Genomic DNA, 110,709 nt, shown 5'->3' with positions numbered 1-110,709 from the left:
CCCGAACCGTGTCGTTTGTGTTTTGGCCAGTGCGTGTGACGGGTCGCCCGGCAGGCCGGGATAGCGGATCGCCGTGATCGCCGGGTGATCGGCCAGCCGTTCCGCCAGAACCTGCGCCGAGCTGCACATCCGGTCGAACCGTACATCAAGCGTTTCCAAACCACGATGCAGCAGCCATGCCTCGTGCGGGCCGGGGATCGCACCGGACACGCGCCGCCATTCTTCTACCCGTTCCATGATTTTCTCGTCGCGGCTGGCAACATGCCCCATCAGCAGGTCCGAATGTCCGCCCATCGCCTTGGTGTCCGAGGCAACCACGACATCGATACCCATATCCAGCGGGCGTTGGGCCAACGGGGTCATGGTCGTGTTGTCGGCAATGGTGATCCCTCCGGCCGCACGTACAGCAGAGGCGATGGCGGGCAGGTCCATCATGTCCAACCCGGGGTTCGAAGGGCTTTCCAGAAAGACCACGTCGAACCCTTCGAAGCCGCCTTGATCAAACGCGGTCGTCGGGCGTTCAGTGACCAAGACGCCGAGGTTCGACAGAAACCGGTCGGCCAACAGTCGTGTGACGTAGTATCCGTCCGATGGAATCAGGACGCGGGACCCGGCTTTGACCGTCGCGAACAATGCTGCCGAGATCGCGCCCATGCCCGACGGAAAGGTCAGGCAAGGCGCGTTTTCCAGATGGGCCAGCACGTGTTCCAGATGCACCCAAGTCGGGTTGTCGACGCGACCGTAGGTTGGGTGACCGTCCGGCGCGCCCGGCAGGTGGTACATGCTGCTCTGCGTCAGCGGTAGGGCCACAGGCTCACCTTTGGACAACGCATTGCCGCGCAGGTGCAGCATCTCACCGGTCTTTGGGTTCGTCATGCCTCAGCGCCCCGGAATTTCGTCGCGGGGCGGGGCGGGTTCCCAATTCTCGATGATGTCGACCGCCTCTTGCGCGGTGTCGACAAAGCGGAACAGGTCCAGGTCTTCGTCCGAGATGGTGCCCGCGTCCGCAAGCGCCTCCCAGTTGATGACCTTTTCCCAGAATTCGCGACCGAACAGCAGGAAGGGGACACGCTCCATCCGACCGGTCTGAATCAGGGTCAGGGACTCAAACAATTCATCCATCGTGCCAAAGCCACCGGGGAAGATGGTGATGGCACGGGCGCGCATCAGGAAATGCATCTTGCGGATGGCGAAATAGTGGAAGTTAAAGCTGAGATCGGGCGTGACATAGAGGTTCGGCGCCTGTTCGTGCGGCAGTACGATGTTCAAGCCAATGGAACAGCCGCCCGCATCCTGAGCCCCGCGGTTCCCAGCCTCCATCACGCCGGGGCCGCCACCGGTGACGATGACGTTCTCGCGGCAACCGGTTTCGTTGGATTTCTCGGTCATCAGCCGCGCAAACTCACGCGCTTCGTCGTAATACTCAGACAGATTGGCCAGCGTTTCGGTTCGCGCGGTGTGTTTCTTGGATGGCTCGGGGATACGTGCGCCGCCGAACATGACGATGGTCGAGGTGATTTCACGCTCGGACATGATCATTTCTGGTTTCAGCAATTCCAGCTGCAGGCGCACGGGACGCAGTTCGTCCCGGCACAGGAAATCGTCATCTGCAAAGGCAAGGCGATAAGCGGATGAGCGCGTCTGCGGCGTGTCCGGTACCTCGCTCGCGGTCGAGCGGTCGGTCTGTGCGTCGCGGAATGGGCTCAGGCGGTCTTCTCTCATCGGTGATGGTTCCCTGCTTGCGTGTTCCTAAAACAGCTATAGGGTTCGCGGGCAGAGTGCCAGTCACGGAAGAACAAGAATGAATTGGAAGACCGAAATTTCCGCAGCCGCCGAACGGATCGATGGATATGCGCAGGTTACACCCGTGATGGAGTGCCGTGTGCCCGGTTTGGATGACCCGATTGAGATGAAGCTTGAACACACGCAGCACACCGGCAGCTTTAAGGCGCGCGGAGCGTTCAATACCTTGCTGAGCCATGAGGTGCCGGAGGCGGGCGTCGTAGCGGCATCTGGCGGCAACCACGGTGCAGCGGCGGCTTATGCGGCACAAACACTGGGCCATCCGGCCAAGATCTTTGTGCCCGAGCTTGCGGGACCGTCCAAAATCGCCCTGATCGAACAGACCGGCGCGGACCTGACTGTGGTGCAGGGTGAATACGCCAATGCCCTGAACGCCGCGCAGGAACATGAGGCAGCGAGCGGTGCGATGCAAATCCATGCCTATGATGCCCCCGCAACCGTTGCAGGGCAGGGGACGTGTTTCCGGGAATGGGAGGCGCAAGGATTGCAGGCTGACACTGTTCTGGTCGCTGTTGGCGGCGGCGGTCTGATTGCAGGCGGGCTTGCCTGGTTTGACGGCGCAAGAAAGGTCGTCGCGGTCGAACCCGAAACTTCGTGTGCCTTGAATGCGGCGTTGCAGGCGGATGAGCCAGTGGACGTTTCGGTTTCTGGGATCGCAGCCAATGCGCTGGGCGCCCGGCGGATCGGCGGCATCTGTTTCGGTCTGGCGCGGGGTATGACCTCGGTTCTGGTGTCGGACGATGCAATTGCAGACGCGCAGCGGTTGTTATGGCGGAGTCATCGTATTCTGGTTGAGCCCGCAGGTGCGACCGCATTGGCCGCTTTGACCTCGGGCGCGTACAAGCCGCAGCCGGGCGAACGTGTGGCGGTTCTGGTCTGCGGTGGAAATATCTCTCCTGATCCGTTTTTGGAGTGAATTATCGGCTTGTGGAAGCAGGTTAAGAATTTTATCGATAATCTATGACCGCCACGATCGCCGACTCAATCTACCAGAACCTCAGCCAGAAAATCATCACCGGCGAATTGCTTGCCGGTGAAAAGCTGCGCCAGGATCACATTGCGCGCGCCTTTGACACCAGCCACGTTCCGGTGCGCGAGGCTTTGCTGCGGCTTGAGGCGCATGGCCTTGCCCAAAGTGAGCCGCGCAGGGGCATGCGTGTTACGGCGCTGGATCCGGCTGAGGTGCGCGAAGTGATCGAGATGCGGGTCGCGCTTGAATCGCTAGCCCTCCAACACTCAGTCCAGAATATGTCTCCCGGCGCGATCAAACTGGCGGACGAGGCGCGCATCGCTTGTGACGCCGCGCAGACCATGCCCGATTGGGAGGCGCGCAACCGCGCCTTTCACCGCGCAATCCTGACGCCCTGCGGGTTGCCGCGCCTGTTGCATGCCATTGATGACCTGCACATCGCCAGCGCGCGCCACCTGTTTGCCCACTGGCGTCCCAAATGGGTGCAGCGCGCGGACAGCGATCATGCGGCCATTGTTCAGGCCTTGAAACGCAAGGATACAACGACTGCCGTTTCGATTTTGACGCGCCATATCCGGCGGGCCAGCTGATCCACCAGCGATCTGGACGCAATTTGGTCGTTCTGCGTCGCATTGCACCGCGAGGTGCAGTTGCGTATAGGCCAAACAAACGTGAACAGATTCTGCAGGGAGCTATCTGATGTCCAACGCGCAACTGGAAACCGCTATCGAAGCCGCCTGGGAGGCGCGCGATACTATCACGCCCGCCACCACCGGCGAACAGCGCGAAGCGATCGAGGATACGCTGAACGCGCTGGACAGCGGCTCGCTGCGCGTTGCCGACAAGCTGGAGAGCGGCGACTGGCACGTGAACCAATGGGCTAAGAAGGCAGTTCTGCTGGGCTTCCGCATCAAGGACATGGAAATCCAGGCCGGTGGTCCGCAGGACGGCGGCTGGTGGGATAAGGTGGACAGCAAGTTCGCCGGTTGGGGTGAAAACCAGTGGCGCGCCGCCGGTTTCCGCGCGGTTCCGAATTGTGTTGTTCGCAAATCGGCCTATGTCGCTCCCGGCGTTGTGCTGATGCCGTCCTTCGTGAACCTTGGCGCCTATGTTGACGAGGGCACCATGGTTGACACCTGGGCCACCGTTGGTTCCTGCGCGCAGATCGGCAAAAACGTGCACCTGTCCGGCGGTGTTGGCATCGGCGGCGTTCTGGAGCCGATGCAGGCGGGTCCGACCATCATTGAAGACAATTGCTTTATCGGCGCGCGTTCTGAGGTCGTCGAAGGCTGTATCGTCCGCGAAGGTTCGGTTCTGGGCATGGGTGTGTTCATCGGCAAATCGACCAAGATCGTCGATCGTGAAACCGGTGAAGTGATGTACGGCGAAGTACCGCCATACTCGGTGGTAGTTGCGGGTTCGATGCCGTCCAAGAACAACGTCAGCCTGTATTGCGCCGTGATCGTGAAGCGTGTTGACGAGAAGACCCGCTCGAAAACCGGAATCAACGAACTGCTGCGCGACTAAGTTTCGAGCAGCCCGAATACAGGCCGCAGCAACGCGCTGCGGCCTTTTTTATTTGCTTTTGACCGGATAGCGATCCGGCTCTTCAAACACGTCTATGACGCGTGTTCCGGCCTTGATCGTTCCACCGTGCTCGACACCGGACGGGATCGAATAGCTGTCTCCGGGGCGGTAGGTCTTGGTTTCCTCGCCAATGGTCAGTTCGACCTCACCTTCAATCACCGTGCCCCATTGCGCCTTATGCGAATGCAAGGGCAGTTCGAAGTCCTTGAGAAACGTGAAGAACGCGACCAGACCGGCGTCTGACCGGATCACGGCAGTTTGCACGACGTCCTCGGGGAACGGCACGTCGAGGGCTGGAAAGTCCGTGATGAAATCTGGATAGGCCATAAAAATATCCTTTTCGGTCTGAACTGGTTTTGGGGGCACTATGGACGCGCAGCATCCGTCCTGCAATTCCCGGCTGCTTGACCGCGCGCGGGTGCGGGGCTATGGCCCCCGCATGGAAAAGCAAAAGAAACCGTCCCGCCAGCAAGTCTATACATTGCTCGTTCAGATCGGCCGCAAAGACGGCGATGGCCTGCCCGAAGGTGCGACCGGGGCAGCGTTGATGTGCTTTGCCAGCGGTGTTGATGAGGCCGAGGCGGTGCGCGAAACCGTGGCGATCCTGAAGCAGGCCGATACCGCTCCGCTGGATGTCACCGGCTACGGAACTCTGGCCGAGCGCGAAGCGCAGGGCCACGACATCGACCCCGACGAACGTGCCCTGATGCAGCGTGCTTTGGACGAAAACGCCGTGATCGTGGCTCAGATGACCCCGTTTTTTGGGGACGAGGGAACGGCCTAGTTCCGCACCCCGAACCACTTGCGGTAAATCTCGTCATAGGTCCCGTCTTCGCGCAGCGCCAAGAGAGCTTGGTTGACGTCCTCGACCAGAGGTGAGCCGGTCGGGAAGGCAATTCCGTAATTTTCCCGTAGGAAAACGCCACCTGTCATGGTCGCGACCCGGCGGCCTTCATGCGACGCGAAATAGGACAGGATTGGCGCGTCAAAGACGACGGCATCCAGCTCTTTCTCGCGGAAGGCGGTCAGCATGCTGTCCAGATCTTCATAGCCGTTGAATTCGACTTCGCGACGGTTCAGGAAATTGGCCGCCGTCGAGCCCGATATAGTGCCGACTTGTTTGCCATACAGGTCATTGACCGAATTCACATTGCCGCTGATAGCTTCGACCGTCATCACCGAGGCGATACGTGCCGTAAAGACCGACACGATGAACAGCGATGACACGACGAGGATCACGCCCAGCAAACGGCCAAAGGGTGTGCGCGGCATGCGCTCTTCAAAGCCGCCATTCACAACCAGATTGAGCGCCCACCAGAACGAAGGGAACCACGCCTCGTTCAGCTTGCGATCGAAATAGGGTTGGGCGCGGCGTTCAAAGCTCCACATCAGCATGCCGCCACCTAACAGGATGGCGAACGCCAGACCTATGGCCAGGAACAACTCGGCCGACAACAGGGCGTGCAATAATGAAGGCGAGCGCGCGGCTTCTGAAGGCACCATAATTTGCAACCCGGCCTCGAAGATGGGCTGGCTAAAGTCCATCTGCGTTTCCCGCGCTGCGGTGATCGAGATATTGGCCACGGCCAGATCGGCGCTGCCGTCCTGAACGGCGCCCAGCATGTCACCAAATGACTCGACGCGGTTGACGGCATAGTCCCAGTCCAGCGCCTCGGCTAAAGCCTGCAACAGGTCCATCGAAAAACCGGTCTGGGCCTCGTCCTCGACATAGGAAAACGGGGGGCGGGTCACGGTCGTGACCGAAAGTGTCTGTGCCTGGCTTTGCTGTGCAAGAACGGCGAAAGTCAGGCAGATCCATACGAAAAACGCGCGTAGCATCGTTGAGTCACCTGTTTCGCGGCCCTCTAACGCAAATTTGAAAGGTGCAGCAAGGTGTCCGCTGGGTAAACCTCCAAGTTTTATTGGGGTTTCAATCCGAGAGCGGCGAAAAAAAGCGCGTGCATTTCGCGGCTCAGGGGTTGGCAATCGGTGCAATTCGTTGAATCTGTGCGCGAACCCGCGAAGGAACCAAGAAAAAGGGCATGCAAATGACAGATCCGGTGAAGTTGACGGCAGACCTGATCCGTTGCCCATCAGTCACACCCGAAGAGGGCGGTGCGCTGGTTTTGCTGGAAAACCTGCTTTCGGGCGCTGGGTTCGATTGCACCCGCGTCGACCGGGGCGGTGTCAGCAACTTGTTCGCCCGTTGGGGGGGCAAAGGGCACACGCGCAGCTTTGGTTTCAATGGTCACACCGACGTTGTTCCCGTTGGGGATGAAGCCGCCTGGACGCACGCGCCCTTTGGTGCGGAAATCCGAGACGGAGTAATGTACGGCCGGGGAACCACGGATATGAAATCCGGTGTCGCGGCATTCGCAGCGGCGGCGATGGATTTCGTGCGCGATACACCTCCGGACGGAGCGATTATTCTTGCGATCACAGGTGATGAAGAAGGCGATGCCATCGACGGCACCACGGCATTGCTGGACTATATGACTGAGGCCGGAGAGCAGATGTCCGCCTGTCTGGTGGGCGAGCCGACTTGCCCCAATACCATGGGTGAGATGATGAAGATCGGGCGGCGCGGATCAATGACCGCGTGGTTCACCGTGACCGGGGTACAGGGGCATTCAGCCTATCCGCATCGGGCCAAGAACCCTCTGCCGGCAATGGCACGGCTGATGCATCAACTGGCCAGCCATGAACTGGATCAGGGCACGGATCACTTTGACGCCTCGACCCTGGCCGTTGTAACCATTGACACAGGCAACGCCGCCACCAACGTAATCCCGGCACAGTGTTCCGGCGCGGTCAATATCCGCTTTAACGATCTGCACTCGGGGGCCAGCCTCAAAGAGTGGCTGCAGGCCGAAGCCGATGCGGTTGCTGAAGCTTACGGTGTCGAGATCGATACCCGCATCAAGATTTCAGGTGAAAGCTTTTTGACCCCGCCCGGCCCTTTGTCCGACTTGATCGCAAAAGCTGTCGAGGCCGAGACCGGCGTGCGCCCCGAGATGTCGACCACCGGAGGTACTTCGGACGCACGGTTCGTAAAAAACCACTGCCCCGTAGTCGAGTTCGGCCTTGTTGGCCGCACGATGCATCAGGTCGACGAATGCGTTGAGGTGACCCAGATCGAGCAACTCAAGGCGATCTACACCCGAATCCTTAAGGACTACTTCGCCTGATCCATGCAACGCACGCTGGTCATTATGGTGAAAGAGCCGCGCCCGGGCCGGGTTAAGACTCGATTGGGGCGCGATATTGGTATGGTCGGCGCGGCATGGTGGTTCCGTCACCAGACTCGCGCGCTGATCCGGCGCTTGCGCGATCCGCGTTGGCAGATCGTGCTGGCCGTTGCGCCGGATCGCGAGGGGCTGACCAGCCGGATATGGCCCGCCGATCTGCCACGTGCCGCGCAAGGGCGTGGGGACTTGGGGGATCGCATGGGGCGGATGCTGCGCGGGATGCCGCCCGGGCCCGTCTGTTTGATCGGAGCGGATATCCCGGGGATCACGCGTGGCCATATTGCGTGGGCGTTTTCAGAATTGGGGCAGGCCGAATTCGTCTTTGGCCCCGCGCCGGACGGCGGCTATTGGCTGGTCGGCGCACAGCGATACAGGGCCTTGCCGACAAGCCTGTTCCGCGATGTGCGCTGGTCCACCGAAACCGCTCTGGCCGACACATTGGCCTCGGTGCCCGGATGTCGTGTGGCTTTGCTGGACCATCTGCGCGACGTGGATACGGTTGCTGACCTGAAGCCCTGAGTTTTTTGGTCATGACGCGGTCGCATACCCGTGATAGGCCGGAAGTATGACTCGCATCCCCACCAAGCAGGAGGTCCTGGACTGGATCTCGGCGAACCCCACCCTGACCTCGAAACGCGATATCGCCAAGGCCTTTGGTATCAAGGGCGCGGATCGCATCGATCTGAAACGCATCCTCAAAGAGCTTGAGGCCGAAGGTCATCTGGAAAAGCGCAAGCGCAGCTATCGTGACCCGGATCGTCTGCCGCCGGTCAGCGTGTTGCAGGTGAAGGCGCCGAATGACGATGGCGACCTGTTTGCCCGTCCTCTGGAATGGCATGGCGAAGGGGTTGAACCCATCGTTCTGCTGATCACCCGCGCCAGCGACCCTGCGCTGGGCGAAGGCGACCGAATTCTGGCCCGCCTGACCGTGGTGCATGAAGAAGACCACAATTACGAGGCGCGCCTGATCCGCCGCATCGGAACCAACCCGCGCAAGATCGTGGGCATCTTCCGCAAAGGGGCCGAAGGCGGGCGGATCGTACCTATCGACAAGACGGGACAGACCGAGTGGCTGGTCCATGACGGTGCGGTGTTGGGCGCGAAGGACGGCGAATTGGTCGAGGCTGAACAGGCTGGACCCAAGAACCGTATGGGCCTGCCTCGCGCGCGGATTGTGGAACGGTTGGGCGATCCGTCCGCCCCCAAAGCTGTCTCGCTGATCGCCATCCACCAGCACGGCATCCCGGATGATTTCCCGGACAAGGTGATCGCCGAGGCCGACAAGGCCAAACCCGTCGGCCTGAAAGGCCGCGAAGACCTGCGGGATATGCCGCTGTTGACCATCGACCCTTCGGATGCGCGCGATCATGACGATGCGTGCTATGCCCATGCCGATGACGACCCCAAGAACCCGGGCGGTCATGTGATCTGGGTCGCAATTGCCGATGTCGCTGCCTATGTGCAGCCGGGAACCGCGCTGGATCGCGAGGCGCGCAAACGCGGGAACTCAAGCTATTTCCCAGACCGTGTGGTTCCGATGCTGCCGGATCGTCTGTCGGGCGATCTGTGTTCGTTGCACGAAGGTGTCCCGCGCGCCTGTATCGCCGTGCGGATGCAGATCGACGCAGACGGCAACAAGATCGGCCACCGGTTCGTGCGGGGGCTGATGCGCTCGGCCGCGTCGTTGCATTATGCTGAGGTGCAGGAGGCCATCGACGGCAATCCCAATGACCGCACAGGGCCTTTGTTAGACCCTGTTTTGAAGCCTTTGTACGCGGCCTATGCCGCGCTGAAAAAAGCCCGTTCCGTGCGTCAGCCATTGGAGTTGGATCTACCGGAACGCAAAATCGTACTCAGCGATACAGGCGAAGTGACCAGCGTGGCCTTCCGCGAACGTTTGGACGCGCACAAGCTGATCGAGGAGTTCATGATCCTTGCCAACGTGGCCGCTGCTGAGACGTTGATCGCCAAGCGCCGTCCGCTGCTGTTCCGCGTGCATGAAGAACCCGCGCCCGAGAAACTGGAAAGCCTGCGGGAAACGGCGCAGGCGGCAGGGCTGAATTTGGCGAAAGGACAGGTACTGCAAACTCGCCACCTGAACGCGCTGCTGAACGCTGCCGCCGGAACCGAGGATGCAGAGCTGATTAACCTCACCACCCTGCGGTCGATGGCGCAGGCCTATTATAACCCCGAGAATTTCGGGCATTTCGGGCTGGCCCTGCGGAACTACGCGCATTTCACCTCTCCCATTCGCCGCTATGCCGACCTGATCGTGCACCGAGCGCTGATCACAGCGCATGGCTGGGGCAAGGACGGTCTGACCGAAGATGAGATCATGCGGCTGGATGAGACAGCTACTCATATCTCGGATACCGAACGTCGATCTATGATGGCCGAACGGGATACGACCGACCGGTACCTGGCCGCGTATCTCAGTGAGCGGGTGGGCAATGAATTCACCGGCCGGATCAGCGGTATCGCCCGCTTCGGCGCGTTTGTGAAGATGGACGAAACCGGAGCGGACGGATTGGTGCCGGTACGCTCACTTGGGCGCGAGTTCTTCCATTTCGACCGAGAGGCCGGGACATTGATGGGGTCAGATACGGGCCTGATCATTGCTATCGGCCAACGTGTAACTGTACGTCTGACCGAAGCGACGCCGGTCACCGGCGGGCTGGAGTTGGAGTTGCTGTCCATTGATGATCAGGCCCTGCCGCGCGGACGCGGTCCGACCAAGCGGGGCGCGCGGCGCAAGGCCGTCAGCACCAAGCGCAAGAAGGACAAGATCAAGCGCAAGGTCGAACGCAAACGCCGTCAGAGGTGATAGGTCAGCGCCCGCGCAATCAACCAGCCATGGCGGGTGTCATCGATCTGTCCGGCGTCGTCAAACAGGATGGCCCGATTGCCTTCCAGCCGATCCTGCCCCGGAAAGGCGGTGGTGAAATCCCCCATCAATCGGCTCTGACAATGGACGAACAGGGCAAAAGACGCCTGTTTGTGCCCGCCGAGCCGAATGGTTGACCCTTTCGGAGCCAGATAGGCGGGCTGTCCCCAGCGCAACGCCTCGGTCAAGGGCTGCGCATCTGGCAAAGCCTGCGCGGTGTCGAACACCAGTTCTCTCAAGGCCAGAGCACCTGCACGGGTGTCTTCGGGCAAGGCGTCAAAGGCGGCTTCAACCGCGGGATCATCAAAAGGTCTCATGACAGCGGTATCGTTTGTTCCAACCGGTCCACGTAATCGTTCAACAGCCTATCCTGTTTGATCCGCCGGGTCAGCGGGGTTTCTGCCGGTGTCGCGCGCATGGCGCCCAGGATTGGTCCCACGCTCATGTCCGCAGCTGAGGGCGTTTCGCCCAGCAGGAACGGCGATTGCCAGAGGAATGCCGAGATCGCCTCGAGGTCACGTTCCAACCTGTCGGTTCGCTCGGCGTCCGAGAATCGCGATACACCTTGTCCGTCCAGACGTTTCAACACGGATTTGCGGATCGCGCCTGAGACCGGTTTGCGAATCAGGGACGGGATTTCACTAAAGAACATCTCTCGCAGGATCGGCCAGACGGCATCATTGCCCCAGCGGTCCAACACCACATGGTGATAGATATGTTCCTCGGCCATGCGGATCAGCGCGCGGGACTGCGCCTTTTGAACGTCGGTAAGGCCGTGGTCAAAGTCAGCGCCCTGCGCCTCGAGCCACTCGCGGATCAAGTCACTATCGGGCACAAGGCGGTCCGGCGTGCGCAGGACTGGTAGCTTGTGATGGGGCATCTTGCCCGGGTTCAGCAGATCGGATCGCTGCCAGCTTTGGCCAGAGCGCTGCAACATATAGGCGGACTTGACGCAAAAGGGGCTGGCGCTGAATAGGCCAAAGGCGGCGGGAAATGTCAAAAGAGTCAGCATCGGGGCCTCCGAGTTTGGGGATGTCCGATGGATAGCGTCGCCTAATGACAGAAATTGGCATTAGGTTTAGTCTAACCTGCACTATGTCCCGTACCGCCCGCCTTTTCCAATTGATGCAAGCGCTGCGCTCTGGCCCGTCGCCCAAAACATCCGGGCAACTGGCACAGGATCTGGGCGTGTCACCCCGCACCGTTCACCGCGATATCGAGTCCCTGCGTGGTCTAGGGGCCGTCATCGACGGAGAGGCTGGGTTTGGGTTCACGCTGATCGAAGACGCAACCCTTCCGCCACTCGGGTTCACCGACGATGAGCTGGAGGCGCTGGTACTGGGGCTGCGCGAAGTTCAGGCCATCGGTGACCCTGGTCTGTCTGATGCGGCCGGCAACGTGCTGCGCAAGCTACAGGGCCGCCTTCCACAACGCCAATCGCATCGCCTGAGCCATGCCGTCCTGACGGCGACGCGATTTGACCGCCCGGCCAAGCCGACGATCGCGGTCGCCGACCTGCGCCAGGCCACCTGGGACGAACGTACGATCGAGTTCGCCTACACCGACGCCAAGGGCGACGATACGCGCCGCAAGGTAAATCCGCTGAGCATCGTCTATATGGACCGCGCCAGCGTTCTGATTTCCTGGTGCCACCTGCGCCAAGATTTCCGGGTTTTTCGCTTGGACCGAATCCGGGAAATGTCCATGGTGGATGAAAGCTTTAGGCCAAACCGTATCCCTTTGCTGCGCGAGGCATTGGCCCGCATTCGCGCCGAACACGAAGCAAAAGATCGCGAAGGGGAAAGCTGAACGCTTTGGAAAACGCCGATTCTGCGCTACCATAGTGTTGAGCAGTAATCAGGAAAATTCGGAATGCGTAAATGCATAGGTGGCGTCATGACCGCCGCATTGTGGGCATCCATCGTGCAGGCGGAGTCAATCAACACGTTGAGCGGGTCTCAGGCCATACAGCTGGCATCAGCTGGTGTAGTCGTGTCGATCCGGCCGGTCGTACGGCCCTCAACTAAGGAGTACCGGGTGTCAGTGGAAGGGAATGCGCGGTTCCAGGCATGGCTTGGAGCGTTTCGCGAGCGGGCGGTCGCGCAAGGTATTTCAGTCGCAACACTGGATCGGTCGTTGGCGGGGCTGACGTATGACAAGGACGTCATCCGGCGAGATCGCAATCAGGCCGAGTTCTCGAAACCGATTTGGGAATACCTGGATTCTGCCGTTTCCGACACGCGTATCCGAAATGGTCGCGCAGGGTTGCAACAGTATTCCGAAGCTTTGACCCGGATCGAAGCGACCTATGGCGTTGAAAAAGAGGTCGTAACGGCAATCTGGGGTCTTGAGACTTCGTTCGGAGCCTATCGGGGCAGCGATCAAACCATCCGCTCGCTGGCGACGCTGGCCTTTGACGCAAGACGTGCGCAGTTCTTTGAAACTCAACTGATCGCCGCTTTGCAGATCGTCCAGGCTGGCGATGTCAGCCCAAAAAGCATGGTCGGCAGTTGGGCTGGCGCGATGGGTCACACGCAGTTCATGCCGACGTCATACCTTGACCATGCGGTCGATTTCGACGGCGACGGGCGGCGAGATATCTGGTCCGAGGACCCGACAGACGCACTGGCCTCAGCGGCGGCTTATCTGGCGCGCCACGGCTGGACCAAAGGCCAACCATGGGGTGTCGAGGTGCGTTTGCCCGAAGGCTTTGACTTTGCCACCGCACGGCGCGACCACACCCTGCTGCCCTCGGAATGGGCCGCGCGCGGGGTGGCGGCAGCAAATGGTAAGGCTATCGCAGATCACGGGCAGGCTGCGATCCTTTTGCCAGCCGGAGGGCAAGGCGTCGCTCTGATGGTTTTCGACAATTTCAAAGTGATCGAGAAATACAACGGCGCCGACGCCTACGTGATCGGCATCGGCCACCTGTCAGACCGTCTGGCCGGACGCACACCGTTTGATGCCGACTGGCCACGCGGTGACCGTGTGCTGAGCTTCACCGAGAAGAAAGAGCTGCAATCGCGCCTGACCGAAGCCGGTTTCGACACCCAAGGCATTGATGGTCGTACCGGACCGAACACGATCAAGGCGGTTAGGGCGTATCAGCTGGCGCAGGGATTGCTGCCGGATGGGTATGCCAGCTTGAAGCTTTTGGAGCGGTTGCGGTGAACGAACTCTAGGTTGTTTTGATTGGGCTAGTTCCTTTGGCAATCTTTTTGGCTCAATGAGAGCCGCGATTGTAGCCTCCCGTCTATCGCCACTCACTTCGATAGACGGGAGGCGGACCCTTCACTAAATCGGGCCGCGGCACTGGCCGAGGTAATACAATTGCCTCACCGCATTCGAATATTTGAATCCAAAATACATCAAATCAAGAAATTTATCGCGCGTAAATTTATGGATCTTCGCGCACCGAATTACTCTTGTGACCTCAAATATAAGTCTTTTGAATGCCACACCGTGTTGTGTGACTGCTCTGTGTAAGCAGAGACTGTCTCTTTTGTAGAAGAGTGAAAAAAATGGGGCGCCTTTTTCAAGAGCGCCCCTGCAAAATAAACTTTCTTTGCGTGGCCTATGAAGCGGCTTTCATTAGCCCCTGCGCGATGATCTCAGCCTGTGCTTCGTCAAGCGATTTGCGAATTCGCACGAACATCTCGTCGATTTCCGCCGGGGTCAGGATCAGAGGCGGCGAGATGATCATACGGTCGCCCACATGGCGCATGACAAGATTGTTGGCAAAGCAACGGTCGCGGCAGATGTAACCGATCGTGCCGGGTTCGGACGCGAACTTGGCACGGCTAGCCTTGTCCGGCGTCAGCGCGATCGAGGCCATCATGCCGACGATCTTGGCCTCTCCGACCAGCGGGTGATCAACCAGCGCTTCCCATTTCTCTTTCAGATAGGGGGCCGCCACATCGCGGACGTGATCGACGATCCCCTCTTCTTCGAGGATACGCAGGTTTTCCAGCGCGACCGCCGCAGCGACCGGGTGGCCGGAATAGGTGTAGCCGTGGTTGAACTCGGTGCCGCCGATCACCTCGGCGATCTCATCATTCACGATGGACCCGCCGATGGGCGCATAGCCCGAGCTAAGGCCCTTGGCGATCGTCATGATATGCGGCTTGATGCCAACCGTTTCGGACCCGAACCAGTTGCCGGTACGACCAAAGCCGCAGATGACCTCATCCGCGATCAGAAGGATGTCGTACTTGTCGCAAATACGCTGAATCTCGGGCCAGTAGGTATCGGGGGCAACGATCACGCCGCCCGCACCTTGAACGGGTTCGGCGATAAATGCTGCAACGCGATCCTCGCCCAGTTCCTGAATGGCTTCTTCCAGCTCACGCGCGCGGGCTAGGCCGAACTCCTCGGGGGTCATGTCACCGCCCTCGGCCCACCAGTTCGGCTGATTGATGTGGTGAATGTTCGGTATCGGAATGCCGCCCTGCGCATGCATCCCGGCCATACCACCCAGCGAAGCCGAACCCACGGACGAGCCATGGTAAGCGTTTTTGCGGCTGATAATGATTTTCTTGTCCGGATGGCCCTTTTCGGCCCAGTAGGTGCGGACGAGACGGATGTTGGTGTCGTTCGCCTCGGACCCGCCTGCGGCAAAGAAGACGTGGTTCAAATCGCCCGGTGCCAGCTCGGCGATTTTAGCCGCCAGAGCGATGGCCGGGACATGGGTCGTTTTGAAGAACGTGTTGTAATAGGGCAGTTCGCGCATCTGGCGCGCGGCAACCTCGGCCAGCTCGTCCCGACCGTAGCCGATATTGACGCACCACAGACCGGCCATGGCGTCCAGAATCTCTTCGCCTTCGCTGTCCGTCAGGTACACGCCTTTAGCGCGTGTGATGACCCGCGCGCCTTCTTTGCCCAAGGATCCGTTGGCGGAAAACGGGTGCATGTGATGCGCCGCATCCAAAGCCTGCAACTCGGCGGTCGGCATGTGATTGGTGATGGTCGACATCAGAGAATCTCCTGCAAAAGCGGTTGCCCGTCACAATATGATCAAATTTCGGACTGTCAATCGAATCGGACTGAATCAGGCGTCCGTCAACGCGTCCGACATCAGTTCCATTCCTTGTTCAATGTCCTGCGCGGTGGCTTTTGCCACTCTTTCAGCATCTCCGGCGCGCAGGGCCGCGATGATGTCCTTGTGCCGGTCTGGCAGGCTGTGCGTACCAAATCGCCCGCACACAACGCGCAAGGAAGGGCCGAATCGCAGCCACAAACGTTCAGCCAAATCATTAAGGATCGGAGCATCCGCATGTGCATAGAGCGTTTCGTGAAACTGATGGTTCAAGCGTAGGTATCCGCTGACGTCACCATCTGAGATGGTTTGATCCAGGCGCTGATCAAGCTGCTCAAGCTGGTCGACGTCACTGGGTGTTACGATCGCAGTCGCACGCCTGGAAAGCTCTGATTCTATTGATATTCTCGCAAAAATCATCTGTTCAACATCGGCGTTGGATAGCAGCGGAACGCTGACCCGACGGTTGCCCTGAAACACAAGCGCACCATCCGAAATCAACCGCCGAATCGCCTCGCGAACGGGGGTCATCCCGACGCCGAGCGAATCAGTCAAACCTTGTATCGTCACAGGCTGTCCGGGGACCAGTTCCCCGTACATGATCTGGGATCTCAGGGTTTGGTACACCTGCTCGTGCGCGGGCTTCTTTCCTTCGCCTGTCTTGGCGTCAGATGCATTATTTTTGATCAAATCCAAATAGCTTACCCTGTTTCGCTTGGTGTCGACTTGCCAGAAGTCTGACCTCGTGAAACCATACGATGGATCGGGGGAAAACGCAAAACTTGATCAAATCCAAAAAAACGGGAAAATACCCGTACACTTGCAGGGAGAAAAATATGTCACTCAAAACGCTGACGATGACAGCGATCGTCGCGCTGGGGACTTCGGCGGCTTTCGCCGAAGAGGTGCGCGTCTATAACTGGTCCGACTATATCGATGAGGAACTGCTTCAGAAATTCGAAGAAGAAACCGGTCTGACACTGATCTACGATGTGTTCGACAGCAACGAGGTCCTGGAGACCAAGATGCTGGCGGGTGGATCAGGTTACGATGTGGTTGTGCCGTCGGGCACTTTCCTTCAACGCCAGATTCAGGCTGGCGCCTTCCAGGAACTGGACGCCTCGAAACTTTCGAATTCGGGAAATCTGTGGGACGTCATTCAGGAACGTACCGCTGGGTATGACCCAAACAATGCGTATTCGATCAACTACATGTGGGGAACGACGGGCATCGGGGTGAACGTTGCCAAAGTCAAAGAGGCACTGGGCGACGATGTTGCGTTGAACAGCATGGACCTTGTTTTGAAACCAGAGAACATGGAAAAGCTGGCGTCCTGTGGTGTCTATTTCCTGGACGCTCCGGCCGAGATTATTCCGATGGTGCTGCAGTACATCGGCGAAGACCCGGATAGCCATGACACGGATGTCATTGCAAAGACCGAGGAAGTCCTTCTGAGCGTTCGGCCGCACATCCAGAAATTCCACAGCTCGGAATACATCAATGCTCTGGCCAATGGTGATATCTGCGTTGCCGTAGGCTGGTCTGGCGACATCTTGCAGGCCCGTGACCGCGCGGCCGAGGCTGAAAACGGAGTTGAGATCGAATACCATCCGTTTGCTGAAGGTTCACTGATGTGGTTCGACCAGATGGCGATTCCGGCGGATGCGCCGAACCCTGAGGGTGCGCACAAGTTCCTGGACTTCATTCTCGACGCCAACAACATGGCGGCGGCCTCGAACTACGTTTACTATGCGAATGGCAACAAAGCCTCGCAGGAATTTTTGGTGGAAGATGTGATCGGTGATCCGGCCATCTATCCGGATGAGACGACGATGCAGAACCTCTACATCACCACGCCCTATCCGGCAAAAACGCAGCGGGTCGTGACCCGTCTGTGGACCAAAGTCAAATCGGGCACCTGATCCGAAGTATCTGAGCAAGGCGGCCAGACCGCCTTGCCCTTTCAATCAGATTGTCGAACGGGGGCCGTTTTGAACACTACCGTCTTTGCGCCGTGGGAAGACCCGCAGGCGAAACCCTTGATCCAATTCCAGAATGTCACCAAGCGGTTTGGCGAGTTCACGGCGATTGATAATCTGTCGTTGGATATTTTCGAAAAAGAATTCTTTGCTCTGCTGGGTCCGTCTGGCTGCGGCAAAACCACAATGATGCGGATGCTTGCGGGGTTCGAAACGCCCACCGAGGGCCATATCCTGCTGGGCGGTCAGGATATCGACCCGATCCCGCCAAACAAGCGGGCAGTGAACATGATGTTCCAGTCCTATGCATTGTTCCCGCATCTCAGCATTTGGGAAAACATCGCCTTCGGATTGCGTCGGGACAACATGCCCAAGCGTGATCTGGAAGACCGCGTCGAAGAGATGCTGCGCCTGACCCGGCTGGAGCAATTTGCCCGTCGGAAACCGCATCAGATTTCGGGTGGCCAACGTCAGCGGGTCGCGCTGGCGCGGTCTTTGGCCAAGGCTCCGAAACTGCTTTTGCTCGACGAACCGCTGGGTGCGCTGGACAAGAAACTGCGGCAGGACACCCAGTTCGAACTGATGGACATTCAGGAAAAGACAGGCACCACCTTTGTGATCGTGACCCATGATCAGGAAGAGGCGATGACCGTCGCCAGCCGCGTGGCTGTGATGGATCAGGGTAAACTGATGCAGGTCGCGACACCTGACAAGATTTATGAGAATCCCAACTCGGTCTACGTGGCCGACTTTATCGGCGATGTGAACATCATCGAAGGCCGCGCGACGGCGAACGGAGACGAAACCTATCAGATCGACTGGGCCGAGGGGCAGGCACCTCTGACCGCGACATCGGCCAAAGGGTTTTCGAATGGGCAGGCTTGCCACATTGCGATCCGCCCGGAAAAGGTGACCATCTCGGCTGATCGTCCGGCGGATGCCATCAACGCGGTGCAGGGCAAAGTGCATGACATTGCCTATCTGGGGAACCTGTCCACCTATCATGTCGAATTGCCCAACGGTACGATCATCAAGGCGCAAACGGCCAACACCCGCCGTATCTCGCGCCGGTCCTTTACTTGGGAAGACCCGGTCTGGCTGTCCTGGACAGCTACGGCTGCGGTGCTGCTGGACAACTGATGCGCCGCGCCCTTCTGATCGCTGTCCCTTATGTCTGGCTGCTGGCGCTGTTTTTGGTGCCCTTCTTCATCGTTCTGAAGATTTCGCTCTCGGACGTTGAACTTGCCATTCCGCCTTATACGCCGACTCTGGACCTGTCGCAGGGCTGGGCCGGCATCAAAGAATTCTTCAGTCAGTTGGATTTCGAAAACTACGTCTGGCTGACCGAGGATGACTTGTATTGGAAAGCCTACCTCTCCAGCGTCAAGATCGCGGTGATTTCTACCGCTCTGACGCTGCTTGTGGGGTATCCGATTGCCTATGGCATGGCACGCGCTCCGCAGGAATGGCGGCCAACGCTGATGATGCTGGTGATCCTGCCATTCTGGACCTCGTTCCTGATCCGCGTTTACGCATGGATGGGGATCTTGTCGAACGAAGGGTATCTGAATCAGATCCTGCTGTGGCTGGGCATCATCTCGACCCCGCTGACCATTCTGAACACCAACACGGCTGTCTATATTGGTATCGTCTACACCTACCTTCCGTTCATGATTCTTCCGATCTATGCGGCGCTGGAACGTATGGATGAATCCCTGATCGAAGCGGCCGAGGATTTGGGCTGCTCGCGCGTTCAGGCATTCTGGCTGGTGACTATACCCCTGTCGCGCCCGGGTATTATTGCGGGGTGTTTCCTTGTCATGATCCCGGTGATTGGTGAGTTCGTGATCCCCTCGCTTCTGGGCGGATCGGGCACGCTGATGATCGGTAAGGTTCTGTGGGAAGAGTTCTTCTCGAACCGCGACTGGCCGGTCGCCAGTGCTGTTGCTGTGGTGCTGTTGCTGATCCTCGTGATCCCGATCGTTCTGTTCCAGCGCAACCAGCAAAAACAGACGGAGGCCGATCAATGAACAGGCTCAGCTGGTTCAATGCGGTGTCCCTGACACTTGGGTTCGCGTTTCTTTACATCCCGATGGTCATCCTGATCATATTCAGCTTCAACGAAAGCAAGCTGGTCACCGTTTGGGCTGGGTTTTCGACCAAATGGTATGGCGAACTGGTCCAGAACGAGGCATTTCTGGATGCAGCCTGGGTTACGATCCGCGTGGCCGTCTTTTCCTCGACGCTGGCAACAGTTCTTGGAACGGCCGCCGCCTATGTGCTGGTGCGAGGCGGACGGTTTTTTGGCCGGACGCTGTTCTCGGGCATGATCTACGCGCCGCTTGTGATGCCCGAAGTCATCACAGGTTTGTCTCTGCTACTATTGTTTATCGGCATCGGGCTGGACCGGGGTATTCTGACGATCGTTTTGGCACATACGACCTTCTCGATGTGCTTTGTGTCGGTCGTCGTATCCTCGCGGCTGGTCACCTTCGACAAATCGCTGGAAGAGGCCGCCCTGGATCTGGGCTGTTCGCCTGCGCAGGCGTTCCGACTTGTGACTCTGCCGATCATCGCGCCGGCCGTGATTTCAGGTTGGTTGCTGGCGTTCACCCTGTCGTTGGATGATCTGGTCATCGCGTCGTTTACCTCGGGCCCGTCGGCGACGACCTTGCCGATCAAGATCTTCTCAGCCGTGCGTCTGGGTGTCAGCCCTGAAATCAACGCCTTGTCCACGATCATGATCGCGGTGGTGACCGTCGGGGTGATAACCGCCTCATTGGTTACGAAGCGCGCGATGGTGCGGCAAAAACAAGATGAGCTTGCTGCAGCGCGCACCGAATGAAACGTCTGTTCCCGGACTATACCTATGGCGCTGGACCGCGTCAGAACTGCTGGTGGGACGATACGATCTCGGCACCGGACTGGCCTGTCCTGAGCGGTGACAAAAGCGTCGATGTCGCCATCATTGGCGGTGGCTTCACCGGGCTGTCGGCAGCGCTGCATCTGGCAGAAGCGGGTATAACCGTCGCAGTTCTAGAGGCCGGAACTCCTGGTTGGGGGGCTTCGGGTCGCAATGGCGGGTTTTGCTGCCTTGGTGGCTCAAAGCTAAGCCAAGCGGCAATGGTCCGTCGCTATGGGGCCGAGGCTGCGGCGTCCTATGAACAAGTAGAGATCGACGCGGTTCAGCTTGTTGAAGACCTACTGGAGCAGCACGGGATCGAGGCGGATACCCATTCCAAAGGTGAAACCCAGCTTGCGCATTCCGCACGGGCCATGGAGCATCTGCGGCACAGTGCAGAGGCGTCTGGCACCTTGCACGAAGCCCGCGATTTGCCCGGCCTTGGTCTGGGTGCTGCCTTTCACGGGGCCTATACGAACCCAGTTGGATTTGCCCTCAACCCCAGAAAATACCTTTTTGGGCTCGCGAAGGCCGCCCAGTCATTGGGTGCGTCTGTGTACCAAAAGACGGCTGCTGAACAGATTGCCAAAACGCAGTCCGGTTTCGAGGTCCGAAGCGGATCGGGCCGAGTACGCGCCGCGAACGTGCTGATCTGTACAAATGGGTATTCCAGCGAAGATGTACCCCAATGGATGTCGGGGCGCTACATGCCCGCGCAGTCCACGGTTCTGGTGACACGCCCTCTGTCGGATGCAGAATTGCAGGCGCAGGGATGGACGTCAGATCAGATGAGTTATGACACCCGCAACCTGCTGCATTACTTTCGTTTGATGCCTGATCGGCGGTTCCTGTTTGGCATGCGCGGCGGGTTGCGGTCGTCGCCGGGCTCCGAAGCCGCCATCCGAAAAACAGCGCAGCGGGATTTTCATACCATGTTCCCCCAATGGAAAGCCGTCGAGGTGACCCATATGTGGTCGGGTATGGTGTGTATGTCGCGCAAACTCACGCCATATGTCGGCCATGTGCCAAACAATCCGGGCATGTTTGCGGCCTTTGCATATCACGGGAACGGGGTGGCAATGGGAACGTATTGTGGGCGGGCCCTTGCCCAAATGGTCAGGGGTCGCGAGGCTGAGTTGCCTCTACCGATCACGCAAGCTCCGCCACGCTTTCCTCTCGGGGGGTGGCGGCGCGTATTGATGCCGCCCGCTTACGCTGCCATGGCGATCGCGGATCGATTGAGCCTCTAAAGTGCGGCGACTTCCAGTTCCAAGGTCCGGGCGTAGTCCGCCGCTCCGTTTTCCATACGCCACAAGCAATAGGCCGCCATTCGCCACGCATACCACGGACGCAATTCATGGAACCGCGCAACCGTTTCAGGGTCGTTATATGCGGTCAGAAAGTGCTCTTCTTCAGTTGGGCTCAGGGGGCTACCGCGATAAAGGCACTGCATAGCGGGCGACAGGAACATTGCGATGTCCTCGCATGGATCTCCCCGCGCCGGGCATTGCCAGTCGATCAGCGTCATGCCGGTTGATGCGACAAGGATGTTGCCCGCCACGGTGTCACCATGGATCAGACAGGTGCGATTGGCCGCAGAGACTTGGCCCCTAGGGCGCATTTTGGCGAGGCGATCCCGAGTTTCCGAAGTGCACGCGTTCAGAATCCGTTCGGCGTGATCCGCGAGATCCGCGCTGCCATTGCACCCGCTCGGGGCTTGGACCTGCACGTCCAACCCGTGCAGTTTGCGCAGCAGGGTGGCGACACTTTCGGGGTCTTCGCGCCATGGCGATCCGGGGGCGTGGTCGTAAAACACCCAATGGCCAGTCTCATGCGTACCGGTTGCGCGCAGGCGCGGTACGAATCCTGTGGGTTCAAGGGCGCGCAGGCAGTCTGCTTCGAGTTCAGGGTCGTTGCGAAACAGCGGATTGCGCGGTGTCGCCCGGTAAAGCTTCAATACCTTGTCACCGCCGCCGCCAAGCACTTTCCAGACCTGATTTGTACGTCCGCCGTACAGCGTCTGAAACGCGGTACCGGTCCCGACAAGGCCCCGGTCACACAAGTCGTCAACCAAATCAGAAGGAGGGCGGGCTGAGGCAGGCAGGAGGGTCACCAATGCAGTTAGCGAGTCGATTTCGCCAAGCTTTGGACTGTCCTGCGCGACAGATCAAGTTCAGGCTCTGACCCCGGTCACAGCCGATGCGTCAACAACCTGTCCGCTTTCCAGTGTCAGCATCACCTTGTTGTCGACAATTTGCGCTTCGACGACGTTGTTGTAGGTCGCGGCTAGTTGCTGTGACAGCAGCTTGTCGCCGTCAAAGCTCTCCAAAGTGGCTGAATAAGTCCCGGCTGGGAACGGCTGTCCGTCACTGCCTTTTCCCGACCAGACCAATTTCTGGTCGGTTTTGGACATGGAGACCCGGTCGATGATTGCGCCTTCCCTGTCGCGGATAACCATAACCGCCTTGTCCGCTGCCGCGTCGGGTTTGGCAAACAGGGTCACGGGCGCACCTGCAAGTTTGAACGCTGATGGCGCGCGCACGTCCATTCCGACCCACTTGCCGAGTTTGTCCAGATTTCCGCCCCCCAGATCCTGACCAAGCGTCGACAACAGATCATTGGTCTGAACCTGCTGCTCCACCATCGAGAATTGCGCCAATTGCGACGCGTATTCCGATGCGTCCAGAGGTTTGAGCGGATCCTGATTCCGCGCCTGAACCGTCAGCATTTTCAGGAACGTCTCAAAATCGGACGCCAGACCGGTGGTTTTTGCAGCATTGGAACTTTGATTTGGGGCGGGTGTTGCGGTGTTGGATTGGGTCGGGGAAATCATTGTCACAACCTCATGTCGATGCGGCCCACAGGGCCGGTTCTGGTAACAGGCACCGCGTTGCCTGAGGGGTCAGCCATTTGTGCGGCGTCGCCGAGTGGCTTGTTTTCTTGATCCGCGCGCTCGTGGCTCTTGTCCGAAGAGGTTCCGAGGTCAAAGGACAAATCACCCAGTCCGAAATTCCTGAGCTCCTCCTCCAGGACCGAAAGGTGTCGGCGCATCATGTCCAGCGTTTCGGGGCGTTCGGCCGAAATGGTCAGGTGCACCCCGTCGTCGCGACCATTCAGAACGATGGATACGCGCCCCAGTTCTTCTGGGTTCAAAGCAATTTCAACAGCGCCAGAGTTCGGCTGAGCAGTGATGACAGCAGCCATCTGCCCGGCGACCGCGCGGGCCACTTCGGCGCGGGCGGCCGGTACCATGGTGTGCATCGCGGTCGAGATCTCTCGACCGGTCGAAATGGGCGTTTCGGTCCTGAGCGGTGTAACCTCTTCGACGCTCAAACCAGCGTTTCCATCAACCTGAATGCTTGGTTTCTCGAACGCGAACAGCTGCATTTGCGCGATGCTGGGCACGCGATCTGGTTTTGGCGTCCGTTGATGATCAACCTGAGTTGGCTGGGATTGATCTGCGATGTGCTGATGTTGAGGTAAGCGTCGGATCAGATCAGCGTCTTCTTTCGCCTGGCGCGAGTTCGCGTGGATTACCGGGGCTGAGGCTTCTGGTCGAGCTGCATCCTCGGTGGGCCGAAGTGGCTGATGTGCTGGCGGATCATTCGCCAAAACGCGTGAGGATTGGCTAACGTCCTGTATCGCGCCTTTCTCAGAGGCGTGTAGTGCCTGATCCCGCCCAACAGGGGCAGTAACCAACATAGGAGTAGGCTCGGGGTCGATCTTCGGTTTTGGCTTTTCCAGATCACTCGGTGGTGGATCTTGGTCCGCCTTTTCAGGATCGACGCGAGCTTCTTCCGTTTCTGGCTTTGGTATACCGTCTGTTTCAATCTCAACTTCAACCTCCGGCTCGGCTGCGACCATGCCCAGGCTAACATCCTGATCGCTGTTCTCTTCGCTATGCTGATCGAGCATGGCAGCAAACGCCGCGCCGGTATCGTCCCCCGGCTCGGATGTATTGCCTTGAGATTTGGCGGCGGCGGTTGGCGAGGATGTCACCACTGAAAGAGGGTTGGGCATTTTGCTCCGGCTCCGATTGTGTGACCGAATACTTGCCCGCAGGAAGTTACGTTTATTTTAACTGCTTTCTTCTTTGATCGTGAAAGTTCGATGCAATTTTCGGAGAAAGCGATGAAGGTATCAGCGCCATTACCAGCTCCCCAATCCTCGGCCTACGCGCAGAAGCTGCAGGCCGCAGCCGTTGAGCTGGAAGCCGCATTTCTGGGCGAGATGTTGAAGTCCGCTGGGTTGGGACAAGCCCGTCAGTCCTTTGGGGGCGGCGCGGGCGAGGATCAGTTCGCGTCGTTTCTTGTGCAGCATCAGGCCCGCGCGCTGGCCCAGTCCGGCGGGGTCGGCCTGTCCGAGATCCTGTTCCAGTCCATGATGGAGAAAACCAATGTCAACGACACCTGAAACCGATCTTGTGAAGTCCCTTGAAGAGGTTTTGGACCTTGAGCGCAATGCACTGTTCGAGGGCGATCTGGACCGCCTGCATCACACGGCGCCCGAAAAGGAAAAGCTGATCGGTGCGCTCAACGACCTTGAGGTCTTTGACAGTGACGAGTTGATGCGCTTGCAAAAAAAGGTCGAGCGGAACCAGGCGCTGCTCAACAGTGCGGCTGAGGGGATTCGCGCTGTAGCCGATCGCATGGCCGAACTGGGGCGGGTGCGACAGGAGTTCAGTACCTATGGCGCCGACGGCCAACGCAGCGGATTCGCCGTCAGACATCATGCCAAGCTGGAAAAGCGGGCCTAGGTACAGGTTTGATTCAAATCCTAAATTTCTGACTTTCGCGCTTTAGCACTCCGTTAGGGGATCAAGGTCAAAGGTGTTCGTGCACCTGAAACAGCAGGTGGCGCGAACAGCCCGACGGCGGATCGCACCGATCAGAAAGACGTGAAAGCCCGCACAGGTGGCGGGGTGAGCATGGGCGCAAAAGGCCCGAACGGAAAAGGATGACAGATATGTCCAGCATTCTGACAAACAATGGCGCAATGGTTGCGCTGCAAACACTCAAGTCGGTCAACAAAGATCTTGGCGCGACACGGAACGCGATCTCGACGGGTAAGGACGTTGCAACTGCCAAAGACAACTCGGCTGTTTGGGCGATTTCCAAGGTCATGGAGTCGGATGTCAAAGGCTTTAACGCAATCAAGGACAGCCTGTCGCTGGGTGAATCCACTGTTGCTGTTGCGCGTAATGCATCTGAGACTGTCACCGACCTGCTGACTCAGATGAAAAGCAAGATTGTCGCGGCACAAGAAGACAACGTTGACCGTGACAAGATCAACGCTGACGTGACCGCGCTAAAGGGGCAGATCAACTCGGTGGTGAAGGCCGCTCAGTTCAATGGCCTGAACCTTGTGGACGGGTCGGCTGGCTCGGCCTCTATCCTGGCCTCGCTGGACCGGGATAACACCGGCAACGTGACTGCTTCTTCGATCAGTGTCGCAGGGCAGAACCTGTCGACTGGCGGCTACGTGACCAAAGCGGTTTTTGACGGTTCGACCGGATCGTCCACTGGCAACGACCGCGTGGGTGCAACAATCGCCAACGCAGCGACCTCGGCCACTGCTTTGGTGACCGATGAATCCAGCGGCACCTTTGCGGCTGGTGACAAAGTGGTCGTCGCCATCGATGATCAGGTCGTGTCCTATACCGTGACTGCTGCAGACGCCGCGGCGACCACCACGGGCGACATCGTCGCCGTTGGTCTGAAAGCCAAGATCGAAGAGATGGGTATCAACGGTCTGACTGTCGGCTATGACTCGGGCACACAAGGCACCCTGGCCGTCACCAACAACACCGGTCGCGACATCTCGTTCTCGGCACAGTTCGTGAACGCAGGTTCAGGCGGTCTCGGCGCAATGGCGGGTCTGGACGTGTCCACCGGTGCCGGGGCGACAGCCGCGCTGGCCACGATCGAAACGCTGATCGACACATCTATCGACGCGTCGGCTGCCTTTGGCTCGGCTCAGGGTCGGATCGAGACCCAGAAAGAGTTCATTTCGAACCTGGCGGACTCGTTCAAATCGGGGATCGGTTCGTTGGTTGATGCGGACATGGAAGAGACCTCAGCGCGTCTGCAGGCCCTTCAGGTGCAGCAGCAGTTGGCGACTCAGTCGCTGTCGATCGCCAACCAGGCACCGCAGTCGATTTTGTCTCTGTTCCGCTAAGTTCAGGAACCCGGTCGGGGCGCGGCAACGCGCCCCGATACTGACCGCCAAGTGGCGGATTACTGGAAGGAATTCACGTGACACCGCAAGCTTTTGCCCAGCGTGCCTATGCACAGACCGCCGCACCGACGCGCACCCCGCGCGACACCGAATACGAAGCGATTTCAAAGATTACCCACAGGCTCAAAGGCGCCGCTGCCCGGCAAGCGGCCGATTTCGGTGGGTTCGTTCAAGCCCTGCACGAAAACCGCCGGCTATGGAGTGTATTAGCCAGTGGAGTAACGGATTCCGAAAACGGTCTGCCCAACGACTTGCGCGCTCGCATTTTCTATCTGGCCGAGTTTACCGAACAGCACAGCAGCCAGGTTCTTGGCAATAAGGCCTCGGTTGAGCCACTGCTTGAGATCAACATGGCAGTTCTGCGTGGTCTGCGGCAGATGAGGGCCACCTAATGGCAGGATTGGTTCTGAAACTGGCCCCGAAAGAGAGGGTTCTGATCAACGGTGTGGTCTTGGAAAACGGGGACCGACGCAGCCGGTTCTCGATCATGACGCCCGAGGCAAATGTTTTGCGTCTGCGGGACGCGATTCATCCCGACGAGGTGAATACCCCGGTTCGACGTGTTTGCTATGCCACGCAGCTCGTCCTGTCGGGCGACACAGAGCCCGATCGGGCCCGCCAACAATTGTTGCGCCGGGTCGAGGAGTTGAGCCAGATTTTTACAGACGCAGACAGCCGCCGGGTGCTGGCCGAAGCGACCGAAGCCTTGCTGGATGAGCAGTTCTACAAATGCCTCAAGGCTCTGCGTGCATTGCTGCCACGCGAAGAACGCCTGATGGCTTATCAACAATGACCTTCCAGCCGGTCTTACCATCGGGCGGGCTGGTTGGCTGGCGGTTCCTGCAACGCACTTATGACGCGCAGTTGGAAAGCTTTTCGGCGTCTGCGGTCAACAAGCGGGACAGTGAGTATTTTCTGGAGAACATCAAAAAGGTTCAGACAGCGGAAGACTTGGTATCAGACCGGCGGTTGCTGCAGGTTGCGCTGGGGGCCTTTGGTTTAGAAGGCGACCTGGATAACCGCTTTTTCATCCAGAAAATCCTGTCTGATGGAACGAAGGCGCAGGACGCCCTGTCGAACCGATTGTCTGACAAAAGATACCGGCAGTTCTCGGATGCGTTCGGATTCGGGCCGGGTGAAGTACGCAAAACCGGGCTGATCACCAATATGGAAGAGATTGCGCGTGACAACATGGTGTCTCGGTTCGAGGTTGCGGTGGGCGAGACAGATGGAACGATGCGTATCTCGCTTTACGCTCAACACGCGCTGAGCGACCTCGCCGCGAAGGGGGGCAGCAAGGATGCCAAATGGTTCGACCTGATGAGCTTGCCGCCGCTTCGGCGCATGATGGAGACTGCGTTGGGTTTGCCCACGAGTTTCGGTCAACTGAATATCGACAGGCAGCTTGAAGTGTTCAAGGATCGGCTGTCCGGTTTGACAGGATCCGATGATTTGGCCCAGTTCAAAGACAAAGCGGCCAGAGAGCAATTGACGGATCAATTCCTGGCCCGAAGCCAGATCGCTCAGCTTGAAAACGTGGTGTCACCCGCACAAACTGCGCTGATCCTTCTGAGCGGATAAGTTGCACGGGTGAAGCTCTGACAAAAGCTATACAGTACTAAAACGCGGATCTTATCCGTCCAGAACGGCATCTGCGGAAGTTTTGAGCGCGTATGACGTCACCGGTTGCGATACGTTGTGCAGCTTGACATCGCCAAGCGGCAGAGCGTTTGCGCAGGCAGGCAGAATGTCGGCGGAAACGACAATCCTGTGGTTCTTGGTCTTGCCGTATTCTCCCAAACGCGCGGCGATGTTCGCGGCTTGTCCGATCACGGTAAAGTCCAACCGCTCACGCGAGCCGACATTCCCATAGGTCACACGGCCATAGGCCACACCGATCGAACAGTCGCAATGCGTGTCCGAGCCCGATCGGTGCAACTCTCCCAGCTTCTCGACGATACTGATGGCGCTGCGCTGGGCATTGCCGCGGGCCGAAATTGAATCCTCACCCGCCGGGAAGACAGCCAGAACCGCGTCTCCGATGAACTTCAGAACCTCGCCGCCATTGTCGTGGACAATGCTGGATACGGTTTCGAAGAAATCATTCAGAAGGTTGATGTATGCGCTCCGGCCCAGGCGTTCTTCGAGGCTGGTGGAATTGCGCAGGTCGCAGAACATGATGGCGGCGTCGATCTCATCCCCATCACCGCGCCGGATCTCACCGCCCAGCACGCGCGCGCCCGAGCGTTTGCCCACGTAGGTTTCAAGTAGGACCTGAGCGTTCTCACGCTGCATGAACACCTCATAAAACCGGGCTATGACTTGTGAGCACTCGAAAACAAGGCCCAGATTTTCGGTGGTGAACCCATCCGGGTGATCGCAGGTCAGGGTCAGTACATTGGTGCGGCCGTCTGAAAAGGGCAGGGGCATGGCCACATAGTCGGTCGCGCCTTTGGCCCGCAGATCCTCCATGATCGGAAAGCTGTTGTGGGGGTTGTCCGCATTCAGCCGCTGGCGCACGCCGCCCAGACCGTTCGATACATGGCGCAGGGGGCTGTTGATATAGGCCGGGTGATCGTGGATTTCATAAGTGGGAACATTGGTCGAAATCTCCGCCTCACCTTTTTCCCAGATATAGTGCTTGCCCGCGATCAGCGGATGCAGAGACCAGGCCAGGATGCTGAGGCGCTGAATGGCGATCCCGTGTTCCAGCATTTTCTCGGCCAGAGCCTGAGTGAAGGCTTCGGGCGTGTCATTTTCCGACGCTCCGCGCATCAGCCAGTCAATCAACGGGCCGCTGATATTGCCATCCTCGGGGTCCCGCAGGGTGTTATCGCCCAAATCAATCTTGGTATAGGCATTTGGCATGAACCCGATATGGCCTTGAATCACAACGCTTTCAGGCAGGGCTTCTTCGTAGGCCCAGACGGAGTTGGCCAACCGCTCGCCGCCGAGGATCACGTCGTGATAGGTCGCAGTGCCCTTGAAGGGACAAAAGGTTTGCAATTCGGTCTCATCGCTGAGAGCAACACGCACGTCTTCGCGCGGGATGTAGATCGTCGGCGGGAGCCGCGTTTCATACATTACCTTGGCATTACTGCTTTCGGCTAAAAGGGTCTGATCCCGGTAGATCGCAATCTTGCCGTTCAACCGTTCGACTGAGATCCCATAGCCTTTTTGTCTTGGTCTGGCGTGGACGTTCATAATCATCCTCCCTGGCACGGGTCCCTATAGGATGGGCGCTGTTACGTGGTTTTCCAAGGGGCGATGTCGGCATTTTTATCGCACGATAACTGTGCGGCCATGCGTCAGACCATCTGGATCACATCTTTTTCGATGGACAGCATGTAGCCTTTCTTGGCGATGTTCTTGACCAGCAATTCGCTGACCATCTGATTGCCCAAGGCGTCCCGCAGCCGCTTGATCCGCGTCGCGCCAGCGGCCTCGTCGCAATCGGCGGCGCTTTTGCCCGAGATCATCGCTTCGATCTGAGCGCCGGACAGGACCTCATCATCCAGTCGGGATTCGGCCAGAACCGACAGGGTTTCCATGGCCGCCGGGGTCAGCTTGAAATCCATGTTGTTCAGATACACGGTGTTTTCCTCGCGGCTGATCAGCAGCGATGTTACCTGAATTCCGGTGCGTTCGATCTGAGCCATCCGGCGGTTAAGCAAGACAAGCATCACCAGAAACACCAATGCAGCCACAAGCATCGCACTGGCAAAGACCAGCAGCACGTAGATCACCATACGATAGCTCGCCAATGTATCGGCAAAGGCGGTTCCCGACTGCGCCAGAATCTCAAGCAAGCGAATCTCGGTCTGCGAAGTGAGGTCGCTTTCGACGAACAGCCGCTCGACTCGCGCATTGAACGCGTTGGCGTCTGGCAAGGTCCAGAACAGAAAGGCGGCGGCTGCGATCAGGATCAAGACGATGGCCGCGATACCTGCGCCGACCAGCCGTGTGCCAGATCGCCGCGTATCAGTAACGGAGATAGAATTGTCCGGCATTGGCCTTCCTTTTATCCAATCCTTCCGGCCCGAAAACGGACATGACATTCAGCAATGTCCAGCCAGATGCGCTGAGGCGTTGTGAGACCTCTTGCTGGGCCTGGCCTTTGTCACAGGCCGAAACCTGCATCACGCCGTAGTGCAGCCGCAGCGGATTGTCCTGCTTGGCCTTGTAATCCGCATAGCACTCGGCTGCGGCCGCGGTGCCAAGCGATATCAGAGCCGCAATGGCCAGAGAAGAGAGGATCGGTTTCATAGGCTGCATCCTGCGCATGGGTTTGCCGGATATTCAATAACCCAAGGGGTTTGCGGTGGCTGATATTGGATAACACCGGCCCGTTATTGCTTGTCTGAGGGGGGCAGACCCAATGTTGGTGCATCACGTTTGCGGTCTGTGTCGGATCGCCCCTCAAACACCAGGAAGGACACGCATCATGCACCGGAAGTTCATCGCTCTTGTCGTTGCCGCCGCAATCACCATCACCGGCGTCTCGGCCTCACAGGCGCGGGCAGCGGATGCCAAGGACATCCTTGGTGGGCTTGCTGCCATCGCGATCATTGGCGCGGGCGTTCACTACTATAACAAGGAACAGCGCAAGCAGCGGGCGTCGCGCCAACAGACCTATACGCAGCAGCCTTATGTCGCGCAGCCCAGCTATCCGGTGCGGCCGCTGCCGCGAAATGTTGCGCGCTATGACCTGCCGCAGCAATGCCTGCGCAACTACAATGCGTATTCGAACAATCAACCGCTTCTGGCGCCGAATTGCCTCAAGAAGCACTACAAACACGCCAATAGCCTGCCGCAAGAGTGCAAGGTCGGTTTCTGGAATGGCAAAAAGGTGAAGCGGGCATACGAACCTGCATGCCTGCGCCAGCAAGGATACCGCGTCGTTTACAAGTAATCACTTTCGAGCAGGAGCGGCGCCACAGAAGCACCGCGCGGGAGAGGGTAGCGCAAGCTGCCCTCTCTTTTTGTCTTGCGGTTGGGCGGGAAACGCGGTTTTCGGTAGGTATGACAAACCCGGACTATTCGATTGAGCAGGCAGCGGTGGCACAAGGTTATGTGCGGATTGCCGGTGTGGATGAGGTTGGCCGCGGACCTTTGGCCGGGCCTGTGGTCGCAGCGGCCGTTGTTCTGAACCCGGAAGATATTCCCGAGGGGCTAAACGACTCCAAGAAGCTGACAGCCAAACGGCGTGCCGCGTTGGACGTTGCCATTCGCGAGCGGGCAGAATTCGCCATAGCAGAGGCCTCGGTGGCCGAGATTGACGAACACAACATCTTGCGGGCCTCGCATTTGGCGATGGAACGCGCGGTTGCCGCATTGGACCCTCAGCCGGATTATCTGCTGATCGACGGAAACATGATCCCGCGCGGTCTGACGATCCCGGCGCAGGCGGTTGTCAAAGGGGACGCGCATTCGGTGTCGATTGCGGCGGCTTCGATCATCGCGAAAAACTGGCGCGATCAACTGATGGTGGATTTGGCGCAACAGCATCCCGGCTATGGATGGGAGAAGAACGCAGGCTATCCGTCAAAACAACACAGAGAAGCGCTGCAAAATCTCGGGGTGACCCCACATCATAGGCGTTCCTTCAAGCCGGTACACAACATCTTGTATCAAGAGTAAATCGTAAGTCGCTGATTCAAAAAAGAAATTGACGGCGAATCGACTTTGACTCATCCTTGTCTCAACCAAATGAGCGCAAAAGCGCCGTGGATACTTGAGGCAGTACAATGACAACAACCACCAAAAAGGGCGCAAAAGCGCTCCCTTTAAACACGATTCTTTCCGGGGACTGCATCGAAGTGATGAACAGTCTGCCCGAGGCGTCGGTTGACCTGATTTTCGCGGATCCCCCTTATAATCTGCAACTCAAAGGTCAGTTGCACCGCCCGGATAACAGCCAGGTGGACGCGGTTGATGATCACTGGGATCAGTTCTCAAGCTTTGGGGCGTATGATCAGTTCACCCGCGAATGGCTAAAGGCCGCGCATCGACTGCTGAAACCCAATGGCGCGATCTGGGTGATTGGCTCTTACCACAACATTTTCCGCGTTGGCTCGGCCCTGCAGGACGCAGGCTACTGGATTCTGAACGACGTCGTGTGGCGCAAATCCAACCCGATGCCGAACTTCCGTGGCAAGCGCTTTACCAACGCGCATGAGACAATGATCTGGGCGTCCAAGCGCGAAGGTGCCAAGTACACATTCAATTACGAGGCGCTGAAGGCGCTGAATGAAGGCGTGCAGATGCGCAGCGACTGGGTGCTGCCGATCTGTACCGGTCACGAACGCCTCAAGGATGAAAACGGCGACAAGGCACATCCGACGCAAAAGCCGGAATCGCTGCTGCACCGCGTCCTGATCGGCTCGACCAACCCGGGCGATGTGATCCTTGATCCGTTCTTTGGTACAGGCACGACCGGTGCCGTTGCCAAGATGCTGGGACGCGAGTTCATCGGGATCGAGCGCGAGGAAAGCTATCGCAAGGTTGCCGAAAAGCGCATCGCCAAGGTCCGCAAATTTGACCGCGAAGCGCTGGAAGTCAGCGCCAGCAAACGCGCCGAGCCGCGCGTTCCTTTTGGCCAACTGGTTGAACGCGGCATGCTACGCCCGGGTGAAGAACTTTATTCCATGAACCAGCGCCATAAGGCCAAGGTGCGTGCGGACGGCACGCTGGTAGGCGACAACGTCAAAGGCTCGATCCATCAGGTGGGCGCACATCTGGAAAATGCGCCGTCCTGCAATGGCTGGACATACTGGTGCTTTAAGCGCGATGGCAAGACAGTGCCAATCGACGTTCTGCGCCAGCAAATCCGGGCCGAGATGAACTGATTTCACGAACACCGCCGGTGCCTGTGGCCTGACACACGGCACTAAGCCTTGCCCCGCCGATCACGGCGGGGTCTTTTGTTTTGTTGCCCTCCCGGTTCCGATATGAGAGTCCTGATCCTGCTGCGCACGGAAGGAGCCTCGGCCATGTCGGAAACCACAGCCAGCGAATCCCGTCTTGAACGGTTCTCGATCACCAAGCCGGATGTGTACGATCTGGATAACAAGTACACAGAGGCCGCGCTGGAGCGGCACAAGCGCGAAGGGCTGGAACTGGCCGTCCGCGCACGCTGGATCGCGATGGGCCTGACAGGCATCCTGCTGATCTTCCTGAACCCGCAATGGGAGGTGCTGTGGTATCACTTCATCCTACTGTTGATCTGCGCGAATGGCTGGTTGATCCAGCGCGCCGGTCGGGTGGGACAGTCGCGGATCGAGCTGTTGCTGATCTTCGTGGACCTGCTGATCATGACGCTGGGGATGATCGTACCGAACCCGTTCAGCGATGACGTGCGGCCATTGGCCATGCAGTACCGGTTCGACAATTTCCAGTATTTCTTCATCATTCTGGCGGCGGGAACGCTGGCCTATTCCTGGCGCACGGTCGTCGCCATCGGGTCATGGACCGTGATGATGTGGACCGCGGGCTGGGTGATCGCATGGTGGGTGGCAACGCCGATCTCCGGCATCAGCGAGCGTGTGGCCGAAGCCTTGGTGGGCTATCCGGATGTTGCGGAATGGCTGAACCCCAACAGTTTCATGCCAGAGCTGCGCATTCAGCAGGTCATAGTCTTCATGATGGTTGCCGTGACGCTTGGCATTTCGATGCGGCGTCTCAATCGGCTGTTGATGACCAATGCGGGGTTGGAGAGAGAGCGGGCGAACCTGTCGCGGTATTTTTCGCCGAATGTCGTGGACGAACTGAGCCAGAATGACGAACCGCTGAAACAGATACGTAAGGAAAACATAGCTGTCTTATTCATCGACATTGTCGGTTTTACCCGGTTTGCGGCAGGTCGTGACCCCTATGACGTGATCGAGGTTCTGCGCGGCTTCCATGCCCGCATGGAGACCGAGGTGTTCCGCCATCACGGAACGCTCGACAAATACCTCGGTGACGGGCTGATGGCCACGTTTGGTACGCCGGTTCCGACGCCGCTGGACGCAAGCAACGCGGTGGCCTGCGCACGCGATATGGTCACGGTGATCGACCGCTGGAACCTTGAGCGGCGGCGGGCGGGTGAGCCCGAGATTCAGGTTGGGATCGGTGTGCACTATGGGCCGGTGGTGCTGGGCGACATTGGGGCGAACCGGTTGGAATTTGCAGTAATCGGCGACGCGGTAAATGTCTCGGCCAAGCTTGAGGCGTTGACGCGCGATCTTGGAGTGCGGGTGGTCCTGAGCGATGCGGTGCGCGCGCAGGTTATCGAGGAAGGCAACAACATTGCCGAGCAGACCGTCGGTTTCGTGAAACACGAAAATCAACCTGTCCGCGGGGTTCAACAACCAATGGATATTTGGGTGCAATAAGGGCTCCCGCCGGTGTGCCGCGCATCACAGATGCGCGTCCTCCCGTTGGGCTGGGCAGCGCGTTGGCACGCGCTGCGGTCAGGCGCGTGGCAATGGGTTGAGTGACTTGTTGTACGGCTGCCAATCGGTGACTTCGGGGTAGTACTGGCGCCGCCATGCCCGAACGCGGGGGTTCATGACGCGCCGCCACAGCGGCGGGATCATCGCCGCAACGGTCATCACCGGGTAGCCATAGGGTAACTGAGGTGCGGCGTCCTGAGAATGATGTTGCAGCAGGGGAAAGCGCCGGTTCGGTTTGTAGTGGTGGTCGGAATGGCGTTGCAAGTTGATCAGCAGCCAGTTTGAGGCTTTCTGCGACGCGTTCCACGAATGGCGGGGTTGAACGTGCTCATACTTGCCATCGCCAAGATGTTTGCGGGTCAGGCCATAGTGTTCGACGTAGTTGACCAGCTCCAGCTGCCAGATGGCGACACCAGCCTGAAGCAGGAACAAAGCGATGCCAGACCATCCTCCGACCATGAAAGCAAGCGCGAGCATGCCCACTTGTAGCATCCAATACCGCCAGAATGGGTTTGCAGGGTCGGTCCAGGGGCGTTGCTTGCGCGCAAGTTTGTCTTTTTCCGCTTGAAACGCGGAAAGGAGACATTGCAACAGCACCCTAGGGTAAAATCTGTGGAACCCTTCGTTGTACCGTGCGGTGACGGGGTCGCGTGGCGTGCCGACATAGCGGTGGTGCACCAACAGGTGTTCCGACCGGAAGTGCGAATACAGCACCATCGCCAGCAGGATGTCGCCAAGCCAGCGTTCGAACCGACCTTTCTGGTGCATCAACTCGTGGCTGTAGTTGATCCCGATTGTGCCCGAGATCACACCCATTCCAAAGAAGAGGCCTATCTTGGCCAGAACAGACAGATGATCAGTATGTGTCGCGTACCAGATCAGTCCGAAAAGCGTGAGGAACTGGACCGGCACCCAAGCTTTGGTCAGCAGGATGTACCATTTCAGAACGCCGTCTGGCGTGTCTGGGTCGACATTTTCAAGGTTCAGGCCCGTCAATCGATCCAAAACCGCAAAAGCCCACCAGGTCGATAACGGCACGAGCAACACCCACCAGCCGCCTGCAAATGCGGTGACCCAAATCAACGGGATCAACAGGAAGGACACCCAGAACGGCAAGGCTGCTTGCCAGCGAGACAGACTGTCTGATGCGATCATTTAGCGCTCCGAACAACTGTGGGCAGGTTAGACCCGGCACGCATTGTGGCACAATGGGTTACGTCACGCGCCAGAGGTCATACGCCTTGCGCATCACTGTGGGCAGGTCACTGGGGCGGAACGCGTGTTTGTCGATGATGATCAGGTCGTCAGGCGATTGGTCGGTGGGGAGATTGGCCGTCCAGATGCGCAGGATCAGATGAAAATGGGTGAAGGTATGGCGCACCTCGCCCGACAACAACTGCCAATCCGTTGCGAAGGGCGGGGATTCGACCGGGGCCTCAGACCAATCGGATCCCGGCCAGCCCAGCGTTCCGCCCAGCAGACCTTTGTCGGGGCGGCGTTCCAGCAGAAAGGCTCCGTCGCTGCTTTGGGCAATATAGACATGGCCGTAGCGGGTGGGTTTAGGTTTTTTCGGGGTCTTGCGCGGTAGTTCGGCTTGGGTGCCGTTTACGCGCGCCGCGCAGGGATCGCGGAGCGGGCAGATACCGCAGGCCGGGGATTTCGGCGTGCAGATCGTGGCCCCAAGATCCATCACCGCCTGCGCATAATCTCCTGGGCGAAGGTTGGGGGTTAGCGCGGCGGCCTTGTCCATGAGCAGAGGTTTTGAGCCGGGCAGCGGGTCGTGGATATCATAAAGACGCGCCATCACCCGTTCGACATTGCCGTCCAACACGGTTTCGGGCCGATCAAAAGCAATGGCCGAAATCGCGGCGGCGGTATAGGGGCCGACCCCCGGCAGTTTCAGCAATTCGTCGTAGGTGTTGGGGAATTGTCCACCGTAGTCTTCGGCCACGACTCGGGCACATTTCAGCAGGTTCCGGGCGCGGGCGTAATAGCCCAGACCGGCCCATTCCCCCATGACCTGATCATCCGGGGCTGCGGCCAGCGCCTCGACCGTGGGCCAGCGTGTGGTGAACCGCATGAAATAGTCCCGCACGGCAGCAACAGTGGTCTGCTGTAGCATGACCTCCGACAGCCAGATTCGATAGGGGTCGGGCGTCACTCCGGCCGCCCGATCTGCCGGGCCAACACGCCAGGGCATCTCGCGGGCGTGGCGGTCGTACCAGTGCAGCAGCGTGCCGCTCACGTCGAATTCAGCAGAGTCACGCAAGTTTTATCTATCTCCCTGTCGGGTTTCGCTGGCGCCCGTTGTCATGCCCTTTACAATAGCGGCGCAGGAGTTGGAAACCAGATGCAGCGCAGACGTTCTTCGACCCGCGGGTTCAAACGCACCGCGACATTGCTGAACGACCAGATCAGGCGCGCCGGTGAAAGCCGGGGTTTCGCCGTGTCGCGCTTGTTGACTCATTGGGCCGAGATTGTGGGGCAGGATATGGCCGCCATCGCGCGACCCGTGAATGTGGGCTATGGCAAGGGCGGAATCGGTGCGACGCTAACCGTGCTGACCACTGGCCCGCAGGCCCCGATGCTGGAAATGCAAAAGGAGCAGTTGCGCGGCAAGGTAAACGCGGTTTATGGCTATAACGCCATCAGCCGGGTGCGCATCACACAGACCGCTCCGACAGGATTTGCCGAGGGGCAGGCCAGTTTCGACCACAAGCCGAAACAAGCAAAACCCAAGATCGAACCAGAGATCGAAGCCGAGGCGAACCGGACGGCGCAAGATGTCACAGATGGTGATTTGCGCGCCGCCCTTGAACGTCTGGGCCGTAACGTTTTATCCAAGCAAAAACGCTGAGAAAGGGCTGAGACATGAGCCGTATTGCAACCGGAATTTGTGCGGCCGTCGCCGTGGCCGCAGGCGGCTATTGGCTGTCGCTGTCGAATTCCAACACGAGCTATCCGCTGATCAGCAGCGCCGAGGCGCAAGAAGCCGATCTGGACACCTCTACCATCGTTGAGATGACGCTAGGCGCCGAAGACGCACCGGTCGAAATCATCGAGTATGCCTCCTATACCTGTCCCCATTGCGCGAACTTCCACAACGGGGCGTTCAAGCAACTGAAAAAAGACTTCATCGACACGGGCAAAGTGAAGTTCGTCTATCGCGAAGTCTATTTTGACCGCTATGGCCTGTGGGCTTCGATGGTGGCGCGGTGCGACGGTCCGGATAAGTTCTTTGGCATCTCGGACCTGATCTATCAGGGGCAGTCTGAATGGACCCAGGCCGGTGGCCCGGCCGAGATCGTGGACGAACTGCGAAAGATCGGGCGTCTGGCCGGGATCGACAACGACAAGCTTGAAGCCTGTCTGCAGGACGGTACCCGCGCGCAAACTTTGGTGGCCTGGTATCAGGAAAACGCAGAGCGTGATGGCGTTCAGGCAACCCCGTCATTTGTTGTTAACGGCAAGAAAGTCGAAAATCAGTCCTACGAAGACTTCAAGGCGCTGATCGAAAACGAATTGGGCAGCTAATAGCCTGCGTGACCGGCTCGTGATGGGCCGGTCACCTATTTCGGCGCTGGGGCGACCTGTAGCAGCATCTGCTTGACCTCATCTGCGGCCTCAATTTTCAGACGTACCGGCAGCGTGATGACCTTGCTGCGAAACGCGGCGGGCAAGCGCACGGCATCTTTTTCCGTCGTGACCATCTGCGCGCCCAGCAGGCGCGCCTCATTTACCAGCCGGGTCATCAGAGCCGGTGTCAGGGGCTGGTGATCGTCCAGCGCCTCGGCCCGCAACAAGGTGGCTCCTTGCTGGCGCAGGGTCTGAAAGAATTTGTCAGGATGGCCGATGCCTGCAAAAGCCAGAACAGGCGTATCGCTCCAGTCCATGCCGGTTTGCAAAGGCTCAACCGCGCCGGTCGCATGAGGGACCGGCAGGTGCTGGCCCCAACGTTCGGCGAATTGGGACTGCGCGCCGGAATCGCCCAACGACAGGACCAGATCGGCTCGCTGCAGGCCAATATCGACCGGCTCGCGCAGAGGACCCGCAGGCAGGCACAAGCCGTTTCCAAATCCGCGCGCTGCATCCACCACGATGACCGAGAAATCCTTGGCCACCGAAGGGTTCTGAAATCCGTCATCCAATACGATGACCGTCGCACCAGCCTCGGCCGCTGCCCTTGCGCCAGCAGCGCGGTCCTTGGCCACCCAGACGTCGGCAAAAGCGGCCAGCAATAGCGGCTCATCCCCCACTTGCGCGGCAGTGTGTTTGCGCGGGTCCACAAGGACCGGCCCTTCAAGCGAACCGCCGTGTCCGCGGGTTACAACATGCGTATCATGCCAGGCATCGCGCAATTGCTCGATTATCCAGATCACGGTCGGTGTCTTGCCTGTACCGCCCGCGTTCAGATTGCCGATGCAAATTACAGGAACGCCAGGCTTCACGCCTGCCTCGGAAGCGACCCGGCGGGCAGTAGCTCCGGCATAGAGTCGCCCGAGCGGTGACAGAATCCGCGCGCGAAAATCCAGCCGGTCCGGCGCTGTGTTCCAGAAATCAGGTGCTCGCATCTTCGCCGCTCCGCTGATCCAGATAGTCCTGCACCAAATCGATCAGGTGATCCGCTTGCGGGGCACCTTCAGTTACAATCTGCCACCCGGCTAAGGCCATGTTGGCGGCCTGATCCGGTGCCAAAAGCTCAACCACGGCATCACCAAGTTCGGTGGCGGTTCTGACGGAACGCGCCGCGCCCGCCCTGTCCAGTTGATCGTAAAGCTGTTGTTGGCCGTGTACAAACGGCCCGTGAATTACTGCCGACCCGAGCGCCGTTGCAACCAGGGGGTCCGCCCCCGCGGCGCCGCGCTCCAAAGACGTGCCCATGAAAGTGACAGGGGATACCCGTTGCCACAGCCCAAGATCCTCTGGCGCGGCGGACAGGATCACTTGTGTCATGTCCTCGATCATACCGCTTTCGTCCCAATTGGTGCAGCGCAGGTCCATCGTCTCAAGGCGGCGGTGCAGCGGTTCAGCTTCGGTGATGTCCGCAACGTGCAACACCAACGCCAGCCGCGGCAGCATGCGCATCGCCTGCCTGTGCGCGCTGAGGACCGAGATGAACTCTTTGTCCTGCACCCATGCCGCCAGCCATACGGGTCGGCCAGACAGAGCATGGTTCACTTCGATCAGTTCATCCTCGGGCCAGGGCCGCGGATTGGGGCTGATGTGCAGGGGTGGGGCTTCTTTCACCTTGTTCGAGGCGATGCCGAGCCTGCGTATCTGGCGTGCGCTTTCCGGGGTCGAGCAGACGATCGTGCGGAAACAGTCAATCGTGTATCGGGTGATGTCCGGCAGCCAGCGCCCGCCCCGCGCGATGCGGACGTCCGCCTCTGCTTCGATCAGGATCAGGGGTATGCCGCGCTCTTCGGCACGTGTGATGACATTCGGCATCAGGCCGCCACCGACCCACATTCCGACATCCGGTCGCCAGTGGTCCAGAAACGCGCGTGCGGCCCCGGTCTGTTCGGTCGGCAGATTGACCAAGGGATACCCACTATTGGCCCAGCGGGTCAGATCTGCGTCAGGTGGCGCTGTCAGAACGATCGACAATGTCGGGCGCGCCTGCTGCAGCCGCTGACAAAAATCAATAATGGCCCGATGCCGCGCATGGGTGTTGATGTGCAGCCACAGAACCTCGCCCTCGGGTCGCGGAATGTCCCGATAGCTGGCGGCATTCTGCATACCCCAGGACAGCACGCGATAGGCGGCAAGACTTAATGAGCGTGGCTTGCTCATGTGACGATTCCAGGGCTTTCCGGTTCGAGTTGCTCTGACAGTAGCCCAAAAACTTCTGATCCCGCAGCGATCACACCATTCAGACGTGGGTTCGGGTTGTTGAACCGCAACGGTTGCCCCATGCGATCCGAGCATAAGCCGCTGGCCTCGCGGATAATCAGATCGCCGGCGGCGATGTCCCATTCCCAACTGGGTCGGAGCGTCATCATCCCGTCGAACCGTCCTTGCGCGACAAGCGCCATGCGATAGGCCAGCGAGGGGCGATAATTTCGCTTGAACTCAGGCACTTGCCCGTGACGCCAATGGCGAGGTTGCAAATTCGGTTTCGCGGCCAGAACCTCGGCGGTTTCAAGCGTGTTGATCGCGCTGACCCGGATCGTTTCACCGTTCAGCGTTGCACCCTGACCCTTGGCCGCTGCATAAAGCAGGTCGCGTCGCGGCAGATAAATGACCGCCGCCGTGACTTCGCTCCGGTCCGCGATGGCCAAAGAATGCGCCCAGGTTCGCGATCCTTCTGCAAAGCTGCGGGTGCCGTCTATCGGATCAATGATGAACACGCGATCTCTGGAAAGCCGGTCCGCGGAGTCTTCGGTCTCTTCGCTCAACCACCCATAACCTGGTCGTGCGGCGGGCAGCTTTTGCTCCAGCATTGCGTTCACGGCCAGATCAGCCTCGGTCACCGGACCGGCACCGTCGGGTTTGTCCCAACGCTGCGCGGTGCTGCCGGAATACCGTGTGGCGATCTTTCCCGCCTCAAGTGCGGCCTCTGTCAGCAGGTGCAGGTCAGTTGCCGGCAAGTGTCATTCCTTCGATCAGGACCGAGGGCACCACGCGGGACAGATATGTGCGTGCATCATTGGCGGGGATCATACGTTTCAGCATATCGCGCAGGTTCCCCGCGATGGTGCATTCGTTGACCGGATGCGTGATCTCTCCGTTCTCGACCCAGAACCCCGAAGCACCGCGCGAGTAGTCGCCGGTATTGGGGTTGATTGTCGATCCGATCATCGAGGTGACCAGCAGCCCCGTGCCCATGTCACGCAGCAGATCGGCCCGGCTGCTCTCGCCTTGTGTCAGGCTCAGGTTCCAGTTGCTGGGCGACGGCGGCCCCGAGACGCCGCGTGCCGCGTTGCCGGTCGAAGCCATGTCCAGCTTGCGCCCGCTGGACAGGTCCAGCGTCCAGCCGGTCAGCACGCCGTTTTCGACGATCGCCCGGCGTTGCGTCGGCAGCCCTTCCGCATCAAACGGGCGCGAGCCCGAAATGCGCGGACGGTGTGGGTCTTCGATCAGTGACAGATGCTCGGGCAGCACCTGCTCGCCCAGGCTGTCTTTCAACCATGAGGCACCGCGGGCAATAGCTGCGCCATTGCTGGCCGCAAGCAGATGGCCGATCAGCGAGGACGAGATACGTTCGTCAAACAGAACAGGAAAAGTCCCCGTCGCCGGTTTCTGCGCGCCGACCAAAGCAACAGCGCGTTCGCCTGCGCTCTGGCCGATTTCGTCTGCGCTGCGCAGGTCGCTTTGGAAGGTACGGCTGTCACCGTCATAATCCCGCTCCATCCCGGTCCCTTCGCCCGAAATGGCAACGCACGAGGTCGAACGGCTGCTGCGGGCATAGCCGCCGGAAAAGCCGTTCGTCGCGGCCAGATGGACCCGGTGTGTGCCATAGGCCGCTGCAGCATCTGAGACTTGTGACACACCTTGAACAGCCAGAGCCGCGGATTCAGCGGTCAAAGCGTCCTGCATCAAGGCGTCTGCCGAAGGTTCAGGGGTCGGATCAAACTGCTCCAGCGCGTCGATGTTCCAGTCCCTGGCCAGCTGTTCGGGGTTGGCCAGGCCGGTGAAAGGGTCTTCGGGCGCTTCGCTGGCCATGGCAACCGCACGTTGCGCCATCGCCATCAACGTTTCGGGACGGCTGTCCGAGCTTGAGACGATTGCCTGACGTTTTCCCAGAAAGACGCGAAGCCCCAGATCGGTGCCTTCGGAACGCTCCGCATGCTCGAGCGCGCCACCGCGCACTTCGACCGAAACAGACGTGCCATCCACGACGATCGCATCCGCAGCTTCGGCCCCGGCTTTGCGGGCCGCGTCCAGCAATTCATGGCTGATTTCTTCGGGTGTGCGGGTCATGAGGCCTCCGGTATGGTTGCATTTGACCTAGCCTTCCACTCCGCGTCTCGCAAGGGCTACCGGGCAAAGCAATCTCTTGGGTTTTGGCTCAATCTGCAAAATCCCGGCATTTGGCTTCAATACAAGGTTCCTTGATTGAGGTTTTTCGATACATGTTCAATAAAGTCAGGGTTCCTTGATTTTGAGGCAACGCGAACGAGCAGTGACCAATATGCAAGAAAATCTAAGCCTGCGCGGCGTTGAGATACCCGACGATCCGCAGATCATTACCCAGAAAGTCAAACGATCCATCCTTGCCGAGCGGTACGAAAAGGACGAGGTAAACGGGCTGCCAAAGTTCATCGACCCCAAAGACAGGGTTGTGGAACTTGGGGCAGGGATCGGCTTTGTTTCATCATTTCTTGTCACGCAATTGGGTGTGCGTCACGTCATGTGCGTCGAAGCCAACCCGGTCCTGTGTGAGTTTATCGGCCGCGTGCATAAGGCCAACGACATTTCGGGCGTAGACGTCCTGAATGCCGTCGCACGGACCGATGGTCAGGAAACTGGAACCGCCAGGTTCTATGTGCGTGAACCGTTTTGGTCGTCCTCTTTGGATCAGTCGCCGGACTATGTGAAAGAAATCGGGGTTCCCGAACATCAATTGTCAGATCTGTTGAGCGATTTCGACGCCAATGTTCTGATCGTCGACATTGAAGGGGGCGAGGCGCATCTTTTCGATGGGGCAGACCTTGCGAACGTGCAGAAAGTCTACCTTGAGGTGCACACGCGCAAGATTGGTTTGCGTGGTATCAAAAAGTGTTTTGATGATTTGTCGGCGCTTGGATTTGCATATGACCAGCGCGTGAGCTGTGGCGGCTCGGTCTTGTTTCGACGCGTCCGAGGCCGCTAGCGAGGGTTGGGAAGGCAGCAACGCGCCTTCCCTTAACGTTACTTGATGCGTTGGCCGTTCGCCTTGATCTGACCGTCCGCGGTGAATTCGATTTCCGAGTTCAGCGTATCCGGCGCGTCACCCGGCACTGCCATCAGCCCCATCATCATCCGTGCGCCCATTGCGTCGCTATCGGATACCAGACCCATGCCGATCAGCTTGTCGATCAGAGCGTTGGCTCCAACCAGCGTTAGCTTGGCCACACCGGTGGGCGCGGGCATGCCGTCAAACTCTTCGGTGTTTGTGTTGTCGAAGGTGAAATCACCTTCACCGGTCAGTTTCGCTCCGACCAAAGAGACGAGCAGTTCATTGATCTTGAGCGAGTGCAGTTCACCTGGTTCCAGGTCCGACGCATCCAGCTCTTCGACGGCCTCGGGATCAAAGATGTTCATCAACACTTTGGCGGTTCCGGTTGCGTCCAGCGCAATCGTCGCCGGGTCGCGGGGCAGGGCCTCTGCCGGGTCAAACATGCTCCACAGGACGTCCGACATGGTGAAATCGGTCAGGTTCATCGCAAAACCGAACGGTTGAATCTCTTCGGATTTCTGCACTGGGATTTCAAATTTGAACCCTGCGCTTTCCATCGCGATTTCAATCGGGAACGGCAGATCGGCAGTCGTCACAGCGACTTTCGAGCTGTTTTGTTCGATATCATAAGCAAGACGCTGGGCGTCGATGCTGGCACCAAATTTGCCACCTTTGGATTCGCTGCCGACCGAGAAAGCCTCGCCTTCGCTGGTACCAGCCATTGCCGTTTGGCCGGAGCCATAGGTGAACAGACCCGAGAAAGAGAAACCTGCTTCGTAGAAGGCCTCGGGATTCGTGATGTCGAAATCAGAGGGGATAACGTTTGTACCTTCAAACGCCAGATCGTTCATTGAGCCGTCGATCTTGCCAGTATCGTCGCTTTCCGGATCCTGGAAAGCCAGATCGTAGGTCAGACCGGCCGCGGTAAAGGTCTGGTCAATGTCACGGTTCTCGCCGATTTTCATGCGAGAACTGCCGGACAGATCGGTCATGCCAACGTTCACGGCAAGCGCATCACCGGGCATTTCTTCGCCGTCTACGGTCACGCCGTTCAGTTTGATACCCAGCGTGTCCGCCGAATAATCATAGGTCATGTTCTCTTTCGAGCCGGAAACGACCATGGTCATACCCGTCTGCGAATAGTCGATGTTGACCGCGAATTCCTCACCCTCGCCTTCGCCGGATACGGTCATCGGGAAATTCTCGGGGAAGCCGATGTTGACCGTACCGTCGCCGTTTTCAGTCAATGTCATTTCAGGAACGACCATACGGAAGGTTGCGTCCTCTTCCGGGATGTCCATCGAGACGGTCATGTCTGCAATTGTAGTGACATTGCCCGCAACGGTTTCGTTCCCCGAAACGGTGTAACCCATCTGGCCCAGATAGGCTTTCCAGTCATTCCAGACATCCTGTGAGGTCAGATCGGCGAGAGCGCCTTGAGTGATAACGGCATAAGCCAAAACAGCACCGCAGCTGCGGCGAAGGAAAACGGACATTACAGTACCCTTCTAGATAAATTTGCCGGCATCGTCGTGTTTGTGGACCCGGGCGTCAAGGGGCAAGGACTGGACCATTTCCCCATTGACGGGGTAGAGATTCACACAAATTCAAGCCGATGGAGGTAAAGGAACCAAATGCAGGGAAAAACCGTACTGATAACTGGGGCCAGCCGGGGCATCGGAGCCGAGGCCGGGCGCGAATTTGCCGCAGCCGGAGCGAACGTGGCGCTGGTCGCCCGCAGCCGGGATCAGATCGATGCGCTGGCCGCCGCGCTGGGTGAAAATGCAATCGCATTGCAATGCGACGTCAGCGATTTTGCGCAGGTGGAACAGGCGGTCGCGGATTGCGTTGACCGTTTTGGCGGGCTGGACGTTCTGATTGGGAATGCTGGTGTCATTGATCCAATCTTTCATCTGTCAAACGCCGATGTCGCGGCCTGGGACAAGGCGATCGACATCAACCTCAAAGGTGTTTTCTACGGAATGCGTGCGGCGTTGCCCGTCATGCGCGCCGCGGGCGGCGGCACGATCCTGACCGTGTCATCCGGCGCGGCCTCGAACCCGGTTGAGGCTTGGAGCCATTATTGCGCGTCGAAAGCCGGAGCCAAGATGCTGACGGAATGTCTACACCTCGAAGAAGCAATACACGGGATCCGCGCAATGGGCCTGTCTCCGGGCACGGTGGCGACCGAAATGCAGCGTGTCATCAAGGCCAGCGGCATCAACGCGGTCAGCCAATTGGACTGGAGCGATCATATCCCCGCAGACTGGCCCGCCAAGGCGCTGTTGTGGATGTGCACAGCGGATGCGGACGAGTTTCTGGGCACCGAAATCTCGCTGCGCCGCGCGGACATACGACAAAGGGTTGGACTGACGTGATCGAACTGAACAAAGAAGACGGGTTGTGGATCGTCACACTGAACAATCCTGATAAGGCCAATGCCCTGACCGGCGCGATGTTGACTGAATTGGCTGAGATTGCCGAGTCCGCAACCGAGGCGCGCGCGCTGATCCTAACCGGGGCGGGCAGCGTGTTCAGCGCTGGGGCTGATCTGGCCGAGGCCCGCACCGGGCTTGCGACCTCGGACGTGTGGGAGCGTTTGTCGGGCGCGATCGCAATTTTGCCCTGTCTGACGGTTGCCGCGTTGAACGGAACCCTTGCAGGCGGAGCCAACGGCATGGTGCTGGCCTGCGACCTACGCATCGCCGTCCCATCGGCCAAGTTCTTCTATCCCGTTATGAAGTTGGGGTTCTTACCTCAACCCTCTGACCCTGCGCGCATGGCGGCTCTGATCGGTCCGGCCCGTACCAAGATGATCCTGATGGCGGGGCAAAAGATCACGGCGGATGAGGCTTATGCTTTTGGGTTGGTCGACCGCGTTGTGGCCCCTGATGAATTGATGCAGACGGCCCGTGATCTGGTCGCTGACAGCATCGCTGCTGATCCCGGGATTGCGGCTGGCATCGCCGGGCTTTGCGCATGAGGCTGTCTGGCTTACGATTGCGCGTCGCTGATACCGAGAAACTGGCGTCGTTCTACACGGGTGTTCTGGGCATGTCGGTTGATCAACAAGGGGTTAGCTTGCGGATGGGCTATCCGGGGCAGGATGCCGATTTGCTTTTGATGCCCGGCGGCGGGGGCTACACGCATGACACTGGCCAACGCTATTGGAAGATCGGGATCACCGTAGCGGATGTCGATCTGGCGGCCGCAGTCCTGCGCGACAAAGGGGTCGAGGTTTCGGAGCCTAGGCAGTTTCTGGACATTGGCTATATGTGCCACCTCAAAGACCCTGAGGGCTTTGTGATCGAATTGCTGCAACACGATTTCGAAGGAAACCGCGTGGAAAATGCGGCGGACCCCGATGCGCCCTTTGCCAAGGCCTGCATCGGCCAGATCACACTGCGCACCGGAGATATCGCGGCAGAGGATGCGTTCTGTCGGGCGCAGGGCATGCGTCTGCTTTCAATGCAGGATGTCGAACCATATGGATTCGACCTGCATTTTTACGCTTTCACTGATGATGTGCCCCCGAACCCCGATCTTTGGGCCGTAGAGAACCGCGAGTGGCTGTGGAAACGCGCTTACACGACGCTCGAATTTCAGCACGTCGCTGGTGCCCGGTTTGCCAATGTGCCGGACTATCGCGGATTGGAGGTTGAAGGGCTTGCCGCGCCCGCGCGGGATGCCTTTGGCGATCCGGTGAACCCCGGCTGATCAACGTCCACGCCGCTTGCCCGGTACTTTGGAGCGAAATCCGGGTGGGCGTTTGCGGACCCAGTTCAGGAATTTCTCAAGCCGGGGATGGGCACGCAACGCCTCGACCGTGTTGAAATTGCGCGCCAGTTCCGCTTCGGTCAGGGTCGCGTGCACCTCTTTATGGCAAATCTGATGCAGCAGGACCGTGGGTCCGCCCTTGCCCCCTTTGAGTTTTGGGATCAGATGGTGCAGGCTGCCAGCCCCATCGGGGATCGGGCGGTCGCAAAGCGGGCAGATCGGATCGGTGTTCGTCATGGCATGGACAAAGTTGCGCCGGGTGGTGCGAAAGGCAAGAGGGCGGGGATGGCACAGGCATTGGTGATCGGCGGTGGACCCGCGGGCCTGATGGCGGCTGAGGAATTGGCCAAAGCCGGGCATGCCGTTCTGGTGGCCGAGGCCAAGCCGTCGTTGGCCCGCAAGTTCCTGATGGCTGGGAAATCCGGGTTGAACCTGACCAAGGACGAACCGTTTGAGGCTCTGATCTCCTCCTATGCCGAGGCCGCGGACTGGTTGCGTCCGATGATTGCAGAATTCGACGCCTCGGATGTGCAAACATGGGCGCAAGGGCTTGGGCAAGAGTTGTTCACCGGTTCGACCGGTCGTGTGTTTCCAAAAGTGATGAAAGCCTCGCCGCTTTTGCGGGCATGGCTCGAAAGGTTGGGCGCGGCGGGAGTACAGGTCAGAACGCGCTGGCGCTGGGTGGGGTGGGACGACGGACAGCCCATTTTCGACGCGCCCGATGGCAGGCAAGGAATCAACGCGGATGTGACAGTTCTGGCGCTGGGCGGGGCAAGCTGGGCGCGGTTGGGATCGGACGGAACATGGGCGCCTGTGCTACGGGGCAAAGGTGTCGCGCTTACCCCGTTTGCGCCCGCGAACTCGGCCATTTCTGTCGACTGGAGCCCGCATATGCAGCCTCATTTTGGCGCGGCGTTGAAGTCAGTCCGCTGGATGGCCGGAGAATTGGAAAGTCGGGGTGAAGCTGTGGTCTCGGCCACAGGTCTGGAGGGCGGAGGGCTTTATTCCCTGACCCCGGCGTTGCGGGCGGGCGCGGGTTTGTTCGTCGATTTGGTCCCGGATGTTACTGAATCCGCCTTGCAGGCGCGGATTGAGGCCAAAAACGCGAAAACAACGACGTCGCAATGGCTTAAGAAGTCTCTGAAACTGCCGCCGCAGAAAATCGCGCTGTTTCATGAGATGACCCAGCGGGGCGCTGAGCTCACTGCATTGAGACGCCTTCCCATTCTCGGTGCAGGCCTTCGCCCCATGGACGAAGCCATTTCCACCGCTGGTGGTGTGGCACGGTCCGCGTTGAATGATGGCCTGATGCTGACCGGATGCCCCGGCGTGTTCTGCGCGGGCGAGATGTTGGATTGGGAGGCCCCGACCGGGGGCTATTTGCTGACGGCCTGTCTGGCCACGGGCCGTTGGGCCGGACGCAACGCTGCGGATTGGCTGGATCGGACCGCTTAGCGCGTGCGCGCCAGCATCGCCAGACGGATCATTGCCCGTTCAACCAAGGCCATCGCCGGTGCTGTCTGCCCGGCAGAGCGCAGCGACAGGTCCGTATCGGTCAGAACCGTCAAAGCAGTTTGCAATTTCGGCGCGCCCCATCCCTGCGCCTGACGCAGAATGCGGTCGCGACGCTTGCCGTAGACCGGCGGGCGCAGCTTGCCGACCCCCTGAGCTGCCCCGCCGGGATCGGAGGCGCAGGCATAAAGTGTCCGAAAATGTCGGGTGGCGCCGATACACAGGCTGACCGCATTGGTACCTTGCGATTGAAGACGCCGGATCAGCGGCCCGATCTCACCCGCGCGCCCCTCGGCCACCACGTTCAGCACATCGTCCAGAGCCGCCTCGGTCGAGCGAGGCGCGCAGGCTTCGATATCCTCGATCGTCAGTTCCGAACTGTCGCCTCGTTTGTAAAGTGACAACTTCTCAATGGTTTGGGTGAAATCACCGGGGCTGATGCCGGTCGCCAATTCGGTGATCGCAGACATCGAGTCGCGGGGGATATTCTGCAAGCCGGCCTCGGACAGAATCCGTTCGACCTCGGCCCGCGATGGAGGATCGTCATAGATTCCGACCGCATAAGCCGAAGGATGTGCCTCGAACGCTTTGCGGATTTTTGAGCTGGCTTTGAGCTGCCCTGCAGTCACGATGATCTGGGCGTCGCCGGGAACCCAATCTTCCAAAGCGGCCAAGATTGCCGGTGCGGCTGAGTCGGTTGTGTCTTCGACAAAAACCGCGCGCGGTCCGGGAAAGAAGCCAACCGCCTTGACCGCATCCAGCAGCAAAGCGGGATCACCCCGCAAGTCAGCGCCGGGCAATCTGGTCAGGCGCATCTCCTCTTCGGCGTTTGCGCCCAGCAAAGCGGCCAGAACCTGCTGCCGCTTTAGTGCGACCCGCATCGCGTCTGCGCCGTAAATCAGCAGCCCGGTCTTGTCCGCATCGGGTCTTGAGAAATACCCATCGGCCTCGCGCGGGCTCAGCTTCATGCGGACAGGCCCGGAGTAGCGTATAGGCGGGTGATGATCTGGTCTGACAACAGCACCATCAGGCGCTCTGTCGCGTCGCGTTCACTGGCCAGAGTCGAAACCGTGGAGCCTGCAGCTGAGTACCCCACGAAATCGGTGACTGTGCCTGAGGCAAGAATCTGACCGGTTGCGTTCGATCTGAGCGCATAGTTCGCCGTGCCATTGATCGTTAGGCGATTGGTTTCGTTCGTGGTGGTGATCGCTGCCGCCACCGTTGAGGTCGAAACCGAAACGTCGAGGTTGTATTCGCTGCCGGACGTCGCGCTGCGTCCCAGCTTTTGCTCCAAGTCTTCAACCAGAAGGTAGCTGGTGACGGTGTTTGGCTCGGACACGGCTACGCGGCCAAAAAGCGCCGAGCCTGCGCCAGCCGGAGCGTAAACAGGCTCAAACCCGCAAGCGGCAAGCGCCAGCGGCATCAACAACAGGGTTCTGCGATCAAACGACAACATTCACGATACGGCCCGGTACAACGATCACTTTTTTCGGCGCATTACCATCCAGCGCCTTTTGTACAGCTTCGGTGCTGAGCGCGATTTTTTCAACCTCGTCCTTAGCCATATCCTTGGCGACGCTGATTTCCGCGCGGCGTTTGCCGTTGATCTGGATCGGAAGGGTCACAGTGTCGTCGACCAGCATGGCTTCATCGGCGACGGGCCATGCGGCGGTGGCGACCAGCCCTTCTCCGCCCAACAGCTGCCACAGCTCTTCGGATAGGTGCGGGGTCATTGGCGACATCAGCTGTGCCAGCGTTTTGGCCGCTTCGCGCTTGGCCGCGGTTCCGGCCTTGGATTTGGCCAGAGTGTTGGTGAATGCGTAAAGCTTAGCGATCGAGGCGTTGAAACCAAAGGATTCGACGCCGCCGGTCACATCATGGATGGCTTTGTGCATCTCGCGCAGCAAGGTTTCGTCATCGGCATTGGCCGGAACGTCCGACTCGGCAATCTCCGAGGCGATGCGGTGTACGCGGCTGAGGTGTTTGAATGCGGCTTCGGCCCCGGATGCGGTCCATTCAACGTCCCGTTCAGGCGGCGAATCGGACAACACGAACCAGCGCGCAGTGTCGGCACCGAAGGCCGAGATGATGCTGACCGGGTCGACCACGTTCTTCTTGGATTTCGACATTTTGGCCGAGGGGATGATCTCGACCTCAGTGCCGTCAGCCAGTTTTCCGTCGGTCACGTCCTCGGGCAGGTGATAGACCGGACGGCCATTGGCGTCGCGGGTCTGGTAGATCTCATGCGTCACCATGCCTTGGGTGAACAGCGCATCGAAGGGTTCGATGGCTTTTTTCGGCAGGTGGCCAGTGATGTTCATCGCCCGTGCGAAGAAACGGGAATAGAGCAGATGTAGAATCGCGTGCTCAATCCCGCCGATGTACTGGTCGACATTCATCCAGTATTCAGCCTCGGCCAGATCGGTCGGTGTTTCAGCGCGCGGGGCGGTGAAACGGGCGAAATACCAGGACGAATCGACGAAGGTGTCCATCGTGTCGGTTTCACGCTTGGCCGGCGCACCGCATTTCGGGCAGGAACAATCGCGCCACGTCGGGTGGCGGTCCAACGGATTGCCCGGTTTGTCAAAGGTCACATCGTCCGGCAGTTGAACCGGCAGGTTCTCTTTCTTCTCGGGCACCACACCGCAGCTGTCGCAATGCACGACGGGAATCGGGCAACCCCAATAGCGTTGGCGGCTGAGGCCCCAGTCGCGCAGCCGGTATTTGGTGACGCCTTCGCCCCACCCGGCCTTTTCGGCGAAATCGACGGTGGCGTTGATTGCCTCGTCGCCTGTCGCCTCGGTCAGGCCTGCGAAATGGTTCACCCAACGGACTTTTTCGGTCTTTGGCGGCACAAATGCGATCTTGTCGACCGGAGTGTCGTCATCCAATGCAAAGAAGGTGTCCACCACGGGCAGGCCGTATTTACGGCAGAAATCGAGGTCGCGCTGGTCATGAGCTGGGCAGGCAAAGATCGCGCCGGTGCCGTAATCCATCAGGATGAAGTTCGCGATCCAGACCGGCAGCTCCCAGTTCGGGTCCAGTGGATGCTTGACCTTGATGCCGGTGTCATAACCCAGCTTCTCAGCGGTCTCGATGGCCTCTTCGGTGGTTCCGCCCTTGCGGCACTCGGCAACGAACGCGGCAACCTCTGGGTTTTCAGCTGCAAGCTGCTTGGCAATTGGGTGATCCGGCGAAATGCCGACAAAAGATGCGCCGAGCAGCGTATCGGGCCGAGTCGTATAGACGGTGATCGGCTCACCTCCGTCGATGCGTTCAAACCCGAATTGAAGGCCGCGCGATTTGCCGATCCAGTTCTCCTGCATCAGACGCACCTTCGCAGGCCAGTTGTCGAGCGTATCAAGTGCGTCCAGCAATTCCTCGGAATAATCGCTGATCTTGAAGAACCACTGCGTCAGCTCGCGCCGTTCCACCAGCGCGCCCGAGCGCCAGCCGCGCCCGTTTTCCACCTGTTCGTTGGCCAGAACCGTCATATCCACTGGATCCCAGTTCACCACAGCATTCTTGCGGTAAACCAACCCGGCTTCGAGCATATCTAGGAACAGCGCCTGCTGCTGTCCGTAATACTCCGGATCACAGGTGGCGAACTCGCGGGACCAGTCGATAGACAGACCCAGAGGCTTCATCTGACCGCGCATGTCGGCAATGTTGCCATAGGTCCAGTCTTTCGGATGGCCGCCAATGGCCATTGCCGCGTTTTCCGCAGGCATCCCGAAAGCGTCCCAGCCCATCGGGTGCAGCACGTTATGGCCGGTCGCCAGTTTGTGCCGCGCGATTACGTCGCCCATCGTATAGTTGCGCACATGCCCCATATGGATCCGGCCAGAGGGGTAGGGGAACATCTCAAGCACGTAGTATTTCGGCTTGTCCACCTTGTGGCTGGCGGTGAAGATTCCGGCCTTGTCCCAGGCTTCCTGCCATTTTGCTTCGATTTCGTTGGCCGAGTAGCGCGACATGGTGCGGTCCTTCGTGAATGAAAACGCCGGGCATGAACCCGGCGTGGTAATATTGTGATTTTCGGCGGGTGGCTAGAGCTTGTTGTCCGCAATACGCAGCTGACGGGCGCGATTCAGGATCGCATCCTCGACCGCCCGCGTGGTTGCGGCGTTGACCGGAGCGCCTCCGCTGGATTGCAGCGCAACCGACAGGGACCGCGCGGCCAATGCCGGGTCACTTATATGTACGGTTGCCCGGTAAGAGCGCCCGCCACCCGGCGGTGTGCCGTAACCCGTTACAATAACGCCGGTAAATGGATCGACTTCCTGAACAGGCAGAAAGTTCAGTACATCTAGCGAGGCTGCCCAGAGATAGCGATTCACATTAACGATCTGTTCGGCATTGCCGCGGTCGAACACATCCCAGATGGTCGTACGCTCGGGATCGTTAAGCTCTCGTTCAGCAGAGCTGGTGCTGTCTGTATTCAGCAGATCGGGATTCGGTGCAGCACCCCGATTCTGTCCGCAGGCCGACACGGCAGCAGTCATTATGATCAAACCGAAAATCGTCTGCAAGCGCATTGTCGACTGGTCCTGTTTCACTTGGTCTACTTTGTTCAGTGTTACTCCTAGACAAGGTCCAGTTCAGCAACAACCCTATTCTTCTTACATATGCTGGCGCGGTATGCAGATAAGGCTCCAAATGCGACTGTGGCATCCTTGCACCAATTTGTGGCCAATGCGTGCTGCACGTTTAAGGCAAGCTTGCGTGAAGGGGGCAAAAAAAGCGAAACGGTTCCCGTGCTGAGACATGTGCTGAGGCATGTGTCGAGTAGAAAAACTTTGAAACCGAGGGAAACAAGATGAAAAAAGTTCTCTTCGCATCGACCGCTCTGATCGCAACCGCAAGTGTTGCAGCGGCCGACGTACGCTTCAGCGGCTATGGCCGTTTTGGTATTGGTTACCTGGAAGACCGCACCGGTACCGTAGTCAACATTGACACCACAGGTGCTACGCCGGTCATCGGCGAAGCGACTGTCCCGACAGACGAAACCATCCTGGTCTCGCGCTTCCGTCTGAACATCGACGGTGTTGTCGAAACCGACGGCGGTGTTGAGTTCTCGGCTCGTGTTCGTCTGCAGGCTGACGAAAACGCCGGTAACGGTGAAGCAAACGCAGCTGGCCTGAACGGCGCACGCTTCTCGGTCATCTACGGTGGTCTGCGTGTTGACGCGGGCAACGTTGCTGGCGCATTCGACAACCTGGCAAACTACTACGGTAACGAGCCTGGCCTGGAAAACTTCATCGGTCAGTACTCCGGTGTTGACTATAGCTTCCTGGGTTACTCGTCGACCGGTTCCGGTTCGAACGCTGTGTTCTTCCAGTACGCAGTTGGCGACTTCGCCTTTGGCGCATCGTACGACCAAGCAACTTTCGCAGTTAACGGCCTTCCTGAGGACGGCTCTCGCTGGGACATCAGCGCGACCTACAACTTCGCGAACGTAACTGCTGCTCTGGCCTATGGTCAGACCAAAGCTTCTGTAGACTCGATCACCGAAAAGCAGTCGCTGACCGTTCTGACCCTGGGTGCAGAATTCGGTGACTTCTCGGGTACGATCTTCGTCGCGGACGATGATGTTGTAAACGCCGCACGCAACGGTACCGCATACGGTCTGTCGGCAGCCTACAACCTGGGCGCTGCTACCACCCTGACCTTCGCTTACGGTGACGGTTCGGCTGATGACGACCTGCAGCAGTACGGTATTGGTGCCATCTACGACCTGGGCGGCGGTGCATCGCTGCGCGGTGGTATCGGCAACCAGAAGCGTGGCGACGGCGAGAGCCAGCTGCGCGCTGACTTCGGTGCTCAGTTCAACTTCTAAGTTGATCTAAACCGCAAGGTTTAAGGGCAGGTCTTCGGACCTGCCCTTTTCTTTTGCGCAGACTTGGTGTTTTTCTGCCGTCAAAGCACAGAGAGGAAACCCATGTCGCTGCACGACATTACCGCCCGAATCGCCAAAGCCGAAGCTGCTGCAGGCCGCCCTGCAGGGTCGACCAAACTGATCGCCGTTTCAAAGGTGCAGCCCAACGAACGCGTCGAGGCCGTTCTGGAACAAGGGCATCGCTGTTTCGGTGAAAACCGGGTGCAAGAGGCCGCGGGCAAATGGCCCGAATTCAAAGAGCGGTTTTCGGGCATAGACTTACATCTGATCGGACCGTTGCAAACCAACAAAGCCCGTCAGGCAATCGAGCTGTTCGACGCAATCCATTCGGTCGACCGACCGAAACTGGCCAAATCGCTTGCGCGGCTGGCTCAGGAAGTCGGTCATTGCCCGGACTTGTTCATTCAGGTCAACACCGGAGAAGAAGAGCAGAAAGCGGGTATCATGCCCGTTGATGCCGATGCCTTTATTGCCGAATGCCGCGAACTGGATTTGCCGATCCAAGGGCTGATGGCGATCCCACCGGTAGACGAAGAGCCCTCGCTGCATTTTGCTTTGCTAGCCAAGATCGCCGAGCGCAATGGATTGCAGGGATTGTCGATGGGGATGAGCGGCGACTTCGAACAGGCCATCGCATTGGGTGCGACCCATGTGCGCGTGGGCTCGGCCATCTTTGGTGAGCGTGTCAGGCCTGAGGGATAATCAACCGCGTTCCAGGAACGAGCCGACCTGCGATCCAGTGCAGATGGTCGCGTCGAAATGCAATGCAGCCCTCGGTCGGATAGCCGGGGCGGCGCCATTGATGCAAAAAGACTGCGGACCCGCGCCCCGGTACGGCGCTCGGCCAGTTCCAGTCGGTGATCAACACAAGGTCATACAACGGGTCGGCGCGCCTTAATTTCTCGTGGCTATGGCCATAGGGCGCGCTGACCATCTGGTTGTACTCGCTGTCTGCGCTGTCATCCGACCACAAATCTTGGGGCCCGATGGGTGTGGCCCACGTGGTTGGGGCTGCCAGCCTGTCAGGTCGGAACAGCATTCCCACGATCCGATGCTCTCCTACTGGGGTTGCTCCATCGCCTTCGCGTTTGTCTTTGGTCAGGCCGCCCTTGCCGATGGAACAGGGAAACAGGCGGCCAGCAAAGCGGACGCCGCGCGGGGTTAGCACCAGATCATCAGGTGTCACAGCAAATGGCCAGATTTGGCGGCTTTGGTGGCCAGATAACCCCGATTGTGTGCTGTTTCACCAACCTTCAGCGGCACACGCTCGGTCACCGCGATGCCTGTCTTCTCCATCATCGCGATCTTTGCAGGGTTATTCGTCAGCAGCCGAACCGAGCTGAAGCCCAGTTCTTTCAGGATGTCCGAACCCAAACGGAAATCCCGCTCATCATCCTCGAACCCCAATCGGTGATTGGCTTCCACCGTGTCAAAACCCTGATCCTGCAGGAAATAGGCCCGCATCTTGTTGGCCAGGCCGATCCCGCGGCCTTCCTGATTAAGATACAGCAAGACGCCAGCTCCTTCAGAACCCATCTGCGCAAGTGCTCCGCGCAGCTGTGGACCGCAGTCGCATTTCAGGCTGCCCATCAGGTCGCCGGTGAAACAGGCCGAGTGCAGGCGAGCCAGAACAGGTTTACTGCGATCGGGGCGGCCGATCTCGACAGCGTAATGCTCTTCCCCGCCATCTTCGGGGCGGAAGACGTGCAGACGCCCGGCCTCGGACACCTCCATCGGCAAGCGGGCTGCAGCGATGGCGTGCAAAGCGCTGCGATCGGCCAAATGTGGTGCGGCGCGCGTGTGGTCGATACAGGTCAGGCCGTGGGTGGCCGCAAAATTGCGACCATCCTCAACGGGAACCACCACGGCGGCGGGCAGCAGGCGAGCGGATTTGGTCAATGAAATTGCGATACGATGCAGGTTGGCACTGCCCTGCCTTTCGGTCATCAGGGGGCCTTTCATCGGCGCGTTCAGGTCGTCAGACGGATCGGCGACGGCCTGAACCCAGGCAATGTCTGCATCGGATGGAATGATCACCCGCGCCAGATCGCCGTCATAGGCGCGTGCCTTAAGCGTTTCCGCCCGCCGCACGGTGACCGCAACCACCGGCTGACCTTCGAGGCTGCGTAGATCTGCAAGCCGCTGCGCGCTCAGCGTTTCTGAAGCGATGGCCAGAACGCTGAACCCAGTGTCATCTGTCAGTAAGACAGGAACACCCATACGCAGATCAGCCCGCGCGCGGGCCAGCAATTCCGAGATATCCGGGATAAGACTCATCTATGTTACCCTATAACGTGTAGGTGTCGTCTAACCTGATCAGAGGGAAATGTGAAACATTTCCTCTACGTCAGACACATGGGCGTGAGACCATTGCAGTAAAACTTGTTGATTGCGAAATCTGTACGCAAATGGTGGAAAAGGCTTAGGAGGACCGCACATGGCTCAGCTCAAGAAAATCCTGCTGGTGGATGATGACGAAGACCTGCGCGAGGCGCTCAGCGAGCAACTTGTGATGACTGAGGATTTCGACGTGTTCGAGGCCGCGGACGGCCAATCCGCGATGGAGCGCGCGCGCGAAGCGATCTACGACCTAGTCATTCTGGATGTGGGCCTGCCGGACACCGATGGGCGCGAGCTGTGCCGCCTGATGCGCAAACAAGGCGTTAAAAGCCCGATTCTGATGCTGACAGGCCATGACAGCGACGCCGATACCATCCTGGGCCTAGATGCCGGCGCCAATGACTATGTTTCCAAGCCGTTCAAATTTCCGGTCCTTTTGGCCCGCATCCGTGCGCAGCTACGCCAGCACGAACAGTCCGAAGACGCGGTCTTTGTTCTGGGGCCGTACACCTTCAAACCTGCGATGAAGATGCTGATCACCGAAGAGGACCGCAAGATTCGCCTGACCGAGAAAGAGACGAACATTCTCAAGTTCCTCTACCGCTCGGCCGATGGTGTGGTTGCTCGCGATGTGTTGCTGCACGAAGTATGGGGCTACAACGCCGGTGTCACCACCCATACGCTGGAAACCCACATCTATCGTCTGCGCCAGAAGATCGAGCCTGACCCATCGAATGCACGCCTTTTGGTCACAGAATCGGGCGGATATCGCTTGGTCTCGTAACTCCGGGTGGAATGACGTGGATCAAAGTGATACTCTGGATGTGTAATTAGATTACTCCCAACCCGCGCATGTCCGGGTTAAGACATGCACCTCCCTGTTGGACTGCCGGGCCTTTGGCCCGGCTTTTTTTGTCGGGGATGCGAACGAATGTCTGCTCACAGCTCATACAAGACGTCAATTCTTGACCGCAGGCACCCTTTTTCGCCAATCTCCAACTAGCATTTTTTTGGGAGCGTCGTCATGAAGCGGTTTTCGCGAACATTTCTACTCTTGCTATCTATCCAAATAGGTACTGTCGCTTCAGCTCAGGACAAACCCAACATAGTCTTCATATTTCTCGACAATTTTGGATGGGGTGAGCCAGGGTTCAACGGCGGTGGGATAATTCGTGGCACCGCCACTCCGGAAATGGACGCTCTGGCCGCTGAAGGCTTGAGGCTTACGAACTTCAACGTTGAAAGTCAGTGCACTCCCTCTCGTGCAGCGACTATGACCGGTCGTTACGGTATTCGAAGTGGCAACCATACAGTCCCACTTGGAGGTGGCGTCTACGGTCTGACCCAGTGGGAAATCACAATGGCCGAGATGCTCAAGGAAGTAGGGTACAATACGGCTATGTATGGCAAGTGGCACCTTGGCTGGACCGAGGGGCGCTATCCAACCAACCAAGGTTTCGACGAGTTCTACGGTGTCGAGACGACTGATGTCACAGTCTGGCGCTCGCTCCCAGGCTTTGCTGAAGCCAACATGGAAGATCCGGTTGTGATGCAAGGTGTTGCGGGCGAACCGGCGACAGTGGCGCGCGACTATGATCTGGATTATCGCGGTGAGATAGATGGCGACCTTACAAAGAAAGCCATCGATTTCATCGAAGCCAAGAGTGGGGAAGATGCACCATTCTTCATCTATCTTGCCTACACGCAGACCCACTATCCAAACATCGTGTCCGAAGAATTTGATGGGACCACTGGAAACGGCGTCTGGGCCGACATTCTACTTCAAACAGATAGCTATATCGGACGCATCGTTGATGCGATTGAGGCGGCAGGCGTTTCCGACGACACCGTGGTGATATTTACTGCTGACAACGGCCCTGAAGCTCTTCCGGTTGGAAATGCCAACGTCTCGCCGGTTCCTGCTGTACATGGTACAGCCGGGCCTTGGCGCGGCACTCTGTTCACCAGCCTCGAAGGAAGCATGCGCGTGCCTTTCGCCATCAAGTGGCCGGGGAAGATTCCTGCTGGTTCAGAAAGCAATGACGTTGTTCACTCGATGGACCTTTATCCAACACTGGCGGCATTCGCTGGCGGCAAAGTGCCCGAGGACCGAGCTTTTGATGGCATCGACCAATCCGAATTCTTTTTGGGCATCCAGCCGAAATCGAATCGAGAAGGCGTGATCGTCTACATGGGTGAACAGATATTCGGCGTAAAATGGAAGGATTGGAAAGTTCTTTTTAAAGAGAATACGACTGCTTTTGGTGCAACGGAGTCTTTCGACACACCAAGGGTCTATAACCTTTTGAATGATCCACACGAGCGTGAAAGCGTACTCTTCCCGCACACATGGGCGGCCGAAAAAGCGCTGCCGCAGTTGCAGGAGCACCTCGCTACATTCGAGAAGTTTCCTCCGATTCCCCCCGGGACGCCAGATCCCTACGAACCGCCTAATGACTGAGTGGCTGCTTTTGTTCGCTTAGCTGCTCTTCAGCGACCGTTTCCTATGGCACCCCACATCACACCACGCTAACCTCGCGCCCAACCGCGACAGAGGAATTCCCCATGCCCTTTACCCTTGCCACCTGGAACATCAACTCGGTCCGCCTGCGCGAGCCTATCGTGCTGAAATTGCTGCAGGAAGAGGCCCCGGATGTTCTGTGCCTGCAAGAGTGCAAGTCGCCGGTCGAAAAGATCCCGACCGAGGGGTTTGCAGAACTGGGATACACCCACATGGTTGCAAGGGGCCAGAAGGGGTACAACGGCGTCGCGATCCTGTCGCGCATCCCGATGGAGGAGGTCGGCGATAAGGATTTCGCGGGTCTCGGCCATGCCCGGCACATCGCGGGACGGTTGGAGAATGGTGTCACCATTCACAATTTTTACGTCCCCGCTGGTGGCGATATTCCGGATCGCGAAAAGAACGAAAAGTTTGGGCAAAAGCTCGACTATCTCACCGACATGCGCGACTGGTTCCATGCTGAGAAGCCCGAGAAGTCCATTCTTGTTGGCGACCTGAATATTGCCCCGCGAGAAGACGATGTCTGGTCGCACAAACAACTTCTCAAGGTCGTGTCGCACACGCCGATCGAGGTTGAACATCTGGCCGAAACCCAGGACGCGGGGGGATGGGTCGACGTCACTCGGCAGGATATTCCCGAAGGGCAATTGTATAGCTGGTGGTCCTATCGCGCGCGCGACTGGGACGCAGCCGACAAAGGGCGGCGACTGGATCACGTGTGGGCTACGCCCGATATTTCGAACGCGGGGCATTCCAGCCGCATCCTGCGCGATGCGCGTGGGTGGGAAAAGCCCAGTGATCACGCGCCGGTCTTTGCGACATTCGACCTTTGACCCTGCAACTCTACTATTGGTTTCTGCCCCTCGGGGTTGCATATAGAGGCCAAATTTGAATGAAAGAGTGAACGCCATGGACCTTCTGAACACTGCAGCCGGACCAGAAACTGCCGATCTGATCATAGACGGATCCGAGGCCACCTTTATGGCCGATGTTGTTGAGGCCTCGCAGGAGACCCCTGTGATTGTGGACTTCTGGGCGCCCTGGTGTGGTCCGTGCAAGACGCTGGGCCCGTTGCTGGAAGAGGCCGTGACCGCCGCCAAGGGGGCGGTGAAGATGGTCAAGATCAATGTGGATGAGGCGCAGATGATCGCGTCTCAGATGCGCATTCAATCGATCCCGACCGTCTATGCGTTTTTCAAAGGTCAGCCGGTCGACGGTTTCCAGGGCGCGTTGCCGGGGTCCGAGATCAAGGCTTTTGTGGACCGTGTTATCGAGGCTGCGGGCGGCGAAAGCCCGGGTGGGCAACTGGACGATGCGGTCCAGGCTGCCGAAGAGATGTTGGCCGAAGGTGCCGCTGTTGATGCGGCCCAGACTTTCGCGGCGATTTTGGGCGAAGACCCGAACCACGCGGCCGCTTATGGCGGTTTGGTGCGCGCGCATATCGCATCGGATGATCTTGAGCAGGCCGAGGCCATCCTGAATGGCGCACCGGCGGAAATCTCATCATCGCCCGAGCTTGAAGCAGCCCACGCTCAGCTTGAGCTGGCGAAACAGGCTGCCGACGCAGGCCCGGTGGGCGAGTTGAAAGTGGCCGTTGAGGCGGACCCGGACAACCATCAGGCCCGTTTCGACCTTGCGCAGGCCCTGCACGCCAATGGCGAAGTTGAAGAGGCGGTTGCGCAATTGCTGGAACTGTTCCGTCGGGATCGCGAATGGAATGACGGCGCGGCCAAGACGCAGCTGTTTACCATTTTCGACGCGCTCAAGCCGAATGACCCGGTTGTTCTGAACGGACGGCGCAAACTCAGCTCGATGATATTTGCCTAAACTCCGATCAGAGCTACACTCGGGTACATGATGCATCCCGCTGATCTGCCGGAGACGGTCTCCGTTTTCCCATTGCCCGGGGCGCTGCTGCTGCCCCGATCCCGCTTGCCGCTGCATATCTTTGAGCCGCGCTACCTGCAAATGCTGGACGACGCGCTGAAAACGCCCGAGCGCTTGATCGGTATGGTGCAGCCGAACCCGACCCTGTCCAACGACAACAAGCTGCATCAGATTGGCTGCGCGGGGCGTGTGACACAGTTTTCTGAAACCGAAGATGGTCGGTACCTGATCACGCTGACCGGTATTTCGCGATTCCGGATCAAGTCCGAGCTGGACGCGTTCACGCCCTATCGCCGCTGCGCCGTTTCGTGGGACGGGTTTGAGCGTGATTTGGGTAAGGCCGAGGCGGACGACGCCTTTGATCGGTCTCGGTTTTTGAACCTGCTCGAACGGTTCTTTTCCTCTCGCCAGCTGTCCACGGATTGGGACACCCTGAAGGACGCCGACGATGAGTTGTTGGTGAATTCCCTGTCGATGTTGCTGGATTTTGACCCCGAAGAGAAACAAGCCTTGCTCGAAGCACCTTGCCTTCGCACCCGGCGCGAGACATTGGTTACACTGATTGAATTCGCCATGCGCGGCGGATCGAGCGAGGAAAAACTGCAATGACCGAAGTCGAACACCCTTTTGACCGCCACATGCTTGAGGCGCTGATCTGCCCGCAGACGCACACCACGCTGCATTATGACGCCGAAAAGCAAGAACTGGTGTCTAAAGCTGCTAATCTGGCCTTTCCGATCCGAAACGGCATCCCGGTTATGCTGGTGGACGAGGCGCGGCAGCTGGACTAAATCGCACGCCCCTGAAGCAGTTTTGGCAGTTCCCCGGTCAGCCCGGCGGCCTCGCGCACGAAGCCGCGGCGCAGGCCGGGAAATGAACCAACGATCCCCATTCCGATATCGCGACCCATGCGCAGGATCGGATTGTCGTTGGAAAACAGCTTGTTGAAAACATCTGTCGCCATAGCCAGCGATGCCGTGTCGAACCGCCTCCATTCCTGATAGCGCTCCAGTACCAAGACCGAGCCGATGTCTTCGCCCCGCCGTCCCGCAAGCGTCAGAACTTCGGCTAGGGCGCCGACATCGCGCAGGCCTGCGTTCAGGCCCTGACCTGCGATCGGGTGCATGCCGTGGGCAGCATCGCCGACCAAGGCCATGCGATCCCCGATGAAGGAGTTCGCAATTGTCAGGTTCAGCGGATAGGTAAACCGGTCTCCGGCCAGTCGGATGTCCCCCAGAAAATCGCCGAAGCGCGGGCGCAGGACTTGCAGGTACTCGTCCTCGGGCATGGCGTTGATGCGTTGCGCCATGTCGGTCTGTTCGCTCCAGACGATCGAGCTGCGGTTTCCGGTCAAGGGCAGAATGGCCAATGGCCCGGGCGGCATAAAGAACTGATGTGCGATGCCGTGGTGAGGCAGGTCGTGTTCGATGGCACAGACCAGCGCGGTTTGGCCGTAATCCCAGCCCGTGCGTTTAATCCCCGCACGCGAGGCTGTGCCGCTTCGGCGTCCGTCGCACCCCACCAGCAGCCCGCCTGTCACGGTGTTGCCGTCGTCCAGCGTCAGTGTAACGCCCGTATCGTCCGAGGTCTGCGCAACAACGGATTTGCCGCTGATCTGGGTAATACCGCTCTGATCTGTCATCGCATCCAGAAACGCGCGGCGCAGGTGGCGATCCTCGACCATATAGCCCATCGGGCCTTCTTCGATCTCGGCATGGTCGAAATGCAGGAAGAACGGCGATGGACCGGAACCCGCATGGCCATCGGTCACCTTGATCTCAAGCATTGGCTGGTCGTGGTCAGCCACACGGTCCCAGACACCGATGGCGTCCAGCAATCGCTGCGAGGCCAGAGCCAGAGCATAGGCGCGCCCGTCAAAGGCGGCGTTTTTGCGGGCTTTTTCGGCCAAGGCGTCAATCACGGTGACGGAATGGCCGGTTTGGGCCAGTGCCAAGGCCAGCGCCGGGCCATTCAGGCCGCCACCTACGATCACGATATCCGAGCTATGTTTCATGGCCTGCAATATGCGCGACCTTTCGGGATTGTCCATGTGCGGTCCTGTCGCTACCGTCGCCTAGAGTGCTTTTTCGAGAGGGGGCGGGCATGCAGGACTGGCTGACCATGACGGCGTGTGATCTTGGCCGTGGCATCGGCATGGGGCAGATTGATCCGGTGGAACTGACCGAGGCTTACCTGTCCGCCATCGACGCACATCCCCATCTTGATCGCATCTATGCGCGGGTTACCTATGATCGGGCCCGAGCCGAGGCCCAAGCCGCAAAAGAAAGGGCCAATTTGGGTCTGCGGCGGTCCCTGCTGGATGGTGTGCCGATCAGTTGGAAGGACCTGTTCGACACCGCCGGAACGGCAACTGAGGCCGGTTCAGCCTTGCTGAAAGGGCGTGTCCCCGAGGCGGATGCCGTCGTCGTGCGTAATGCGACAGCCATGGGCGCGGTTTGTTTGGGCAAGACGCATATGAGCGAACTGGCGTTCTCGGGTCTTGGATTGAACCCGATCACCGGAACGCCCCCCTGCGTCGATGATGAGGCCGCAGTCCCCGGAGGGTCCTCTTCCGGTGCGGCGGCGTCGGTGGCTTGGGGCCTGGCTGCTGGTGGTATCGGTTCGGATACAGGTGGATCGGTGCGCATCCCCTCGGCCTGGAACAATTTGGTCGGCCTGAAAACCACGGCCGGACGCGTTAGCCTTGAGGGGACCGTGCCGCTGTGCCTACGGTTCGACACCGTTGGCCCGCTGGCCCGCTCGGTCGAGGACGCGGCGCAATTGCTGGCTTTGCTGGAAGGCGGTTCTCCACCAGATCTGCGGGGGGCCAACCTTAAAGGGCGCCGCTTTGCCAACCTGCAGACTGTTGCACAGGATGATCTGAGAAAGGCGCCGGGGCAGGCATTTAACGGAGCTATCGACCGTTTGACCGCAGCAGGGGCCGAGATCGTTCCGCTTGAAGTACCCGAGCTGAAAGACGCCATGGCGCTGTCGGGTATCCTGTACACCACCGAAGCTTATGGGCTGTGGCGCGATGTGATCGAAGCCAACCCGGATGCTATGTATCCTGAGATTCTGGCGCGTTTTCGCGCCGGTCAAAATGCGACCGGTGCGGATTACATTGCTGCATGGTCCAAGCTGAAAGCCTGCCGGGCTGCGTGGGACGCGGCGACATCCGGTTTTGATGCGGTGCTTGCGCCCACAGCACCCATCCTGCCACCGAATCTGGACCGCTTGATGAGCGATCACGACTACTATGTCACCGAAAACCTGCTGGCCCTGCGCAACACGCGGATCGGTAACCTGATGGGGCTGGCGGCGCTGACATTGCCCACTGGCACCCCCGGTTGCGGGCTGATGATGATGGGCTATCCGGGGTCGGAGGAAGCCTTGCTCAGGCTTGGATCAGCGGCCGAGGCTGCGTTGGCCTGAATGCCACAATCCCCTGATTCGCCGTCTCTTTGTCTGGACGAAACCGGGCGTGATCTGTAACCTGCTTGGAAAACGGGGCGAAATGACCCCGACATTGAGGCAGTAGTTATGAATTTCCCCGAGCGGTTTTCGAACCTACCGGAATATGCATTCCCGCGTCTGCGCACCCTGTTGGATCACCATCAGCCGGGTGGTGAAGTGATTCACATGACAATTGGCGCGCCGATGCATGATTTCCCGGCATGGGTCACAGATGTGATCACCGAAAACGCTGCCGGATTTCAGGGCTATCCGCCCAACGAAGGCTCGCCCGAGCTGCGCGCGGCAATCACCGGCTGGATTGATCGCCGTTACGGCGTGTCCATGGACCCCGACACCAATGTGATGGCGCTGAATGGCACGCGCGAGGGCCTGTACAATGCCGCGATGGCGCTGTGCCCCGAGCAGAAGAATGGTGAAAAGCCCGTTATCCTCTGCCCGAACCCGTTTTATCAGGTGTACATGGTGGCCTCGCTGTCGGTCCGCGCCGATCCGGTATTTGTGCCCGCAACGGCCGCCACCGATCACTTGCCGGACTATGCCGGACTGCCTAAGGACGTACTGAACCGCACGGTCGCGGCCTATATCTGTTCTCCTGCAAACCCGCAGGGTGCGGTTGCTTCGCGCGATTACTGGGTCGAGCTGATCCAATTGGCAGAAACCTACGATTTCCGCATCTTCGCGGATGAATGTTACTCCGAGATTTACCGCGATGAGGCCCCGACCGGTGTTCTGACCGTCGCAAAAGAGCTTGGGGCTGACCCGGAGCGGATCACCCTGTTCAACTCGCTCTCCAAGCGTTCCAACCTTGCCGGGCTGCGCTCGGGCCTGATTGCAGGCGGTACCGAAACGATCAAACGGGTCAAGCAGTTGCGGAACTATGCAGGCGCGCCTTTGCCACTGCCCCTCCAAGCCGCCGCCGCCAAGGTTTGGGCGGACGAGGCGCATGTGGTCGAGAACCGCGCGCTTTATCAGGAAAAATACACAATCGCGGACGAAGTTTTTGCCGGTGTACAGGGCTATATGCCGCCCGAGGCCGGTTTTTTCCTGTGGTTGCCGGTCGAGAATGGCGAAGAGACCACGTTAAAGCTGTGGCAAGAGACCGGCGTTCGGGTCTTGCCGGGCGCATATCTTTCTCAAGGTGATCCGGGGCAAAACCCGGGCGAGCAATTTATCCGGGTCGCGATGGTGGCCCCAAAAACAGAGTTGCAGCAGGGGCTAATCACGCTCCGCGACTGCATCTATTCGTGAGGTACGAGGGCAAAATGGCATCATATAACGCGCGCAACCGCGATCCATTGCTGGACAGCACGACTCAGGCCGCCATCGAGCGGCGCAGTAAGGAACTGATCGGGATCGCCCTGATCCTGCTCGGGTTGGCTTCGGCCGCGATGATCTGGTCCTACACCCCGGATGATCCGAACTGGATGGTGTCGACCGACGCGCCCGTGCAGAATTGGATGGGGCGGATCGGTGCCTCGATCGCAGCACCGCTGTTCATGATCGTCGGCTGGGGCAGTTGGAGCATCGCGCTGGTGCTGATCGGTTGGGGGGTTCGCTTTGCCGGACACTTTGGCGAAGAACGCGCCGTTGCCCGTCTGATCTTTGCCCCGATCTGGATTGCCGTTGTGTCCGTTTATGCCGCGACACTGGTACCGGGTGAAGCCTGGCGCACGACGCACAGCTTTGGTCTGGGTGGCCTGTTTGGCGACACAGTCATGGGCGCATTGCTGACGTTGCTGCCGATTTCGTCGCATTTCATGGTCAAGCTGATGTCTCTGGCAATGGCTGCCGGGATGCTGGCGCTTGGGACATTTGTCCTTGGCTTCACAAAGGCGGATGTGCGCAAAGGCGCACGCGCCTTCCTGCTGGGTCTTGTGATGGCCTACGACCTGCTGATGAACCTGCTGGGGCGGGGTGCTTCGGCTACTGCTCAGGCGGCTCGCGACCGTCGCGCGCTGTGGGAAGAACGCAAGGCTGCCCGCGCCGAGGCGGTGTTTGACGATGATTTGGCCTATGCTGACCCGATTTTCGAAGAGCCGGAACTGGAAGTTGAACCCGAGCCTGCCAAGCCCGGTCTATTGGCGCGGATGCCCAGCCTGATCCGCCGTCCTGAACCAATGCCAGAGCCGGAACTGATCGACCGCGAACCGGTTGCTGGGTTTGATGAGATGCCGGGCGAAGATCGAATTCGTTCAAAGATTTCCGCTGCCGTCCGCAATCGTAAGGTGGCCGTCGGTGAGATGGCACCGGAACATGACCCGAACCTGCCGCTGACCAAAGGGCGCGGTCGGGGGCCGGACCCGTTGATCCTGAATTCTGGGGCAGGGGAATTGCCGCCCGAGCCACCGGTGACCTCGGTCGGTCTGCCGCCCGAGCCGATGCTGACCGCAGATCCAGCGCCGGAATGGCAGCAGGAGCCGCTGCATCAGGATTTTGCGTCTGAACCGGATTTTGAAGACGAGGCCGTGTTCGAGGACGCGCCCGAGCCTGCGCCGCAGCCGCGCCCGGCGATGAAAATCCCCGTGGCCGAACCACGCAAGCCGGTGGTGGCGCAACCCGTGCGCCGTGCGCCGCAGCCCTCGCGCCGCGCGCAGGCCGAGGCGCAACCGGCACTGTCCTTCGAAGACCGGCATTCGGATTTCGAATTGCCGCCGCTGAGCCTGTTGTCCAACCCGGCCAGCATTCAGCGCCATCACCTCAGCGATGAGGCGTTGGAGGAAAACGCGCGGATGCTAGAGAACGTTCTGGATGACTATGGCGTAAAAGGTGAGATCGTCAGCGTCCGCCCCGGCCCAGTTGTCACCATGTATGAACTGGAGCCCGCTCCGGGCCTGAAGGCCAGCCGCGTGATCGGTCTGGCTGACGACATTGCGCGGTCGATGTCTGCGCTGTCGGCACGTGTTTCGACCCTGCCGGGCCGCTCGGTCATCGGTATCGAACTGCCCAATGAAAACCGCGAGATGGTGGTACTGCGTGAAATCCTTGCCAGCCGCGATTTTGGCGATGGCAACCACGCGCTGCCGCTGGCCTTGGGCAAGGATATCGGCGGTGAATCCGTTGTTGCCAACCTGGCCAAGATGCCTCACCTGCTGATCGCGGGTACGACCGGTTCCGGTAAGTCGGTTGCGATCAACACCATGATCCTGTCGCTGCTGTATAAGCTTTCGCCGGACGAATGCCGCCTGATCATGATCGACCCCAAGATGCTGGAACTGTCGGTCTATGACGGTATCCCGCACCTGCTCTCACCCGTTGTGACTGACCCGAAAAAGGCGGTCGTGGCCTTGAAATGGGTCGTGGGCGAGATGGAAGACCGCTATCGCAAGATGTCCAAAATGGGAGTGCGCAATATCGCGGGCTACAATGGGCGTGTGAAGGATGCTCTGGCCAAAGGCGAGATGTTCAGCCGTACGGTCCAAACCGGCTTTGACGACGAAACCGGTGAACCGACGTTCGAGACGGAAGAGTTCGCACCAGAATCGATGCCATATATCGTCGTCATCGTCGATGAGATGGCGGACCTGATGATGGTCGCGGGCAAAGAAATCGAAGCTTGCATCCAGCGTCTGGCGCAGATGGCGCGGGCCTCGGGTATTCACCTGATCATGGCCACACAGCGCCCCTCGGTCGATGTGATAACCGGTACGATCAAGGCGAACTTCCCAACCCGAATTTCGTTCCAGGTGACGTCGAAAGTCGACAGCCGTACCATTCTGGGCGAGATGGGCGCCGAGCAATTGTTGGGGCAGGGCGACATGCTCTATATGGCGGGCGGTGCCAAGATCACGCGCTGCCATGGTCCATTTGTCTCGGACGAAGAGGTTGAGGAAATCGTCAACCACCTGAAACAGTTCGGCCCGCCGGACTACATGAGCGGGGTTGTCGATGGCCCGGCCGAGGAAAAGGCCGACAATATCGACGCGGTTTTGGGTCTGAACACCGGTGGCAACACCAACGGCGAAGACGCCCTTTACGATCAGGCGGTGGCGATCGTGATCAAGGATCGCAAATGCTCAACCTCTTACATCCAGCGGAAACTTGCCATCGGCTATAACAAAGCTGCGCGACTTGTTGAGCAGATGGAGGACGAAGGCGTTGTTTCGTCGGCAAATCACGTCGGTAAGCGGGAAATCCTCGTCCCGGAGCAGTAGGATATTTAATAACAAGGGCAAAGCGCTTATCTGATGTCACATGAAACAGATTGCTTTTGCCCTTGCCCTGACACTGGCCGCACCCGCGGCCTGGGCCGCTGACAAGCTGCCATTGTCGCAGATATCAAACTACCTGAACGGTCTGAAGACCGTTGAGACGACATTCACGCAGGTGAATGATGACGGCTCGCTGAGCACCGGTAAGCTATGGATGGAACGGCCTGGCAAGATGCGGTTCGAATACGATCCGCCCAACAGTGCCGTTGTTCTGGCGCGTGCAGGAACGGTGCAGATTTTCGATCCCAAATCCAATCAACCGCCCGAGCAATACCCGCTGAAACGCACGCCGTTGTCGTTGGTGCTGGCGCGGAATGTGAACCTTGGGCAGGCCAATATGGTGGTTGGGCACGACTTTGATGGCACGGCCACGGTCGTTACGGCTCAGGACCCCAAGAACCCTGAATCCGGACGGATTGAATTGATGTTCACCGGAGATCCGATTGAGCTGCGCAAGTGGGTCATTCACGACAATGCGGGCAGTCAGACCACTGTCCTGCTGGGGCAGCTAACCACAGGCAAGAATATCAGGAACGACCTGTTCTCAAGCTCAAAAAGAAGCGGGTCAAGCAATCGCTGACCCGCGCAATTGTCAGTGTCGGCAGCTTGCCAGCTGGGCCTGATATAGCTTGGCGCGCGCATCCACATCGTTGGCCACGTTCAACAACCAGGTTTTGCCATGGTGGCTGCCACGGGCATAGCCGGTGTGACCTTCGTGATAGGCGAGATACTGGTTGCGTGTGTCGGTGGGATGGATGCCATTCCGCTGGTAGCTTTTGTTCATGTACCAGCCAATGAAATCCGAAGCGTCCCGGATGCGATCCCGCTTAGCCCGGCGCTTGCCGGTTTCCTTGCGGTATTCGTCCCAGGTTCCGTCCAGCGCCTGGCTGAACCCATAGGCGCTGCTTTGGCGGCCCATGGGGATCACGCCCAGCACATATTGGTGCGGTGTGCGCGCATCGTGCTTATAGCGGCTTTCCTGGTAGATCGTCGCCATCTGAACGTGGACAGGGACACCCCATTTCCGTTCTGTGCTTTTGAAGGCCTTGATAAAATCAGGCCGTTCGCGCGCAATGCTGCACGCGTCGTTCAATCTGCTCGGCGGCTGTTTCGACCCGCCGCCACAGGATGCCAAAAGAAGCACCCCTAGGAGTACGAAAAGAATTCTGCTCATGTGCCTCGTGCCTTTTTTCTTTATTCTAGCGCAGATTGAGAGTTTAGGAAATCACAATCGTTACAAAACAATAGCTAGAATGATAGGCAAAGCGCCCACAGACAGCACCGTCGAGACCATAACCATCCCGGCAACAGCATCTGAATCCGCGTCAAACCGCTCGGCCAGCAAATACGCGGTGACGGCAACCGGGGTGCACATTTGCAAAACCATGACGCCAAAGGCAATTGCGTCCAAATCAAAGGCGCGGGCGATGACCCAGCCGAGGGCAAAACAGACCACCAGTTTCAACGCCGACAACCAGATCGCCTGACCCAGTTTGCGCGTCGTCAACCGCGCGATCGCGACCCCAACGGTGATCAGCATCATCGGGACGGCCATCTGCCCCAAAAGCTCGAGAGTGTTAGTCAGAAATAGCGGCGTTTGCCAACCTCGCCACAGAAACAGCGCGCCCAGAAGCGTGGCCCAAACCATCGGCTCGCGGGCGACTTTGCCGAATGCGCCCTTCCCGGCGACAAGATAGATGCCGTAAGTGAATGAAAACAGGGCGGTAATGGCCAGAAAGATGACAGCAAAACCCAATCCCGCCTGCCCAAAGGCAAAGATGCACAGCGGCAGACCCAGATTGCCCGTGTTGCCAAAGATGAGCGGCGCAAGATAGGTCCGGCGGTCCAGACCTGACAGCCGGACAAACACGCCAAACACCACAGCCAGAGCCACATGGCCCGCAATTGCAGCCAGTGTGAAGCGAGTTAGTTCGCCCCCCGGAATCTCGGTTTGCATCAGCGCCACAAAGATCAGGCTCGGCACGGCCAACGTCACGGCAAGGCGTGTTACGAACTCCAAACGGTATTCGAAACCCAGCTTAACCCAGGTGAATCCGATGCCCGCCAGCAGGAAAACCGGAGCCACAATTTCGAACACTGTCAGTAAGAGGTTCACAGACTGTTTCCTTTAATTTCCGATCAATGATTGGCATTTCGGCCCGGAAAGAGGTAGTAACATCCTTGGGGGCTGAGAATATGTTGACTACAAATGCCAAGTACCGCCTGGGACAGGTGGTCCGCCATAAAAAACATCCCTTCCGAGGGGTGATTTTCGACGTGGACCCGGAATTTTCCAACACTGAAGAGTGGTACCAGGCCATTCCCGAGGACAGCCGCCCCATCAAGGATCAGCCGTTTTATCATCTGCTCGCAGAAAACGACCAATCCTTCTATGTGGCTTATGTTTCAGAACAAAATCTGGTTGCAGACCAATCCGGTGAACCGGTGGAGCATCCGGATATTCCTGATATGTTTGGTCCTTTCGAGAATGGCGCGTACCCGCTGCATTTTAATTTGAATTAAGTGAACCGGTGCGCTTTTGCGCGCACCAAGTTGGTCAATAACCCAGTGCACAACCATCTTTTCTGGGGTCGCTTGCGCCCTCCAGAACGCCGTCCGTGCGGATTCGGATTGCCTGAGCGCCACCAAGCGGCGTTTCCGGAACCTGAACGCTGTGCCCTAAGTCCGACAATTGTTGAGACGTGCTGGGCGGAAATCCGCGCTCAAGCTTCAAAACCCCGCCATCGGCAAAGGCACGCGGGGCGTCGAAACTGGCTTGCAAGCCCAGTCCGTGATCCTTGAGGTTCGACAGCAGCCGAGCGTGCCCCGTGGGTTGAAACGCGCCGCCCATGACGCCGAATGGCATCATCACGCGCCCATCCTGTTTCAGCATGCCCGGGATGATCGTATGCATCGGGCGTTTGCCCGGTCCCATCTCATTCGGGTGTCCCGCCTGCAAATTGAACCCACTGCCGCGGTTCTGCAGCAGAATCCCATATTTCTCCGAGGCGATGCCAGACCCGAAGCTGTGGAAAATGGAATAGATCAGCGAGACGGCCATGCGATCCCGGTCAACCACGGTGATGTAAACCGTATCCTTGTGAATGGACTCGGTCAGGGGTGCGGCTGCGGGCATGGCGCGTTTGGGGTCGATCAGCGCGGCCAGTTTGTCGGCTACAGTCTGGTCCAGAAACCGTTCTGCGTGGGTCGTGTGGTCAGGATCGGCAATGAACCGATTGCGCGCATCATAAGCGAGTTTTGAGGCTTCGGCCTCAATATGAATGCGCTCGGCGCTGAGCGGATCAAGGCTGCGTAGGTCGAAATTCTTCAGAATATTGAGCAGCAGGATCGCCGTTGCGCCCTGACCGTTTGGCGGATGCTCGACCAGTTCGATGCCATTATACGTGCCGCTGACAGGCTGGGTTTCGGTGCACTGGGTGGCCAGAAAATCCTCGGCGGTGTGACTTCCGCCTATCGCGTTTAAGCCGTCGATCATGTCCTGCGCAATCTCGCCCGAATAGAACGCGTCGCGACCATGCTGTGCCACTTGGCGCAGAACCTCTGCCTGTCCGGGTGATCGAAAGACCTGGCCGATATTCGGGACATTGCCGTTAACCAGATAGTGGTCTCGCGCCGCGCCCTGCAGGGTTGGTGCGCCGATCTGCCAGTCGAACGCAACCCGCGGTGCGACCGGAACGCCGGTTTCTGCATAATGGATTGCGGGCCTCAAAATGGCGTCCAACCCCAACCGCCCTTCGGTTGTGGCCAGATGGCAAAACGCGTCAATGGCACCGGGGATGGTCACCGCGTCTGGTGTGTTCAGGGGTACAGCGTCCAATCCTTGGGCGCGCAACCGATCCGCATCCGCCGCAGTTGGCGCGCGACCAGAGCCGTTCAGAGCACGAACCTGATCTTCGCCCGCGCGATTGAACAAAACAAAGCAATCACCGCCGATGCCAGTCATTTGCGGTTCGCAAATGCCTAGCAGCACGGCACCTGCAATGGCCGCGTCCATTGCGTTTCCACCTTCGGTGAGGATGTTCAGGGCAACTTGGGCGGCCAATGGGTGCGACGTGGCGCACATGCCTTCGGTCGCGAATACTTCGGACCGACCCGGAGTGTGAAAATCCCTCATGGCTTTGTCTTCCCCTTTTGAACGCGCCGAAGGTAAAGCGCGGTCCGAAATTGTCTAGTCACATCAAGGAGAAGTTCCTCGGCGCCGGTCACTGGGTGGGGGCTGTGATACATGGCGCCGAGGGAAGCTATCTGAGCTACGGATACTGTTTTGCCCTTTGTTTGCGGCGCGGCAATGGTGCGATCAGGGCGTTTATGTGGCCTTTTTTGGTCAACCGGCGCAGTTGGGGAAGTCGAATCGCAGGGACAAGCGGTTGCACCCGTCGCGGCGTTCATAACGAATATCGCTGGTCAGTTCGTGAATCAGGAACCAGCCAAACCCGCCTTCAGGCAATTCATCTATCGATGTGCCCAACGCTGCGGGCACTCCGTCCGGCACCCGAAATCCTGGCAATGGATTACCGGTGTCCGAAATCAGGATATCCAGCCAGTTTTGGTGCAAACGGCAATGCACTTTGACCTTGGCCGGTGTGATCCCCGCGTAGGCATGTTCGACGACGTTATTGATTGCCTCGGCGAGGGCGATCTTCACGTCACCTGCCTTATGCGCAGGTAAGCCCTGCGCCTCAAGACCTTTGCTGAGCTGAGCGATTCCAGCACTGGCTTCGGTTTCGGTTGCAGCAAAGCTGAGGTCCAAGCAGTTACCGTTACTCATGGCATCGCGCCTACTCAATCCGTGGTTTCACTCAGTCGTCGGTGCCAGAGCATCGTCCAGCGTCGGGTAGAGTTTGAAAACCGTATCCATGCGAGTCAGCCGAAACACCTTTTCCACAAACGGGTTCAGCCCAGCCAGATCAAGTCGGCGGTCGCGGCCCAACTGTTTCATTGATGCGACTATGGCCCCAAGACCACTTGAGTCGATGAATTCGACGCCCGTCAGGTCCAGAACAACGCGCGCCGCACCGCCTTCGGCTTCGTTACGCATATCTTCTTTGAATTGGATGGCCATCGCGGCATCGATCCGGTCGGAATGCACGGTGATGATTTGGGTTGTGTCTGTTGTCGTACTGCTCAGGGCCATGCGCGCCGCTTCTCTAAACTGAAAATCGCTCGTAGAAATACGCTAGACGGCAATTCTTACCATTCGGTATCCATCTCTGGGAAAAAACAGAGGAGCATCCAGATGAAGCAAGTCGTAATTGCCGGTGCGGCGCGCACCCCGATGGGTGGGTTTCAGGGGATGTTCGATTCTGTGACGGCCGCCGATCTTGGCGGTGTGGCGATCAAGGCCGCATTGCAGGGGGCAGGGACGGAAACCGTCGACGAGGTTCTGATGGGCTGCGTTCTGCCCGCCGGGCAGGGGCAGGCCCCCGCGCGACAAGCCGGTTTTGCGGCGGGGCTGGGCGAAGATGTTCCTGCCACAACGCTAAACAAAATGTGCGGCTCGGGCATGAAGGCTGCGATGATGGCCTTTGACCAGATTGCCTTGGGGCATGCGGACACGATGATTGCCGGCGGGATGGAGAGCATGACGAACGCTCCTTACCTGCTGCCCAAAATGCGCGACGGCGCGCGGTTGGGTCATGCGCAAGCGATGGACCATATGTTCCTGGACGGGCTCGAGGATGCCTATGACAAAGGCCGCCTGATGGGCACTTTCGCCGAGGACTGCGCCGAGGCATTCCAGTTCACGCGCGAAGCGCAAGACGAATACGCGCTTCGTTCATTGTCGAACGCGTTGGCCGCTCAGGAAAACGGTGCTTTCGCGGATGAAATCACTCCGGTGTCGGTCCGCACCCGTAAAGGCGAGGTGACGCAGAGTGCTGATGAACAGCCCCTTTCGGCGCGGCCCGAGAAGATTCCGACACTCAAACCCGCATTCCGTAAGGACGGGACAGTGACGGCGGCAAATTCGTCTTCGATCTCGGATGGTGCTGCGGCGCTGGTACTGGCGTCCGACGACGCAGCCGAGGCGCAGGGGCTAACCGTTCGTGCCCGAATTGTCGGTCACGCAAGTCACGCACAGGCACCGGGGCTTTTCACCACCGCGCCTGTACCGGCTGCGCAGAAACTGTTGACCAAGATTGGTTGGTCCAAAGACGATGTCGATCTTTGGGAAGTCAACGAAGCCTTTGCCGTTGTGCCAATGGCCTTCATGCACGAGATGGGCTTGCCCCGCGATATCGTCAACGTGAATGGCGGTGCCTGCGCCCTTGGTCACCCAATCGGTGCATCAGGCACTCGCATCATGGTCACATTGCTGAACGCGTTGGAAAAGCGAAACCTCAAGCGCGGAGTGGCAGCCATCTGTATCGGCGGCGGAGAGGGAACGGCCATTGCCATCGAACGCGTTTGACGCTTGGACGATTTCCAAATACTCCGGCGCAGACGTTTTCCAAGGGTGTGACCATGATCGCCGACTATGAAACACTTGCCAAAACCATCGCGGCGTTGACCGAGGGCGAAACCGACGACGTGGCTTTGATGGCTACGATCGCCTGCGAGGTGCATCACGCCGATGACCGTTTCGACTGGACGGGATTTTACCGCGTGACCGAGCCGGGTGTGCTGAAGATCGGCCCCTATCAAGGCGGGCACGGTTGCCTTGTTATCCCCTTCGACCGGGGTGTTTGCGGGGCTGCAGCGCGTACGGGTGAAGTTCAGCTGGTCCCGGACGTGGACGCGTTTCCCGGGCATATCGCCTGTGCGTCGTCGACCCGGTCCGAGCTGGTACTGCCGGTGCACAATGCTGTCGGTGAGGTCATTGCCGTGTTCGACATCGACAGCGATCAGCCTGACGCGTTCAATGATCAGGACGCCGACAAACTGGCTGAAATCCTGTCTGACGTATTCGCCAAATAGCATAGGCCGGGGGTGTTCCCCGGCCTTTTCGTTTCAAGCTGCCGTTGGTCAGGCACTGAGGATCTTGGCTTTTTGCGCCTCAAACTCCTCATCCGTCAGCACGCCTTTGTCCTTAAGCGTTGAAAGGCGTTCCAACTCATCCGCCGTGGACACAGTTGCAACTGAGCGAATGTAGTCCTTTTGCGCCTGTTCCATTTGGTTCATGGCTTCGACGTTATGCTGGTGCATCCGTTCGCCACGGATCAGCACATAGGCCAGAACGCCCAGCCACGGGATCAAGATCACAAACGCGATCCACAGTGCCTTGGCACCGCCGCTCAGGTCCTTTGAGCGAAAGACATCGGCCACGACCGAAACCATCACCCAGAACCAGGCTACCATCAGGAACAGCCAGAAGATTGACCAGATTATGTCGAAGAAACCGATACCGTTGTCCATCTCTCATCCAACCCTTTGCTAACAAGTAAGTTTTTTGTCCGGATAACGTGGTATTGTAACAGACAGCTTTCGGATTGGTTAGTCTGATATGCATGGTCACGAATTTGTCTTAGAAGACGTCGGCAAATTTTTGAGTCGACAGTGAGTAGATCAGAACGGCCTGAGCGCCGAGTATTCCAAAAAGATAGTATGAAAACAGCTTCTTGCGTGTTTTGTGTCGGAAAATCCAACGCCCTACCAAGGCACCAGGTCCGCCGCCCAACGCAGCCAGCCACAAGAGTTTTCGTTCAGGTATACGCCTTTTCCGTTTGCCAGCCCTCAGCTTGTCCCAGCCAAAAGCCAACAGAGTCAGGCCATTTATGACCCACAGATAAATCACCGCAATCCACATGATGGACGGATAGCGAAACAAAGCTGCGTGCCCAAGTGAAAAAATCCTTGGAATTTTCACAGAATCAATGCACCGTGAAAAACGAGGATAAAATTTCACAGACACCCGGAGCGTTCAGTGAACAGTCAGGCCCCACAAAGCGCCACGCTCGGCGCAGACATTCGCGCGTTGCGCAAGGCGCGCGGACTGACGCTGAGCGAGATTGCTGCCCGACTGGGTCGCTCTGTCGGGTGGCTCAGCCAGGTCGAGCGCGACATGTCGGACCCCTCGATTTCCGATCTGCGCCAAATAGCGAAATGTCTGGGAGTGCCGATGTCGATGCTGTTCGCGCACTCGGCGGCCCCAGCTGAAGAACAAGGCTATGTCGTGCGCGCCGGTACGCGCCGCCCGATGGGATCGGGAGAAGAAGGTCTTATCGAAGAGCTGCTTTCGCCGGATCTGACCGACGATTTCGAGATGGTGCATTCGACATTCAAACCGCACTCGAAAATGCAGACACCGGCTAATCGACCCACGCAGGAGGTTGGCTATATGGTGTCTGGTCGGTTGGATCTGACGATTGGAGATCGTGAGTTTATTGTCGGTCCTGGCGACAGTTTTCGGATCAAGCATCAACCCTATCAGTGGTCGAACCCCTATGATGAACCCGCCGTGGCCATCTGGGTTATCGCCCCGCCGGTGTACTGATGAGTTTCGAGGCTTGGACCATTTTCGCGCTGTTCTGGGTGGTGTTTGTCACCACTCCGGGGCCGAATGCGGTCAACTGTATCTCAAATGGGATGAGCCTGCCGTTTCCCAAGGCGATGCTGGGGGTTTTGGCGATCCTGACGCAGGCCAGTGCGTTTCTGATCCTGTCTGCGCTGGGCGTGACGGCTCTGATCGCGGCCTCGCCGACTGGGTTTTTCATAGCTAAACTGGTGGGGGCAGGCTTCCTGATTTGGCTGGGTGTTCGCGGCTGGATGAACGCCACGCGACCGGCCCCGGCGACAGAACGTCCCGCGCGTCATGTCTATTTGCACGCGCTGGCCGTTGCCACGATCAATCCCAAAAGTGTCGCCGGTTACCTCGCCGCCTTTTCGCAGTTCGTGCAGCCGGACGTGCCGATCTGGCAGCAGATGGCGGTGATCATGCCGACGGCGCTGATCATCACAACGCTCAGCTACACCGGGTTCACCCTGTTGGGTGCGCTGATGGGCAAAGCCGCGCTGGGTGCTGTGTTCAACGTTTGGGTGCGCCGGGTTATGGCCGCCTGTTTTATCCTCTATGGCGTGTTGCTGGGCACCAGCTCTGCGCCTTCGGCAAAGGGGTAGTCTGATGCACAAAGCTTCATGCCTATGCGGCGCGGTCGCGTTCGCGATTGACGGAGAGCTGTCGCCGCCTTCGGTGTGCCATTGCGGGCAATGCCGCAAGCAATCGGGGCATGTCTGGGCCTCGACATGGACGCATCAGGACAACCTGAGTTTTACCGCCAGCGACACACTGGCCTGGTTCCGTGCTTCGGACACGGCCCGCCGCGGCTTCTGCCGAACCTGCGGGTCCTTCCTTTTCTGGCAGCACAAGGACGAAGACACGATTTCGATTTCCATGGGGGCGTTCGACACGCCTACCGGACTATACCTCGCCCGGCACATCTTCGTGGCCGACAAGGGCGATTACTATGACATCACGGACGATCTGCCCCAAAGGGCACAGTAACAGGGATCAAAACCAATGAGTGATTTTCCGACAAAAGCCCGCGTGGTTATCATCGGTGGCGGTGTGGTTGGCGCCTCATCGCTGTATCATCTGGCCAAGAAGGGCTGGACCGACTGCGTTCTGCTGGAAAAGAACGAACTGACCGCCGGGTCGACTTGGCACGCGGCGGGCAACGTGCCGACCTTCTCGACCTCATGGGCGATCATGAACATGCAGCGGTATTCGACCGAGCTGTATGCGCGTTTGGGCGAAGAGGTCGACTATCCTATGAACTACCATGTCTCGGGCTCGATCCGTCTGGCGCATAGCAAAGAACGGATGCAGGAGTTTGAGCGCGCCCTGTCGATGGGTCGTTATCAGGGCATTCCTATGGAAATGTGGACCCCTGAGCAGGCCAAAGAGCGGTATCCGTTCCTTGAAATCCATGACCTTGAGGGCGTGCTGTACGACCCGACCGATGGTGACATTGATCCGGCGCAGCTGACGCAGGCACTGGCCAAGGGTGCACGTGATATGGGTCAGAAAATCATCCGCTTTTGCCCGGCCACCGGCGTGACCCAGCATGACGACGGCACATGGACCGTGCACACGGATAAGGGCGATATCGCCTGTGACTATGTGGTCAACGCCGCCGGTTATTATGCGCAGCGTGTGGGCGAGATGTTCAAGCCCTTTGGCGGTCGCACCGTGCCTGCGATGGTCATGAGCCACCAGTACCTGCTGACCGACGAGGTGCCCGAGGTCGAGGCTTGGTCGAAAGAAAACGGCGGCAAGCTGCCCCTGCTGCGCGATGTGGACGTGTCCTACTACCTGCGGCAGGAAAAGAACGGCTTTAACCTTGGTCCCTATGAACCGAACTGCAAGGGCCATTGGATGACCGAGGACGATCCAATGCCCGAGGATTTCAGCTTTCAACTTTGGAACGATGATCTGGACCGGATCGAGGATATCGTCACCGACGCGATGGAACGCGTTCCGTTGATGGCAACCTCGGGCGTTGGTCGCGTCATCAATGGACCGATCCCCTATGCGCCGGACGGGCTGCCTCTGATTGGCCCAATGCCGGGCGTCAAAAACGCGTTTGAGGCACACAGCTTTACCTTCGGCATCGCTCAGGGCGGTGGTGCAGGCAAAGTGCTGGCCGAATGGATCGTCGATGGTCACACCGAATGGGACATGTGGGCTGTCGATCCGCGCCGTTACACAGACTACACAGATCAGGACTACTGCAACCAAAAGGGCATGGAGGTCTATGGCAACGAATATGCCATGCACTTCCCCCATCACGAATGGCCCGCCGCACGCGACAAAAAACTGTCGCCGGTGCATGACAAGGTCAAAGCGCTGGGCGGCGTGATGGGTGTCTATAACGGTTGGGAGCGGGCCAATTGGTTCGCAAAGCCGGGCGATGACACATCGCTTGAGGCGACCCATACCTGGGGTCGGTCCGGCCCGTGGGAGCAGCGGATCCAAGAAGAATGCGAGGCCGTGCGAGACCATTGTGGCGTGCTAGATCTGCCAGGCTTCTCGCGCTTCATGGTCAAGGGAGAGGGCGCCGCTGAGGCGCTGCGCGGCCTCGCAACCGGTGGGTTGCCCAAGGTCGGCCGGATGAACCTCATCTATGTCTCTGACGACCGTGGTCGCATTCTGACCGAGATGTCCTGTATCCGTCTGGGAGAGGATGAGTTCGTCATGATTACTGCCGCTACTGCGCAGTGGCATGACCGTGACATCCTGATGAACGCGATGCCGGCGAGTGTTTCGATCGAGGATGTCACCACGACACGCGACACGCTGATCGTCACCGGCCCGAAATCGCGTGAGATCCTGTCGGGTATGACGGATGCCGATCTGACCTCGGGATGGCTGACGCACCAGTCGGCCACCGTTGCAGGCCAGCCTGCCTATCTGATCCGCGTCTCCTTCGCGGGTGAGCTGGGATGGGAAGTCCACGCTCTGAACGAGCATATGCCTGCGATCTATGACGCGATCATCGATGCCGGTGCCAAACCGTTCGGGATGTATGCTCTGAACTCGCTGCGCATCGAAAAGGGTTACCGTGCCTGGAAGGGCGACCTGTCGACCGACTACTCGCTGCTGGAAGGCGGTCTTGGGCGGTTCGTCAAACTGGACAAGCCGCAGGACTTCCCGGGCAAGGCCGCGATCTTGAATGAGAAACAGCAGGGCGTGAAGAAGTCGTTTGTCACGTTGACCGTGGATGCGGGCGATTGTGACGCGCCGTATATGTCCTGCATTTGGCAAGGTGATCAGATCGTGGGCGAGACCACCTCGGGCGCATGGGGATACCGCGTTGGAAAATCCATCGCGCTGGGCATGATCAAGGCCGAGCTTGCGAACCCAGGCACCGAGCTTGAGGTCGAAATCTACGGCCAAAAGTGCCGCGCTGTGGTAGAGCAGGATCAACCGCTTTGGGATCCCGAGAACGAGCGGTTGCGCGCTTAACTTCTTGCGGAGACCGCCATGAGCAAACGATACGCCAAACTGGGACCCGGTGAGGGTCCCAACTATGACTGGGAAAACGACCATACCTTTGTGAAGGTTTCCGGTCAGGACACGGATGGCGCATACACGCTTATGGAAGACAATCTGAAGGCCAGCTTCGCGCTTGGCCTTCATCGTCATGATACCCACGCCGAGACCTTCTATTTCCTGGAAGGTGAGGTGGATTTCTATGTCGATGGCGATTGGTATCGGTGCACGCCGGGAACAACGATCCATGTCCCGCCCGGAGTACCCCATGCCTCCCGCGTCGCGAACGCAGCGCCTGCCCGAATGCTGATGATCTTTCAGCCTTCGGGGTTTGATGGTTTTCTGGCCGAGCTGGCAAAGATGAATGAGGCTGATTTCGCGGACGAGGCGAAAATGGCCGCATTGAATGCGAAATATGACATTGTCCCGATGGGACCCGTGCCAGCGCATCCAGACGACAAAGGTTAAAGCATGACAATTCCAACCACGATGGCAGGCGTTTACCTTACGCGTCACGGTGGTCCCGAAGCACTTGAATGGCGCGACGATATTCCCGTGCCGACGCCCGGTTCGGGTCAGGTTCTGGTGCGGGTCGCAGCAGCGGGTGTCAACAACACCGACATAAACACGCGGATCGGATGGTATTATTCGGACGTGACGGGTGCCACGGATGAGGTCGATCAGGACGTTGACGCAGGTGGCTGGGGCGGGGCGCTGACCTTTCCTCGGATTCAGGGCGGGGACCTGTGCGGTATCGTTGAAATGGCTGGCTCAGAGACCGGGTTTAAGGTCGGGCAACGGGTGACCTGCCCGATCAACCTGCCACGTCCGCGCCCCGGTCATCCTACAGCGTTTATCGCCTTGGGGTCCGAAATCGACGGGGCGTTCGCACAATATTGCCTTGTCGAGGCAGACGACCTGTACGATGTTACCGCTTCTCCGCTGTCAGATGTCGAGATCGCTGCAATCCCGTGCGCTTTTGGCACCGCCGAAAACCTTCTGACCCGCGCCGGTGTCACCTCTGGGCAAAAGGTTCTGATCACCGGGGCCTCGGGCGGGGTTGGGCTGGCAGCGGTGCAACTGGCCGCCTTGCGCGGCGCTTCGGTCTGGGGTGCCACCAGCCCGGCCAAGGCGGAAGTGGTCATGTCGCAGGGCGCATCAGGCACCTACGACCGCAATGCGCCACTTCCAAAAGACATGTTCGACGTTGTGATTGACGTCGTGGGCGGCCCGGCGTGGCCTGGCTTGATCCTGGCTCTGAAACCCGGCGGGCACTACGCCGTTTCAGGTGCAATCGCCGGTCCGATCGTCGAGGCCGACCTGCGCGACATTTACCTGCGGGACATCACCATTCACGGCTGTACTCATCAGGCTTTTGACGTCTTTGGCCGCCTTGTCGAGATGATGAATTCGGGACGCATCAAACCTTTGGTTTCCAAGACCTATCCGCTAAGAGACATTGCCAAAGCGCAAGAGGATTTTCAGTCCAAAGCGTTGCCGGGAAAACTCGTACTTATTCCGTAAGGAGATTGGCACATGGCGGACATCACACTTCTGGATGGCTCAATCGGGCAGGAACTGGTCAAACGGAGCGGGGACAGGGCAACCCCGCTGTGGTCAACGCGCGTGATGATGGACTATCCGGATCTGGTTGGAGACGTGCACGCGGACTATTTTCGCCGGGGCGCGACCGTTGCGACGACCAACACCTACGCGGTTCACCGGTCGCGACTGGAACGCGTTGGGTTAGAAGATCAACTGGCCGACTTGATTGGCGTGGCAGTGTCGCAGGCCTGCCAGGCTCGGGACGGTGGCAAAGGGCGCGTTGCTGGGGCGCTGGGACCGTTGCTGGCGTCTTACCGACCCGATTTGAAGCCAGACGTGGAACAAGCCGCAGAAAAGTTCGCGGAAATCGTTCAACTCATGGCCAATGACGTCGATCTGTTTCTGATCGAAACAGTCTCTTCCGTGCAGGAAGCCGAAGGTGCCCTGCGCGGTACAGAGAAGGCAGGGAAGCCTGTCTGGCTTGCGCTTACGGTGATGGACGACGATGGCACACGTCTGCGATCTGGCGAGCCGCTCTCGGATGTCGCGCCACTGGTGGAGCGGTACAATCCTGACGCCGTATTGATCAACTGCTCGCGACCCGAGGCTATTCCGGCGGCCTTGGACATTCTGGCTACGATGGGGCGGCCCTTCGGGGCCTATGCCAACGGGTTCACTGAGATATCCGAGGGGTTTTTGAAAGACGCGCCAACCGTTGACGCGTTGGAGCAGCGACAAGATCTGGGACCCAGAGTGTACGCCGATCACGCCATGGCCTGGATTGCCCAAGGCGCCACGATCGTCGGCGGGTGCTGCGAAGTCGGCCCCGACCACATCGAGGCCCTCGCCAACAGCCTGCGCGCCGCCGGGCACCGGATCGTCTGAGAGGAACGCGATGCCCGCAACGCCAAAACCTTCAACCGTCAACCGCCAGCACCACTTCGATATCGTGGTTGCGCCCGGCTACGTGCTGTTGGAGCTGGCGTCATTGGTCGAAGTGCTGCGTCTGGCGAACCGCGTTTGCCCGAACCCGCCTTTCACCTTTACCTACCGCTCGCTGAGGGGGGGACCGATCGCCAGCAGCAGCGACGCGACGGTGCAGACCGAGCGCGTCCCAGCGCAGCCCAACGCAGACTACCTGTTTGTCATTGGCAACTCTGATCCTGACCACCCGGACCTGTCGCTTGGGCGGATCGTGTCGGATTACACCTTCCGCGGCGCACAAGTCTTTCTGTTGGCCGAAGCTGCGAGTCGTTACATCGACGAACACGGCACCGAGGACATGTCGACCCATTGGGAAAACGCGTCTTTCCTGCGCGAGCGCCGAGCGCGATTCGAGGCCAAGCTGTCCATTGCAACAGAACAAGGCGCCGTTGTGACTTGCGCCGGAATGGAGGCCACAACCGATGTGGCCTTGGCCGTGATCGGGCGTCACATATCCGGGCCGACTCGAATGACGGTAGCTGATATCATGTTGCACGAAAACATTCGTGATTTCTCATCTCTGCAGCCGTTCTCTGGTTCAAAGACCACCGCGACCGGCGATGCCAAGCTGGATCAGTGTATCAAACTGATGCAGGCCAATATCGAAGATCCGCTGCCTATTAACGAAATCGTCCAGGCGCTGAACCTGTCGAACCGGTCGCTGGAGCGCAAATTCAAAACCTATTTCGGAACAACGCCCAACGGGTTTTATCGTGAGATGCGGTTGGCCAAGGCGAACAACCTTCTGCTGAACACCACGATGACCGTGCGGGATATCGGTCTTGCCTGCGGTTTCCCCAATGGGTTCTCGTCAGTCTACAAAAGCTTTTTCGGCGTGACGCCCTTTGTTCTGAGGCGCGAAAAACGACAAGTCAAACAGCGGTGATTTTCGCAAAAGAGCTGACGTTTTTCATGCATTCTGCGTCGCTCTTTCATGGCATTTTGGGTGGAAACTCATAAAGCGGAGTCATTCACAATGGCTGATCTTCCAAACAAGGCCCGCGTGGTCATCATCGGTGGCGGCGTCATCGGATGTTCGGTGGCGTATCACCTGACCAAGAAGGGCTGGAAAGACGTAGTGCTGCTGGAGCGCAAGCAGCTGACCAGCGGCACGACCTGGCATGCGGCCGGTCTGATCGCGCAGCTGCGCGCGACAGCGAACATGACCAAGCTGGCGAAGTACAGTCAGGAACTTTACGGCTCGCTTGAAGAGGAGACCGGCGTAGCCACAGGGTTCAAGCGCTGCGGATCGATCACTGTTGCCCTCTCCGAAGAGCGTAAAGAAGAGATCTATCGTCAGGCTGCCATGGCGCGCGCCTTTGGTGTTGAGGTCGAAGAGATCTCGAACGAGCGTGTGCAGGAGCTGTATCCCCATATCAACCTCGAAGGCGTCAAAGGCGCGGTGTACCTGCCCTTGGACGGTCAGGGTGATCCGGCCAACATCGCACTAGCGCTGGCCAAGGGCGCGCGTCAGCGCGGCGGTATCGTCAAGGAACGCGTGAAAGTCACCGACATCGTCAAGCAAGGCCGCAAGGTGACCGGCGTTGACTGGGTTGCCGACGACGGCAGCGCATCGGGTCATATCGAATGCGATATGGTGGTGAACTGCGCGGGTATGTGGGGCCACGAAGTGGGCCGCATGGCGGGAACAAACGTTCCGCTGCATGCGTGCGAACATTTCTATATCGTGACCGAGAATATCGACGGCTTGACCCAACTGCCGGTTCTGCGCGTGCCGGATGAGTATGCGTATTATAAGGAAGACGCAGGCAAAATCCTGTTGGGCGCATTTGAACCGGAATCAAAGCCATGGGCGATGGATGGCATTCCGGACTCGTTTGAATTCGATCAGTTGCAGGAAGACTTCGACCATTTTGAGCCAATCCTGGAAAAGGCCGTCGACCGTATGCCGATGTTGGCCGAAGCTGGGATTCATACCTTCTTCAATGGACCCGAGTCGTTTACCCCAGACGACGCCTATCACCTGGGTCTCGCGCCGGAGATGGACAATGTATGGGTTGCAGCGGGCTTCAACTCGATCGGTATCCAATCCGCCGGTGGCGCGGGAATGGCGCTGGCCGAGTGGATGGACAGCGGTGAGAAACCGTTCGATCTGGGTGATGTCGACATCAGCCGGATGCAGCCGTTTCAGGGAAACAAGAAGTACCTGTTCGAACGCTCGAAGGAAACGCTGGGCCTGCTCTATGCAGACCACTTCCCTTATCGCCAAAAAGCCACCGCGCGTGGCGTGCGCCGCACCCCGTTCCATCACCACCTGCTGGAGCAGGGCGCAGTCATGGGCGAGTTAGCAGGTTGGGAACGCGCCAACTGGTTCGCGAATGAAGGGCAAGAACGGGAATACCAGTACAGCTGGAAGCGCCAGAACTGGTTCGAGAATTCGGCCGCTGAACATAAAGCTGTGCGCGAGAACGTGGGCATGTACGACATGTCCTCGTTCGGCAAAATCCGCGTCGACGGTCCCGACGCCGAAGCGTTCATGAACTATGTCGGCGGCGGCGATTACTCGGTGGCCAATGGCAAGATCGTCTATACCCAGTTCCTCAACCGCGCAGGCGGGATCGAGGCGGACGTGACCGTCACGCGCCTGACCGAGACCTCTTATCTGGTGGTGACTCCGGCGGCGACCCGTTTGGCCGACCAGACGTGGATGCAGCGCCATGCGGGCAATTTCAACGTTGTCATCACCGATGTCACGGCGGGCGAAGGCGTTCTGGCGATCATGGGCCCGAATGCGCGTACTCTGTTGGAAAAAGTCTCGCCCAACGATTTCACCAACGCGACCAACCCGTTTGGCACCGCGCAGGAAATCGAGATCGGTATGGGCCTGGCCCGTGCCCACCGCGTGACCTATGTCGGTGAGCTTGGGTGGGAAATCTATGTCTCATCCGATATGGCCGGCCACGTGTTCGAAACCCTGCACGAAGCAGGGCAGGACATGGGGCTAAAGCTGTGCGGCATGCATATGATGGACAGTGCCCGGATCGAAAAGGGTTTCCGTCACTTCGGCCACGACATCACTTGCGAAGACCACGTTGTGGATGCCGGCCTTGGCTTTGCCGTCAAGGTCGACAAGGGCAGCGACTTCATTGGTCGCGAGGCGGTGATCGCACGCAAGGAAAGCGGGCCTCACAATCGCCTCGTCCAGTTCAAACTGACCGACCCGGAACCGCTGCTGTTCCATAACGAACCGATCATTCGGGACGGTGAGTATGTGGGCTATTTGTCCTCGGGCAACTATGGCCACACGCTGGGCGGCGCGATTGGTCTGGGCTATGTGCCCTGCGAAGGTGAAAAGGCGGCAGACGTGCTGGCCTCGACGTACGAGATCGACGTCTGCGGCGTCAAAGTCAAGGCCGAAGCGTCGCTTAAGCCGATGTACGATCCGAAATCGGAACGCGTTAAAGTGTAACGCTGAAAGTTGGGAAACGGGGCGCTTCGGCGCCCCTTTTTGTTGAACCCATCAATTTTGTTGATGTGAGAGTTCACTGTTTTCGCAGTTTTCAAACCCGCCTGACCTGCCGTAAAGACAAACGGTATCAGCCGGAGGCCAAAGATGGCGGAAGTCGCGACACCCCCACAGAACGAGGACACGCCCAAGGGTCTTGCCCTTGCAGTGACGGCCTACACGTTGTGGGGTTTTCTGCCGCTTTACATGAAAGCGTTGGCCCATATCGGCCCTGTCGAAATCGTGGCGCATCGGATTGTCTGGTCGGTGCCTGTGGCGGGATTGTTGCTGATAGCGCTGGGTCGAACCAAAGACCTAAAGGCCGCTTTGCAGAACCCGAAGATGCTGGGCATGGCGTGTTTGACGGCCGCTTTGATCTCGGTGAATTGGGCCATTTATGTCTGGGCCATCGCCAGTGGAAATGCCTTGGACGCTGCGCTGGGCTACTACATCAACCCGCTGTTTAGCATTGCCTTGGGAGCGATCCTGCTGCGCGAGCCGTTGACCCGGACGCAATTGGTGGCGGTCGGATTGGCCGCTTTGGGCGTGCTGGTATTGGTGGTCGAGGCGGGTCGGTTGCCTTGGGCGGCGCTGGGGCTGACAGTCAGTTGGGGGTTTTATGCGTTCTTCAAACGATCACTGCCAATCGGTCCAAATCAGGGCTTTTTGCTAGAGGTACTGATCCTGTTGATCCCGGCTTTGGTCTATATCACCTGGTTGGGCGCGGAGGGCACCGGCCATTTTGGCATGGCGGCTCAGGATACCGCGCTGCTGGCGTGCGCAGGCATCGTTACCGCGGTTCCGCTGCTGGTTTATGCCAACGGGGCCAAACTGGTTCGGCTGTCCACCATGGGAATTCTGCAATACATCGCGCCGACGATGATCTTTGTCACCGCGATCACCTTGTTCGGAGAGCACATCGACCGGGGCCGTATGATCGCCTTCCCGCTGATCTGGGCCGCGCTGATTGTCTATACGATCCCGATGGTCCGTCAGATGAAGCGTCAGGCCTGACGGATCAGATCAGCCGCTGCGTCCGCCCACAAGCGATACGCTTTCGGGCTGGGGTGATACCCGTCAGGGGCGGCAAGGGCTGGATCATCCGGGAAGGTCACCGACAGGTGGCGCGCCTGAGGAAACGTTGCGGCGACCTGTTTCAGTCCCTGATCCAGTCGCGCGGCCTGACGCCCCAGAACCCAAGCCAAAGGCTGCGGCAGCGCCGGAAATCGATCCATTTGCGGTACAGCCGTAACAACGACGCGGCGTACGCCAAGAGCGTTCGTCAGATGATCCAGCAAACGGGTCTGCAGCGCGGTGAACTTCTGTTGCGTGACAGCACGGGTGACATCATTCACGCCCAAGGCTGTCACGGCTGCATCAAAGCGGCCTTCAAGGCGCTCCAGTTGTTCAAGCGTATCTTGCGTCGTGTGGCCGGTTGTGGCCTCCAGCCGCCACTCGACACTGTAATGTCGGGCCAGCCGAGCGACCAGAAACCCCGAAAGCGCCTGCTGCTGTCGACCCGCCCCGACACCTGCCGCCGAACTGTCACCCGCAATCAACAGCCGTAGCCGGGGCCCACGCCCCTCTCGCCCTGCGCGCGGGCCCAGGGGTTCAGGCAACTGTTGGGCTTTGCGGCGCACAGATACCACCTGTGCCGCCAAAACAGGCAGCAGAGGGACGCGCAAGATCTGATCGGCGGCGATAGGAGCGGGCATGGTCAGCTGAGCGCGTTTTTGTATTCCAGGAAACGCGGGTCTTTCATTACCCGGGCCATCATTGCTTCGCGCAGTGCGCCAATGGTTTTGTAAGGCCGCATGACCACTTCGAACGTTTCGATCAAGCCATCGTCGTTGAGGGTGATCAGATCGACACCAACCGCGTCCAGGTCGCCAACCTTGCACTGAAACTCCAACGCCCAGTCGTTGCCATCGCCCATGATCCGGCGATAGCGAAAGTCAGAAAACACCTGGCCAACATGCCCCAGCACAGCGGCAACCGGTTCGCGCCCGGTCCAGGTGCTGTAATAGGTGGGCGGGGAAAACCGCACATCCTCGGCCAGCAATTCGTGGATCAGGCTTTCATCGCCTTTGGCAACAACTTCTTGCATGCGCGCGATTGTGGGGTGCATGGTCTCTCCTCCGCTTTGGCCCGAGAGTTGCTGAACCGATCCGTTCAGGCAAGCCCGACGTTGCGGGAAGTCGCGCCCTGCGTTAGGCAGACGCGCATGAGCGAGACCTATGATCCCCCGAAAACGCCGTTGGACGTGCTGCACGAGGATACGCAACTGATCGTGGTGAACAAGCCTTCGGGGTTGTTGTCCGTACCAGGACGCGGCGAGCACATGGCCGATTGTCTGCTGACCCGCGTGCAGGCAGCGTTTCCGCAGGCGCTGCTCGTGCACCGGTTGGATCGGGATACCTCAGGTGTCATGGTTTTTGCGCAGACACCGCACGCTCAGCGTCATTTGAGCATGCAGTTCGAGAAACGTCAGACCCGTAAGACCTATGTTGCGCGCGTCTGGGGTCGTATCGAAGCAAAGACCGGAACCGTCGATCTGCCGCTGATCGTGGATTGGCCCAACCGACCGCGTCAGATGGTCTGTCATGAGACGGGCAAGCCTGCCGTGACGGACTGGCGGGTTGTCAAATACGAAGGTGAGACGACGCGCGTCCGGCTGTTTCCGAAAACCGGGCGGTCCCATCAGCTGCGCGTTCATATGCAGGCGCTGGGCCATCCCATTCTTGGGGACCCGTTCTATGCTGAAGGGTCAGCGCGGGATTTCCCGCGGCTGATGCTGCATTCGGAAGAGTTGCGCCTGAAAAGTCCCGAGGGCGGAGTTTCAATGAAATTCCGCGCCCCGGCTGACTTCTGATCTCAGGCGGTGTTGGTCCACAGCATCTTGAGATTGCCCAACGAAAACCGTCTCGTTCGTTTACGCGGCGCGCAGGGCTGACGCGCAGTCATGATCTCTTGTTCGATTTCGAAGGCACGCAAGGTGTGATCCTGCGCCCAGCGATCCAGCTTGAGTGTCATCATCACGTGATTGTCGCGGCTTGGCATGATCGGCCTCCTTTGGTTGGTTCACCAAAGATCACCGATCACTCCTGACATCACCCTGTCAGGGGGCTGTGCTAGAGTGTCAGCAGACTGTCCGGAGAACCCCATGCGCCGCTCGACCCGCCTTTTTGAAATTATCCAGATTTTGCGCGCAGCTCAGGCGCCTGTGACAGCCGAAGCGCTGGCTGAAAAGCTTGAGGTGTCGGTGCGCACGGTCTACCGCGACATCGCCGCATTGCAGGCACAGCGTACCCCGATCGAAGGTGAGGCCGGCGTGGGATACCTGATGCGGCGCGGTTATGACCTGCCGCCTTTGAACTTCGATGCCGAAGAGGTCGAGGCGCTGTGGGTCGGGCTATCGATGCTGGCGCGCACCGGTGACAGCACCTTGCAACAGGCCGCAGACCGAGTGTGTCGCAAGATTGATGCGCTGCGCGCCCCTGCCGATTGGCTGCAGGTCGCCCCTTGGGGGGCGCCGATGGATGACCCCGCCAAGGGCTGCGTGCCCGTGGTGAATTACCGCGAGGCGATCCGCGCCGAGCGCAAAATTCGCCTGACTTATGTCAACGCCGAAGGCGAGCGGACCGAGCGGATCGTTCGGCCTGTCGCGCTGATCTATCACATCGAATGCACCATGCTGGCTGCTTGGTGCGAATTGCGGGGCGGCTTCCGCCATTTTCGAACTGATCGGATATGGGCCTGCGAAATGACAGAGGAACACTTCTGCGGTCAGGGCGCGCCGTTGCGAGCAATCTGGCAAGACCAGACCGAGTGGGACGCCGCGGAACGGCGGCAAATTGCCGACTTCACCTGATTGTTGCTTGAGCCTAAGCCGAGGGGGCGCGATATACTGCCCCAAACAAAGCGGGTCCGATGAACGGGCCCAGAGCAGAAGGTGATTTCATGACGATTTCCAAGAGTGTTGTTGCCGCCGGGCTGTGCTCGGCCATGTTTTTGGGGGCATGTACCGATCCCGGTACGTTGAACCTGCCCTCGGATCCAAATCAGAATGCCAAGCAAGGCGCAATTCTGGGCGGCCTGATCGGTGCAGGCGTCGGTGCCATCGCCAACGGTTCAGACCCGCTGCTGGGCGCGGTGGCCGGGGGCGCGATTGGCGCAGCAGGTGGTGGCCTGATCGGTAACCAGCTGGACAAACAAGCAGCCGAACTGCGCCAGCAACTGGCCAACCAGGGGATCATCGTTACCAACGCCGGTGATCGTCTGATCGTGACTGTGCCGAATGATATCACCTTTGACACCGATAGCGCCACCGTACGCCCGGCGCTTCGGGCGGATCTGGTGCGGGTGGGACAGAATCTGGTGAACTACCCCAACTCGAACGTTCAGGTTGTCGGCAATACCGACAGTGACGGTGATGCGGCCTACAATCAGGGCCTTTCAGAACGTCGCGCGCGCGCCGTGGCGGACATTCTGCAGGCGAATGGCGTCAGCGGCGCTCGTATTTCGACGGTCGGGCAGGGTGAAAGCCGCCCCATTGCCTCGAACCTGACGCCGGAAGGCAAAGCTCAGAACCGCCGCGTCGATATCGAGATAATCCCCAACGGGAACACGTAATGCTTGGGGCACCTTCGGGTGCCCTTTTTCGCACATTGACTGCGCGTCATCCGGGCTTTGGTCCGCGCCAGACTTGAGCTAGCTATTGGCCAAACACCACAGCGGAGTTTCCCAATGTCTGAACCCATCCTGCTGAGCCTGTCCGGCTCGTTGCGCCAAAGTGCCACCAACCGCAAGCTGCTGCGTGAAGCGGCCCGGTTGTTCGAACCCGGTACGCATATCGAGGCTGACCTGAACCTGCCTTTGTATGATGGTGACCTTGAGGATGGCGAGGGCATTCCCGAAGCCGTGCAAACCCTGTCCGATCAGATCGCGCAGGCGCATGCAGTGATCATTTCGACCCCGGAATACAACAAGGGCCCGTCTGGCGTTCTGAAAAACGCGCTGGACTGGGTCAGCCGCACCGATGGCCGCCCCTGGGCCGACAAGCCTGTGGCCGTGATGTCGGCTGCTGCGGGTCGCGCAGGTGGTGAGCGGGCACAGATGATCTTGCGCAGCTATATGGTGCCGTTTCAACCTCGCATCCTGCAGGGGCCTGAAATCCATCTGGCCAGCAGTTCGGATGAATTTGTCGAGGATGGCAAACTGCGCAGCGAACGCTATGAGAATTCGTTGCGGACACTGATGCAGAAACTACGGGCCGAGGCCGGGTTCTGATCGCGTAACACCGCTTGCCGGGTCGTATCGGTCTGCCTAATCTGCGGCCATGACGCAGGACACACAGACCGATGTGATGGACCCGGCCCGCACCGCCGCGCTGCAGGTGGCGCTGGGGTTTGAGGAACGGATCGGGGCAGGCGACCGGCTGCCGCCCTTTTTCCACCAGTTGTATTTCTGGTCGCCCCAGCCACCCTCAGGTTTGGGGCGGGATGGACATCCGAAAGTCGGGGGCGGTCTGATCCCTGACATGGGCCTGCCGCGCCGGATGTGGGCCGGAGGACGTCTGCAGTTTCACAAGCCCCTCATCGCGGGTTCGATGGCGCAGCGCCGCTCTGTTCAGGAAAGTGCGACTTCAAAAACCGGACGAACAGGTCCGCTGGGCTTTGTCACCTTGCGGCATGACGTTTTACAGGACGGCCATCTTTGCCTGACCGAATGGCAAGATCTGGTCTATCGGCAAGACCCTTCAAAGACGGACATCAAACCGAAAGCCCCCGTGTCACGTACGGATGAAACCGATCAGCGAGAGGTCGCTTTCGATTCCACGCTTCTGTTCCGCTACTCAGCGCTGACCTTCAACGGGCATCGTATCCACTATGATCTGGACTATGCCCGCGACGTCGAAGGCTATGACGGCCTGGTGGTCCATGGCCCGCTGCTGGCCCAGCTTCTAATGCTGTTCGCCGAAGACCTGATGGGGCCGCTGGCAGAGTTTTCATTCCGGGCGTCATCGCCGCTGATGCATTTTGAAACGGCCACCTTGTGTCGAAACGGTCAGGCGATGTGGGTGCGCGGACCCGATGGCCGGCAATGCATGACTGCTGAGGCACTGCCGCAGTCAGAGTGACGCCTCGGGCCGAAAATCGTCCGGGATCGTGTCGCGGTTGTCCAGAACCAGATCGGCCATGACCTCGGCGACTTTCGGGGCCATGCCAAAGCCGATCTTGAAACCTCCGTTGGCGATGAACTGTCCTTGATGCAAGGGATGCGCGCCCAACATCGGCGCGCGACTTTTGCTGCGGGGGCGCACGCCTGCCCATCTTTCGATGACCTCTGCGCCGTGAAGAACCGGCACCGCGCGCATGGCGCGGTCCAACACATCGTCCAACGCTGCGTCCGTGCTGGTCGGATCGTCATAGTCCCGTTCCGAGGTCGAGCCGATCGCCAGTGTGCCATCCGCATGTGGAATGAAGTGGATCGCGTCCGCAAACAGCTGCGGCACCTCGCCAGCGTCAAACCGCAGCAGTGCGGCCTGTCCTTTGACACCATTGCCGACAGTTTTGCCCAACGCGCCGTTCAGTTCCTGCAATCCGGCCAATCCGGTCGCATGAACAACCTGCCCCTGGTCAGGCGCTTCGGTCATGACCTTGACGCCCATAACGGCCAGCGCTGCGACCAATGCGGCGCAGGCGCGGCGGGGATGCATGCGAGCGCTTAGCGTGTCGTGGATGACGAAACCTGTGGGGCTGGGCGGGCACCAAGCGCCGACCTCAGCGGTTTTTACAACCCGCCATTCTGCGCGACCCTGCCACAGCTCTGCCGCTGTGCCTGCGCGGGCATGGGCCAGCACCAGCGTGCGCTCGTCGGCGATAGGCTGCAAACGGCCCAGCCTAGCATAACCGGGTGAGACGCCGCCTGTCGCCTCGACCTGTTTCCAGAACGGCTCGGCCATGATCAGGCTGTCGAACTGAAAGGCCTTCTTCGCATTCCAGTTCTCGGGCACGTGCGGGGCCAGCGCGCCGACCAGTCCGCCGCTGGACCCCGCGCCGGGGCCAAACGGATCGACGACCTGAACCTTTGCGCCGCGCCGGGCGCAGGTCCATGCGATGGACAGACCAAAGATGCCAGCCCCACGCACCGTCACATCGACCATTGCCATTCCCCTTTTCCTTGTTCAGTGTCGCGCCGCTTAGCTACAGGATTCCCCGATGGCAGACCAGCGTGCCGAACTGACTTGGACCGAGGATCAGATTCCCGTCTCGGATCGTTTTGACGACCCCTACTACTCGTTGCAAAACGGGCTGGAAGAGACGCGGCACGTGTTTCTGGCAGGCAATGACCTACCCGCGCGGTTCGCGCCGGGTTTTCACATCGCCGAACTGGGCTTTGGAACGGGCCTGAACATGCTGACCGTCTGGTCGGAATGGGAAAGCGCGGGCCAGACCACTCCGCTGTCCTTTACCAGTTTCGAAGCATATCCGATGGAGCCTGAGGATATGGCCCGCGCGTTGGCGGCCTTCCCCGAACTTGCGCCATGGTCGGAACGGTTTCTGGCGCAATGGCAGGGCGGAACGTGCGATCTGGGCACGCTGCGGCTGGAGGTTGTCGAAGGCGACGCACGCCAAACCTTGCCCGCATGGGGGGTGGTGGCAGATGCGTGGTTTCTGGACGGGTTCTCTCCGGCAAAAAACCCCGAGCTTTGGGGGGCGGATCTGATGCAGCACGTCGCCGATCACACCGCAGCAGGGGGCACTGCGGCAACATACACAGCAGCAGGTTTCGTGCGACGCGGATTGGAGGAGGCCGGATTTTCCGTCACCCGCACGCCCGGCTACGGCCGCAAACGCCATATGACTAGCGCGGTGAAACCTTGACGCAGCAGAATAACACACGCGCTGGTATCGCGCTGATGATCGGGGCCACCATCGTTTTTGCACTGCAGGACGGTATCTCGCGCCATCTGGCCGGGACGTATAATACCTACATGGTGGTGATGATCCGCTACTGGTTCTTTGCAGCCTTCGTGATTGCCCTAGCCGCCCGCGCGCCCGGAGGGTTGAAGGCGACCACCCGGACCAGCCAGCTCAAGTTGCAAATCTTCCGTGGCTTGCTTTTAGCCGCCGAGATCTGTGTCGCGGTGTTCAGCTTCACAGTTCTTGGCCTGATCGATGCGATGGCCGTGTTCATCTGCTATCCCTTGCTGGTTGCCGCGCTCAGCGGGCCGGTTCTGGGTGAACAGGTCGGGTGGCGGCGGTGGGCTGCGATTGGGGTCGGCTGTATCGGTGTTCTGATCATTCTGCAGCCCGGTATCGGCGTGTTTAACCCATGGGCCATCGTGCCGCTGATCTCGGCCCTGATGTTTGCAGTCTACGGATTGCTGACGCGATATGCGTCGCGTCGTGACAGCACGGCTACCAGCTTTTTCTGGACCGGTGTTAGCGGGGCCGTCGCCATGACGCTGGTCGGCATGTGGTTCTGGGAGCCTATGGCCCAAGCCGACTGGGCATGGATGGCCGTGCTATGCGTCAGCGGTGTTCTGGGGCACTGGCTGCTGATCAAATGCTATGAAATGGCCGAGGCCAGCGCGGTTCAGCCCTTCGCCTATTTCCATCTGGTCTGGAGCGCCATTCTCGGCATCTCGATCTTTGGCGAGACGCTGCGCCCAGAGGTGGTCATAGGCGCAGCACTGGTTGTGGCCGCCGGTCTGTTCACCCTATGGCGCGAACGACGCCAGGGTTGACCCGACCAATTCCTGCGAAAACGGAATGGGCAGAGCAGGCTCGCCCAGACGGGCGCGATAGACCGGCAGACTTTCTGCGACCCGCATCACATAGTTTCGGGTCTCGCTGAACGGAATCGTTTCGATCCAGTCGACCACGTCGATCTGCCCCGCGCGCGGATCGCCATAGCGCTGCATCCACGAGATTGGGCGGCGTGGACCTGCGTTATACCCTGCCGCCATCATCACGACATTGCCGTTGAAATCAGCGGCGAGGCTGGACAGGTAGTTCGCGCCCAGCTTGGCGTTGTACTGCCAGTCCGAAGTCAGCTTGATTGTCTTATGACCACTGAGGATGCCCAGTTCCTTGGCGACCAGTTTTGCTGTGGCAGGCATGACCTGCATCAACCCCCGCGCGCCTGCGCCACTAATAACAACCGGATCAAACTCGCTTTCGCGGCGGGCGATGGCCAAGGTCATCTCTTTGGCCATAGGCAGCCCCATATCGGCGACCGGGTGAACCGGGTAATAGGCCGCAGGCAGAACGGTGCCGTAAGTCGCAGCACGTTTGGCGATCATCACGGCCAGATGCGGCTGTTTAAGTTCGATCACCAAGTCGCCAAGCTGATTGGCCTGAACCGGGTCCAGTTCTTCGACCAGATGCGTCAGGAAACGTTCCGACAGGTTGTCTTCATCTGCTTTCAGCAGCAGCAGTCCGGCCTCCAGCACGCTGGAGTTCGAAAACTCAGCCTGTTTCCAATGTGGTGCACGTCGTGGGTTGGCCAACTCGCTATCAAAAGGCCGCCCGATCTGTTCCGCGGCCAACAGACCGTAGAAAGACGTTTGATAATCCGCGCCCATCGCATAGGCGTCATAGGCCTTATCAGCATCGCCTTGTGCCGCGTAAGCGCGGCCCAGCCAGTATCCACCGCGCCCTTTCGAGATCGGAGATTTCACAGCCTCCGAGAAATTCTGGAAATGTCGGACGGCCGTGGCCGGATCGTTCAACTTGCGCAAGGCCAGAAAGCCGGAAAGCCACTCCAGATCCGCATAGCCATAGCCCATTTCGGGCGTCATGTGATGATTGGCGGCAATCTTGTAGGCGCGGCTGGCGTCGCCATTTCGCATCTCCAACCGGGCCAGTCGTCGCCGTCCTTCGGCCCATTTGTCCGGCTCGCCCAATGCATCAGGACCGGTCGAGCGCGCCAGCATCAGATCGATTGCGCTGTCGTCCAACTCTTTCTTGTCGCGCCAGACGAACCTGTCAAAGGCCAGCCCGGGTGTATCCTCCAGCGACTTCGGTACCGCGGCCACCTTGCCGTCGACACCTGGTTGCCGCTTCTGCAGAGCGATCCGCGCCTCGGCCAGCTTACGCTGATCCGAGCTGACCAAAGGCAGCATCTGTCCCGCGCTGACTAGGTGATTGTCCCATAGCATCCGGTCCAGCCTTGCGGCGTGATGGGGTTTCAGCAGCTTCCCAAAGTTCTCCAGATAGTCTTTCTGCAGACCGGATCCCATCGGCATCGTCCGCCAGGCGGTGACAATATCCGCCTCAGCGTCGCCCTGGCGACCCTTGGCCTTTAGCGCGACCGCATAGTTCAACGCGCCCTCGGCAGTCTGCGGCGGCACATCGGCATAGAATTTCAGAACACGATCCGGGTCGGCCCCGGTGAACACCGGCTCGCTCTTGCGGCGTAGCCAGGCCAAACCCGGCCAGTCGGGGCGGCGGTCCAGAAAGACCAGAACATCACCCGAGCTGCCAAATCCTTCGCGCAGCCAGTGCCAAACGATAATGTCCCGCGTCACCGACCCTCGTGCACCTGAAACGCGTAGGGCTTCGTTCCAGTCACCCTTGCGCATCTCATTCATGCCGGCCCGCAGATCTCCTGCCGCGTCGGCCCGCACCTGTGTGCCCGAAACCAGAATCACGGCCACCAAAACCGCCAGAAAGCGTGTCATCCCTTGCATTCCCCAACCAACCAAGGATACAGCCATTCAGGATAAACCTTGCGCCGTCGGGATCAACTCAAGAAAGCGAAATTCCTGACCTTCCGCGACGCAAAAAATACAAACTGCACCTAAGGAGCGTGTCATGTTCAAAGGCTCTATGCCAGCCCTCGTCACCCCGTTCAAAAACGGCGAGTTGGACTTGGATACGCTCAAACGTTTGGTTGAATGGCAGATTCAGGAAGGCTCGACCGGGCTGGTCCCCGTCGGTACGACCGGTGAGAGCCCAACGCTGAGCCATGAAGAGCATGAGATCGTCGTGGCTGAAGTTGTCAAAGCCGCCGCGGGTCGCGTCCCTGTTATTGCCGGTGCCGGGTCAAACAACACCGTTGAGGCCATTCGCTTTGTCCGATTCGCCGAGCGTGTGGGCGCGGCGGCTGCTCTGGTCGTGACCCCTTACTACAACAAGCCGACCCAGAAGGGTCTGGTGATGCACTTCCGTGCCCTTCATGATTGCGCCGACATCCCGATCATCATCTACAACATCCCCGGACGGTCGGTCATCGACATGACGCCCGAAACCATGGGTGAGCTTGCGAAACTGCCGCGCATCATTGGTGTGAAAGACGCCACCGGTGACCTGGCTCGCGTCAGCCAGCAGCGTGCAAGCTGTGGCGCTGACTTCTGCCAGTTGTCCGGCGAGGACGCGACGGCGCTCGGCTTCAATGCGCATGGTGGGGTTGGCTGTATCTCGGTTACGGCGAACGTCGCGCCCAAACTGTGCGCGGAATTCCAGCAAGCCACGCTGGCTGGAGATTACAGCAAAGCGCTGGAATATCAGGACCGTCTGATGCCGCTGCACGAAGCGATCTTCATCGAGCCGGGCCTCGTTGGTGCCAAATACGCGCTCAGCAAACTAGGCCTGTGCAGCGAAGAGGTTCGTTCGCCCTTGGCCGAATTGGAGAGCAGCACCAAAGCCGCAATCGAGGCGGCGATGGCTCACGCAGGCCTGATTTAAAACCTGATTAGAAATTCAAAAGGGCGGCCCCGATTCCCGGGTGCCGCCCTTTTTCTATGTCGGATCCAGACTTCATCTGGCCAAAAATACCTCGGGGGAGGCGCGGCTTGCCGCGACGGGGGCAGCGCCCCCTATCGTTTCCCGTAATACAGGCCGACCACGTGTTCGGCTTGTGCAAAGAACAGCCAACGCGAGGTGGCGACGCCTGCCAGATGTGAAGCCACCGCCAACAGCGCCAGGAAATGGCTGAACGGCAACAGCAGCAGGACAACCGGCAGAACAAAGGCGAGCGCGAACGAGATGATCCGCAGCTTCTCGGCATGCTTGCGGCCGACCACGTGCACAAATTCGCGCAGCAGATAGTTGGTGCCCGTGTGCGGCGGCTCGAAGGCGCGTACTGTACCGCGATCCCCAAGACCCGTTGCAGTGCCCAGATCGGTGCCCGTTTCCGCTAGTGCCGTGTCGCCCTTCTTCCAGTACAGGATCTGCACCAGTGCAGCGATCAACAAGAGCGGCAACGCGATGCTCGTTTGTCCGGCCAGCAACGCGCCGCCTGCAAGACTGAAGCTGAGGAACATGGCCGGCGTCAGGTTCATGTTCCAGCGCGGAATGGTCTTCAGCTGCGTATAGATCATCGAGGTCGTGAAAACGGTCGCCAGCGAGAACAGCGTGCCGATCCAGCCCAGAAGGCTCCAGCGTTGGCCCAGAAAGACCACGCCGATTGCATAAAGTCCCATGACAATCAACGCGATGACCGCGCACCAGCCTTCGCGGCTAAGCCAGCTTGACCGCCATTGGGTGAAGGCCTTCAAAGCCCGTTCCGGGTGGCCGAGGTGGAAGGTCGAGGCCATAAGCCCACCCACGGCCAGCGCATAGGCGATGGCAAAGAACACGAAGGCCACCCAGCCCGAGACGTCCGGCAGGCCAAGGCCCAGAAAGAACAGAAGGCCAAAGCCTAGCCCAGACAGGGTTGTGAAGATGATAACTGAGGGTGCGGGATGCATCAGAGCTTCTCCAGAGTCTTGTCCAGCCAGCCAAGGAACCCTTTGGGTTCTTCGGCGACCGGCGCCAACAGCGGCGCAAGGATGTCGATATGTTCTTCGACATTGTCCTTGGGCCGGGGCGGCAGGTATTTGTTGACGGGCTTGGTGCCCATCTCGGGCATCAGGTCCATGCCTCCACGCTCGGCCACCAGTTTGCTGACATCGCTGTCTGGGTCGCCCAGATCGCCAAAGTGGCGGGCTCCGGCCGGGCAGGTGCGCACGCAGGATGGGACACGGTCCACTTCGGGCAGGTTCTCGTTGTAGATCCGGTCGACGCAGAGGGTACATTTCTTCATCACCCCTTCGGCCTGATCCAGCTCGCGTGCGCCGTAAGGGCAGGACCACGCGCACAGGCCGCAGCCGATGCAATCGCTTTCGTTCACCAGAACGATGCCATCCTCGACCCGCTTGTAGCTGGCCCCGGTGGGGCAAACGGTGACGCAGGGTGCGTCATCGCAATGCAGGCAGGATTTCGGGAAGTGGATGAGCTGCGCGTGGCCTTCAGCGGGCTGCACCTCATAGGAATGCACCCGGTTCAGGAAGGTGCCTGACGGGTTGGCACCATAGGCGTCCTGATCGGACAGGGGTGCGCCATAGTTTTCGGTGTTCCAGCCTTTGCACGAGATCACGCAGGCATGGCAGCCGACGCAAGTGTCTAGGTCGATGACCAGACCCATCTTGCGTTCAGTAGATTGGGGAAGTTGGGTCATGACTGCCTTGCCTCCGCGTTAGTGGTGAGGGCGGGCTGGGGCTCTGCCCCAGACCCCGAGGTATTTTGGGCCAGATGAAGAGCGGATCGGATCATTTGCCCACCTTCCATGCCAGGTCCTTTGGTCCTTTGCCCACCGGAGATTTGATCGGTGCAAATTCCGGCTGGCTTTCTGAATCCGAAGGGGCCGCGGCCTTTTCGATTTTGACCTTGAGGTCGAACCACGCGGCCTGACCGGTGATCGGGTCAGAGTTGGCCCAACGCAGACCGTCGCCTTTGGGGGGCAGCAGTTCGTGGATCAGGTGGTTCAGCAGGAAACCCTTAGTGGCCTCGGGTGCGTCTTCCTGCAGAGCCCAAGCACCCTTGCGTTTGCCGATCGCATTCCAGGTCCAGACGGTGTTTTCGTTCAGCGCCGCCATTTCCATGACCGGTACTGTGATCTCACCATGCGGAGACGTCACTTTGGCCCAGTCGCCATCCTGCAGCCCATGCTCGCGCATCAGCTTGGTCGGAACGTAGAGCGGGTTGCGACCGTGCAGCTGACGCAGCCACGCGTTCTGGGTGCCCCAGCTGTGATACATCGCCATCGGGCGTTGGGTCAGCGCGTTGACTGTGAAGCCTTCGTTGCCGTGTTGGTCGGTTTCGTACCAGATCGGCATAGGGTCCAGCGTTTCCTTGATCCGCTCGCGCAGGTGCTCGGGCGGCTGACGCTCACCATGGCCCTCGGCGGCCAATTGGAACTTACGCATTGGTTCGGAATAGAGCTGGAACAGGTAGGGCTGTGGGCTGTCATAGATGCCCATTCCTACGGCCCAGTCCTGATAAGCGGTGTTCCACGGTTTGTAGTAGTCCGCACCTTCGGGAATATGCGCCACGTAAAAGCCGCCGTTCTCAATGTAACGGTTCAACTGGTCCGGGTTGACCTCGCCTCGGCCTTCCTTGTCACCGTTTTCACCACGGAAGCCGGCGAGGGGGCCGATGCCGGGCTTACGTTCGTGATTGACGATATAGTCCGCATAATCCACCCATTTGGCGCCGCCATCCTCTTTGGTGAAGCCGGGCAGTTCCAAACGGTTGGCCAGATCGATGAGCACCGATTGGAAGCCGCGCACGTCACGGTCGGGTTCAATCACGGGCCAGCGGATGGCGTCTGCCGCCGCTTCCGCCTCACAGATCGGGCGGTCAAGCAGCGAGATACAGTCGTGGCGTTCCAGATACGTGGTGTCGGGCAGGATCAGATCGGCATAAGCCACCATTTCCGAGCTGTAAGCGTCGGAATAGATGATATGCGGGATCACATAATCGCCGTTCTCATCCTTGTCCGTCAGCATCTCCATGACACCCTTGGTGTTCATGGTCGAGTTCCAGGACATATTCGCCATGTACATGAACAGGGTGTCGATTTTATAGGGGTCGCCCGCATGCGCGTTCGAGATCACCATATGCATCAGCCCGTGGCTGGACATCGGGTTTTCCCAGGTGAATGCCTTGTCGATCCGCGCGGGGCTGCCATCCCCTTTCAGCGCCAGATGCTCGGGGCCCTGAACAAAGCCCAGATGCGGGCCGTCCAATGGTGAATTCGGGGTCACCTTGCAGTGCGGGGTCGGATGTGCCTCGACCGGCTTGGGATAGGGCGGTTTGAAGCGGAAGCCGCCCGGAACCTCGACAGTGCCCAGGATGATCTGCAGAACATGCAGCGCGCGGCACGTTTGGAAACCGTTGGCATGGGCCGAGACACCGCGCATCGAGTGCATGGCGACGGGGCGGCCGATCATCTTGCTGTGCTTTTCACCGCGGAAGTCGGTCCACTCGTGATCCAGTTCGAACGCCTCGTCAAAGGCGACGCGGGCCAGCTCGCCAGCAATGGCGCGGATACGTTTGGCCGGGATCCCGCATTGCTCGGCGACTTTTTCCGGAGCGTATTCGTCGCTGAGATAGCGCTCGGCCATCAAGTGGAAGACCGGGCGGTGGGTTACGCCATCTTTTTCGTAGGTGGCAGCCAGGTCGGGGCGGACGCCCGGCTTGTCGAATGCCGTCAGTTCACCGGTGTTGCGGTCAATGACCAGAGGTTTTCCATCCGCGTCGCGCAGGAACAGGCCCTTGGTCGGGCCCTCGGACGCGTCAATCAGAACCGGCGCGTTGGTGTAGCGGCTGAGATAGTCGAGATCGATTTTGCCCGCTTTCATCAGCACGTGGATCATAGACAGGATGAACAATCCGTCAGTACCGGGTGTGATGCCGACCCAATCATCGGCCACGGCGTTATAGCCCGAGCGGATCGGGTTCACGCCGATCACGCGCGCGCCTCGCGCCTTGATCTTGCCGATGCCCATCTTGATCGGGTTCGAATCGTGATCCTCGGCCACGCCGAACAGCATGAACAGCTTCGTGTGATCCCAGTCCGGCTGGCCGAATTCCCAGAACGCGCCACCCATCGTGTAGATGCCGCCGGCCGCCATGTTGACCGAGCAGAAGCCGCCATGGGCCGCATAGTTACAGGTGCCGAAATTCTGCGCCCAGAAGCTGGTAAAGCTTTGGCTCTGGTCGCGGCCGGTGAAGAAGGCCAGCTTTTCGGGGTTGTCCTCGCGGATTGGCTTCAGCCAGCCGACCGCGATCTCAAGCGCCTCATCCCAGCTGATTTCTTCGAATTCACCTGAGCCGCGGGGGCCGACGCGTTTCAAGGGTGCGCGCAGACGTGAGGGCGCGTTGACCTGCATGATCCCCGCCGAGCCTTTGGCGCACAACACGCCCTTGTTGACCGGGTGATCGCGATTGCCTTCGATATAGGCAACCTTGCCGTCTTTCATGTGCACATTGATCCCGCAACGGCAGGCACACATGTAGCAGGTTGTTTTTCTGACCTCGTCAGAGACCTTGGGAGAGGTATTAATGATTGGCTGGTTCATTTCTGGTCCCTGTGGCTTTTGATCCGATCAGTCTTGGAATAAGCGAATGATCGGAACATTATTTCGCTTGTGCCGGATTTACGAGACGTCTGTCCGGGATTGGGATGTTTCTGCCTGTACGGCCGTTACCGCGATCATGTGCAGAACGTCCTCGGCCGAGCATCCGCGTGAAAGGTCGTTGGCCGGTTTCGCAAGGCCCTGAAGGATGGGGCCAATCGCTTCGGCCCCGCCGATACGCTGGGCGATCTTGTAGCCCAGGTTGCCTGCATCGAGGTTGGGGAAAACGAAAACGTTTGCCTCGCCGCGCAGGGGCGAATCTTTGGCCTTTTTAGCGGCTACTTCGGGGACGAAGGCGGCGTCAAACTGCAGTTCACCATCGATCAGCAGATCAGGATCGGCAGCTTTTGCAATCGCAAGCGCCTCGGAAACCTTGTTGATCTTGGGGTGCTTGGCGCTGCCTTTGGTCGAAAAGGACAGCATCGCAACGCGGGGCGTCTCATGCGTCAACGCTTGATAAGACGCGGCAGAGGCACGGGCGATTTCGGCCAGTTCCTGTTCGTTCGGATCGACGACAAGGCCGCAATCGGCAAAGATATGAGCGCCCCGAACCGTGTGGTGGTCGCGGCAGTACAGCATCAGGAAAAAGCTAGAGACCATGGCCGAGCTCGGAGCCTTGCCGATGATCTGCAACGCGGCACGGACCGTGGCAGATGTGGTTTCAACAGCTCCGCCAACGGTTCCATCGGCGACGCCCATATGCACCAGCATCGCAGCATAGTTCAGGCGGTGTTTGATTTCCTCGGCGGCCTTTTCAGGCGTCATGCCCTTGTGTTTGCGCCGCTCATACAGCTCGGCCGCAAAGGCTTCGGCATGGGGGGAATCCGACGGATCATGGATTTCGATACCGTCCACATCCTGACCGGCCTGTTCAGCCAGAAGTTCAGTTACTTTGGCTTTGTCACCTACAAGGATGATGCGCGCGACACCTTCTTTGCGGGCTTTCAAAGCGCCTTCAACAACACGTGGATCATCGCCCTCAGCGAGGGCGATGATCTTGTCGGAGCTGCTGGCAGCTCCGAGAATTGTGCGCAGTGGCTTCACGCGCTTATGCCTCGACCTGCGGGGTCATGTCCGAAGCGTCGATGCCTGCAACCGGAACGGGCTTCTTCATCGCGTCGCGACGGAAGGGCTCACCCAGTTCCTGGTTGATCAGAGCTTCGATCAGGGTGGTGACACCGTTCTTCTGATCTTCGATCGCCTGGTTCAGCGCATCGGTCAGCTCTTCCTGAGTGCGTGCAACGACGCCCTTCAGGCCACATGCTTTGGCGATACCGGCATAAGAAACCTGAGTGTCCAACTCGGTGCCAACAAAGTTGTCGTCGAACCACAGGGTCGAGTTACGCTTTTCCGCGCCCCACTGGTAGTTGCGGAAGACGATCTGGGTCACAGCAGGCCATTCCGAACGGCCAATCGCGGTCAGTTCGTTCACGGCGATACCGAATGCACCGTCACCGGCAAAGCCGACAACCGGAACGTTCGGCTGGCCGATTTTCGCACCAACGATGGCGGGCAGACCGTAGCCACAGGGGCCGAACAGGCCGGGCGCCAGATACTTGCGGCCTTCTTCGAAGGACGGGTAGGCGTTGCCGATGGCGCAGTTGTTGCCGATGTCGGACGAGATGATCGCCTCTTTCGGCAGTGCGGACTGAATCGCGCGCCATGCCATGCGGGGGCTCATCCAGTCGGGCTTGGCGGCACGTGCACGCTCGTTCCAGGTGGTGCCCGGATCGTCGTCCTCGTGGGTCATCGAGGTCAGTTCCTGCGCCCATGCGGATTTCTTCTGCGCGATACGGTCCTTACGCTCTTGGCGGCCTTCGTCGCCTGCGGTGTCGCTCAGGCGGGACAGGATGCCGTTGGCCACTTTGGCCGCGTCACCGATGATGCCGACGCTGACGTCTTTGGTCAGGCCGATGCGGTCAGGGTTGATGTCGACCTGAATGATTTTCGCATCCGCGGGCCAGTAGTTGATGCCGTAACCGGGCAGGGTCGAGAACGGGTTCAGGCGGGTGCCCAGAGCCAGAACAACGTCCGCTTCCGAGATCAGCTCCATACCGGCTTTCGAACCGTTATAGCCCAGCGGGCCAGCAAACAGCGGGTGCGAGCCGGGGAAGGCGTCGTTGTGCTGGTAGCCAACGCAGACCGGGGCGTCCAGACGCTCGGCCAGGGCTTTCGACGCTTCGATGCCGCCTTCGGCCAGAACAACACCGGCACCGTTCAGGATGACCGGGTTCTTGGCGTTCGACAGCATTTCGGCCGCCGCAGCAACCGCATCTTCGCCGCCCGAAGGACGCTCGAATTCAACGATCTTGGGCAGTTCGATGTCGATGACCTGAGTCCACATGTCACGCGGGATGTTCAGCTGCGCCGGGGCGCTGGCGCGCTTGGCGTTCATGATCACGCGGTTCAGAACTTCGGCAACGCGCGACGGGTCGCGGACTTCTTCCTGATAGGCAACGCAGTCCGCGAACATGCGCATCTGCTCCATCTCCTGGAAGCCACCCTGACCGATGGTCTTGTTGGCCGCCTGCGGAGTGACCAGCAGAACCGGAGTGTGGTTCCAGTATGCGGTCTTAACAGCGGTGACAAAGTTAGTGATGCCGGGGCCGTTCTGCGCGATCATCATCGACATTTTGCCGGTTGCGCGGGTGTAGCCGTCAGCCATCATGCCGCCAGAACCTTCGTGGGCGCAGTCCCAGAAGTTGATTCCAGCTTTCGGGAACAGGTCCGAAATTGGCATCATTGCCGAGCCGATGATACCGAACGCATGTTCGATACCGTGCATTTGCAGAACCTTAACAAAGGCCTCTTCCGTGGTCATTTTCATCTGAGTGTTCTCCGCACAATTGAAGAAAGGTCCGGGCACAATGCCCGCCTTTGGATATGGTTTTGGCGCATGGGGCCAAGCGGCGTTAGGGCCAGAACGTCAACCGGGATAGGTCCAGAAATATGTCAGGCCGATCGGATGGCATCCGCGATCAGCTTTACCCCCGGTGCAATGCGATCCTTGCTGATGGACGAGTAGCCGAGGCGGTAAAAATTTCGCGGTTGTTGTGGGCCTTTGAAGAACGGCGCGCCGGGTTCGATATGGACACTCTGACGTTGCAGGTCGCGGGCAAGGCGGGTGGTGTCGACATGATCGGGCGCTGACATCCAAAGGGATGATCCGCCCATAATGCCCCGCCCGGCGACGGTCAGCCCGTGCTGCTCGACCGCGATGTCCAAAGCTTCGCGCCGGCGGGCGAGGGTTTTGGACATGCGTCGAATCTGGGCATCGTAGTGGCCCAGTGACAGGAAATAGGCCGCTGTACGCTGAATGTGACCCGGCGGGTGGCGCAATACCAGCGATCGCAGGGCACGGGCTTCGCGGATAAACGGCTCTGACCCGACAATGTAGCCAAGGCGCAATCCGGGAAACAGAGACTTCGAGAAGCTGCCCACGTAGATCACCCGGCCGTCTCGGTCCATGGACTTGAGGGCAGGTGATGGCGCGCCGAGGAAGGACAATTCGAACTCATAATCATCCTCGACCACCATGGCGTCCAACTCGCGTGCGCGGCGCAGCAATTCGTTGCGCCGATCTACGGGCATGGTTGCGGTCGTCGGGCTTTGGTGGCTGGGCGTGGTAAAGATAACGTCTGTCTCATTCGGCAGCATGTCCGGCGGCAGACCGTCACTATCCACGGGCACTGCCGTAATCTTGCAATCGGACCGGTTCAGCAAATCCCGAAGCGCATAGTAACAAGGGTCTTCGATCACTGCCGTTCGGTTTCGGTTCAACAGAATGCGCGAGGCCAGCCATAGGGCGTTCTGAGCGCCCATCGTGATCAGAATCTCTTCGGGTCGGGCCGCGATTCCCCGACGGGGCAGGGTATGGCGGGCAATGAACTCGATCAGCAGCGGATCGTCCTGATCCACATAGTCCCCGGTCAGCGAGGCGAAATCCTTGTGGCCCAGCGCACGCACCGCGCACAGACGCCAGTTCGCGTGATCAAACAATTTGCGATCAGCCTGGCCGTAGATGAACGGATACTTGTATTCCCGCCAGTCGCTGGGCTTGGTCAGCACATCACCACCGGAAAACTTACGCGCCAGGGCCGAGCTCCAGTCGACGTTTTCGTCCCGTTTCTGAACCGGTGTGTATTTTGGCGGAACCGGCGCGTTTTGCGACACGAAGTAGCCCGATCGCCCTTTGGCCGTCAGGTAATCATTGGCCAGCAATTCGGTGTAAGCCAGCGTCACCGTGATCCGGCTGACCCCCAGATGTGCCGCCAGTTTGCGGGACGAGGGCAGCTTTTCCCCGACATGGAAACGTCCTGACAGGATACCTTCGGCGATCATCTGCTGGATCTGCGCCTGCAGCGTGCCTTTTCCGTTCAGTTCAAGAAAGAATGTATCAACCGATATGCCCATAGGGCCTTATAGGGTGGACTTAAATCGAGAGCAATCTGGACTTAACGCCCTATGACTTTTCGTGAACGCGGCTGTTGACGAAATTGCGCGACTCACCTAAATAACTAGAAATCTAGTTTAATGGAGAAAGCAGATGTGGGAAACAGCTGCCGCAGGATTTTCGGCCATGGGCTCAGAGGCTCGGCTAAAGGTTCTCAAGACACTGGTTCGGGCCGGGCAGGCCGGTCTGACAGTGGGTGAGATTCAAGACAGAACAGGCATCGCGCCTTCAACGCTGGCTCATCACCTGCGTTTTCTCGCCGCTGGCGGGGTTGTTGAACAGGAGAAAGTCGGGCGTAGCACCATCAATCGCGCCAACTATGACGAACTGAAAATCCTAGCGCAGTTCATCCTTGCCGAATGCTGCGCAGACGAAGTGGGAAAGGCCGCGAACGATGGCTGAACTGACACAAAATCCAAAGGCACCGGCGAAAGTTGCCGTTGACCTGATCAAGACCCCTTGGGCGCTTATTGTGGCCATTCTGGCGCTGGTCGCCATTTTGGACCCCGGCAACTGGACTGAGGTCGTTACCTTTGCAGGCAAGGCGTTGGCGCATACCGGCCAATACATCCTGTTTGCGGTCCTTCTGCTGTCATACCTCAAGGCAACGGGTGCTGAGGTTATGGTCGCGCGCGCGTTCGAAGGGCGGGAAACGCGCATGATCTTTCTGGCTGCGCTGTTCGGTGGGCTTGCCCCGTTTTGTTCCTGCGAGGTGATCCCGTTTATCGCCGGTCTGCTTGCTCTGGGCGCGCCCTTGTCTGCTGTTATGGCGTTCTGGCTGAGCTCACCACTTATTGACCCACCGACCCTTCTGATCACCGCGGGTGCTTTGGGTTGGCCTTTTGCAATCGGCAAGGCCATTGCAGCGGTTGCGTTGGGTTTGTTCGGTGGATTTGCCGTACGGGCACTGATGCGGAGCGGGGCTTTTGCCCAGCCTCTGCGTGAATACAAACCAGCCAGCTGCTGTGGCTGCGGACCCAAGCAGGACGACAAGCCCGTCTGGAAGTTCTGGCAAGAGCCAGAGCGCCGACAGCGGTTCCGGTCCGAGTTCGTCCATAACGGCCTGTTCCTGCTGAAATGGCTGGCTTTGGCCTATGTGCTCGAAGCGTTGCTGGTCAGCTATGTCCCCGCCGATCTGATTGCGCGTGTCGTTGGCGGCGAAGGTGTTGTGCCCATCATCATCGCAGCACTGGTCGGAATGCCCGCCTATCTGAACTCTTACGTCGCACCGCCGCTGCTGGCTGGGTTGACGGAACAAGGGATGAGCGCGGGTGCGGCGATGTCCTTCATGGTCGCAGGCGCGGTCAGCTCGATCCCGGCCATGGCCGCCGTCTGGTCACTGGTGAAACCGCGGGTCTTCGCGACATATCTTGTGCTGGGGATCACCGGGGCCATCATTTCCGGCATCGTGTTCCAGATGATCTGAACAAAAAACGCCCGGTGTTTTCACCGGGCGTTTTTTAACTGGCTTCGCAATGGCGCGGTAGCTTGAACCGATACCGCGCCTCGCCACTGTCAACGTAAACGCGTTTTTCGATGCAGGCGGTTGTGCCAACCGTTTGTGAGATCGGAGCCTCAGTCGAAGTAATCGACGTTGCCGACCCGTCTGGCAGCCGGACAGACGCGATTACGCCGTTCTTGAGATCACCGTTGATCGGGGTGGCCGACAGCACGTTGACCGTCAAGAAGGCCTCGTGCTCATGCTCGCCGCTGTCGTTGAGGATCAGCAATCCGGCGGCAACCACGATCAGGCCAACGCCACCGAGAAGGGGCAAGCCCCAGGTTTTTGCGAAAGCATAGATCGAAACGGCGCGATGCGGTCCAAACAGTTTGGAAAGAACGTTCAGCATGGGTGTCTCGTGCAAAAAAGCCCCGGTCCGTTCAGGCCGGGGCTGTCTGAGCCTTAGGGGCGCAGATCGTCTTCGTCTTCGTCGTCCGCACCACCTTTGGGCAGGTTGAAGAAGCTGTCGGCATCGATGACCGGCTCTTCTTCTTTCTCGTCCACAGGTTCATCCGACAGCGAGAAGGTTTCCAGACCTTCGATGGCGGTCGGGATCTTCGGTGCGGCGTCCATTTCCAGCGACTGCTCGGTCGAGACCAGCTTGCGGCGCTCGTCATCGCTCATGACGCCACCTTCGGCGGCTTTCTTGGCGGCGGCTTTCTGGACGATGGCGTCCAGTTCCGACTGTTTGCACAAGCCCAGAGCGACCGGATCGATCGGCTGCATATTGGCGATGTTCCAGTGGGTGCGCTCACGGATCGATTGGATGGTCGGCTTGGTGGTGCCCACCAGCTTGGCAATCTGGCCGTCGCTGAGTTCG

General features: G+C 59.1%; 115 protein-coding genes (2 of these 115 running past the window's edge). 66 read left to right on the top strand and 49 right to left on the bottom strand.

The window, feature by feature from the left end; genetic code table 11:
• Positions 1-876, bottom strand: the 5' portion of a protein-coding gene (locus tag ACR0MV_RS17995; RefSeq protein WP_480703128.1) for a cystathionine gamma-lyase. The gene continues 225 nt to the left of window position 1, outside the view; only the first 876 of its 1,101 coding nucleotides appear in the window; it begins with the start codon at positions 874-876; its stop codon lies off the left edge, out of view.
• A gap of 3 nt (positions 877-879) precedes the next feature.
• Positions 880-1,722, bottom strand: a complete 843-nt coding sequence (locus ACR0MV_RS17990) for an LOG family protein (protein ID WP_170427614.1) — start codon at positions 1,720-1,722, stop codon at positions 880-882.
• Between the two features lie 79 nt (positions 1,723-1,801).
• Between ACR0MV_RS17990 and ACR0MV_RS17985 the strand changes: the two genes are divergently transcribed.
• The 3 genes from ACR0MV_RS17985 to dapD all read left to right on the top strand — a co-directional run bounded on the left by ACR0MV_RS17985 (position 1,802) and on the right by dapD (position 4,300).
• Entirely contained in the window at positions 1,802-2,719 is a 918-nt protein-coding gene (locus ACR0MV_RS17985) for a threonine/serine dehydratase (protein ID WP_480703127.1), read from the top strand.
• 44 nt (positions 2,720-2,763) lie between these two features.
• A complete protein-coding gene (locus ACR0MV_RS17980) occupies positions 2,764-3,363 on the top strand; it encodes a GntR family transcriptional regulator (protein WP_170427608.1) in 600 nt (199 codons plus the stop codon).
• 109 nt (positions 3,364-3,472) lie between these two features.
• Positions 3,473-4,300, top strand: coding sequence for a 2,3,4,5-tetrahydropyridine-2,6-dicarboxylate N-succinyltransferase (gene dapD / locus ACR0MV_RS17975; protein ID WP_480703126.1), 828 nt, complete (start codon positions 3,473-3,475; stop codon positions 4,298-4,300).
• A 48-nt stretch (positions 4,301-4,348) separates the two neighbouring features.
• Here dapD and ACR0MV_RS17970 read toward each other — a convergent pair whose 3' ends face one another.
• The gene (locus tag ACR0MV_RS17970) at positions 4,349-4,687 is read right to left on the bottom strand and encodes a cupin domain-containing protein (RefSeq protein WP_170427593.1); all 339 of its coding nucleotides are present in this window, start codon (positions 4,685-4,687) and stop codon (positions 4,349-4,351) included.
• Positions 4,688-4,799: 112 nt separating this feature from the next.
• Between ACR0MV_RS17970 and ACR0MV_RS17965 the strand changes: the two genes are divergently transcribed.
• Complete coding sequence (locus ACR0MV_RS17965; RefSeq protein ID WP_170427741.1) at positions 4,800-5,144, top strand: hypothetical protein; 345 nt, start codon at positions 4,800-4,802, stop codon at positions 5,142-5,144.
• Here the strand turns inward: ACR0MV_RS17965 and ACR0MV_RS17960 are convergent.
• Complete coding sequence (locus ACR0MV_RS17960; RefSeq protein ID WP_170427590.1) at positions 5,141-6,199, bottom strand: transporter substrate-binding domain-containing protein; 1,059 nt, start codon at positions 6,197-6,199, stop codon at positions 5,141-5,143. The two genes, ACR0MV_RS17965 and ACR0MV_RS17960, sit on opposite strands and share 4 nt — an antisense overlap.
• Positions 6,200-6,402: 203 nt before the next feature.
• Between ACR0MV_RS17960 and dapE the strand changes: the two genes are divergently transcribed.
• The 3 genes from dapE to rnr are packed head-to-tail and all read left to right on the top strand — an operon-like array spanning position 6,403 to position 10,432.
• Positions 6,403-7,548, top strand: a complete 1,146-nt coding sequence (gene dapE / locus ACR0MV_RS17955) for a succinyl-diaminopimelate desuccinylase (RefSeq protein ID WP_480703124.1) — start codon at positions 6,403-6,405, stop codon at positions 7,546-7,548.
• 3 nt (positions 7,549-7,551) lie between these two features.
• The gene (locus ACR0MV_RS17950; protein WP_170427585.1) at positions 7,552-8,127 is read left to right on the top strand and encodes a TIGR04282 family arsenosugar biosynthesis glycosyltransferase; all 576 of its coding nucleotides are present in this window, start codon (positions 7,552-7,554) and stop codon (positions 8,125-8,127) included.
• Between the two features lie 46 nt (positions 8,128-8,173).
• On the top strand, positions 8,174-10,432 hold the full coding sequence (rnr, locus tag ACR0MV_RS17945; RefSeq protein WP_480703123.1) for a ribonuclease R: 2,259 nt from the start codon (positions 8,174-8,176) through the stop codon (positions 10,430-10,432).
• Here rnr and ACR0MV_RS17940 read toward each other — a convergent pair.
• A complete protein-coding gene (locus ACR0MV_RS17940) occupies positions 10,423-10,809 on the bottom strand; it encodes a DUF1801 domain-containing protein (protein ID WP_170427578.1) in 387 nt (128 codons plus the stop codon). The genes rnr and ACR0MV_RS17940 overlap by 10 nt on opposite strands.
• On the bottom strand, positions 10,806-11,504 hold the full coding sequence (locus ACR0MV_RS17935; protein WP_480703122.1) for a glutathione S-transferase family protein: 699 nt from the start codon (positions 11,502-11,504) through the stop codon (positions 10,806-10,808). Before ACR0MV_RS17935 ends, ACR0MV_RS17940 begins: the two co-directional genes overlap by 4 nt.
• 83 nt (positions 11,505-11,587) lie before the next feature.
• On the opposite strand from ACR0MV_RS17935, the gene ACR0MV_RS17930 reads away from it, so the two are divergent.
• Both ACR0MV_RS17930 and ACR0MV_RS17925 read left to right on the top strand, forming a co-directional pair.
• Positions 11,588-12,301: a helix-turn-helix transcriptional regulator gene (locus tag ACR0MV_RS17930; RefSeq protein WP_480703121.1), complete on the top strand. Its 714-nt coding sequence runs from the start codon at positions 11,588-11,590 to the stop codon at positions 12,299-12,301.
• Between the two features lie 63 nt (positions 12,302-12,364).
• Positions 12,365-13,663, top strand: coding sequence for a lytic murein transglycosylase (locus ACR0MV_RS17925; protein WP_480703119.1), 1,299 nt, complete (start codon positions 12,365-12,367; stop codon positions 13,661-13,663).
• 403 nt (positions 13,664-14,066) lie between these two features.
• Here the strand turns inward: ACR0MV_RS17925 and ACR0MV_RS17920 are convergent, their stop codons facing one another.
• Both ACR0MV_RS17920 and ACR0MV_RS17915 read right to left on the bottom strand, forming a co-directional pair.
• Positions 14,067-15,464, bottom strand: a complete 1,398-nt coding sequence (locus ACR0MV_RS17920; RefSeq protein ID WP_480703117.1) for an aspartate aminotransferase family protein — start codon at positions 15,462-15,464, stop codon at positions 14,067-14,069.
• A gap of 75 nt (positions 15,465-15,539) precedes the next feature.
• Complete coding sequence (locus ACR0MV_RS17915) at positions 15,540-16,223, bottom strand: GntR family transcriptional regulator (protein ID WP_480703115.1); 684 nt, start codon at positions 16,221-16,223, stop codon at positions 15,540-15,542.
• Positions 16,224-16,363: 140 nt separating this feature from the next.
• Here ACR0MV_RS17915 and ACR0MV_RS17910 point away from each other — a divergent pair, with 140 nt between their 5' ends.
• The 5 genes from ACR0MV_RS17910 to ACR0MV_RS17890 all read left to right on the top strand — a co-directional run bounded on the left by ACR0MV_RS17910 (position 16,364) and on the right by ACR0MV_RS17890 (position 21,658).
• The gene (locus tag ACR0MV_RS17910; RefSeq protein ID WP_170427560.1) at positions 16,364-17,449 is read left to right on the top strand and encodes a polyamine ABC transporter substrate-binding protein; all 1,086 of its coding nucleotides are present in this window, start codon (positions 16,364-16,366) and stop codon (positions 17,447-17,449) included.
• A 69-nt stretch (positions 17,450-17,518) separates the two neighbouring features.
• Positions 17,519-18,646 carry an ABC transporter ATP-binding protein gene (locus tag ACR0MV_RS17905; protein WP_170427557.1) on the top strand — a complete coding sequence of 376 codons (1,128 nt, stop codon included), beginning with the start codon at positions 17,519-17,521 and terminating at the stop codon, positions 18,644-18,646.
• Positions 18,646-19,536 carry an ABC transporter permease subunit gene (locus ACR0MV_RS17900; RefSeq protein ID WP_480703113.1) on the top strand — a complete coding sequence of 297 codons (891 nt, stop codon included), beginning with the start codon at positions 18,646-18,648 and terminating at the stop codon, positions 19,534-19,536. The genes ACR0MV_RS17905 and ACR0MV_RS17900 overlap by 1 nt, the downstream gene beginning before the upstream one ends.
• A complete protein-coding gene (locus ACR0MV_RS17895; protein ID WP_170427551.1) occupies positions 19,533-20,351 on the top strand; it encodes an ABC transporter permease in 819 nt (272 codons plus the stop codon). The genes ACR0MV_RS17900 and ACR0MV_RS17895 overlap by 4 nt, the downstream gene beginning before the upstream one ends.
• The gene (locus ACR0MV_RS17890) at positions 20,348-21,658 is read left to right on the top strand and encodes an NAD(P)/FAD-dependent oxidoreductase (protein WP_480703112.1); all 1,311 of its coding nucleotides are present in this window, start codon (positions 20,348-20,350) and stop codon (positions 21,656-21,658) included. Before ACR0MV_RS17895 ends, ACR0MV_RS17890 begins: the two co-directional genes overlap by 4 nt.
• Here ACR0MV_RS17890 and ACR0MV_RS17885 read toward each other — a convergent pair.
• The 3 genes from ACR0MV_RS17885 to ACR0MV_RS17875 form a co-directional block, all read right to left on the bottom strand.
• Positions 21,655-22,470, bottom strand: a complete 816-nt coding sequence (locus ACR0MV_RS17885; protein ID WP_480703111.1) for a phosphotransferase — start codon at positions 22,468-22,470, stop codon at positions 21,655-21,657. The genes ACR0MV_RS17890 and ACR0MV_RS17885 overlap by 4 nt on opposite strands.
• A gap of 111 nt (positions 22,471-22,581) precedes the next feature.
• A complete protein-coding gene (locus tag ACR0MV_RS17880; RefSeq protein WP_480703110.1) occupies positions 22,582-23,241 on the bottom strand; it encodes a flagellar hook capping FlgD N-terminal domain-containing protein in 660 nt (219 codons plus the stop codon).
• 2 nt (positions 23,242-23,243) lie between these two features.
• Complete coding sequence (locus tag ACR0MV_RS17875) at positions 23,244-24,428, bottom strand: flagellar hook-length control protein FliK (protein ID WP_480703108.1); 1,185 nt, start codon at positions 24,426-24,428, stop codon at positions 23,244-23,246.
• 111 nt (positions 24,429-24,539) lie between these two features.
• Here ACR0MV_RS17875 and ACR0MV_RS17870 point away from each other — a divergent pair, with 111 nt between their 5' ends.
• The 6 genes from ACR0MV_RS17870 to ACR0MV_RS17845 all read left to right on the top strand — a co-directional run bounded on the left by ACR0MV_RS17870 (position 24,540) and on the right by ACR0MV_RS17845 (position 28,226).
• Positions 24,540-24,821, top strand: coding sequence for a rod-binding protein (locus tag ACR0MV_RS17870; protein WP_480703107.1), 282 nt, complete (start codon positions 24,540-24,542; stop codon positions 24,819-24,821).
• Positions 24,805-25,164 (top strand): flagellar biosynthesis protein FlgN, encoded by a 360-nt coding sequence (locus tag ACR0MV_RS17865; RefSeq protein WP_480703105.1) that lies wholly within the window; start codon positions 24,805-24,807, stop codon positions 25,162-25,164. Before ACR0MV_RS17870 ends, ACR0MV_RS17865 begins: the two co-directional genes overlap by 17 nt.
• A gap of 209 nt (positions 25,165-25,373) precedes the next feature.
• Complete coding sequence (locus ACR0MV_RS17860) at positions 25,374-26,585, top strand: flagellin (protein WP_170427530.1); 1,212 nt, start codon at positions 25,374-25,376, stop codon at positions 26,583-26,585.
• 77 nt (positions 26,586-26,662) lie between these two features.
• Positions 26,663-27,037: a flagellar biosynthesis regulator FlaF gene (gene flaF / locus ACR0MV_RS17855; protein WP_480703104.1), complete on the top strand. Its 375-nt coding sequence runs from the start codon at positions 26,663-26,665 to the stop codon at positions 27,035-27,037.
• On the top strand, positions 27,037-27,438 hold the full coding sequence (gene flbT / locus ACR0MV_RS17850) for a flagellar biosynthesis repressor FlbT (protein ID WP_170427526.1): 402 nt from the start codon (positions 27,037-27,039) through the stop codon (positions 27,436-27,438). Before flaF ends, flbT begins: the two co-directional genes overlap by 1 nt.
• On the top strand, positions 27,435-28,226 hold the full coding sequence (locus ACR0MV_RS17845; RefSeq protein WP_480703102.1) for a DUF1217 domain-containing protein: 792 nt from the start codon (positions 27,435-27,437) through the stop codon (positions 28,224-28,226). The genes flbT and ACR0MV_RS17845 overlap by 4 nt, the downstream gene beginning before the upstream one ends.
• 51 nt (positions 28,227-28,277) lie before the next feature.
• Here ACR0MV_RS17845 and ACR0MV_RS17840 read toward each other — a convergent pair whose 3' ends face one another.
• From ACR0MV_RS17840 to ACR0MV_RS17830, 3 genes are all read right to left on the bottom strand, one after another.
• Positions 28,278-29,849, bottom strand: coding sequence for a DUF427 domain-containing protein (locus tag ACR0MV_RS17840; RefSeq protein WP_170427522.1), 1,572 nt, complete (start codon positions 29,847-29,849; stop codon positions 28,278-28,280).
• Between the two features lie 104 nt (positions 29,850-29,953).
• On the bottom strand, positions 29,954-30,655 hold the full coding sequence (locus ACR0MV_RS17835) for a winged helix-turn-helix domain-containing protein (RefSeq protein WP_480703100.1): 702 nt from the start codon (positions 30,653-30,655) through the stop codon (positions 29,954-29,956).
• A complete protein-coding gene (locus ACR0MV_RS17830; protein ID WP_170427518.1) occupies positions 30,627-30,911 on the bottom strand; it encodes a hypothetical protein in 285 nt (94 codons plus the stop codon). Before ACR0MV_RS17830 ends, ACR0MV_RS17835 begins: the two co-directional genes overlap by 29 nt.
• Before the next feature lie 178 nt (positions 30,912-31,089).
• On the opposite strand from ACR0MV_RS17830, the gene ACR0MV_RS17825 reads away from it, so the two are divergent.
• The 4 genes from ACR0MV_RS17825 to ACR0MV_RS17810 all read left to right on the top strand — a co-directional run bounded on the left by ACR0MV_RS17825 (position 31,090) and on the right by ACR0MV_RS17810 (position 35,020).
• A complete protein-coding gene (locus tag ACR0MV_RS17825; RefSeq protein WP_480703099.1) occupies positions 31,090-31,557 on the top strand; it encodes a hypothetical protein in 468 nt (155 codons plus the stop codon).
• 110 nt (positions 31,558-31,667) lie between these two features.
• The gene (locus ACR0MV_RS17820) at positions 31,668-32,285 is read left to right on the top strand and encodes a ribonuclease HII (protein ID WP_170427511.1); all 618 of its coding nucleotides are present in this window, start codon (positions 31,668-31,670) and stop codon (positions 32,283-32,285) included.
• 107 nt (positions 32,286-32,392) lie between these two features.
• Complete coding sequence (locus ACR0MV_RS17815; RefSeq protein ID WP_170427508.1) at positions 32,393-33,493, top strand: site-specific DNA-methyltransferase; 1,101 nt, start codon at positions 32,393-32,395, stop codon at positions 33,491-33,493.
• A 144-nt stretch (positions 33,494-33,637) separates the two neighbouring features.
• The gene (locus tag ACR0MV_RS17810) at positions 33,638-35,020 is read left to right on the top strand and encodes an adenylate/guanylate cyclase domain-containing protein (protein ID WP_170427505.1); all 1,383 of its coding nucleotides are present in this window, start codon (positions 33,638-33,640) and stop codon (positions 35,018-35,020) included.
• Between the two features lie 78 nt (positions 35,021-35,098).
• Here ACR0MV_RS17810 and ACR0MV_RS17805 read toward each other — a convergent pair whose 3' ends face one another.
• Both ACR0MV_RS17805 and mutY read right to left on the bottom strand, forming a co-directional pair.
• Positions 35,099-36,235: an alkane 1-monooxygenase gene (locus ACR0MV_RS17805; protein WP_480703098.1), complete on the bottom strand. Its 1,137-nt coding sequence runs from the start codon at positions 36,233-36,235 to the stop codon at positions 35,099-35,101.
• Between the two features lie 58 nt (positions 36,236-36,293).
• Complete coding sequence (gene mutY / locus ACR0MV_RS17800; RefSeq protein WP_480703096.1) at positions 36,294-37,349, bottom strand: A/G-specific adenine glycosylase; 1,056 nt, start codon at positions 37,347-37,349, stop codon at positions 36,294-36,296.
• Positions 37,350-37,430: 81 nt separating this feature from the next.
• Between mutY and ACR0MV_RS17795 the strand changes: the two genes are divergently transcribed.
• The gene (locus ACR0MV_RS17795) at positions 37,431-37,937 is read left to right on the top strand and encodes a DUF721 domain-containing protein (protein WP_170427499.1); all 507 of its coding nucleotides are present in this window, start codon (positions 37,431-37,433) and stop codon (positions 37,935-37,937) included.
• Positions 37,938-37,951: 14 nt separating this feature from the next.
• Positions 37,952-38,614 (top strand): DsbA family protein, encoded by a 663-nt coding sequence (locus ACR0MV_RS17790; RefSeq protein WP_170427497.1) that lies wholly within the window; start codon positions 37,952-37,954, stop codon positions 38,612-38,614.
• Positions 38,615-38,649: 35 nt separating this feature from the next.
• Here the strand turns inward: ACR0MV_RS17790 and lpxK are convergent, their stop codons facing one another.
• The 4 genes from lpxK to ACR0MV_RS17770 are packed head-to-tail and all read right to left on the bottom strand — an operon-like array spanning position 38,650 to position 43,003.
• Positions 38,650-39,651, bottom strand: coding sequence for a tetraacyldisaccharide 4'-kinase (lpxK, locus tag ACR0MV_RS17785; RefSeq protein ID WP_480703095.1), 1,002 nt, complete (start codon positions 39,649-39,651; stop codon positions 38,650-38,652).
• Complete coding sequence (locus ACR0MV_RS17780; RefSeq protein WP_170427493.1) at positions 39,638-40,873, bottom strand: 3-deoxy-D-manno-octulosonic acid transferase; 1,236 nt, start codon at positions 40,871-40,873, stop codon at positions 39,638-39,640. Before ACR0MV_RS17780 ends, lpxK begins: the two co-directional genes overlap by 14 nt.
• A complete protein-coding gene (locus ACR0MV_RS17775) occupies positions 40,870-41,670 on the bottom strand; it encodes a 3'(2'),5'-bisphosphate nucleotidase CysQ (RefSeq protein WP_480703094.1) in 801 nt (266 codons plus the stop codon). The genes ACR0MV_RS17780 and ACR0MV_RS17775 overlap by 4 nt, the downstream gene beginning before the upstream one ends.
• The gene (locus ACR0MV_RS17770; protein ID WP_480703092.1) at positions 41,657-43,003 is read right to left on the bottom strand and encodes a TldD/PmbA family protein; all 1,347 of its coding nucleotides are present in this window, start codon (positions 43,001-43,003) and stop codon (positions 41,657-41,659) included. The genes ACR0MV_RS17775 and ACR0MV_RS17770 overlap by 14 nt, the downstream gene beginning before the upstream one ends.
• Before the next feature lie 211 nt (positions 43,004-43,214).
• On the opposite strand from ACR0MV_RS17770, the gene ACR0MV_RS17765 reads away from it, so the two are divergent.
• A complete protein-coding gene (locus tag ACR0MV_RS17765; RefSeq protein WP_480703090.1) occupies positions 43,215-43,895 on the top strand; it encodes an FkbM family methyltransferase in 681 nt (226 codons plus the stop codon).
• A gap of 38 nt (positions 43,896-43,933) precedes the next feature.
• Here ACR0MV_RS17765 and ACR0MV_RS17760 read toward each other — a convergent pair whose 3' ends face one another.
• Positions 43,934-45,457, bottom strand: coding sequence for a DUF2125 domain-containing protein (locus ACR0MV_RS17760; RefSeq protein WP_480703088.1), 1,524 nt, complete (start codon positions 45,455-45,457; stop codon positions 43,934-43,936).
• Between the two features lie 138 nt (positions 45,458-45,595).
• On the opposite strand from ACR0MV_RS17760, the gene ACR0MV_RS17755 reads away from it, so the two are divergent.
• From ACR0MV_RS17755 to ACR0MV_RS17745, 3 genes are read left to right on the top strand one after another with little or no spacing between them, the layout of a single operon-like run.
• Positions 45,596-46,339, top strand: a complete 744-nt coding sequence (locus tag ACR0MV_RS17755; protein ID WP_170427483.1) for an SDR family oxidoreductase — start codon at positions 45,596-45,598, stop codon at positions 46,337-46,339.
• Positions 46,336-46,944, top strand: coding sequence for an enoyl-CoA hydratase/isomerase family protein (locus ACR0MV_RS17750; protein ID WP_170427481.1), 609 nt, complete (start codon positions 46,336-46,338; stop codon positions 46,942-46,944). The genes ACR0MV_RS17755 and ACR0MV_RS17750 overlap by 4 nt, the downstream gene beginning before the upstream one ends.
• Positions 46,941-47,678 (top strand): VOC family protein, encoded by a 738-nt coding sequence (locus ACR0MV_RS17745; protein ID WP_170427479.1) that lies wholly within the window; start codon positions 46,941-46,943, stop codon positions 47,676-47,678. The genes ACR0MV_RS17750 and ACR0MV_RS17745 overlap by 4 nt, the downstream gene beginning before the upstream one ends.
• Here ACR0MV_RS17745 and ACR0MV_RS17740 read toward each other — a convergent pair whose 3' ends face one another.
• A complete protein-coding gene (locus tag ACR0MV_RS17740) occupies positions 47,679-47,975 on the bottom strand; it encodes an HNH endonuclease (protein ID WP_170427477.1) in 297 nt (98 codons plus the stop codon). It abuts the gene before it with no gap.
• Between the two features lie 48 nt (positions 47,976-48,023).
• On the opposite strand from ACR0MV_RS17740, the gene ACR0MV_RS17735 reads away from it, so the two are divergent.
• A complete protein-coding gene (locus ACR0MV_RS17735; RefSeq protein WP_170427475.1) occupies positions 48,024-49,193 on the top strand; it encodes a TIGR03862 family flavoprotein in 1,170 nt (389 codons plus the stop codon).
• Here ACR0MV_RS17735 and holA read toward each other — a convergent pair.
• The 4 genes from holA to ACR0MV_RS17715 all read right to left on the bottom strand — a co-directional run bounded on the left by holA (position 49,190) and on the right by ACR0MV_RS17715 (position 53,788).
• A complete protein-coding gene (gene holA, locus ACR0MV_RS17730; protein WP_480703086.1) occupies positions 49,190-50,218 on the bottom strand; it encodes a DNA polymerase III subunit delta in 1,029 nt (342 codons plus the stop codon). The genes ACR0MV_RS17735 and holA overlap by 4 nt on opposite strands.
• Positions 50,215-50,706, bottom strand: coding sequence for an LPS assembly lipoprotein LptE (lptE, locus tag ACR0MV_RS17725; protein WP_480703085.1), 492 nt, complete (start codon positions 50,704-50,706; stop codon positions 50,215-50,217). Before lptE ends, holA begins: the two co-directional genes overlap by 4 nt.
• Positions 50,693-53,227 carry a leucine--tRNA ligase gene (gene leuS / locus ACR0MV_RS17720; RefSeq protein WP_480703083.1) on the bottom strand — a complete coding sequence of 845 codons (2,535 nt, stop codon included), beginning with the start codon at positions 53,225-53,227 and terminating at the stop codon, positions 50,693-50,695. Before leuS ends, lptE begins: the two co-directional genes overlap by 14 nt.
• A 72-nt stretch (positions 53,228-53,299) precedes the next feature.
• Positions 53,300-53,788: a DUF3576 domain-containing protein gene (locus ACR0MV_RS17715; RefSeq protein WP_480703082.1), complete on the bottom strand. Its 489-nt coding sequence runs from the start codon at positions 53,786-53,788 to the stop codon at positions 53,300-53,302.
• Between the two features lie 281 nt (positions 53,789-54,069).
• Between ACR0MV_RS17715 and ACR0MV_RS17710 the strand changes: the two genes are divergently transcribed.
• A complete protein-coding gene (locus ACR0MV_RS17710) occupies positions 54,070-55,089 on the top strand; it encodes a porin (protein WP_480703081.1) in 1,020 nt (339 codons plus the stop codon).
• A gap of 102 nt (positions 55,090-55,191) precedes the next feature.
• Entirely contained in the window at positions 55,192-55,851 is a 660-nt protein-coding gene (locus tag ACR0MV_RS17705) for a YggS family pyridoxal phosphate-dependent enzyme (RefSeq protein WP_480703080.1), read from the top strand.
• On the opposite strand, the gene ACR0MV_RS17700 is transcribed toward ACR0MV_RS17705, so the two are convergent.
• Entirely contained in the window at positions 55,835-56,335 is a 501-nt protein-coding gene (locus ACR0MV_RS17700; RefSeq protein ID WP_480703079.1) for a L,D-transpeptidase family protein, read from the bottom strand. The two genes, ACR0MV_RS17705 and ACR0MV_RS17700, sit on opposite strands and share 17 nt — an antisense overlap.
• Entirely contained in the window at positions 56,332-57,426 is a 1,095-nt protein-coding gene (ribA, locus tag ACR0MV_RS17695; protein ID WP_480703077.1) for a GTP cyclohydrolase II, read from the bottom strand. Before ribA ends, ACR0MV_RS17700 begins: the two co-directional genes overlap by 4 nt.
• A 160-nt stretch (positions 57,427-57,586) precedes the next feature.
• Here ribA and ACR0MV_RS17690 point away from each other — a divergent pair, with 160 nt between their 5' ends.
• The 6 genes from ACR0MV_RS17690 (at position 57,587) to ACR0MV_RS17665 (ending at position 62,688) form a co-directional block, all read left to right on the top strand.
• Positions 57,587-58,273, top strand: a complete 687-nt coding sequence (locus ACR0MV_RS17690; RefSeq protein ID WP_058272567.1) for a response regulator transcription factor — start codon at positions 57,587-57,589, stop codon at positions 58,271-58,273.
• A 240-nt stretch (positions 58,274-58,513) separates the two neighbouring features.
• A complete protein-coding gene (locus ACR0MV_RS17685; RefSeq protein ID WP_480703075.1) occupies positions 58,514-59,950 on the top strand; it encodes an arylsulfatase in 1,437 nt (478 codons plus the stop codon).
• Between the two features lie 104 nt (positions 59,951-60,054).
• Positions 60,055-60,843 (top strand): exodeoxyribonuclease III, encoded by a 789-nt coding sequence (locus ACR0MV_RS17680; RefSeq protein WP_480703073.1) that lies wholly within the window; start codon positions 60,055-60,057, stop codon positions 60,841-60,843.
• A gap of 76 nt (positions 60,844-60,919) precedes the next feature.
• A complete protein-coding gene (gene trxA / locus ACR0MV_RS17675; protein WP_480703071.1) occupies positions 60,920-61,837 on the top strand; it encodes a thioredoxin in 918 nt (305 codons plus the stop codon).
• A 27-nt stretch (positions 61,838-61,864) separates the two neighbouring features.
• On the top strand, positions 61,865-62,506 hold the full coding sequence (locus tag ACR0MV_RS17670; RefSeq protein ID WP_480703069.1) for an LON peptidase substrate-binding domain-containing protein: 642 nt from the start codon (positions 61,865-61,867) through the stop codon (positions 62,504-62,506).
• Positions 62,503-62,688: a Trm112 family protein gene (locus ACR0MV_RS17665; RefSeq protein ID WP_170427449.1), complete on the top strand. Its 186-nt coding sequence runs from the start codon at positions 62,503-62,505 to the stop codon at positions 62,686-62,688. The genes ACR0MV_RS17670 and ACR0MV_RS17665 overlap by 4 nt, the downstream gene beginning before the upstream one ends.
• Here the strand turns inward: ACR0MV_RS17665 and ACR0MV_RS17660 are convergent.
• A complete protein-coding gene (locus ACR0MV_RS17660; protein ID WP_480703068.1) occupies positions 62,685-63,947 on the bottom strand; it encodes an FAD-dependent monooxygenase in 1,263 nt (420 codons plus the stop codon). The two genes, ACR0MV_RS17665 and ACR0MV_RS17660, sit on opposite strands and share 4 nt — an antisense overlap.
• Before the next feature lie 53 nt (positions 63,948-64,000).
• On the opposite strand from ACR0MV_RS17660, the gene ACR0MV_RS17655 reads away from it, so the two are divergent.
• The 4 genes from ACR0MV_RS17655 to ACR0MV_RS17640 all read left to right on the top strand — a co-directional run bounded on the left by ACR0MV_RS17655 (position 64,001) and on the right by ACR0MV_RS17640 (position 70,159).
• Positions 64,001-65,329, top strand: coding sequence for an amidase (locus ACR0MV_RS17655; protein ID WP_480703067.1), 1,329 nt, complete (start codon positions 64,001-64,003; stop codon positions 65,327-65,329).
• Between the two features lie 108 nt (positions 65,330-65,437).
• The gene (locus tag ACR0MV_RS17650; protein WP_480703065.1) at positions 65,438-66,619 is read left to right on the top strand and encodes an aminotransferase class I/II-fold pyridoxal phosphate-dependent enzyme; all 1,182 of its coding nucleotides are present in this window, start codon (positions 65,438-65,440) and stop codon (positions 66,617-66,619) included.
• A gap of 14 nt (positions 66,620-66,633) precedes the next feature.
• Positions 66,634-69,522: a DNA translocase FtsK gene (locus tag ACR0MV_RS17645; protein ID WP_480703064.1), complete on the top strand. Its 2,889-nt coding sequence runs from the start codon at positions 66,634-66,636 to the stop codon at positions 69,520-69,522.
• Between the two features lie 40 nt (positions 69,523-69,562).
• Positions 69,563-70,159 carry a LolA family protein gene (locus ACR0MV_RS17640; protein ID WP_170427441.1) on the top strand — a complete coding sequence of 199 codons (597 nt, stop codon included), beginning with the start codon at positions 69,563-69,565 and terminating at the stop codon, positions 70,157-70,159.
• Positions 70,160-70,171: 12 nt separating this feature from the next.
• Here ACR0MV_RS17640 and ACR0MV_RS17635 read toward each other — a convergent pair whose 3' ends face one another.
• Positions 70,172-70,753 (bottom strand): transglycosylase SLT domain-containing protein, encoded by a 582-nt coding sequence (locus ACR0MV_RS17635; protein WP_480703063.1) that lies wholly within the window; start codon positions 70,751-70,753, stop codon positions 70,172-70,174.
• A gap of 60 nt (positions 70,754-70,813) precedes the next feature.
• Positions 70,814-71,695, bottom strand: coding sequence for an AEC family transporter (locus ACR0MV_RS17630; protein ID WP_170467962.1), 882 nt, complete (start codon positions 71,693-71,695; stop codon positions 70,814-70,816).
• A gap of 80 nt (positions 71,696-71,775) precedes the next feature.
• Here ACR0MV_RS17630 and hspQ point away from each other — a divergent pair, with 80 nt between their 5' ends.
• The gene (gene hspQ, locus ACR0MV_RS17625; protein WP_170427435.1) at positions 71,776-72,102 is read left to right on the top strand and encodes a heat shock protein HspQ; all 327 of its coding nucleotides are present in this window, start codon (positions 71,776-71,778) and stop codon (positions 72,100-72,102) included.
• Positions 72,103-72,136: 34 nt separating this feature from the next.
• On the opposite strand, the gene ACR0MV_RS17620 is transcribed toward hspQ, so the two are convergent.
• The 3 genes from ACR0MV_RS17620 to ACR0MV_RS17610 form a co-directional block, all read right to left on the bottom strand.
• A complete protein-coding gene (locus tag ACR0MV_RS17620) occupies positions 72,137-73,714 on the bottom strand; it encodes a gamma-glutamyltransferase family protein (protein WP_480703061.1) in 1,578 nt (525 codons plus the stop codon).
• A 210-nt stretch (positions 73,715-73,924) separates the two neighbouring features.
• Positions 73,925-74,368: an ATP-binding protein gene (locus ACR0MV_RS17615; RefSeq protein WP_480703060.1), complete on the bottom strand. Its 444-nt coding sequence runs from the start codon at positions 74,366-74,368 to the stop codon at positions 73,925-73,927.
• 27 nt (positions 74,369-74,395) lie between these two features.
• Complete coding sequence (locus ACR0MV_RS17610) at positions 74,396-74,734, bottom strand: STAS domain-containing protein (protein ID WP_170427429.1); 339 nt, start codon at positions 74,732-74,734, stop codon at positions 74,396-74,398.
• Positions 74,735-74,836: 102 nt separating this feature from the next.
• Between ACR0MV_RS17610 and ACR0MV_RS17605 the strand changes: the two genes are divergently transcribed.
• Together ACR0MV_RS17605 and ACR0MV_RS17600 are read left to right on the top strand one after the other, a co-directional pair.
• Positions 74,837-76,009, top strand: a complete 1,173-nt coding sequence (locus ACR0MV_RS17605; protein WP_480703059.1) for a thiolase family protein — start codon at positions 74,837-74,839, stop codon at positions 76,007-76,009.
• Positions 76,010-76,062: 53 nt separating this feature from the next.
• Positions 76,063-76,515, top strand: coding sequence for a GAF domain-containing protein (locus ACR0MV_RS17600; protein WP_170467970.1), 453 nt, complete (start codon positions 76,063-76,065; stop codon positions 76,513-76,515).
• 48 nt (positions 76,516-76,563) lie between these two features.
• On the opposite strand, the gene ACR0MV_RS17595 is transcribed toward ACR0MV_RS17600, so the two are convergent.
• A complete protein-coding gene (locus ACR0MV_RS17595; RefSeq protein ID WP_170467972.1) occupies positions 76,564-76,953 on the bottom strand; it encodes an SHOCT domain-containing protein in 390 nt (129 codons plus the stop codon).
• A gap of 109 nt (positions 76,954-77,062) precedes the next feature.
• A complete protein-coding gene (locus tag ACR0MV_RS17590; RefSeq protein WP_170468116.1) occupies positions 77,063-77,344 on the bottom strand; it encodes a DUF1294 domain-containing protein in 282 nt (93 codons plus the stop codon).
• A gap of 117 nt (positions 77,345-77,461) precedes the next feature.
• Between ACR0MV_RS17590 and ACR0MV_RS17585 the strand changes: the two genes are divergently transcribed.
• The 10 genes from ACR0MV_RS17585 to rarD all read left to right on the top strand — a co-directional run bounded on the left by ACR0MV_RS17585 (position 77,462) and on the right by rarD (position 88,538).
• Complete coding sequence (locus ACR0MV_RS17585; protein ID WP_480703058.1) at positions 77,462-78,031, top strand: helix-turn-helix domain-containing protein; 570 nt, start codon at positions 77,462-77,464, stop codon at positions 78,029-78,031.
• Complete coding sequence (locus tag ACR0MV_RS17580) at positions 78,031-78,654, top strand: LysE family translocator (protein WP_475201223.1); 624 nt, start codon at positions 78,031-78,033, stop codon at positions 78,652-78,654. Before ACR0MV_RS17585 ends, ACR0MV_RS17580 begins: the two co-directional genes overlap by 1 nt.
• 4 nt (positions 78,655-78,658) lie before the next feature.
• The gene (locus ACR0MV_RS17575) at positions 78,659-79,039 is read left to right on the top strand and encodes a GFA family protein (protein WP_480703057.1); all 381 of its coding nucleotides are present in this window, start codon (positions 78,659-78,661) and stop codon (positions 79,037-79,039) included.
• A 15-nt stretch (positions 79,040-79,054) separates the two neighbouring features.
• Positions 79,055-81,502: a GcvT family protein gene (locus ACR0MV_RS17570; RefSeq protein ID WP_480703056.1), complete on the top strand. Its 2,448-nt coding sequence runs from the start codon at positions 79,055-79,057 to the stop codon at positions 81,500-81,502.
• A gap of 18 nt (positions 81,503-81,520) precedes the next feature.
• The gene (locus tag ACR0MV_RS17565) at positions 81,521-81,997 is read left to right on the top strand and encodes a cupin domain-containing protein (RefSeq protein ID WP_480703055.1); all 477 of its coding nucleotides are present in this window, start codon (positions 81,521-81,523) and stop codon (positions 81,995-81,997) included.
• A gap of 3 nt (positions 81,998-82,000) precedes the next feature.
• Positions 82,001-83,053 carry an alcohol dehydrogenase family protein gene (locus tag ACR0MV_RS17560; protein WP_480703053.1) on the top strand — a complete coding sequence of 351 codons (1,053 nt, stop codon included), beginning with the start codon at positions 82,001-82,003 and terminating at the stop codon, positions 83,051-83,053.
• Between the two features lie 12 nt (positions 83,054-83,065).
• The gene (locus tag ACR0MV_RS17555) at positions 83,066-83,959 is read left to right on the top strand and encodes a homocysteine S-methyltransferase family protein (RefSeq protein WP_170427420.1); all 894 of its coding nucleotides are present in this window, start codon (positions 83,066-83,068) and stop codon (positions 83,957-83,959) included.
• A gap of 10 nt (positions 83,960-83,969) precedes the next feature.
• A complete protein-coding gene (locus ACR0MV_RS17550; RefSeq protein ID WP_170427419.1) occupies positions 83,970-84,944 on the top strand; it encodes a GlxA family transcriptional regulator in 975 nt (324 codons plus the stop codon).
• A gap of 90 nt (positions 84,945-85,034) precedes the next feature.
• Positions 85,035-87,488: a GcvT family protein gene (locus ACR0MV_RS17545; RefSeq protein WP_170427418.1), complete on the top strand. Its 2,454-nt coding sequence runs from the start codon at positions 85,035-85,037 to the stop codon at positions 87,486-87,488.
• A gap of 144 nt (positions 87,489-87,632) precedes the next feature.
• Positions 87,633-88,538, top strand: coding sequence for an EamA family transporter RarD (gene rarD / locus ACR0MV_RS17540; protein WP_170427417.1), 906 nt, complete (start codon positions 87,633-87,635; stop codon positions 88,536-88,538).
• Here the strand turns inward: rarD and ACR0MV_RS17535 are convergent.
• Together ACR0MV_RS17535 and ACR0MV_RS17530 are read right to left on the bottom strand one after the other, a co-directional pair.
• Positions 88,529-89,239: an SGNH/GDSL hydrolase family protein gene (locus tag ACR0MV_RS17535; RefSeq protein ID WP_170427416.1), complete on the bottom strand. Its 711-nt coding sequence runs from the start codon at positions 89,237-89,239 to the stop codon at positions 88,529-88,531. The two genes, rarD and ACR0MV_RS17535, sit on opposite strands and share 10 nt — an antisense overlap.
• A gap of 2 nt (positions 89,240-89,241) precedes the next feature.
• Complete coding sequence (locus ACR0MV_RS17530; protein ID WP_480703052.1) at positions 89,242-89,652, bottom strand: nuclear transport factor 2 family protein; 411 nt, start codon at positions 89,650-89,652, stop codon at positions 89,242-89,244.
• A gap of 96 nt (positions 89,653-89,748) precedes the next feature.
• Between ACR0MV_RS17530 and ACR0MV_RS17525 the strand changes: the two genes are divergently transcribed.
• Positions 89,749-90,396, top strand: a complete 648-nt coding sequence (locus tag ACR0MV_RS17525) for an RluA family pseudouridine synthase (protein ID WP_480703051.1) — start codon at positions 89,749-89,751, stop codon at positions 90,394-90,396.
• A 2-nt stretch (positions 90,397-90,398) separates the two neighbouring features.
• Here ACR0MV_RS17525 and ACR0MV_RS17520 read toward each other — a convergent pair whose 3' ends face one another.
• Entirely contained in the window at positions 90,399-90,584 is a 186-nt protein-coding gene (locus ACR0MV_RS17520) for a hypothetical protein (RefSeq protein ID WP_480703050.1), read from the bottom strand.
• A gap of 103 nt (positions 90,585-90,687) precedes the next feature.
• Here ACR0MV_RS17520 and ACR0MV_RS17515 point away from each other — a divergent pair, with 103 nt between their 5' ends.
• The 4 genes from ACR0MV_RS17515 (at position 90,688) to ACR0MV_RS17500 (ending at position 93,663) form a co-directional block, all read left to right on the top strand.
• On the top strand, positions 90,688-91,395 hold the full coding sequence (locus tag ACR0MV_RS17515) for a helix-turn-helix transcriptional regulator (protein WP_170427412.1): 708 nt from the start codon (positions 90,688-90,690) through the stop codon (positions 91,393-91,395).
• 89 nt (positions 91,396-91,484) lie between these two features.
• Positions 91,485-92,156, top strand: coding sequence for a YiaD family glycine zipper/OmpA-like lipoprotein (locus ACR0MV_RS17510; protein ID WP_480703049.1), 672 nt, complete (start codon positions 91,485-91,487; stop codon positions 92,154-92,156).
• A gap of 114 nt (positions 92,157-92,270) precedes the next feature.
• Positions 92,271-92,813, top strand: a complete 543-nt coding sequence (locus tag ACR0MV_RS17505) for an NADPH-dependent FMN reductase (protein ID WP_480703048.1) — start codon at positions 92,271-92,273, stop codon at positions 92,811-92,813.
• Between the two features lie 49 nt (positions 92,814-92,862).
• Entirely contained in the window at positions 92,863-93,663 is an 801-nt protein-coding gene (locus ACR0MV_RS17500) for an HTD2 family dehydratase (RefSeq protein WP_480703047.1), read from the top strand.
• On the opposite strand, the gene ACR0MV_RS17495 is transcribed toward ACR0MV_RS17500, so the two are convergent.
• Positions 93,655-94,695 carry an NAD(P)/FAD-dependent oxidoreductase gene (locus ACR0MV_RS17495; RefSeq protein ID WP_480703046.1) on the bottom strand — a complete coding sequence of 347 codons (1,041 nt, stop codon included), beginning with the start codon at positions 94,693-94,695 and terminating at the stop codon, positions 93,655-93,657. The two genes, ACR0MV_RS17500 and ACR0MV_RS17495, sit on opposite strands and share 9 nt — an antisense overlap.
• Before the next feature lie 49 nt (positions 94,696-94,744).
• On the opposite strand from ACR0MV_RS17495, the gene mnmC2 reads away from it, so the two are divergent.
• Positions 94,745-95,410: a tRNA (5-methylaminomethyl-2-thiouridine)(34)-methyltransferase MnmC2 gene (gene mnmC2 / locus ACR0MV_RS17490; protein ID WP_480703044.1), complete on the top strand. Its 666-nt coding sequence runs from the start codon at positions 94,745-94,747 to the stop codon at positions 95,408-95,410.
• Positions 95,407-96,276 carry a DMT family transporter gene (locus ACR0MV_RS17485; RefSeq protein ID WP_170468007.1) on the top strand — a complete coding sequence of 290 codons (870 nt, stop codon included), beginning with the start codon at positions 95,407-95,409 and terminating at the stop codon, positions 96,274-96,276. Before mnmC2 ends, ACR0MV_RS17485 begins: the two co-directional genes overlap by 4 nt.
• On the opposite strand, the gene ACR0MV_RS17480 is transcribed toward ACR0MV_RS17485, so the two are convergent.
• A complete protein-coding gene (locus tag ACR0MV_RS17480; protein ID WP_480703043.1) occupies positions 96,250-98,214 on the bottom strand; it encodes a lytic transglycosylase domain-containing protein in 1,965 nt (654 codons plus the stop codon). The two genes, ACR0MV_RS17485 and ACR0MV_RS17480, sit on opposite strands and share 27 nt — an antisense overlap.
• 133 nt (positions 98,215-98,347) lie before the next feature.
• Here ACR0MV_RS17480 and dapA point away from each other — a divergent pair, with 133 nt between their 5' ends.
• Positions 98,348-99,220, top strand: coding sequence for a 4-hydroxy-tetrahydrodipicolinate synthase (gene dapA / locus ACR0MV_RS17475; protein WP_480703042.1), 873 nt, complete (start codon positions 98,348-98,350; stop codon positions 99,218-99,220).
• Between the two features lie 131 nt (positions 99,221-99,351).
• Here dapA and ACR0MV_RS17470 read toward each other — a convergent pair whose 3' ends face one another.
• The 6 genes from ACR0MV_RS17470 to pdxR all read right to left on the bottom strand — a co-directional run bounded on the left by ACR0MV_RS17470 (position 99,352) and on the right by pdxR (position 108,348).
• On the bottom strand, positions 99,352-100,224 hold the full coding sequence (locus ACR0MV_RS17470; RefSeq protein WP_480703041.1) for a dimethyl sulfoxide reductase anchor subunit family protein: 873 nt from the start codon (positions 100,222-100,224) through the stop codon (positions 99,352-99,354).
• Positions 100,224-100,973, bottom strand: a complete 750-nt coding sequence (locus ACR0MV_RS17465; protein WP_480703040.1) for a 4Fe-4S dicluster domain-containing protein — start codon at positions 100,971-100,973, stop codon at positions 100,224-100,226. Before ACR0MV_RS17465 ends, ACR0MV_RS17470 begins: the two co-directional genes overlap by 1 nt.
• 91 nt (positions 100,974-101,064) lie before the next feature.
• Positions 101,065-103,878, bottom strand: a complete 2,814-nt coding sequence (locus ACR0MV_RS17460) for a molybdopterin oxidoreductase family protein (RefSeq protein WP_480703039.1) — start codon at positions 103,876-103,878, stop codon at positions 101,065-101,067.
• 78 nt (positions 103,879-103,956) lie between these two features.
• A complete protein-coding gene (pta, locus tag ACR0MV_RS17455; RefSeq protein ID WP_170427401.1) occupies positions 103,957-104,979 on the bottom strand; it encodes a phosphate acetyltransferase in 1,023 nt (340 codons plus the stop codon).
• Positions 104,980-104,983: 4 nt separating this feature from the next.
• Positions 104,984-106,762 carry a sulfoacetaldehyde acetyltransferase gene (gene xsc / locus ACR0MV_RS17450; RefSeq protein ID WP_480703038.1) on the bottom strand — a complete coding sequence of 593 codons (1,779 nt, stop codon included), beginning with the start codon at positions 106,760-106,762 and terminating at the stop codon, positions 104,984-104,986.
• Between the two features lie 125 nt (positions 106,763-106,887).
• A complete protein-coding gene (gene pdxR / locus ACR0MV_RS17445; protein WP_170468022.1) occupies positions 106,888-108,348 on the bottom strand; it encodes a MocR-like pyridoxine biosynthesis transcription factor PdxR in 1,461 nt (486 codons plus the stop codon).
• 133 nt (positions 108,349-108,481) lie between these two features.
• Here pdxR and ACR0MV_RS17440 point away from each other — a divergent pair, with 133 nt between their 5' ends.
• A complete protein-coding gene (locus ACR0MV_RS17440) occupies positions 108,482-108,790 on the top strand; it encodes an ArsR/SmtB family transcription factor (protein WP_480703037.1) in 309 nt (102 codons plus the stop codon).
• Positions 108,783-109,814, top strand: coding sequence for a permease (locus tag ACR0MV_RS17435; protein WP_170468024.1), 1,032 nt, complete (start codon positions 108,783-108,785; stop codon positions 109,812-109,814). Before ACR0MV_RS17440 ends, ACR0MV_RS17435 begins: the two co-directional genes overlap by 8 nt.
• A 34-nt stretch (positions 109,815-109,848) precedes the next feature.
• On the opposite strand, the gene ACR0MV_RS17430 is transcribed toward ACR0MV_RS17435, so the two are convergent.
• Positions 109,849-110,238 (bottom strand): hypothetical protein, encoded by a 390-nt coding sequence (locus ACR0MV_RS17430; RefSeq protein ID WP_170427396.1) that lies wholly within the window; start codon positions 110,236-110,238, stop codon positions 109,849-109,851.
• Between the two features lie 53 nt (positions 110,239-110,291).
• Positions 110,292-110,709, bottom strand: partial view of a DUF1013 domain-containing protein gene (locus tag ACR0MV_RS17425; protein ID WP_170427395.1) — the 3' portion only. It continues 344 nt past the right edge of the window; the window shows 418 of its 762 coding nt (coding positions 345-762); its start codon lies off the right edge, out of view — the gene reads right to left on this strand; the stop codon is at positions 110,292-110,294.

This window comes from Ruegeria sp. BC3 (assembly GCF_056539265.1).
Note: the sequence above shows the minus strand (reverse complement) of the source record. Positions and strands in the feature narration are given on the sequence as shown.

Bases quoted from the DNA above. Each gene is read 5' to 3' on its own strand.
- ACR0MV_RS17930 (WP_480703121.1), top strand. From the start codon at position 11,588: ATGTCCCGTACCGCCCGCCTTTTCCAATTGATGCAAGCGCTGCGCTCT.
- ACR0MV_RS17665 (WP_170427449.1), top strand. From the start codon at position 62,503: ATGACCGAAGTCGAACACCCTTTTGACCGCCACATGCTTGAGGCGCTG.
- ACR0MV_RS17940 (WP_170427578.1), bottom strand. From the start codon at position 10,809: ATGAGACCTTTTGATGATCCCGCGGTTGAAGCCGCCTTTGACGCCTTG.
- ACR0MV_RS17950 (WP_170427585.1), top strand. From the start codon at position 7,552: ATGCAACGCACGCTGGTCATTATGGTGAAAGAGCCGCGCCCGGGCCGG.
- ACR0MV_RS17545 (WP_170427418.1), top strand. From the start codon at position 85,035: ATGGCTGATCTTCCAAACAAGGCCCGCGTGGTCATCATCGGTGGCGGC.
- ACR0MV_RS17710 (WP_480703081.1), top strand. From the start codon at position 54,070: ATGAAAAAAGTTCTCTTCGCATCGACCGCTCTGATCGCAACCGCAAGT.
- ACR0MV_RS17430 (WP_170427396.1), bottom strand. From the start codon at position 110,238: ATGCTGAACGTTCTTTCCAAACTGTTTGGACCGCATCGCGCCGTTTCG.
- dapA (WP_480703042.1), top strand. From the start codon at position 98,348: ATGTTCAAAGGCTCTATGCCAGCCCTCGTCACCCCGTTCAAAAACGGC.
- ACR0MV_RS17875 (WP_480703108.1), bottom strand. From the start codon at position 24,428: ATGCCCAACCCTCTTTCAGTGGTGACATCCTCGCCAACCGCCGCCGCC.
- ribA (WP_480703077.1), bottom strand. From the start codon at position 57,426: ATGAGTCTTATCCCGGATATCTCGGAATTGCTGGCCCGCGCGCGGGCT.
- ACR0MV_RS17920 (WP_480703117.1), bottom strand. From the start codon at position 15,464: ATGTCGACCATCACCAATCACATGCCGACCGCCGAGTTGCAGGCTTTG.
- ACR0MV_RS17890 (WP_480703112.1), top strand. From the start codon at position 20,348: ATGAAACGTCTGTTCCCGGACTATACCTATGGCGCTGGACCGCGTCAG.
- ACR0MV_RS17505 (WP_480703048.1), top strand. From the start codon at position 92,271: ATGTCTGAACCCATCCTGCTGAGCCTGTCCGGCTCGTTGCGCCAAAGT.
- ACR0MV_RS17960 (WP_170427590.1), bottom strand. From the start codon at position 6,199: ATGCTACGCGCGTTTTTCGTATGGATCTGCCTGACTTTCGCCGTTCTT.
- rarD (WP_170427417.1), top strand. From the start codon at position 87,633: ATGGCGGAAGTCGCGACACCCCCACAGAACGAGGACACGCCCAAGGGT.
- ACR0MV_RS17705 (WP_480703080.1), top strand. From the start codon at position 55,192: ATGTCGCTGCACGACATTACCGCCCGAATCGCCAAAGCCGAAGCTGCT.
- ACR0MV_RS17535 (WP_170427416.1), bottom strand. From the start codon at position 89,239: ATGCCCGCTCCTATCGCCGCCGATCAGATCTTGCGCGTCCCTCTGCTG.
- ACR0MV_RS17465 (WP_480703040.1), bottom strand. From the start codon at position 100,973: ATGACCCAACTTCCCCAATCTACTGAACGCAAGATGGGTCTGGTCATC.
- ACR0MV_RS17835 (WP_480703100.1), bottom strand. From the start codon at position 30,655: ATGCCGGACAATTCTATCTCCGTTACTGATACGCGGCGATCTGGCACA.
- ACR0MV_RS17985 (WP_480703127.1), top strand. From the start codon at position 1,802: ATGAATTGGAAGACCGAAATTTCCGCAGCCGCCGAACGGATCGATGGA.
- ACR0MV_RS17935 (WP_480703122.1), bottom strand. From the start codon at position 11,504: ATGCTGACTCTTTTGACATTTCCCGCCGCCTTTGGCCTATTCAGCGCC.
- dapE (WP_480703124.1), top strand. From the start codon at position 6,403: ATGCAAATGACAGATCCGGTGAAGTTGACGGCAGACCTGATCCGTTGC.
- ACR0MV_RS17670 (WP_480703069.1), top strand. From the start codon at position 61,865: ATGATGCATCCCGCTGATCTGCCGGAGACGGTCTCCGTTTTCCCATTG.
- ACR0MV_RS17570 (WP_480703056.1), top strand. From the start codon at position 79,055: ATGAGTGATTTTCCGACAAAAGCCCGCGTGGTTATCATCGGTGGCGGT.
- hspQ (WP_170427435.1), top strand. From the start codon at position 71,776: ATGTTGACTACAAATGCCAAGTACCGCCTGGGACAGGTGGTCCGCCAT.
- ACR0MV_RS17595 (WP_170467972.1), bottom strand. From the start codon at position 76,953: ATGGACAACGGTATCGGTTTCTTCGACATAATCTGGTCAATCTTCTGG.
- ACR0MV_RS17560 (WP_480703053.1), top strand. From the start codon at position 82,001: ATGACAATTCCAACCACGATGGCAGGCGTTTACCTTACGCGTCACGGT.
- ACR0MV_RS17640 (WP_170427441.1), top strand. From the start codon at position 69,563: ATGAAACAGATTGCTTTTGCCCTTGCCCTGACACTGGCCGCACCCGCG.
- ACR0MV_RS17510 (WP_480703049.1), top strand. From the start codon at position 91,485: ATGACGATTTCCAAGAGTGTTGTTGCCGCCGGGCTGTGCTCGGCCATG.
- flbT (WP_170427526.1), top strand. From the start codon at position 27,037: ATGGCAGGATTGGTTCTGAAACTGGCCCCGAAAGAGAGGGTTCTGATC.
- ACR0MV_RS17615 (WP_480703060.1), bottom strand. From the start codon at position 74,368: ATGAGTAACGGTAACTGCTTGGACCTCAGCTTTGCTGCAACCGAAACC.
- holA (WP_480703086.1), bottom strand. From the start codon at position 50,218: ATGAAGCTGAGCCCGCGCGAGGCCGATGGGTATTTCTCAAGACCCGAT.
- ACR0MV_RS17515 (WP_170427412.1), top strand. From the start codon at position 90,688: ATGCGCCGCTCGACCCGCCTTTTTGAAATTATCCAGATTTTGCGCGCA.
- rnr (WP_480703123.1), top strand. From the start codon at position 8,174: ATGACTCGCATCCCCACCAAGCAGGAGGTCCTGGACTGGATCTCGGCG.
- ACR0MV_RS17810 (WP_170427505.1), top strand. From the start codon at position 33,638: ATGTCGGAAACCACAGCCAGCGAATCCCGTCTTGAACGGTTCTCGATC.
- lptE (WP_480703085.1), bottom strand. From the start codon at position 50,706: ATGTTGTCGTTTGATCGCAGAACCCTGTTGTTGATGCCGCTGGCGCTT.
- ACR0MV_RS17870 (WP_480703107.1), top strand. From the start codon at position 24,540: ATGAAGGTATCAGCGCCATTACCAGCTCCCCAATCCTCGGCCTACGCG.
- trxA (WP_480703071.1), top strand. From the start codon at position 60,920: ATGGACCTTCTGAACACTGCAGCCGGACCAGAAACTGCCGATCTGATC.
- ACR0MV_RS17660 (WP_480703068.1), bottom strand. From the start codon at position 63,947: ATGGACAATCCCGAAAGGTCGCGCATATTGCAGGCCATGAAACATAGC.
- ACR0MV_RS17500 (WP_480703047.1), top strand. From the start codon at position 92,863: ATGACGCAGGACACACAGACCGATGTGATGGACCCGGCCCGCACCGCC.
- ACR0MV_RS17605 (WP_480703059.1), top strand. From the start codon at position 74,837: ATGAAGCAAGTCGTAATTGCCGGTGCGGCGCGCACCCCGATGGGTGGG.
- ACR0MV_RS17470 (WP_480703041.1), bottom strand. From the start codon at position 100,224: ATGCATCCCGCACCCTCAGTTATCATCTTCACAACCCTGTCTGGGCTA.
- ACR0MV_RS17925 (WP_480703119.1), top strand. From the start codon at position 12,365: ATGCGTAAATGCATAGGTGGCGTCATGACCGCCGCATTGTGGGCATCC.
- ACR0MV_RS17965 (WP_170427741.1), top strand. From the start codon at position 4,800: ATGGAAAAGCAAAAGAAACCGTCCCGCCAGCAAGTCTATACATTGCTC.
- ACR0MV_RS17865 (WP_480703105.1), top strand. From the start codon at position 24,805: ATGTCAACGACACCTGAAACCGATCTTGTGAAGTCCCTTGAAGAGGTT.
- ACR0MV_RS17440 (WP_480703037.1), top strand. From the start codon at position 108,482: ATGTGGGAAACAGCTGCCGCAGGATTTTCGGCCATGGGCTCAGAGGCT.
- ACR0MV_RS17825 (WP_480703099.1), top strand. From the start codon at position 31,090: ATGCACCGGAAGTTCATCGCTCTTGTCGTTGCCGCCGCAATCACCATC.
- ACR0MV_RS17745 (WP_170427479.1), top strand. From the start codon at position 46,941: ATGAGGCTGTCTGGCTTACGATTGCGCGTCGCTGATACCGAGAAACTG.
- ACR0MV_RS17565 (WP_480703055.1), top strand. From the start codon at position 81,521: ATGAGCAAACGATACGCCAAACTGGGACCCGGTGAGGGTCCCAACTAT.
- ACR0MV_RS17880 (WP_480703110.1), bottom strand. From the start codon at position 23,241: ATGATTTCCCCGACCCAATCCAACACCGCAACACCCGCCCCAAATCAA.
- ACR0MV_RS17715 (WP_480703082.1), bottom strand. From the start codon at position 53,788: ATGCGCTTGCAGACGATTTTCGGTTTGATCATAATGACTGCTGCCGTG.
- ACR0MV_RS17910 (WP_170427560.1), top strand. From the start codon at position 16,364: ATGTCACTCAAAACGCTGACGATGACAGCGATCGTCGCGCTGGGGACT.
- leuS (WP_480703083.1), bottom strand. From the start codon at position 53,227: ATGTCGCGCTACTCGGCCAACGAAATCGAAGCAAAATGGCAGGAAGCC.
- ACR0MV_RS17980 (WP_170427608.1), top strand. From the start codon at position 2,764: ATGACCGCCACGATCGCCGACTCAATCTACCAGAACCTCAGCCAGAAA.
- ACR0MV_RS17900 (WP_480703113.1), top strand. From the start codon at position 18,646: ATGCGCCGCGCCCTTCTGATCGCTGTCCCTTATGTCTGGCTGCTGGCG.
- ACR0MV_RS17990 (WP_170427614.1), bottom strand. From the start codon at position 1,722: ATGAGAGAAGACCGCCTGAGCCCATTCCGCGACGCACAGACCGACCGC.
- ACR0MV_RS17645 (WP_480703064.1), top strand. From the start codon at position 66,634: ATGGCATCATATAACGCGCGCAACCGCGATCCATTGCTGGACAGCACG.
- ACR0MV_RS17805 (WP_480703098.1), bottom strand. From the start codon at position 36,235: ATGATCGCATCAGACAGTCTGTCTCGCTGGCAAGCAGCCTTGCCGTTC.
- ACR0MV_RS17575 (WP_480703057.1), top strand. From the start codon at position 78,659: ATGCACAAAGCTTCATGCCTATGCGGCGCGGTCGCGTTCGCGATTGAC.
- ACR0MV_RS17780 (WP_170427493.1), bottom strand. From the start codon at position 40,873: ATGAGCAAGCCACGCTCATTAAGTCTTGCCGCCTATCGCGTGCTGTCC.
- ACR0MV_RS17970 (WP_170427593.1), bottom strand. From the start codon at position 4,687: ATGGCCTATCCAGATTTCATCACGGACTTTCCAGCCCTCGACGTGCCG.
- lpxK (WP_480703095.1), bottom strand. From the start codon at position 39,651: ATGCGAGCACCTGATTTCTGGAACACAGCGCCGGACCGGCTGGATTTT.
- ACR0MV_RS17830 (WP_170427518.1), bottom strand. From the start codon at position 30,911: ATGAAACCGATCCTCTCTTCTCTGGCCATTGCGGCTCTGATATCGCTT.
- ACR0MV_RS17650 (WP_480703065.1), top strand. From the start codon at position 65,438: ATGAATTTCCCCGAGCGGTTTTCGAACCTACCGGAATATGCATTCCCG.
- pdxR (WP_170468022.1), bottom strand. From the start codon at position 108,348: ATGGGCATATCGGTTGATACATTCTTTCTTGAACTGAACGGAAAAGGC.
- ACR0MV_RS17550 (WP_170427419.1), top strand. From the start codon at position 83,970: ATGCCCGCAACGCCAAAACCTTCAACCGTCAACCGCCAGCACCACTTC.
- ACR0MV_RS17685 (WP_480703075.1), top strand. From the start codon at position 58,514: ATGAAGCGGTTTTCGCGAACATTTCTACTCTTGCTATCTATCCAAATA.
- mnmC2 (WP_480703044.1), top strand. From the start codon at position 94,745: ATGGCAGACCAGCGTGCCGAACTGACTTGGACCGAGGATCAGATTCCC.
- ACR0MV_RS17680 (WP_480703073.1), top strand. From the start codon at position 60,055: ATGCCCTTTACCCTTGCCACCTGGAACATCAACTCGGTCCGCCTGCGC.
- ACR0MV_RS17530 (WP_480703052.1), bottom strand. From the start codon at position 89,652: ATGCACCCCACAATCGCGCGCATGCAAGAAGTTGTTGCCAAAGGCGAT.
- ACR0MV_RS17600 (WP_170467970.1), top strand. From the start codon at position 76,063: ATGATCGCCGACTATGAAACACTTGCCAAAACCATCGCGGCGTTGACC.
- ACR0MV_RS17610 (WP_170427429.1), bottom strand. From the start codon at position 74,734: ATGGCCCTGAGCAGTACGACAACAGACACAACCCAAATCATCACCGTG.
- ACR0MV_RS17765 (WP_480703090.1), top strand. From the start codon at position 43,215: ATGCAAGAAAATCTAAGCCTGCGCGGCGTTGAGATACCCGACGATCCG.
- dapD (WP_480703126.1), top strand. From the start codon at position 3,473: ATGTCCAACGCGCAACTGGAAACCGCTATCGAAGCCGCCTGGGAGGCG.
- ACR0MV_RS17480 (WP_480703043.1), bottom strand. From the start codon at position 98,214: ATGACACGCTTTCTGGCGGTTTTGGTGGCCGTGATTCTGGTTTCGGGC.
- ACR0MV_RS17840 (WP_170427522.1), bottom strand. From the start codon at position 29,849: ATGAACGTCCACGCCAGACCAAGACAAAAAGGCTATGGGATCTCAGTC.
- ACR0MV_RS17895 (WP_170427551.1), top strand. From the start codon at position 19,533: ATGAACAGGCTCAGCTGGTTCAATGCGGTGTCCCTGACACTTGGGTTC.
- ACR0MV_RS17770 (WP_480703092.1), bottom strand. From the start codon at position 43,003: ATGACCCGCACACCCGAAGAAATCAGCCATGAATTGCTGGACGCGGCC.
- ACR0MV_RS17845 (WP_480703102.1), top strand. From the start codon at position 27,435: ATGACCTTCCAGCCGGTCTTACCATCGGGCGGGCTGGTTGGCTGGCGG.
- ACR0MV_RS17820 (WP_170427511.1), top strand. From the start codon at position 31,668: ATGACAAACCCGGACTATTCGATTGAGCAGGCAGCGGTGGCACAAGGT.
- ACR0MV_RS17815 (WP_170427508.1), top strand. From the start codon at position 32,393: ATGACAACAACCACCAAAAAGGGCGCAAAAGCGCTCCCTTTAAACACG.
- ACR0MV_RS17790 (WP_170427497.1), top strand. From the start codon at position 37,952: ATGAGCCGTATTGCAACCGGAATTTGTGCGGCCGTCGCCGTGGCCGCA.
- ACR0MV_RS17580 (WP_475201223.1), top strand. From the start codon at position 78,031: ATGAGTTTCGAGGCTTGGACCATTTTCGCGCTGTTCTGGGTGGTGTTT.
- ACR0MV_RS17655 (WP_480703067.1), top strand. From the start codon at position 64,001: ATGCAGGACTGGCTGACCATGACGGCGTGTGATCTTGGCCGTGGCATC.
- ACR0MV_RS17435 (WP_170468024.1), top strand. From the start codon at position 108,783: ATGGCTGAACTGACACAAAATCCAAAGGCACCGGCGAAAGTTGCCGTT.
- ACR0MV_RS17755 (WP_170427483.1), top strand. From the start codon at position 45,596: ATGCAGGGAAAAACCGTACTGATAACTGGGGCCAGCCGGGGCATCGGA.
- ACR0MV_RS17555 (WP_170427420.1), top strand. From the start codon at position 83,066: ATGGCGGACATCACACTTCTGGATGGCTCAATCGGGCAGGAACTGGTC.
- ACR0MV_RS17620 (WP_480703061.1), bottom strand. From the start codon at position 73,714: ATGAGGGATTTTCACACTCCGGGTCGGTCCGAAGTATTCGCGACCGAA.
- ACR0MV_RS17460 (WP_480703039.1), bottom strand. From the start codon at position 103,878: ATGAACCAGCCAATCATTAATACCTCTCCCAAGGTCTCTGACGAGGTC.
- xsc (WP_480703038.1), bottom strand. From the start codon at position 106,762: ATGAAAATGACCACGGAAGAGGCCTTTGTTAAGGTTCTGCAAATGCAC.
- ACR0MV_RS17635 (WP_480703063.1), bottom strand. From the start codon at position 70,753: ATGAGCAGAATTCTTTTCGTACTCCTAGGGGTGCTTCTTTTGGCATCC.
- ACR0MV_RS17860 (WP_170427530.1), top strand. From the start codon at position 25,374: ATGTCCAGCATTCTGACAAACAATGGCGCAATGGTTGCGCTGCAAACA.
- ACR0MV_RS17760 (WP_480703088.1), bottom strand. From the start codon at position 45,457: ATGTCCGTTTTCCTTCGCCGCAGCTGCGGTGCTGTTTTGGCTTATGCC.
- ACR0MV_RS17495 (WP_480703046.1), bottom strand. From the start codon at position 94,695: ATGGCAATGGTCGATGTGACGGTGCGTGGGGCTGGCATCTTTGGTCTG.
- ACR0MV_RS17520 (WP_480703050.1), bottom strand. From the start codon at position 90,584: ATGCCAAGCCGCGACAATCACGTGATGATGACACTCAAGCTGGATCGC.
- ACR0MV_RS17525 (WP_480703051.1), top strand. From the start codon at position 89,749: ATGAGCGAGACCTATGATCCCCCGAAAACGCCGTTGGACGTGCTGCAC.
- ACR0MV_RS17735 (WP_170427475.1), top strand. From the start codon at position 48,024: ATGGCACAGGCATTGGTGATCGGCGGTGGACCCGCGGGCCTGATGGCG.
- ACR0MV_RS17690 (WP_058272567.1), top strand. From the start codon at position 57,587: ATGGCTCAGCTCAAGAAAATCCTGCTGGTGGATGATGACGAAGACCTG.
- ACR0MV_RS17740 (WP_170427477.1), bottom strand. From the start codon at position 47,975: ATGACGAACACCGATCCGATCTGCCCGCTTTGCGACCGCCCGATCCCC.
- ACR0MV_RS17795 (WP_170427499.1), top strand. From the start codon at position 37,431: ATGCAGCGCAGACGTTCTTCGACCCGCGGGTTCAAACGCACCGCGACA.
- ACR0MV_RS17590 (WP_170468116.1), bottom strand. From the start codon at position 77,344: ATGTGGATTGCGGTGATTTATCTGTGGGTCATAAATGGCCTGACTCTG.